This window comes from Serratia sp. N21D137 (genome assembly GCF_047530005.1).
GTDB lineage: Bacteria > Pseudomonadota > Gammaproteobacteria > Enterobacterales > Enterobacteriaceae > Chania > Chania fonticola_B.
Window position 1 is genome coordinate 1 of record NZ_JBLJAJ010000012.1, and the last position, 115,343, is coordinate 115,343.

104 protein-coding genes and 1 riboswitch (1 of these 105 running past the window's edge) are annotated in these 115,343 nt (G+C 54.4%); of the genes, 38 read left to right on the top strand and 66 right to left on the bottom strand.

What is annotated here, in order from left to right; genetic code table 11:
• The first annotated feature begins 938 nt into the window (after positions 1-938).
• From manD to gutQ, 13 genes are all read left to right on the top strand, one after another.
• Positions 939-2,153, top strand: a complete 1,215-nt coding sequence (gene manD, locus ACMV5H_RS11515) for a D-mannonate dehydratase ManD (RefSeq protein WP_021178796.1) — start codon at positions 939-941, stop codon at positions 2,151-2,153.
• A 14-nt stretch (positions 2,154-2,167) separates the two neighbouring features.
• Positions 2,168-3,181, top strand: a complete 1,014-nt coding sequence (locus ACMV5H_RS11520; protein ID WP_021807145.1) for a Zn-dependent oxidoreductase — start codon at positions 2,168-2,170, stop codon at positions 3,179-3,181.
• Between the two features lie 107 nt (positions 3,182-3,288).
• Positions 3,289-4,683, top strand: a complete 1,395-nt coding sequence (locus ACMV5H_RS11525) for an MFS transporter (protein ID WP_414821902.1) — start codon at positions 3,289-3,291, stop codon at positions 4,681-4,683.
• A 68-nt stretch (positions 4,684-4,751) separates the two neighbouring features.
• Entirely contained in the window at positions 4,752-6,212 is a 1,461-nt protein-coding gene (locus ACMV5H_RS11530; RefSeq protein WP_414821875.1) for a mannitol dehydrogenase family protein, read from the top strand.
• Positions 6,213-6,313: 101 nt separating this feature from the next.
• Positions 6,314-7,000: a GntR family transcriptional regulator gene (locus ACMV5H_RS11535; RefSeq protein WP_414821876.1), complete on the top strand. Its 687-nt coding sequence runs from the start codon at positions 6,314-6,316 to the stop codon at positions 6,998-7,000.
• A gap of 223 nt (positions 7,001-7,223) precedes the next feature.
• Entirely contained in the window at positions 7,224-8,273 is a 1,050-nt protein-coding gene (fbaB, locus tag ACMV5H_RS11540) for a class I fructose-bisphosphate aldolase (protein WP_021178801.1), read from the top strand.
• Between the two features lie 243 nt (positions 8,274-8,516).
• The gene (locus ACMV5H_RS11545; protein ID WP_021807150.1) at positions 8,517-9,065 is read left to right on the top strand and encodes a PTS glucitol/sorbitol transporter subunit IIC; all 549 of its coding nucleotides are present in this window, start codon (positions 8,517-8,519) and stop codon (positions 9,063-9,065) included.
• 15 nt (positions 9,066-9,080) lie between these two features.
• Entirely contained in the window at positions 9,081-10,070 is a 990-nt protein-coding gene (locus ACMV5H_RS11550) for a PTS glucitol/sorbitol transporter subunit IIB (protein WP_059201499.1), read from the top strand.
• An 18-nt stretch (positions 10,071-10,088) separates the two neighbouring features.
• Positions 10,089-10,451, top strand: a complete 363-nt coding sequence (gene srlB / locus ACMV5H_RS11555; RefSeq protein WP_115159546.1) for a PTS glucitol/sorbitol transporter subunit IIA — start codon at positions 10,089-10,091, stop codon at positions 10,449-10,451.
• Between the two features lie 10 nt (positions 10,452-10,461).
• Positions 10,462-11,241 (top strand): sorbitol-6-phosphate dehydrogenase, encoded by a 780-nt coding sequence (srlD, locus tag ACMV5H_RS11560; protein WP_024486186.1) that lies wholly within the window; start codon positions 10,462-10,464, stop codon positions 11,239-11,241.
• A gap of 240 nt (positions 11,242-11,481) precedes the next feature.
• The gene (gene gutM, locus ACMV5H_RS11565; protein ID WP_021807153.1) at positions 11,482-11,838 is read left to right on the top strand and encodes a transcriptional regulator GutM; all 357 of its coding nucleotides are present in this window, start codon (positions 11,482-11,484) and stop codon (positions 11,836-11,838) included.
• 83 nt (positions 11,839-11,921) lie between these two features.
• Positions 11,922-12,698 (top strand): glucitol operon DNA-binding transcriptional repressor SrlR, encoded by a 777-nt coding sequence (srlR, locus tag ACMV5H_RS11570; RefSeq protein ID WP_021178807.1) that lies wholly within the window; start codon positions 11,922-11,924, stop codon positions 12,696-12,698.
• The gene (gutQ, locus tag ACMV5H_RS11575; protein WP_021807154.1) at positions 12,691-13,662 is read left to right on the top strand and encodes an arabinose-5-phosphate isomerase GutQ; all 972 of its coding nucleotides are present in this window, start codon (positions 12,691-12,693) and stop codon (positions 13,660-13,662) included. The genes srlR and gutQ overlap by 8 nt, the downstream gene beginning before the upstream one ends.
• 74 nt (positions 13,663-13,736) lie before the next feature.
• On the opposite strand, the gene ACMV5H_RS11580 is transcribed toward gutQ, so the two are convergent.
• The 4 genes from ACMV5H_RS11580 to thiM form a co-directional block, all read right to left on the bottom strand.
• On the bottom strand, positions 13,737-14,195 hold the full coding sequence (locus ACMV5H_RS11580) for an inhibitor of vertebrate lysozyme family protein (RefSeq protein WP_094982774.1): 459 nt from the start codon (positions 14,193-14,195) through the stop codon (positions 13,737-13,739).
• Positions 14,196-14,278: 83 nt separating this feature from the next.
• Positions 14,279-15,292 (bottom strand): Fic family protein, encoded by a 1,014-nt coding sequence (locus tag ACMV5H_RS11585; RefSeq protein WP_209554894.1) that lies wholly within the window; start codon positions 15,290-15,292, stop codon positions 14,279-14,281.
• A gap of 127 nt (positions 15,293-15,419) precedes the next feature.
• Complete coding sequence (gene thiD / locus ACMV5H_RS11590; protein WP_021807158.1) at positions 15,420-16,220, bottom strand: bifunctional hydroxymethylpyrimidine kinase/phosphomethylpyrimidine kinase; 801 nt, start codon at positions 16,218-16,220, stop codon at positions 15,420-15,422.
• Positions 16,217-17,011, bottom strand: coding sequence for a hydroxyethylthiazole kinase (gene thiM / locus ACMV5H_RS11595; protein WP_209523753.1), 795 nt, complete (start codon positions 17,009-17,011; stop codon positions 16,217-16,219). Before thiM ends, thiD begins: the two co-directional genes overlap by 4 nt.
• Positions 17,012-17,047: 36 nt before the next feature.
• Positions 17,048-17,139, bottom strand: a riboswitch (TPP riboswitch).
• A 112-nt stretch (positions 17,140-17,251) separates the two neighbouring features.
• Here thiM and rluF point away from each other — a divergent pair.
• The 3 genes from rluF to ACMV5H_RS11610 all read left to right on the top strand — a co-directional run bounded on the left by rluF (position 17,252) and on the right by ACMV5H_RS11610 (position 20,107).
• Entirely contained in the window at positions 17,252-18,013 is a 762-nt protein-coding gene (gene rluF / locus ACMV5H_RS11600; protein ID WP_414821877.1) for a 23S rRNA pseudouridine(2604) synthase RluF, read from the top strand.
• Positions 18,014-18,223: 210 nt separating this feature from the next.
• On the top strand, positions 18,224-19,810 hold the full coding sequence (locus ACMV5H_RS11605) for a phosphoethanolamine transferase (RefSeq protein ID WP_414821878.1): 1,587 nt from the start codon (positions 18,224-18,226) through the stop codon (positions 19,808-19,810).
• A gap of 81 nt (positions 19,811-19,891) precedes the next feature.
• Positions 19,892-20,107 carry a YgdI/YgdR family lipoprotein gene (locus tag ACMV5H_RS11610; protein ID WP_021178824.1) on the top strand — a complete coding sequence of 72 codons (216 nt, stop codon included), beginning with the start codon at positions 19,892-19,894 and terminating at the stop codon, positions 20,105-20,107.
• A gap of 110 nt (positions 20,108-20,217) precedes the next feature.
• On the opposite strand, the gene glsA is transcribed toward ACMV5H_RS11610, so the two are convergent.
• Complete coding sequence (gene glsA, locus ACMV5H_RS11615) at positions 20,218-21,156, bottom strand: glutaminase A (RefSeq protein ID WP_021807166.1); 939 nt, start codon at positions 21,154-21,156, stop codon at positions 20,218-20,220.
• 430 nt (positions 21,157-21,586) lie between these two features.
• Positions 21,587-22,816, bottom strand: coding sequence for a peptidase T (pepT, locus tag ACMV5H_RS11620; RefSeq protein ID WP_021807167.1), 1,230 nt, complete (start codon positions 22,814-22,816; stop codon positions 21,587-21,589).
• A gap of 245 nt (positions 22,817-23,061) precedes the next feature.
• On the opposite strand from pepT, the gene ACMV5H_RS11625 reads away from it, so the two are divergent.
• From ACMV5H_RS11625 to ACMV5H_RS11640, 4 genes are all read left to right on the top strand, one after another.
• The gene (locus ACMV5H_RS11625; RefSeq protein WP_021178829.1) at positions 23,062-24,654 is read left to right on the top strand and encodes an ABC transporter substrate-binding protein; all 1,593 of its coding nucleotides are present in this window, start codon (positions 23,062-23,064) and stop codon (positions 24,652-24,654) included.
• 251 nt (positions 24,655-24,905) lie between these two features.
• On the top strand, positions 24,906-25,529 hold the full coding sequence (locus tag ACMV5H_RS11630; protein WP_414821879.1) for a LolA family protein: 624 nt from the start codon (positions 24,906-24,908) through the stop codon (positions 25,527-25,529).
• 13 nt (positions 25,530-25,542) lie between these two features.
• On the top strand, positions 25,543-26,013 hold the full coding sequence (locus tag ACMV5H_RS11635; protein WP_059201512.1) for an SRPBCC family protein: 471 nt from the start codon (positions 25,543-25,545) through the stop codon (positions 26,011-26,013).
• 38 nt (positions 26,014-26,051) lie between these two features.
• Positions 26,052-26,477: a GNAT family N-acetyltransferase gene (locus ACMV5H_RS11640; RefSeq protein WP_021807171.1), complete on the top strand. Its 426-nt coding sequence runs from the start codon at positions 26,052-26,054 to the stop codon at positions 26,475-26,477.
• Between the two features lie 108 nt (positions 26,478-26,585).
• On the opposite strand, the gene ACMV5H_RS11645 is transcribed toward ACMV5H_RS11640, so the two are convergent.
• The gene (locus ACMV5H_RS11645; protein ID WP_059201514.1) at positions 26,586-27,794 is read right to left on the bottom strand and encodes an MFS transporter; all 1,209 of its coding nucleotides are present in this window, start codon (positions 27,792-27,794) and stop codon (positions 26,586-26,588) included.
• A gap of 94 nt (positions 27,795-27,888) precedes the next feature.
• On the opposite strand from ACMV5H_RS11645, the gene ACMV5H_RS11650 reads away from it, so the two are divergent.
• Both ACMV5H_RS11650 and ACMV5H_RS11655 read left to right on the top strand, forming a co-directional pair.
• Complete coding sequence (locus tag ACMV5H_RS11650) at positions 27,889-28,338, top strand: winged helix-turn-helix transcriptional regulator (RefSeq protein WP_059201515.1); 450 nt, start codon at positions 27,889-27,891, stop codon at positions 28,336-28,338.
• Between the two features lie 2 nt (positions 28,339-28,340).
• Entirely contained in the window at positions 28,341-28,637 is a 297-nt protein-coding gene (locus ACMV5H_RS11655; protein WP_021807174.1) for a putative quinol monooxygenase, read from the top strand.
• A gap of 130 nt (positions 28,638-28,767) precedes the next feature.
• On the opposite strand, the gene ACMV5H_RS11660 is transcribed toward ACMV5H_RS11655, so the two are convergent.
• From ACMV5H_RS11660 to guaB, 5 genes are all read right to left on the bottom strand, one after another.
• Positions 28,768-30,210 carry a glucosyltransferase domain-containing protein gene (locus tag ACMV5H_RS11660; RefSeq protein WP_115159556.1) on the bottom strand — a complete coding sequence of 481 codons (1,443 nt, stop codon included), beginning with the start codon at positions 30,208-30,210 and terminating at the stop codon, positions 28,768-28,770.
• Between the two features lie 13 nt (positions 30,211-30,223).
• Positions 30,224-31,135 carry a glycosyltransferase family 2 protein gene (locus tag ACMV5H_RS11665; protein ID WP_059201516.1) on the bottom strand — a complete coding sequence of 304 codons (912 nt, stop codon included), beginning with the start codon at positions 31,133-31,135 and terminating at the stop codon, positions 30,224-30,226.
• Positions 31,132-31,530: a GtrA family protein gene (locus tag ACMV5H_RS11670; RefSeq protein WP_301178828.1), complete on the bottom strand. Its 399-nt coding sequence runs from the start codon at positions 31,528-31,530 to the stop codon at positions 31,132-31,134. Before ACMV5H_RS11670 ends, ACMV5H_RS11665 begins: the two co-directional genes overlap by 4 nt.
• A gap of 126 nt (positions 31,531-31,656) precedes the next feature.
• A complete protein-coding gene (gene guaA, locus ACMV5H_RS11675) occupies positions 31,657-33,234 on the bottom strand; it encodes a glutamine-hydrolyzing GMP synthase (protein WP_021178837.1) in 1,578 nt (525 codons plus the stop codon).
• Positions 33,235-33,338: 104 nt separating this feature from the next.
• Complete coding sequence (gene guaB, locus ACMV5H_RS11680) at positions 33,339-34,802, bottom strand: IMP dehydrogenase (protein ID WP_141234372.1); 1,464 nt, start codon at positions 34,800-34,802, stop codon at positions 33,339-33,341.
• A gap of 169 nt (positions 34,803-34,971) precedes the next feature.
• On the opposite strand from guaB, the gene xseA reads away from it, so the two are divergent.
• Positions 34,972-36,348 (top strand): exodeoxyribonuclease VII large subunit, encoded by a 1,377-nt coding sequence (xseA, locus tag ACMV5H_RS11685; RefSeq protein WP_414821880.1) that lies wholly within the window; start codon positions 34,972-34,974, stop codon positions 36,346-36,348.
• A gap of 101 nt (positions 36,349-36,449) precedes the next feature.
• Here xseA and ACMV5H_RS11690 read toward each other — a convergent pair whose 3' ends face one another.
• Complete coding sequence (locus ACMV5H_RS11690; RefSeq protein WP_414821881.1) at positions 36,450-38,813, bottom strand: TIM-barrel domain-containing protein; 2,364 nt, start codon at positions 38,811-38,813, stop codon at positions 36,450-36,452.
• An 11-nt stretch (positions 38,814-38,824) separates the two neighbouring features.
• Positions 38,825-40,132, bottom strand: a complete 1,308-nt coding sequence (locus tag ACMV5H_RS11695; RefSeq protein WP_414821882.1) for an MFS transporter — start codon at positions 40,130-40,132, stop codon at positions 38,825-38,827.
• 349 nt (positions 40,133-40,481) lie between these two features.
• Between ACMV5H_RS11695 and ACMV5H_RS11700 the strand changes: the two genes are divergently transcribed.
• Positions 40,482-41,564 carry a LacI family DNA-binding transcriptional regulator gene (locus tag ACMV5H_RS11700; RefSeq protein WP_414821883.1) on the top strand — a complete coding sequence of 361 codons (1,083 nt, stop codon included), beginning with the start codon at positions 40,482-40,484 and terminating at the stop codon, positions 41,562-41,564.
• Positions 41,565-41,566: 2 nt separating this feature from the next.
• Here the strand turns inward: ACMV5H_RS11700 and ACMV5H_RS11705 are convergent, their stop codons facing one another.
• From ACMV5H_RS11705 to trmJ, 22 genes are all read right to left on the bottom strand, one after another.
• A complete protein-coding gene (locus tag ACMV5H_RS11705) occupies positions 41,567-41,791 on the bottom strand; it encodes a zinc ribbon domain-containing protein (protein WP_021178843.1) in 225 nt (74 codons plus the stop codon).
• 13 nt (positions 41,792-41,804) lie between these two features.
• Positions 41,805-42,761 carry an AEC family transporter gene (locus ACMV5H_RS11710; protein ID WP_115159558.1) on the bottom strand — a complete coding sequence of 319 codons (957 nt, stop codon included), beginning with the start codon at positions 42,759-42,761 and terminating at the stop codon, positions 41,805-41,807.
• A gap of 104 nt (positions 42,762-42,865) precedes the next feature.
• Entirely contained in the window at positions 42,866-44,353 is a 1,488-nt protein-coding gene (der, locus tag ACMV5H_RS11715; protein ID WP_021178845.1) for a ribosome biogenesis GTPase Der, read from the bottom strand.
• 157 nt (positions 44,354-44,510) lie between these two features.
• A complete protein-coding gene (gene bamB, locus ACMV5H_RS11720; RefSeq protein ID WP_115159559.1) occupies positions 44,511-45,692 on the bottom strand; it encodes an outer membrane protein assembly factor BamB in 1,182 nt (393 codons plus the stop codon).
• Positions 45,693-45,703: 11 nt separating this feature from the next.
• Positions 45,704-46,324: a YfgM family protein gene (locus tag ACMV5H_RS11725; protein ID WP_115159560.1), complete on the bottom strand. Its 621-nt coding sequence runs from the start codon at positions 46,322-46,324 to the stop codon at positions 45,704-45,706.
• A gap of 13 nt (positions 46,325-46,337) precedes the next feature.
• Positions 46,338-47,612, bottom strand: coding sequence for a histidine--tRNA ligase (hisS, locus tag ACMV5H_RS11730; protein ID WP_021178848.1), 1,275 nt, complete (start codon positions 47,610-47,612; stop codon positions 46,338-46,340).
• A 121-nt stretch (positions 47,613-47,733) separates the two neighbouring features.
• Positions 47,734-48,855: a flavodoxin-dependent (E)-4-hydroxy-3-methylbut-2-enyl-diphosphate synthase gene (gene ispG / locus ACMV5H_RS11735; RefSeq protein WP_021178849.1), complete on the bottom strand. Its 1,122-nt coding sequence runs from the start codon at positions 48,853-48,855 to the stop codon at positions 47,734-47,736.
• A 47-nt stretch (positions 48,856-48,902) separates the two neighbouring features.
• The gene (rodZ, locus tag ACMV5H_RS11740) at positions 48,903-49,886 is read right to left on the bottom strand and encodes a cytoskeleton protein RodZ (RefSeq protein ID WP_166733164.1); all 984 of its coding nucleotides are present in this window, start codon (positions 49,884-49,886) and stop codon (positions 48,903-48,905) included.
• Positions 49,876-50,625 carry a type IV pilus biogenesis/stability protein PilW gene (pilW, locus tag ACMV5H_RS11745; protein WP_021807187.1) on the bottom strand — a complete coding sequence of 250 codons (750 nt, stop codon included), beginning with the start codon at positions 50,623-50,625 and terminating at the stop codon, positions 49,876-49,878. Before pilW ends, rodZ begins: the two co-directional genes overlap by 11 nt.
• Before the next feature lie 98 nt (positions 50,626-50,723).
• Complete coding sequence (locus tag ACMV5H_RS11750; protein ID WP_021178852.1) at positions 50,724-51,911, bottom strand: bifunctional tRNA (adenosine(37)-C2)-methyltransferase TrmG/ribosomal RNA large subunit methyltransferase RlmN; 1,188 nt, start codon at positions 51,909-51,911, stop codon at positions 50,724-50,726.
• A gap of 209 nt (positions 51,912-52,120) precedes the next feature.
• Entirely contained in the window at positions 52,121-52,546 is a 426-nt protein-coding gene (ndk, locus tag ACMV5H_RS11755; protein ID WP_004952077.1) for a nucleoside-diphosphate kinase, read from the bottom strand.
• A 180-nt stretch (positions 52,547-52,726) separates the two neighbouring features.
• A complete protein-coding gene (sseB, locus tag ACMV5H_RS11760) occupies positions 52,727-53,563 on the bottom strand; it encodes an enhanced serine sensitivity protein SseB (protein WP_021807188.1) in 837 nt (278 codons plus the stop codon).
• 67 nt (positions 53,564-53,630) lie between these two features.
• Positions 53,631-54,926: an aminopeptidase PepB gene (pepB, locus tag ACMV5H_RS11765; RefSeq protein WP_115159562.1), complete on the bottom strand. Its 1,296-nt coding sequence runs from the start codon at positions 54,924-54,926 to the stop codon at positions 53,631-53,633.
• 80 nt (positions 54,927-55,006) lie between these two features.
• The gene (gene iscX, locus ACMV5H_RS11770; RefSeq protein ID WP_021178855.1) at positions 55,007-55,207 is read right to left on the bottom strand and encodes a Fe-S cluster assembly protein IscX; all 201 of its coding nucleotides are present in this window, start codon (positions 55,205-55,207) and stop codon (positions 55,007-55,009) included.
• A gap of 9 nt (positions 55,208-55,216) precedes the next feature.
• Complete coding sequence (gene fdx / locus ACMV5H_RS11775; RefSeq protein ID WP_021178856.1) at positions 55,217-55,552, bottom strand: ISC system 2Fe-2S type ferredoxin; 336 nt, start codon at positions 55,550-55,552, stop codon at positions 55,217-55,219.
• A gap of 2 nt (positions 55,553-55,554) precedes the next feature.
• Positions 55,555-57,405, bottom strand: coding sequence for a Fe-S protein assembly chaperone HscA (gene hscA / locus ACMV5H_RS11780; protein WP_115159563.1), 1,851 nt, complete (start codon positions 57,403-57,405; stop codon positions 55,555-55,557).
• Between the two features lie 34 nt (positions 57,406-57,439).
• The gene (gene hscB / locus ACMV5H_RS11785) at positions 57,440-57,961 is read right to left on the bottom strand and encodes a co-chaperone HscB (protein WP_021807191.1); all 522 of its coding nucleotides are present in this window, start codon (positions 57,959-57,961) and stop codon (positions 57,440-57,442) included.
• 68 nt (positions 57,962-58,029) lie between these two features.
• Entirely contained in the window at positions 58,030-58,353 is a 324-nt protein-coding gene (gene iscA / locus ACMV5H_RS11790) for an iron-sulfur cluster assembly protein IscA (RefSeq protein WP_021178859.1), read from the bottom strand.
• A gap of 52 nt (positions 58,354-58,405) precedes the next feature.
• On the bottom strand, positions 58,406-58,792 hold the full coding sequence (gene iscU / locus ACMV5H_RS11795) for a Fe-S cluster assembly scaffold IscU (protein WP_004952090.1): 387 nt from the start codon (positions 58,790-58,792) through the stop codon (positions 58,406-58,408).
• A gap of 24 nt (positions 58,793-58,816) precedes the next feature.
• Entirely contained in the window at positions 58,817-60,031 is a 1,215-nt protein-coding gene (locus ACMV5H_RS11800; RefSeq protein ID WP_021178860.1) for an IscS subfamily cysteine desulfurase, read from the bottom strand.
• A 55-nt stretch (positions 60,032-60,086) separates the two neighbouring features.
• A complete protein-coding gene (gene iscR / locus ACMV5H_RS11805) occupies positions 60,087-60,581 on the bottom strand; it encodes a Fe-S cluster assembly transcriptional regulator IscR (protein ID WP_021807192.1) in 495 nt (164 codons plus the stop codon).
• Positions 60,582-60,775: 194 nt separating this feature from the next.
• On the bottom strand, positions 60,776-61,510 hold the full coding sequence (gene trmJ, locus ACMV5H_RS11810) for a tRNA (cytosine(32)/uridine(32)-2'-O)-methyltransferase TrmJ (RefSeq protein ID WP_021807193.1): 735 nt from the start codon (positions 61,508-61,510) through the stop codon (positions 60,776-60,778).
• 117 nt (positions 61,511-61,627) lie between these two features.
• Between trmJ and suhB the strand changes: the two genes are divergently transcribed.
• Positions 61,628-62,431, top strand: coding sequence for an inositol-1-monophosphatase (gene suhB / locus ACMV5H_RS11815; protein WP_021178863.1), 804 nt, complete (start codon positions 61,628-61,630; stop codon positions 62,429-62,431).
• A gap of 49 nt (positions 62,432-62,480) precedes the next feature.
• Here suhB and ACMV5H_RS11820 read toward each other — a convergent pair whose 3' ends face one another.
• Positions 62,481-63,503, bottom strand: a complete 1,023-nt coding sequence (locus ACMV5H_RS11820; protein ID WP_414821884.1) for a nickel/cobalt transporter — start codon at positions 63,501-63,503, stop codon at positions 62,481-62,483.
• The gene (locus tag ACMV5H_RS11825; RefSeq protein WP_223498210.1) at positions 63,494-64,129 is read right to left on the bottom strand and encodes a DUF1007 family protein; all 636 of its coding nucleotides are present in this window, start codon (positions 64,127-64,129) and stop codon (positions 63,494-63,496) included. The genes ACMV5H_RS11820 and ACMV5H_RS11825 overlap by 10 nt, the downstream gene beginning before the upstream one ends.
• Positions 64,130-64,306: 177 nt before the next feature.
• On the opposite strand from ACMV5H_RS11825, the gene csiE reads away from it, so the two are divergent.
• Positions 64,307-65,572 carry a stationary phase inducible protein CsiE gene (csiE, locus tag ACMV5H_RS11830; RefSeq protein WP_021807196.1) on the top strand — a complete coding sequence of 422 codons (1,266 nt, stop codon included), beginning with the start codon at positions 64,307-64,309 and terminating at the stop codon, positions 65,570-65,572.
• On the opposite strand, the gene ACMV5H_RS11835 is transcribed toward csiE, so the two are convergent.
• Both ACMV5H_RS11835 and glyA read right to left on the bottom strand, forming a co-directional pair.
• Positions 65,569-66,720, bottom strand: coding sequence for a 3-phenylpropionate MFS transporter (locus ACMV5H_RS11835; RefSeq protein ID WP_414821885.1), 1,152 nt, complete (start codon positions 66,718-66,720; stop codon positions 65,569-65,571). The two genes, csiE and ACMV5H_RS11835, sit on opposite strands and share 4 nt — an antisense overlap.
• A gap of 161 nt (positions 66,721-66,881) precedes the next feature.
• Complete coding sequence (gene glyA, locus ACMV5H_RS11840; protein ID WP_024529358.1) at positions 66,882-68,135, bottom strand: serine hydroxymethyltransferase; 1,254 nt, start codon at positions 68,133-68,135, stop codon at positions 66,882-66,884.
• Between the two features lie 341 nt (positions 68,136-68,476).
• On the opposite strand from glyA, the gene hmpA reads away from it, so the two are divergent.
• The 5 genes from hmpA (at position 68,477) to ACMV5H_RS11865 (ending at position 77,368) form a co-directional block, all read left to right on the top strand.
• Positions 68,477-69,667 carry an NO-inducible flavohemoprotein gene (hmpA, locus tag ACMV5H_RS11845; protein ID WP_094982796.1) on the top strand — a complete coding sequence of 397 codons (1,191 nt, stop codon included), beginning with the start codon at positions 68,477-68,479 and terminating at the stop codon, positions 69,665-69,667.
• A gap of 413 nt (positions 69,668-70,080) precedes the next feature.
• Positions 70,081-70,866 carry a DUF4123 domain-containing protein gene (locus tag ACMV5H_RS11850; RefSeq protein ID WP_021807200.1) on the top strand — a complete coding sequence of 262 codons (786 nt, stop codon included), beginning with the start codon at positions 70,081-70,083 and terminating at the stop codon, positions 70,864-70,866.
• Positions 70,867-70,876: 10 nt separating this feature from the next.
• Positions 70,877-75,784, top strand: a complete 4,908-nt coding sequence (locus ACMV5H_RS11855) for an RHS repeat-associated core domain-containing protein (protein WP_414821886.1) — start codon at positions 70,877-70,879, stop codon at positions 75,782-75,784.
• Positions 75,781-76,248: a hypothetical protein gene (locus ACMV5H_RS11860; protein WP_414821887.1), complete on the top strand. Its 468-nt coding sequence runs from the start codon at positions 75,781-75,783 to the stop codon at positions 76,246-76,248. Before ACMV5H_RS11855 ends, ACMV5H_RS11860 begins: the two co-directional genes overlap by 4 nt.
• A 769-nt stretch (positions 76,249-77,017) precedes the next feature.
• On the top strand, positions 77,018-77,368 hold the full coding sequence (locus ACMV5H_RS11865; RefSeq protein ID WP_179252044.1) for a hypothetical protein: 351 nt from the start codon (positions 77,018-77,020) through the stop codon (positions 77,366-77,368).
• A 337-nt stretch (positions 77,369-77,705) separates the two neighbouring features.
• Here the strand turns inward: ACMV5H_RS11865 and ACMV5H_RS11870 are convergent, their stop codons facing one another.
• The 15 genes from ACMV5H_RS11870 to purL form a co-directional block, all read right to left on the bottom strand.
• Complete coding sequence (locus tag ACMV5H_RS11870; RefSeq protein ID WP_414821888.1) at positions 77,706-78,887, bottom strand: c-type cytochrome; 1,182 nt, start codon at positions 78,885-78,887, stop codon at positions 77,706-77,708.
• A complete protein-coding gene (locus tag ACMV5H_RS11875) occupies positions 78,884-80,794 on the bottom strand; it encodes an NAD(P)-binding protein (protein ID WP_414821889.1) in 1,911 nt (636 codons plus the stop codon). Before ACMV5H_RS11875 ends, ACMV5H_RS11870 begins: the two co-directional genes overlap by 4 nt.
• 95 nt (positions 80,795-80,889) lie before the next feature.
• Positions 80,890-82,314 (bottom strand): aminobutyraldehyde dehydrogenase, encoded by a 1,425-nt coding sequence (gene patD / locus ACMV5H_RS11880; protein WP_414821890.1) that lies wholly within the window; start codon positions 82,312-82,314, stop codon positions 80,890-80,892.
• A 48-nt stretch (positions 82,315-82,362) separates the two neighbouring features.
• Positions 82,363-83,169 carry an ABC transporter permease gene (locus ACMV5H_RS11885; RefSeq protein WP_071683930.1) on the bottom strand — a complete coding sequence of 269 codons (807 nt, stop codon included), beginning with the start codon at positions 83,167-83,169 and terminating at the stop codon, positions 82,363-82,365.
• Positions 83,159-84,103: an ABC transporter permease gene (locus tag ACMV5H_RS11890; protein WP_021178882.1), complete on the bottom strand. Its 945-nt coding sequence runs from the start codon at positions 84,101-84,103 to the stop codon at positions 83,159-83,161. The genes ACMV5H_RS11885 and ACMV5H_RS11890 overlap by 11 nt, the downstream gene beginning before the upstream one ends.
• Before the next feature lies 1 nt (position 84,104).
• On the bottom strand, positions 84,105-85,133 hold the full coding sequence (locus tag ACMV5H_RS11895; protein WP_115160293.1) for an ABC transporter ATP-binding protein: 1,029 nt from the start codon (positions 85,131-85,133) through the stop codon (positions 84,105-84,107).
• 160 nt (positions 85,134-85,293) lie between these two features.
• Positions 85,294-86,445, bottom strand: a complete 1,152-nt coding sequence (ydcS, locus tag ACMV5H_RS11900; RefSeq protein ID WP_115160294.1) for a putative ABC transporter substrate-binding protein YdcS — start codon at positions 86,443-86,445, stop codon at positions 85,294-85,296.
• Between the two features lie 73 nt (positions 86,446-86,518).
• On the bottom strand, positions 86,519-87,982 hold the full coding sequence (locus ACMV5H_RS11905) for a gamma-aminobutyraldehyde dehydrogenase (protein WP_414821891.1): 1,464 nt from the start codon (positions 87,980-87,982) through the stop codon (positions 86,519-86,521).
• A 111-nt stretch (positions 87,983-88,093) separates the two neighbouring features.
• The gene (locus ACMV5H_RS11910; RefSeq protein WP_021807699.1) at positions 88,094-89,017 is read right to left on the bottom strand and encodes a LysR substrate-binding domain-containing protein; all 924 of its coding nucleotides are present in this window, start codon (positions 89,015-89,017) and stop codon (positions 88,094-88,096) included.
• Between the two features lie 180 nt (positions 89,018-89,197).
• Positions 89,198-89,536, bottom strand: a complete 339-nt coding sequence (gene glnB, locus ACMV5H_RS11915; RefSeq protein WP_004847623.1) for a nitrogen regulatory protein P-II — start codon at positions 89,534-89,536, stop codon at positions 89,198-89,200.
• Positions 89,537-89,549: 13 nt separating this feature from the next.
• On the bottom strand, positions 89,550-91,172 hold the full coding sequence (locus ACMV5H_RS11920) for an NAD+ synthase (protein ID WP_021178887.1): 1,623 nt from the start codon (positions 91,170-91,172) through the stop codon (positions 89,550-89,552).
• A gap of 99 nt (positions 91,173-91,271) precedes the next feature.
• A complete protein-coding gene (gene glrR, locus ACMV5H_RS11925) occupies positions 91,272-92,612 on the bottom strand; it encodes a two-component system response regulator GlrR (protein WP_414821892.1) in 1,341 nt (446 codons plus the stop codon).
• Entirely contained in the window at positions 92,609-93,481 is an 873-nt protein-coding gene (gene qseG / locus ACMV5H_RS11930; RefSeq protein ID WP_414821893.1) for a two-component system QseEF-associated lipoprotein QseG, read from the bottom strand. The genes glrR and qseG overlap by 4 nt, the downstream gene beginning before the upstream one ends.
• Positions 93,482-93,484: 3 nt before the next feature.
• A complete protein-coding gene (locus ACMV5H_RS11935; protein ID WP_037376562.1) occupies positions 93,485-94,921 on the bottom strand; it encodes a sensor histidine kinase in 1,437 nt (478 codons plus the stop codon).
• 821 nt (positions 94,922-95,742) lie between these two features.
• Positions 95,743-99,636, bottom strand: a complete 3,894-nt coding sequence (gene purL / locus ACMV5H_RS11940; protein ID WP_414821903.1) for a phosphoribosylformylglycinamidine synthase — start codon at positions 99,634-99,636, stop codon at positions 95,743-95,745.
• Between the two features lie 275 nt (positions 99,637-99,911).
• On the opposite strand from purL, the gene mltF reads away from it, so the two are divergent.
• Positions 99,912-101,369 carry a membrane-bound lytic murein transglycosylase MltF gene (mltF, locus tag ACMV5H_RS11945; protein WP_414821894.1) on the top strand — a complete coding sequence of 486 codons (1,458 nt, stop codon included), beginning with the start codon at positions 99,912-99,914 and terminating at the stop codon, positions 101,367-101,369.
• A 15-nt stretch (positions 101,370-101,384) separates the two neighbouring features.
• Here mltF and tadA read toward each other — a convergent pair whose 3' ends face one another.
• The gene (gene tadA, locus ACMV5H_RS11950) at positions 101,385-101,891 is read right to left on the bottom strand and encodes a tRNA adenosine(34) deaminase TadA (protein WP_024484269.1); all 507 of its coding nucleotides are present in this window, start codon (positions 101,889-101,891) and stop codon (positions 101,385-101,387) included.
• A gap of 327 nt (positions 101,892-102,218) precedes the next feature.
• Between tadA and yiaY the strand changes: the two genes are divergently transcribed.
• Positions 102,219-103,370, top strand: coding sequence for an L-threonine dehydrogenase (gene yiaY / locus ACMV5H_RS11955; protein ID WP_059201549.1), 1,152 nt, complete (start codon positions 102,219-102,221; stop codon positions 103,368-103,370).
• A gap of 39 nt (positions 103,371-103,409) precedes the next feature.
• On the opposite strand, the gene yfhb is transcribed toward yiaY, so the two are convergent.
• Positions 103,410-104,057 carry a phosphatidylglycerophosphatase C gene (yfhb, locus tag ACMV5H_RS11960; RefSeq protein ID WP_414821895.1) on the bottom strand — a complete coding sequence of 216 codons (648 nt, stop codon included), beginning with the start codon at positions 104,055-104,057 and terminating at the stop codon, positions 103,410-103,412.
• Between the two features lie 231 nt (positions 104,058-104,288).
• Between yfhb and ACMV5H_RS11965 the strand changes: the two genes are divergently transcribed.
• The 4 genes from ACMV5H_RS11965 (at position 104,289) to ACMV5H_RS11980 (ending at position 106,200) form a co-directional block, all read left to right on the top strand.
• On the top strand, positions 104,289-105,098 hold the full coding sequence (locus tag ACMV5H_RS11965) for a MurR/RpiR family transcriptional regulator (protein WP_414821896.1): 810 nt from the start codon (positions 104,289-104,291) through the stop codon (positions 105,096-105,098).
• A gap of 100 nt (positions 105,099-105,198) precedes the next feature.
• On the top strand, positions 105,199-105,543 hold the full coding sequence (locus tag ACMV5H_RS11970; protein ID WP_071683941.1) for a type II toxin-antitoxin system RelE/ParE family toxin: 345 nt from the start codon (positions 105,199-105,201) through the stop codon (positions 105,541-105,543).
• 1 nt (position 105,544) lies between these two features.
• Complete coding sequence (locus tag ACMV5H_RS11975) at positions 105,545-105,862, top strand: helix-turn-helix domain-containing protein (protein ID WP_024484273.1); 318 nt, start codon at positions 105,545-105,547, stop codon at positions 105,860-105,862.
• A 77-nt stretch (positions 105,863-105,939) separates the two neighbouring features.
• The gene (locus ACMV5H_RS11980) at positions 105,940-106,200 is read left to right on the top strand and encodes a YfhL family 4Fe-4S dicluster ferredoxin (RefSeq protein WP_071683942.1); all 261 of its coding nucleotides are present in this window, start codon (positions 105,940-105,942) and stop codon (positions 106,198-106,200) included.
• A 195-nt stretch (positions 106,201-106,395) separates the two neighbouring features.
• Here ACMV5H_RS11980 and acpS read toward each other — a convergent pair whose 3' ends face one another.
• The 7 genes from acpS to lepA form a co-directional block, all read right to left on the bottom strand.
• A complete protein-coding gene (acpS, locus tag ACMV5H_RS11985) occupies positions 106,396-106,776 on the bottom strand; it encodes a holo-ACP synthase (RefSeq protein ID WP_059201551.1) in 381 nt (126 codons plus the stop codon).
• The gene (pdxJ, locus tag ACMV5H_RS11990) at positions 106,776-107,507 is read right to left on the bottom strand and encodes a pyridoxine 5'-phosphate synthase (protein WP_071683945.1); all 732 of its coding nucleotides are present in this window, start codon (positions 107,505-107,507) and stop codon (positions 106,776-106,778) included. The genes acpS and pdxJ overlap by 1 nt, the downstream gene beginning before the upstream one ends.
• A gap of 74 nt (positions 107,508-107,581) precedes the next feature.
• The gene (recO, locus tag ACMV5H_RS11995) at positions 107,582-108,313 is read right to left on the bottom strand and encodes a DNA repair protein RecO (protein ID WP_021178899.1); all 732 of its coding nucleotides are present in this window, start codon (positions 108,311-108,313) and stop codon (positions 107,582-107,584) included.
• An 8-nt stretch (positions 108,314-108,321) separates the two neighbouring features.
• Positions 108,322-109,230 (bottom strand): GTPase Era, encoded by a 909-nt coding sequence (gene era, locus ACMV5H_RS12000; protein WP_094982606.1) that lies wholly within the window; start codon positions 109,228-109,230, stop codon positions 108,322-108,324.
• Positions 109,227-109,907, bottom strand: coding sequence for a ribonuclease III (rnc, locus tag ACMV5H_RS12005; RefSeq protein ID WP_021178901.1), 681 nt, complete (start codon positions 109,905-109,907; stop codon positions 109,227-109,229). Before rnc ends, era begins: the two co-directional genes overlap by 4 nt.
• A gap of 226 nt (positions 109,908-110,133) precedes the next feature.
• Entirely contained in the window at positions 110,134-111,111 is a 978-nt protein-coding gene (gene lepB / locus ACMV5H_RS12010; RefSeq protein WP_021807687.1) for a signal peptidase I, read from the bottom strand.
• Positions 111,112-111,142: 31 nt separating this feature from the next.
• Complete coding sequence (lepA, locus tag ACMV5H_RS12015) at positions 111,143-112,942, bottom strand: translation elongation factor 4 (protein ID WP_166733180.1); 1,800 nt, start codon at positions 112,940-112,942, stop codon at positions 111,143-111,145.
• A gap of 532 nt (positions 112,943-113,474) precedes the next feature.
• On the opposite strand from lepA, the gene ACMV5H_RS12020 reads away from it, so the two are divergent.
• Positions 113,475-114,299, top strand: coding sequence for a DUF6585 family protein (locus tag ACMV5H_RS12020; RefSeq protein ID WP_115160304.1), 825 nt, complete (start codon positions 113,475-113,477; stop codon positions 114,297-114,299).
• Here the strand turns inward: ACMV5H_RS12020 and rseC are convergent.
• Positions 114,296-114,772, bottom strand: a complete 477-nt coding sequence (rseC, locus tag ACMV5H_RS12025) for a SoxR-reducing system protein RseC (protein WP_021807684.1) — start codon at positions 114,770-114,772, stop codon at positions 114,296-114,298. The genes ACMV5H_RS12020 and rseC overlap by 4 nt on opposite strands.
• Positions 114,769-115,343, bottom strand: the 3' portion of a protein-coding gene (gene rseB, locus ACMV5H_RS12030) for a sigma-E factor regulatory protein RseB (protein ID WP_071683948.1). Its footprint extends 385 nt past the window's final position; 575 of the gene's 960 nt are visible here — the last part of the coding sequence; the start codon falls outside the window, past its right edge — the gene reads right to left on this strand; it ends in the stop codon at positions 114,769-114,771. The genes rseC and rseB overlap by 4 nt, the downstream gene beginning before the upstream one ends.

The window sequence follows — 115,343 nt, forward strand, 5'->3', positions numbered from 1 at the left end:
AGACGCGGAGAAAAATTTCTGGCAAACTGTTTGTAAAGGCACGATGAGGTCTCTTCTGTTTTGTTAGCGCAACCAGTAGATCACACTTCATCGTGCCTTTCATTTTTTTGTGGGGATTCCTCAACCCACAGGGAGAGGGGACAGTATGTGCTACAAATTAGCCCCAGCGCTCAACCGCAGCATCGTAAAACACCCTAACTAATTGAGGGGGGTTACCGAGTTACAAATTATCATCCACACCTGAACGCATCACCGAATCAGCTCCCTCTCCCACAGGGTGAGGGGACAGTATGTGCTACAAATTAGCTCCTGCGCTCAACCGCAGCATCGTAAAACACCCTAACTGATTGAGGGGTTTACCGAGTTGCAAATTATCATCCACACCTGACCGCATCACCGAATCAGCTCCCTCTCCCACAGGGTGAGGGGACAGTATGTGCTACAAATTAGCTCCTGCGCTCAACCGCAGCATCGTAAAACACCCTAACTGATTGAGGGGTTTACCGAGTTACAAATTATCATCCACACCTGACCGCATCACCAAATCAGCTCCCTCTCCCACAGGGTGAGGGGACAGTATGTGCTACAAATTAGCTCCTGCGCTCAACCGCAGCATCGTAAAACCCCCTAACTGATTGAGGGGTTTACCGAGTTGCAAATTATCATCCACACCTGAATGCATCACCGAATCAGCTCCCTCTCCCTGTGGGAGAGGGTTGGGGTGAGGGGCTGGTGCTACAAATTAACTCCCGCTCCTGAACACGCCTGCGAACCAACATCCTTCTGTTAACCTCAAGATAAAACCCTCAACCCATATCTGCGATCCTCTCCATAAATGTGATCTCCAGCGGCAATTCTCACAAATCATACTTGTATGGTAGTCAGTTCAAGGTTAATTTCCGCCCATACGTTATCAGCAACAACAGGATGTGGAAGTCATGAAAATTGTTAAAGCCGAGGTGTTTGTCACCTGCCCAGGGAGAAATTTCGTCACCCTGAAGATCACTACCGACTGCGGGCTAACCGGGATCGGCGATGCAACCCTGAACGGCCGCGAACTGCCGGTCGCGTCTTATCTGGAAGATCACGTCTGCCCGCAGTTGATCGGCCGCGATGCTCATCAAATTGAAGATATCTGGCAGTACTTCTACAAAGGTGCTTACTGGCGCCGTGGCCCGGTGACCATGTCGGCCATCTCTGCAGTGGACACAGCATTGTGGGATATCAAAGCCAAAGCGGCCAATATGCCGCTGTACCAGTTGCTGGGTGGCGCTTCACGTACCGGCGTCATGGTGTATTGCCATACCACCGGCCACTCGATTGACGAAGTGCTGGACGATTATGCCAAGCACAAGGAGCTGGGCTTCAAGGCAATCCGCGCACAATGCGGCGTCCCAGGCATGAAAACCACCTACGGCATGGCCAAGGGCAAAGGCCTGGCGTATGAGCCTGCGACCAAAGGTAACTGGCCGGAAGAGCAGCTGTGGTCAACCGAGAAATACCTCGACTTCACCCCGAAACTTTTTGCAGCCGTGCGTGACAAATTCGGTTTTGACGAACACCTGCTGCACGATATGCATCACCGCCTGACGCCGATCGAAGCGGCCCGCTTTGGCAAAAGCGTTGAGCAATATCGCCTGTTCTGGATGGAAGATCCTACCCCGGCCGAAAACCAGGAGTGCTTCCGCCTGATCCGCCAACATACCGTGACCCCGATTGCGGTCGGTGAGGTGTTCAACAGCATCTGGGATTGCAAACAGCTGATAGAAGAGCAACTGATCGATTACATCCGTACCACCATCACCCACGCCGGGGGCATCACCGGCATGCGCCGTATCGCCGATTTCGCTTCACTGTATCAGGTACGTACCGGCTCACACGGCCCTTCCGATCTCTCGCCAATCTGCATGGCGGCGGCGTTGCACTTTGACCTGTGGGTGCCGAACTTCGGCGTGCAGGAATATATGGGCTACTCCGAACAGATGCTGGAGGTGTTCCCACATAACTGGACGTTCGACAACGGCTACATGCATCCGGGCGAAAAACCAGGGTTGGGCATCGAGTTTGACGAAAAACTGGCTGCCAAATATCCCTACGATCCAGCCTACCTGCCGGTAGCGCGCCTGGAAGACGGCACCCTGTGGAACTGGTAAACCGAGGAATTTCTATGAAAAGCATTACTGTTCAACAGCCAGGGCAATTGGTGATCGAAGAACGCCCATTGCCATCGCCGCAGCAAGGTGAAGTCCGGATCCGTGTGGCTAGTGCCGGGATCTGCGGTTCCGACGTGCATATCTATCGGGGCCATAATCCGTTTGCCAAATACCCGCGCGTGATCGGCCATGAGTTCTTTGGCCATATCGATGCTATCGGCGAAGGTGTCGACCCGTCACGCATCGGAGAACGCGTAGTGGGCGATCCGGTTGTCAGTTGCGGCCATTGCTATCCCTGCTCGGTGGGCAGACCAAACGTCTGCACCGAACTGCAGGTCATCGGGGTGCACCGTGACGGCGGGTTCAGCGAATTTGTGACGCTACCGGCCAAAAATGCCCATCTAGTACCGGACAGCATTCCAGACAACGAAGCCACGATGGTCGAACCCTTCACCATTGCTGCCAACATCTGTAGCCAACTGCAACCTGGCCCGTTAGATGTGGCCTTGGTGTATGGTGCCGGACCTATGGGCCTAACCTCCATTCAGGCGCTGAGCGGCGTTTACGGCGTTAAACAGATTGTGGTAGCTGACCGTATCGATGAGCGCCTGGCGATGGCCACTGCCAACGGCGCGGATGTGGTGATCAACAACAGCCAGCTGGATTTGGCCAGCGAGTTACAAAAACTCGGCATCCGGCCAACGCTGATCATCGATGCTGCCTGCCACCCGGCCATTCTGCCGGAGGCAATCGGCTTGGCTTCTCCCGCCGCACGCATTGGCATTATGGGCTTCTCTGCCGAACCCTGCGTGATCAGCCAGCAAGCCATTACCAGTAAAGAGATCTCGATTTACAGCTCACGCCTTAACAGCAACCGCTTCCCGCAGGTGATTGCCTGGATGGCGCAACGCCAGATCCAACCAGAGAAACTGATCACCCATCAGTTTACGTTTACGCAAGTGCTTGACGCGATGGAGATCTTCGAAAAAGACCAAAAGCAGTGCTGTAAAGTTTTACTGAAATTCTGACCTGACCACTTTCCAGCTACGGCCTGCTGTAGCTGGAAGGAAACAGGGGCTTCTGAACCTCATCTTTGCCGTCCTTACAACAACAATTTGCAGAGAACAGAACAATGATGAACGCAAAAATTGACAACACTCAGCCGGAAAGAAGTACCTCGGACCTGATCAAGGCGGCCGTTTCCGGCTGGCTTGGTACCGCATTGGAATTTATGGATTTTCAGCTTTATTCGCTAGGTGCAGCATTAGTTTTCCATGAAATATTTTTCCCGGAACAGTCCGCCGCCATGGCGTTAATCTTGGCGATGGGAACCTACGGCGCGGGTTATATCGCCCGTATTGCGGGTGCCTTCTTCTTTGGACGCATGGGGGATACCATCGGCCGTAAAAGGGTGCTGTTTATTACCATTACCATGATGGGGATCTGCACCACCTTAATCGGCGTGCTGCCAACCTATGCGCAAATCGGTATTTTCGCCCCTTTGTTACTGGTGTTACTGCGTATTATTCAGGGGCTGGGAGCTGGCGCGGAAATTTCCGGAGCAGGAACCATGCTGGCAGAATATGCGCCTAAGGGTAAACGCGGGATTATCTCCTCACTGGTAGCCATGGGCACCAACTGCGGCACGCTGTCGGCGACCGCCATCTGGGCCGTCATGTTCTTCTTCCTGTCGAAAGAAGAACTGCTGGCCTGGGGCTGGCGCGTGCCTTTCCTGGCCAGCGTGGTCGTCATGCTGTTTGCCATCTGGCTGCGTATGAACCTGAAAGAAAGCCCGGTGTTTGAAAAAGTTAACGACGACAGCACCAGCGCAACACCGGCTCACGCTGTGGCTGACAAGACCCATTCGCTGTCGGCAATGTTCAGTAGCAAATCCTTCTGGCTGGCTACCGGGCTGCGTTTTGGCCAGGCAGGCAACTCCGGTCTGATCCAGACTTTCCTGGCTGGTTATCTGGTGCAAACCCTGCTGTTTGAGAAGGCTATCCCAACCGACGCCTTGATGATCAGCTCCGCCATCGGTTTTATTACCATCCCGTTCCTTGGCTGGCTCTCCGACAAGATAGGCCGGCGGATACCTTATATCCTGGTCAATATCTCCGCCATCATTCTGGCTTACCCCATGATTTCGATGATTGTGGACAAGGCCAATGAGGTGAACGTGATTATGGCCTCGATCATTATTATCCATAACGTCGCGGTGCTGGGCCTGTTTGCGCTGGAAAACATCACCATGGCGGAAATGTTTGGTTCACGTAACCGCTTTACCCGCATGGCGATCTCCAAAGAGGCCGGTGGTTTGGTGGCGGTCGGCTTCGGCCCGGTATTGGCCGGTATCTTCTGCAATATGACCGACTCCTGGTGGCCAATCGCCGCCATGATGATCCTGTACTCCGTTATCGGCTTGCTGGCAGCGATATTGATGCCAGAAGTCAGAGATCGCGACCTGAGCCTGGCGGAAGATGCCGCAGAAAGCCCAGCGCTACCGATAGCCCAGCGCGTCAGCAGTCATTAATCCCTCTTCAATCCTCTGCCGCAGAGAAGGTTCTGCGGCAATCAAACCATCACACAGTGAGTTTTAACATGGATACCAAGCTGTTAGCAGCCAACGCCATTGTTCCGCAGTACGATCGTAGCAAACTGGTTCCGCGCCTGGTTCATCTGGGCTTTGGTGCCTTTCATCGCGCCCACCAGGCGGTATACGCCGATATCCTGGTACAAGAGCACGGCAGCGACTGGGGTTACTGCGAAATCAACCTGATCGGCGGCGAACAGCAAATCGCCGATCTCAAACAGCAAGATATGCTCTACAGCGTGGCAGAGATGTCAGCCGATGACTGGCAATGCCGAGTGGTGGGCGTAGTAAAACAGGCGCTGCATGCGCAAATCGACGGGCTGGACGCCGTGTTCCAGGCCCTGGCCCAGCCAGAAGTGGCTATTGTGTCCATGACCATCACCGAAAAAGGCTACTGTCATTCTCCCGCCACAGGCCAGTTGCAGCTAGATCATCCATTGATTGTGCGGGATCTGGCTAATCCACATCACCCACAAAGCGCAGTGGGGGTCATCGTCGCAGCCTTGGCACAACGTAAAGCTGCCGGGCAATCTGCATTCAGCGTGATGTCTTGCGACAATATGCCGGAAAACGGCCATGTGACCCGCAACGTGATCACCACCTATGCCAAAGCGCTCGATCCGACGTTGGCAACGTGGATCGAAACCCACGTCACCTTCCCTTCCACCATGGTCGATCGCATCGTGCCAGCCGTGACGCCAGACACCCTGGCTCAGGTCGCACAGCAAACCGGCGTGCAGGATCCGGCAGCCGTGGCCTGCGAGCCGTTCCGCCAATGGGTGATTGAGGACAATTTTGTCGCGGGCCGCCCGGCATGGGAACAAGCCGGTGCCGAACTGGTCAGCGATGTGTTGCCGTTCGAAGAGATGAAGCTGCGTATGCTGAACGGCAGCCACTCGTTCCTGGCCTATCTGGGTTATTTAGCCGGTTACCCACACATCAGTGACTGTATGCAGGATGAGCATTACGTCAAGGCCGCCCGCCATCTGATGCTGGCTGAGCAGGCCCCGACGCTGAACACGCCGGGAACCGATCTGGAGAAATACGCCGATTCCCTGCTGGCACGCTATCGCAATACGGCGTTGAAGCACCGCACCTGGCAGATCGCCATGGACGGCACGCAAAAGCTGCCGCAGCGCATGCTGGATTCGGTGCGCTGGCACCTGGCCAACGGCAGTGATTTTGACTGTCTGGCGCTGGGCGTAGCGGGCTGGATGCGTTACGTCGGCGGTAAGGACGAACAGGGTCAACCGATCGACATCAGCGATCCATTGCGTGAGGAAATTGCCCGGCGCGTCGCCAACAGTGCTGAAGGTGAGCCTCGCGTGATGGCGTTACTGCAAATGACCTCGGTATTCGGACGCGACCTGCCGGATAACCAACGCTTCGTCAATGCCGTGACCAGTGCTTATCTTGCGCTGTTGGCGCGGGGAGCTAAAGCGACGGTGGCAAGGGTGCTGGCGCGCTAATAGAAAAGCAGAGAATGCGGGTGGATTTATCCGCCCTCTTTCACGGGTTAATCTGCTAGTATGGTGGCATTCACTACTACTCTCATATATTGATTGTCGCCATGTCAGAATCGTACGTCCTCACGAATAATGTCCCGGTCAATCAGCAGATCTATCGTTTCCTGCGCAAAGATATCGTCGATTGCACCATCCCTCCGGGTACGTTGCTTTCCGAGAAAGAGATCTCCACCCGTTTCAGCGTTTCACGCCAACCGGTGCGCGAAGCCTTTATCAAACTGGCTGAAGCGGGGCTGGTGCAGATCTTGCCGCAACGCGGTACCTTCGTGATGAAAATTTCCGCCAAACGAGTGGCCGACGGGCGCTTTATCCGCCAGGCGGTGGAATGCGCCATCGTGCGGCGAGTTGCCACCAGCATCACCCCCGAGCAGTTGATGACGCTGGAGCATAACCTGCATCGCCAGGAGCTGGCGGCACAGAATAATCAGATCCGCGAGTTTTTGGCGCTGGATGATGAATTCCACCATCTGCTGACGCAAATGGCCAACTGTGCCCTGGCGTGGGAAACCATCGAGACCATCAAAGCGACGATGGATCGGGTGCGCTTCCTCAGCCTGAGCGAAGTGTCACCGCCGGAGAATCTGATCCACCAGCATTACCGTATTTTTGAGGCGCTGAAAGCCCAGGATCCGGATGCGGCGGAGCTGGCTATTCATGAGCATTTGCAGGAGATGATCTATTCGATTACCCCGATTGCCCTGCAAAATACCGACTGGTTTGAAGCCGAGTAAAAACTGTTCCCCTCTCCGACCAGGAAAGGGGACGCCATCAACAAGCGCTCACTAGCAAATTTTGCCTTCTAAATAGCATTTCTTCTCAATCGCATCTATTGTCTCTTCGCACCATCAGGTTTTGATTAGTATCTTTGCATAGCTTCAATCACCGCTTTTGACTACGCCGGTGGCCAAATACCCAGAGTTACCGGTGTATAGGAAGCTTTAACGGGAGTGAATCATGACGGATATTGCACAATTGTTAGGTAAGGAAGCGGAAGACCTTTTGCAACACCGCTGCACCACCATCCCTGCGGAAAATCTGTACCTGCCCGGTGGCGACTTTGTTGATCGGGTGATGATCGACAACAACCGCCCAAACAGCGTGCTACGCTCAATGCAAACCTTGCTGAACCATGGCCGCCTGGCGGGCACCGGTTATCTATCGATCCTGCCGGTCGATCAGGGCGTGGAGCACTCTGCCGGGGCCTCGTTTGCCGCCAACCCACTCTATTTTGATCCAAAAAATATCGTTGAGCTGGCGATCGAAGCCGGCTGTAACTGCGTGGCATCCACTTACGGCGTGCTGGCTTCGGTCTCCCGCCGCTACGCCCACAAGATCCCGTTCCTGGTCAAACTGAACCACAACGAAACCCTTAGCTATCCAACGCAATACGACCAGACCCTGTATGCCAGCGTTGAGCAGGCGTTCAATATGGGGGCGGTGGCGGTTGGTGCAACCATTTACTTCGGTTCCGAGCAGTCACGCCGCCAGATTGAAGAGATCTCGATCGCCTTTGAACGCGCTCACGAACTGGGCATGGTGACCGTATTGTGGGCCTATCTACGTAACCCTGCGTTCAACAAGGATGGCGTCGATTATCATTCCAGCGCCGATCTGACCGGCCAAGCCAACCACATTGCGGCCACCATCGGTGCCGATATCGTCAAACAGAAAATGGCCGAGAACAACGGCGGCTACCGTGCAGTGAAATTCGGTTATACCGACGATCGCGTCTATGACAAACTGACCACCGATCACCCGATCGATCTGGTGCGCTACCAGTTGGCAAACTGCTACATGGGCCGTGCCGGTTTGATTAACTCTGGCGGCGCCGCAGGGGAAAACGACCTGCAAGAGTCAGTGCGTACCGCCGTGATCAACAAACGGGCTGGCGGGATGGGCCTGATCCTCGGGCGTAAGGCGTTCAAGAAATCGATGAAGGATGGCATCGCCCTGATCAATGCCGTGCAGGACACCTATCTCGACAACAGCGTCACCATCGCTTAATCTTTATTTATCAAATTATTAGTCTTCGAGGCTCAGCTCTGCTGGGCCTTTTTCATGTCCTACCCCCTCTATTCTTTCATTGTTAATTTCTTTTCTTTCATCTTTACCTTTCATAATAAAATATTTATCTTTCAAAGTGTGATACATTTAAAACAAAAACCGAACCAAAGTGGTTACTGTATGACCCATGGCGACAGAGCCGCACTTCGCTCCAGGCCATAGCATCCATCACAGGAGAAAAAAATGATTGAGCTAATAACCCACGGAGCCGAATGGTTCATCGGCCTGTTCCAAAAAGGCGGGGAAGTGTTTGTCGGTATGGTGACCGGCATTTTACCGTTGTTGATCAGCCTGTTAGTTATCATGAACGCGTTGATCAACTTTGTTGGCCAGGAACGTATCGAACGTTTGGCACAGCGCTGTGCCGGTAACCCGGTTTCACGCTACCTGCTACTCCCCCTGATCGGCACCTTTGTGTTTTGTAATCCGATGACGTTGAGTCTCGGACGTTTTATGCCAGAGAAATATAAACCCAGTTATTACGCCGCAGCCTCCTACAGTTGCCACTCCATGAACGGCCTGTTCCCCCATATCAACCCTGGCGAACTGTTCGTTTACCTCGGCATTGCCAGCGGTTTGACCACGCTTGGCCTGCCGTTGGCTCCTCTGGCAGTAAGTTATTTCCTGGTTGGGCTGTTCACCAACTTCTTCCGCGGTTGGATCACCGATCTCACCACCAGCATATTTGAACGCAAGATGGGCATCCAACTGGATCGCCAGGTTCAACTTTAATTTGTGGAGCGCAGCATGAGTGCTTATATCCGTATTGAGAAAGGTGCTGGCGGGTGGGGTGGCCCACTACAGTTACCTATCGAGCCAGGTAAGAAAATCGTCTATATCACCGCCGGTACCCGCCCGGCGATCGTCGACAAGCTCAGCGATTTAACCGGCTGGCCTGCGGTAGACGGTTTCAAAGAAGGCGAACCACCGGCGGAAGAGATTGGTCTGGCGATTATTGACTGTGGAGGAACGTTGCGTTGTGGCATCTACCCTAAACGCCGCATCCCGACCATCAATATTCATTCAACTGGCCGTTCTGGCCCGCTGGCGCAGTTTATTCTGGAGGATATTTACGTTTCCGGCGTACGGGAAAACAACATCAGCCTGATTGACGTTGCACAAGGGTCTGAAACTCCTCCGCCCAGCGAAAAACAGCCACAACCAAAGGTTCGTGATTACGATACCAGCAAAAAAATCACCGAACAGAGCGATGGCCTGTTGGCAAAAGTCGGGATGGGTATGGGGTCAGTTGTCGCGGTGTTTTTCCAGGCCGGACGTGACACCATCGATACCGTGTTGAAAACCATTCTGCCGTTTATGGCCTTCGTCTCGGCGCTGATCGGTATCATCATGGCCTCGGGTCTGGGTGACTTTATCGCCCACGGCCTGACGCCACTGGCCAACAGCCCAATCGGTTTGGTGACGTTGGCGCTGATCTGTTCCTTCCCCCTGCTTTCACCGTTCCTCGGCCCTGGCGCCGTCATCGCTCAGGTCATCGGCGTGTTGGTGGGCGTACAGATTGGTCTTGGCCATATTCCCCCTCAGTTGGCACTCCCGGCGCTGTTCGCCATTAACGCCCAGGCCGCCTGTGACTTTATCCCGGTGGGTCTGTCCCTGGCAGAGGCCAAGCAGGATACGGTGCGTGTCGGCGTCCCTTCGGTACTGGTTGGGCGCTTCCTCACTGGCGCACCGACGGTACTGATCGCTTGGGCCGCATCTGCCTTTATCTATCAATAAATTGCCCGGAGGAAAACCATGAGCACCATTTTCCAGACCACTATCACCCAGATTGGCGGCTGCGCCCGTGACGCACTGCTGGACAATATGCTGATCACCTTCCGCGAAGGCGCACCGGCAGATATTGAAGAGTACTGCTTCATCCACCAGCACGGCGAGACCGCCGGTGAATTACAAACCGGGGGCGTGATGGAGCTTGGCGATCGGCGCTACCCCATCACCGCCGTCGGAGAGGTTGCCACCCAGAACCTACGCGAACTGGGCCATATCACCATACGTTTTGATGGAGAAACTCAGGCCGAATTCCCTGGCACGATCCACGTAACAGGCAGCACGCCCGCTGATGTCCCGTTAGGCAGCACACTGAAATTTATCGCATAAGGAGTAGATCATGTCTGAAGTAGCTGTAGTGATTGGCGGTGGCCAAACGTTGGGGGCTTTCCTGTGCCATGGCCTGGCTGAAGCGGGTTATCGCGTTGCGGTCGCCGATTTGAATGCCGACAACGCCAATCTGGTGGCACAGCAAATCAATCAGGAGTTCGGGGCCGATCGCGCCATCGGTTTCCAGGCCGATGCCACCGATGAGGCCAGCGTTATCGCGCTGGCTGGTGCGGTTGACCGGGCTTTCGGTCAGACCAACCTGTTGGTGTACAGCGCCGGGATTGCCAAAGCCGCGCCGATCACCGATTTCCCACTGGGGGATTTTGACCGCTCCTTGCAGGTGAACCTGGTGGGTTATTTCCTGTGTGCCCGCGAGTTCTCTCGCCTGATGATCCGCGACGGTATCGCCGGGCGCATCATTCAAATCAACTCTAAATCCGGCAAGGTCGGCAGCAAGCATAATTCCGGCTACAGCGCCGCCAAGTTCGGTGGCGTTGGATTGACGCAGTCGCTGGCGCTCGATCTGGCCGATTACGGTATCACCGTGCACTCCCTGATGCTCGGTAACCTGTTGAAGTCGCCGATGTTCCAGTCGCTATTGCCGCAATATGCACAGAAGCTGGGCATCAAGCCGGAAGAAGTTGAGAAATATTACACCGATAAGGTGCCGCTGAAACGCGGCTGTGACTACCAGGACGTGCTGAACACGCTGCTGTTTTATGCCAGCGACAAAGCCTCTTACTGCACCGGCCAGTCGATCAACATTACCGGCGGGCAGGTGATGTTCTGATTTACGGGCTGATAATTACAGATGTACCTAACAGCCCCTCCCCCCCCCCCCCTCTCCCAATGCATAGACCGTGCTCCTCATGGACACCTGTTTTAGGGAGAGGGAGCCAGTCCGGAGCCAAGGTCTGGTGCAAGAGCAAATTTGTAGCACATTCGGTCCCCTCTCCCTGTGGGAGAGGGTTAGGGTGAGGGGTCGATCGCCGGACTCTCTCCCTTTATTTTCACACAGGAGAACAACCGTATGACCAGCGCACTCATTACCTTCGCCGTTATCGCCTGGCTGCTGCAAATCGCCCTGGGTTGGTGGCAGCTACAGCGCTTTAACCGCGCGTTCGAGAGCCTATGCCAATTGGGCACCGTGGGCGTTGGCCGCTCTGGGGGCAGGTTCAAACCCCGCGTGGTATTGGCACTGGCGTTTGACGCCCAACAGCGGGTATGTGGCAGCATGCTGATGCGCGGCCTGACCATCTTCGCCCAGCCGAAACAGCTCACGCAGTTACATGGCATGCACCAACAACAACTCTGCCCAGATGTGATCTTCCCTGAGGATCGGGCATGCCAAACTGCACTATCGTTAGCGATCGCACCGAAATCATGATATTTTCACATTAAAAGACATTACCTTTCATAGTGAACTATCTCACCGAGAGGAATGGTCAACTCTTGTGAACAGGGATCACTATGAAACCAAAGCAGCGGCAAGCCGCTATCCTCGAATACTTGCAGCGGCATGGCAAAACGGCAGTGGATGCCCTGGCAGAGCATTTTTCCACGACCGGCACTACCATCCGTAAAGATCTCACCTTGCTGGAAGAAGAAGGCGAGGTGATCCGCACCTATGGCGGCGTGGTGCTTAGCCGTGACGATGGCGATCAGCCCATCGATCGTAAAACCCATATCAACACCGAAAAGAAGCGCCAGATCGCCTATGCCGCCATCAAGCTGATCGATGATGGTGATTCGCTGATCTTTGACGCAGGCAGTACGGTATTGCAGATGGTGCCACATCTGGCGCAGTTCAATAACATCACCGTGATGACCAACAGCCTGACTATCGTTAACGCGCTGGTGGAACTGGATAACGATCAAACCATCCTGATGCCCGGCGGCACCTACCGTAAAAAATCTGCCTCCTTTCACGGCAGCCTGGCGGAGTCGGCATTTCAGCAGTTCAGCTTCGATAAGCTGTTTATTGGGGCCGACGGTGTCGACCTCAATGCGGGTGTCACCACCTTTAATGAGGTGCATAATGTCAGCAAGGCGATGTGTGAAGCCGCCAGCCGTATTGTGTTGCTGGTCGATTCCTCGAAGTTTGGCCGCAAAAGCCCCAACGTGGTGTGCGATCTGAGCGTTGTGGATACCCTGATCACCGATAACGGCATCAACCCGGATTACCTGGCTGCGCTACAGGCTAAAGGTATCAATATCATTCTGGTAGGAGACCCCCTTGATGAGTAACGCCACTGCCCTGCTCAACTTTGCCCGTGAAACGCTGGAAATTGAGCTGACCGAAGCGCAGCGCCTGCTGACACGCCTGGATGACAACTTTGTCCAAGCCTGTGAACTGCTGCTCAACTGCCGTGGCAAGGCGGTTATTTCCGGTATTGGTAAATCCGGCCATATCGGCAAGAAGATTGCCGCTTCATTGGCCAGCACTGGCACCCCGTCGTTTTTCGTCCATCCGGCGGAAGCCTTGCATGGCGATTTGGGGATGATCGGCGCCGATGATGTGGTGATCTTTATCTCCTATTCAGGCCGCGCCAAAGAGCTGGATCTGATCCTGCCGCTGCTGGCAGAGAGCAAGATCCCCGTGATTGCCATGACCGGTGGCAAAGAGTCGCCGCTGGCACTGGGTGCTGCCTGTACGTTGGATATCAGCGTTGAACGTGAAGCTTGCCCGATGGGCCTGGCACCCACTTCCAGCGGAGTGACTACGCTGATGATGGGGGATGCATTAGCGATGGCCCTGATGCGCCAGCGCGGTTTTAATGCCGAAGATTTTGCCCGTTCCCATCCAGGTGGCAGCCTGGGTGCTCGCCTGCTCAATCGCGTCCATCACTTGATGCGTACCGGCGATCGCCTGCCGATGGTGCAAGAAAGCGCCAACGTAATGGAAGCCATGCTGGAGTTGAGCCGTACCGGGCTAGGCCTGGTAGCCGTATGCGATGCACAGCAAAAAGTGGTGGGCGTATTTACCGACGGTGACCTGCGCCGCTGGTTGGTGAAGGGTAATAGCCTCAATGACGGCCTCAGCCCGGCGATCACTCGCCCCGGCTACCGCTTGCCAGAACAGTGGCGTGCCGGGGAAGCCCTGGAAGCGCTGCACGAACAGCACATCAGCGCGGCTCCGGTGGTGGATATCGATGGCGTACTGGTAGGTGCAATCAACCTGCACGACCTGCATCAGGCCGGGATCGGCTGATATCACGTAGGGGGCGTAGCATGCTACGCCCGCTTAACTACTACCTTGGCGCGTAGCTTTCCCCCTCAGCAGCGTTACTTCCAGTCTGGATTGCCCTCAAACTGTTTCTTCAGCAACGCTTTCATCTGATCATCCGGTTTACCCAGCCATTGATATTTGGCGTATTTCTTCGGATGGTCGATGGCCTGCGGCTTATTGGGCACTTCAACCCGCACGCCCCAAGCTTGAGACTTGTCTGCTTTAAAAGCCACAATCATAAAGTTATTGGCGCAGTCATGCGGCTTGCAGATGTTACCGATCTGGTAGCTTTGCCCTTGCCAGGTGACGGTTTCAGCTGGCGTGGAAGTGCCGATCCCTTTACGCGCCCAACCCGGTAACTGTGCCTGCCCCTTCACCATATTTTTCCAACTGGTTTGGTAGCCCGGCTGCTGGATCAGATCTGAGGCAGTGATAATCTGTTCGGCAAAACTGCCGGTGCTAAATCCAAGCAGGGTCGCAACCAAGGCTCCCAACAACCTCTTTTTTCCTATCATGGTCTCCTCCCTCGGTAAATCAAAAGCGTAGCTCCAAGTAGCTCAGACCACAATTAAACGGGAAAGTTGGCTCAGCGTTTTCGTCAGACTACCTGCCAATATCCTTTTTTGGTTGCCCCAACCCTGATTAGCCGCTTTCCTTCCTGGAGCACCTTGAGGCTTCGCTCAATGGTACGGCTGCTCATCGCCAATGTTTCCGCCAATTGGGCAATGGTGACGGAGGGATTGGCAGCAATAATGGCCAAGATGCGTTCAGTCGTTCGACTCAGCGGTAGTAAATTTTCTTCCGACATTTCTTCCGACATTTCTTCCGACATTGTGGCAGACTTCCCCTTCTGCTCGCCAATACCTTCGGCTAATGCCGCCACCAGTTTCTCCAGCATGAAGTCAATAAATGCGGTGCAATCGCTAGCCCTATCACAGACTCCCAGGACTCGGTAATAGTCCTGCTGTTGATTATGGATCAGGGTTTCAACCGGTAGCCATGCCAACTCTGAACGCCACTCACTGAGGATCAACGTTTGCCATAAACGCCCCATTCGCCCATTGCCATCGGCAAACGGATGAATAAATTCGAACTCATAGTGAAAGATAGAGCTGGCGATCAGTGGATGAATATCGGTGTGCTTTAACCACGCCAGCAGATCGCCAACCAAACGCGATAGTTGGCTGGCAGGTGGTGCCATATGGATAAGTTGTTTATCTCGATATACCCCAACATTGCCGCTGCGTAGCTGCCCCGGAGCATCGACCAGCCCTCCCATTAATAAACCATGTGCCGCCAACAAATCCTCAAGCCGATGGCTTTGCCAGCTTGGCAATTTTTCATAGGTAAGGATGGCGTTACGGACTTCCTGAATATCTTTTACCGGTGCCAACACTCGCTTACCGTCCATGATTGCAGTCACCTGCTCAGTAGACAGGCTATTATGCTCAATGGCCAATGACGCCTGAATGGTGCGGATACGGTTCTCTTTGCGTAACAAAGGTGAAGATTGCCCAGCCTGCGCAGCCCAATGCCCCAATAGCTCCCCCACCTCAATCACTCGATTCAGGATAGCTGGCGTAATGGTATAAGGTGGTTGATAACCAGCCATCTTGCTTCCCTTTATTATCACAAGTCAATCAGCCTGAACCGCATTGGGCCTGGTTCCCGATCATGGAGGGCTTGGTGGAAAATATCAAGCAATTGACCAACTAGCATCGGCTAGTGGAAAAGTTGGCTCACCACCAGGCATGGAAATGATGCACCGGCCCAATACCCTGCCCTACCTCCAGGCTATCGGCCTGCTGTAAGGCCTGTTGCAGGTAGTTTTTTGCCGCTGCCACGGTATCGGCCCAATTTGGGTAGCGTGGGCGCAGGGCTGCCAGTGCCGCAGATAAGGTGCAACCGGTGCCGTGCGTGTGCCTGGTCGCTATGCGCGGCGCACTAAAGCGCTGCTCAAAGCCGGGGATAAATAGCCAATCTGGGCTTTCCTCTTCACTTAGGTGGCCCCCCTTCATCAACACCGCCTGACAGCCCATCGCTAATAACGCCTGGCCCTGCTCGCGCATTTGTGATTCGTTTTGCGCCGGAGCACAGGCCAGCAAAGCCGCCGCCTCTGGCAAGTTCGGCGTGATAATGGAAACCAACGGCATTAGCTCACGGCGGATGGACTCCACCGCTTCCGGTGCCAGCAGCGGGTCACCACTTTTAGCCAGCATCACCGTATCCAGCACCACATAAGGCAGCTTGTAATGGCGTAGGCGCTCGGCCACCGCCTGCACAATGTCGGCGTTAGCCAGCATGCCGATTTTAGCGCTGTCGATACGCACATCGCTGAGTACCGAATCCAACTGGGCGGCCACAAATGCCGGTTCGATATGATATACCGACTGCACGCCACGGGTGTTCTGCGCCACCAGCGCGGTGATTACGCTGGTGCCATAGGCCCCCAACGCGGAGAAGGCTTTCAGATCGGCCTGAATACCGGCCCCACCGCTAGGATCGGTGCCAGCGATGGTGAGAGCGTTAATCCGTTTCATAGCAGATCCTCCATTCGCAGTTGGTAGAGGGCATCCAGGAAGGCGGCAGTAAAGCTGCCAGGGCCAGAACACCGCGCCGTGGCCCTTTCACCACATAGCGCCATCACCCGGCAAGCGGTGGCAACGTTATCCAGCCGATCGCCCGGCAAACTGCAAAATGCTGTCACAACGGCCGAAAGCGCGCAGCCCGTCCCCACCACGCGCGTCATCAATACATCGCCACCCGTGACGGCCCAGTCTCTTTCACCATCAGTGATGTAGTCTGTCTCACCGGTGACGGCCACAATGGCCCCACAATTACGTGCTAATACGCGTGCTGCGGGTAATGCCATCAGCGAGTCATCCTGGCTATCTACGCCACGGGCGCTGGTCTGCAGGCCGCTCAATGCAATGATTTCCGACGCGTTGCCACGGATCGCCGCAGGCCGCAGGGTGAGCAAGCGGCGGGCGAAGATTGCTCGGTATTCCAATCCCCCAACGGCAACCGGATCCAGTAACCAGGGCTTTTCAGCACGATTGGCAGCCTCGATGGCGGCTAACATCGACTCTGCCCGCGATGCGTGCAGGGTGCCGATATTGATCAACAGCGCATCGGCCACGCGGCTGAACTGCGCGGCCTCTTCCGGTTCCACTACCATCGCCGGTGAAGCACCAAGCGCCAGCAGCACGTTGGCCGTCAGCTCTTGCACCACTTCGTTGGTCAGGCAGTGGATCAATGGAGGTTGGCGTTTAAATTGGTTAAAACAGGCCGCGGCACGGGTGCCGGGTAACACATCAGGTCGAGTAAACATAGCGCTCCCAACCGGCGTTCAAGAAGGCGGGTACCGGTTGAGATACCGCGACATCCCTACGCTGGTATAATCCAGATCAGGTAATACGGGTAATTTCTCAGCCCCTAAGGGCACCCCGAGTCGACGTTTGCCATTATTGAGGCTGTGGCCAGTGAGGTCAATCACGCGATAGCGTCAAAAAATAAAAAGGAGACGCCGTCTCCCCCAGATAATGTATAGTTCGCGTTTAACGGGGAAACCATGCTCACTCACTCATCTATCCGCCTTAACAAATACATTAGCGACAGCGGCATTTGTTCTCGTCGCTCTGCCGACCGCCACATCAAGCAAGGCAACGTTTTCATCAACGACAAGTTAGCCTCCTTGGGCGCTCAAGTATTGGTCGGGGATGTGGTCAAAGTTAACGGCCAGCCGATCGAACCGCGCGATGCGGCCGATCTGGTGCTAATCGCGCTGAACAAGCCGGTTGGTATCATCACCAGCATGGGAAAGCACGTGCGGGATAACATCGGTGATTACGTTAATCACAATAGGCGCATCTTTCCCATCGGGCGGCTGGATAAGGACTCTCAGGGGCTGATTTTCCTGACCAATGATGGCGAACTGTTCAATAAGATCCTCCGTGCTGGCAATAATCATCAAAAAGAGTACCTGGTCACCGTCAACAAACCGGTGACGGATGAGTTTATTCTGGGCATGGGCGCAGGCGTACCCATACTGGATACGGTGACTCAACAATGCCTGGTGGAGCAAGAAGCCCCGCAGATATTTCGCATCACGCTGGTGCAGGGGCTTAACCGCCAAATCCGCCGTATGTGCAAATATTTTGGTTATCATGTCACCAAACTTGAGCGCCAGCGTATTATGAATATCACTCTGCAAGGGTTACCGCTGGGCGAATGGCGGGATTTGACCGATGATGAGCGGATCGAGTTATTCGAGCTGATTGAACACTCCTCGTCCGAGGATATTTCCGCCCCGCGTCAATATAGCCAGATATAGGCGACTGTCGCGATATGCAATCAACCTCTCAAAACAGCCGCTAATTATCAGTTGATCTTGTTTTCATTCGGCTCTATCTTCTCGCATCCGGGTACATGTTGCGGCTCGCTGGATGCGGTCTATCCCTCCTCCCCTTTCCGTCAACCAAACGGATTTATGACTCTTTTCTTGTCAGAGTTACCACACGGCATTTGATAACTTTCGGTAAACATGAACTCAACGGTTAAAGATACCCTGGCAGCACGTGACGTCACCCTAACCCCGTGGACAGGCTTTTACTTCCTGCAGTCGCTGCTGATCAACTTCGCCCTCGGCTATCCATTTAGTCTGCTGTATGCCGTGGCGTTTAGCTGTGTGTTACTGCTGCTGTGGCGCCTCAGCCCGCGCCTGCAAAAGAGCGTGATCGGGCTGTGTAGCCTCATCGCCGCCCTGTATTTCCCATTTTCTCAGGCCTATGGCTCGCCCAATTTTAATACCCTGCTGGCGTTACACTCGACCACGGTGGAGGAGTCCAGCGAGATATTGACCATCTTTCCGTGGTACAGCTATTTGGTGTCCCTGTTTATTCTGGCACTGGGCATTATCGCGTTGCGCCGTAAGCCAACCCCGAAAGGCGCTTGGAACACCCTCCAGAGCTTATGTCTCACCATCAGCGTGGTCTGCTTTTTTGTCACGCCAGTACAGAATCTGGCGTACGGTGGCGTGTTTAAATTGACCGACTCTGGTTATCCCGTGTTTCGTTTCGTCAGAGATGTGATCGCCAATAACCAGGAAGTGATTGATGAAAAAGCCCGTATGCAGGCGTTTTCACAGCTGAAAGATTCCTGGAACGTGCTGGCGGTGAAACCGAAATATCATATCTACATGGTAGTGATCGGCGAAAGCGCGCGGCGAGATGCCTTAGGTGCGTTTGGTGGGCACTGGGACAATACCCCCTTCGCCAGCCACGTAAACGGTACGCTGTTGCTTAACTATATTGCGGCCAGCGGCTCAACACAGAAATCGCTCGGCTTAACGTTAACCCGTGTCATTAACGGCAAACCGCAGTATCAGGATAACTTCGTCACGTTGGCCAATCGGGCAGGTTTTCAGACCTGGTGGTTCTCCAACCAAGGACAAATTGGTGAATATGACACCGCTATCGCCAGCATTGCCAAACGTGCCGATGAAGTGCAGTTCCTGAAAAACGGTGATTTTGAAGCGGATAAGAACACCCATGATGAAACGCTGCTCAAGATGACCGCCCAGGTTTTTGCCGCCCCACGCAGCACTAACCCGCAGTTGATCGTCTTGCACCTGATGGGTTCACATCCGCAAGCCTGCGACCGGACTCAGGGGAAATACGCGGACTTTGTGCAATCCAAAGAGACCTCCTGCTATCTTTACACCATGACGCAAACGGACAACCTGCTGAAACAGCTCTATCAGCAGTTACGCGACACCGGGGAAAGTTTCTCAATGGTCTACTTCTCCGATCACGGTCTGGCGTTTAAAGAGCGCGGTACCCAGGTGCAATATCTGGCGCACGATGATCAGTTTCAGCAAAATTTTCAGGTCCCCTTTATGGTGCTTTCCAGCGATGACAGCGCACACCGCCTGATTAAAGCCCCTCGTTCAGCCAATGACTTCCTGACCTTTTTCGCCTCGTGGACCGGGATCAAAACCAAAGAGCTGACGCCGAAATACTCGTTTCTTTCCGAGCAAAAAGCCGGCCCCGTCTATATCACCAACTTTAAGCTCAAGAAGGTGGACTACACCCATTTGCCGACGGATATCTTTGAAACCCAAACGCGCTAAAGTGTAACAAGGTTGCCTTTGCATCTCGGGCCACTTCGTCTGTAATATGAGGCAGTTAAAATGAAAAGAGCCTGTTGACCAATGAAAAAACCGACTTTTCTGCCTCTCATTGTCCTGACACTGGCACTGGCGGGTTGCACCAGTGACTACATTATCACGACTAAATATGGCGATATCCTACAGGCCCACGGCGAACCGGACACTGACCGCAGTAGCGGTATGACCAGCTATACCGGCATGAACGGCGACTATCATCTGATCAATACCAATGATATTTCCGGAATAGTAAAAAAATAGCCTTCCCTGCGGCGGTGTGACTTTCACAACAGACCTGCATAAAGCCTGCCATGGATTGCAGCGGTTACCTGTTTTATGCAGGCCCTTAGGAACTAGCGGCCTGTTCATGATTAACGACTCCGATAAAGGTTATATCCCATTTGCTGGGCAACAGCCGCAACCATTTTTTGCCCACGCACGCTGTTACCAACGGGATCAAGAGGAGGTGAGAACGCAGCAATCCCCATTACGCCGGGCACCACGGTCAAGATACCGCCTCCAACACCACTTTTACCCGGTAAACCCACGGTATAGGCCCAATCGCCTGAACTGCCATACATCCCTTCCATCGTCATTTCTGCCAAAATAAAGGGGGTGTTAGATTCTGTCAGCACTCGCTTTTTGCTGACGGGGTTGATACCACCAGCGGCAATTGTCGCCCCCATCGTGGCCAATTCAATGGTATTAAGCAGCGTTGAACATTGGCGGGTATAAACATCACAGGCTTCCATTGGATCGCAGTACATCGCATCGGCGCTATAGAGTAACCAGGCGATCGCACGGTTATGGAAGTTGGTCGTTTGCTCTGAATCATTCACCTCGTCAGAGAGTGCGATTTGTGCACCCGCTAACTGCTGTTGCATATCAAGAATGCGCAACCAGCGGTTTTCACGGTCACTCGCTTTGACTAAGCTCACCGTTGACATTGCCCCGGCATTCACCAGCGGCGAGAGGGGTTTACCTTTATGTAGCTCCAGAGCAATCACCGAGTTAAAGGGCAAGCCGGTGGGATCGGCACCAATCTTGTCCTGTACGTCTTGCGGGCCAACATCTTCCAACGCCAAGGCTAGCGAGCACACTTTTGAAATTGACTCCAGCGCAAAGCGGAACTCCGCATCGCCCTGAGAAATGATATCCCCGTCGACGGTCACAATCGCCAAGGCGGCTAAATGGCTTGGCACGCTCGCTAAAAAAGGGATATAGCTGGCATTCTCGCCACCACTCAATGTGGAATACTGCGCATAGGCATTCGATGCAACCTGTTGAAGCCGTTGTAAATCGATAGTCATGTTGTTGACTCCCAGACTGAATTTGCGAGGTTGGGAGGTAATACTCACAACCCTTGAAATAAATATTAAGGTTTTGGCAGCGGAGCGGTTGGTACAGAAGGTTCAATAGCTCTCATCACGCCAATGGCTATACAAAGCCATAATCGGCCCCAGCCATTCTAGGCCCGCCCACTTAAACATAGTGTAATAGCCGGCCAACAAGCTCTGGTTGATAATGGCGATAGGATAGTTTCAAGAGCGGTATGATCGGCTATACCGGCATGAACGGCGATGATCATCCGAACATAGTGAAAAAATAGCGGGTGTCTGAGTTTTTATCTGCTAATCCGTAATGGCTTTCTTGTTTATTAGCGCTAGCCAAACAAAGAAAACTTTCGCTAACCAGGCTTGAACAAGCCTGGCTGCGATAATGTTGAAGCGATATCGGCCCTTATTTAGCCGCCAGCTTGCACAGCGTTAACGCCACATTGTAGGAAGCCTCGAACGACTTAAGGGGTAAAAACTCGAACCGTGAATGGAAGTTATGCGCGCCGGTAAAGAAATTGGGCGTTAATAACCCTTTTGCCGACAACGCAGCACCATCGGTGCCCCCGCGCATCGGGATGACTTTAGGCTCAATGTTCAACTCGGCCAGTGCGGCAAAAATCAGATCAATGGCCCGGCGGTCATCGGTGATGGCATTGCTGATATTGCTGTAGGTATCGCTGATGTGATACTCCACCCGGGCGGTGGGATACTGCGCGGCAATCTTCTCCGCTACTTCACCAATCTGCTGCTTGCGGCGCTCAAAGTTCGCCAAGTCGAAATCACGGATATTGGCTTTCAGCAGCGCTTCGCTTTGTGATGCCTGCATGCCGTTAAACCAGATATAACCTTCACGCCCTTCGGTATGCTCAGGAGTCTGCTGGCGATCGAAGTGGCTGATATAATCCATCGCCATCAGCAGCGGGTTCACCAGCACGCCTTTGGAGGACATCGGGTGGCTGGTCACACCGGTAAAGCGCAGTTCGGCGCTGGCGGCGTTGAAGTTCTCATACACCACTTCGCCCAATTCACAACAGTCGATAGTCCAGGCAAAGTCGACGTCGAAACGCGCCATATCGAGCGCTTTGGCACCGCACAGACCAATCTCTTCATCCGGTACAAATGCCACCACGATATCGCCGTGCTGGTCCTCTGCGGTAAGGTTTTCCAACACCGTCATCACAACCGTGACGGCCGCTTTGTTATCCGCCCCCAACACGCTGGTGCCGTCGCTGAAAATAATCTCTTCCCCCGGATAGGCTTTGATTTCCGGGTGTTCAGCAGTACGTAGCCAGATATCTTGCTGCGCGTTCAGGCACAAATCCTCACCGGTAAAACGCAAGATTTGTGGGTGGATGTCCGGCGATAAACCAACGTCTACGGTATCAATATGGGTGATAAACCCGATACGTGGCGCGCCGGGTACGTTGCCTTTTTTCACTGCGGTGACGGTGGCATGTTCGTCAATAACCACATTATCCAGGCCGAGTTGGCGTAGTTCCTCAGCCAGCATCTCCGCCATGGCGAACTGGCCAGGAGTGCTGGGCAAAGTACTTACCGCTGGGTTGCTCTGGCTGGTGACGGCCAGGTAGCGGAAGAAACGTTGGGTTAACTGCGTGGCGAGCGGTGAAGACATTATGTTGTGTATGAACGCATCCCGTTTGCAAGGCTCCCATGGCTAGGATCACCAGAGCAATCTTTCAGAATTCACCCTTTTGTTAGAGTTTATTTTTGCCAACTACTGCCTTTACCGAGGCTAGCGTTGACCTCATTGTTATCGTTCGATGTTGTTTGCTGACAATGTAAATTTAATGTTATTTATTAAGCGCTTTAGTACAAGCTTTATTTTTCAGTGGTAGGCTCACCAACAGGAAGATAGTGATGATAATTAAAATTACAAAGCTTGCGCTGACCGTAGCAGCGCTCTCAATAAGCTCTGGGGTAGCAGCAAAAACGTTAGTCTATTGTTCAGAAGGTTCACCAGAAAACTTTAACCCGCAGCTCTACACCTCCGGGACCAGCGTAGATGCCAGTGCGGTGCCGATCTATAACCGACTGGTGGATTTCAAAGTCGGTACCACCGAACTGCAGCCTAGCCTGGCAGAAAGCTGGGACGTCAGTGAAGACGGTAAGGTGTACACCTTCCATCTGCGCCAAGGGGTGAAGTTCCAGAGCAACAAATATTTCAAGCCGACGCGCGATTTTAACGCCGATGATGTGATCTTCTCGTTTATGCGTCAGAAAGATCCAAACCATCCCTATCACAACGTTTCCAACGGCAACTACTCCAACTTCGAGAGCCTGGAGTTTGGCAAGTTAATTACCGCCATCGACAAGGTTGATGACCATACCGTGCGTTTCACTCTGGCCCATCCGGAAGCGCCGTTTGTTGCCGATTTAGGCTGGTATTTTGCTTCAATTCTCTCGGCAGAATACGCCAATAGCATGTTGAAAGCGGGCACACCAGAGCGTGTGGATATGGAGCCGATTGGCACCGGGCCGTTTGAACTGAAGCAGTATCAGAAAGACTCCCGCATCCTGTTTAGCGCCTTCCCTGATTACTGGCAGGGCAAAGCGAAAATCGACCGTCTGGTGTTCTCCATCACGCCGGACGCGTCGATCCGTTACGCCAAGCTGGAAAAAAATGAATGCCAGGTGATGCCATTCCCTAACCCGGCAGATTTGCCGCGCATGCGGGAAAATAAAGACATCAACCTGATGCAAAAAGCGGGCTTGAACACCGGCTTCCTGGCGTTTAACACCCAGAAGGCACCGCTGGATAACGTGAAGGTCCGTCAGGCGTTGGCGCTGGCCATCAATAAACCAGCGATCATCGAGGCGGTTTTCCACGGTACCGGCACAGCGGCGAAAAATATACTGCCACCGGGCGTGTGGAGTGCCGATGCGGATTTGAAAGACTACGATTACGATCCGGAGAAGGCCAAAGCCCTACTGAAAGAAGCCGGCTTCGCCAACGGCATGACCATCGATCTGTGGGCAATGCCGGTTCAGCGTCCGTATAACCCGAACGCCAAGCGCATGGCCGAGATGATCCAGGCCGACTGGGCAAAAGTGGGCGTAACGGCCAAAGTAGTCACTTTCGAATGGGGCGAGTACCTGACGCGGGTGAAAAACGGCGAGCATCAGGCCGCACTGATGGGCTGGACCACGGCAACCGGCGATCCGGATAACTTCTTTGGTCCACTGTATAGCTGCACGTCAGCCAACGGCGGTTCTAACTCGTCGAAGTGGTGCTATCAGCCGTTTGATAAGCTGATCCTGGAAGCTCGCGCCGAAAGTAACCACGAAAAACGTGTAGCGCTGTACAAAGAAGCCCAGCAGATGATGCACGATCAGATGCCTGCGGTGATGATTGCCCACTCGACGATTTTTGAGCCGGTGCGCAAAGAAGTCACCGGATACGAAATCGACCCGTTCGGTAAACACATTTTCTATCAGGTCGATGTGAAATAAGCACCGACGCTTGAACGATGACTCAGGGCTTCAAACCGAGAGGAATGAAGCCTTTTTTATTGGCGAAAAGCTCATTCAAGGTATGTGGCATATTAAGCCCGAAAAACTCGAATAGTATGATGTTTGAAGAATAAACCGCCATCGCCTGTGATCCAGACCCTATATTTAATTAATGAGGCCAGCCTTTTCGGCCATGGTTCCGCAGGGAGAAAAGTATCAACCACTTATTCGGCAACCAATGGCTACTGGCAATGGCGTTGATAACCAGTGCCAATACTGCCCCCACACTTTCACCGGATCCGATGGTTCTGGCGCAGGAGCAATTTGCGCAGATTGCTGCGTACCAATGCAGGATCGACTCTCGAACGGCACAAGGCGATCGTACCCTGATGCGTTACAGCTACCGTAAGCCAGGTTATGTGCGGATGGATTTCAGCGAACCTCATCGCGGTGCCGTGCTGATCTATGATCCCGATAGCGCTAAGGTGCGCGTATGGCCATTCGGTATCGGCACTCTGCCGGTGTTGAGCCTGTCACCCAGCAACTCGTTGGTACAAGACCCTAACGGCCACCGTGTAGACCAATCGGACGTCGGCACCTTGCTGCGTAATATTCGCCGCCTCCAGCAAGGGGGAAAAACGACCGTGGTCGGCAAGGAGACCCTGGCTGGCCAAGGCGCTTTGCATGTCACCATCCTTGGAGTTGCGGGGGTTAGCGTCGATGGCGTTCACCGTTATGAAGTTTGGCTAGAGGAGAGCCACGGCTTCCCAACCAAGGTGGTCAGCTACGATAGCAACGATCGAGAAATGGAAACCGTGATGATGGATGCGCTGGTGTTCAACCTGCATTTTCCCGCTGACTTCTTTACCCCTTAAGGCAGAACCCGATATGGCCGAATACCAGTTCACCACCCTCTGGCGCATCAAAGCCCCGTTACCAACGGTATGGGAGGTACTCTATCATCCCGATATCTGGCCAAGCTGGTGGAAAAACCTGTTACAGGTGGTCGAAATAGGAAAAGGCGATGCACTCGGTATCGGGGCGTTGCATCGTTATACCTGGCAAGGCGTACTGCCTTACCGCATCACCTTCGATATGCGCATCGTGAATATTGTGCCGCTAAAGCTATTGGAGGGACAAGCCAGCGGCGAAGTAGAAGGGGTCGGCCAATGGCGGTTAAGTTCAGACGGGGTTTATACCCTTGCGCGTTATACCTGGCAGGTGCGAACCACTTCGCTCTGGATGAACTGCCTGGCACCGTTAGCAGCACCGTTATTTCGCTGGAACCACGATGCGGTGATGCGGGCCGGGGCCAAAGGGTTGGCGCAACGGCTGGGTACCAGCGTTGAAATGAGTTGATTGTCAGCTATAGTGCTAGCAAATCATCAGGAGCCGCCATGCACATAAGACCTTACCAAGAGGCCGATCGTCCTTTTCTGCGCAGCCTGTATCTGGCCGCTCGCCAAGCCGCCTTTACCTGGCGTAACACACGTAATTACCGGCTGGAAGATTTTGATCGCTCAACGATTGGCGAAGAGATCTGGGTTGCCGAGCAGGACGGCAAGCTGCTCGGCTTTGTCTCAATTTATCGCGCCGATAATTTTATTCATAATCTGTATGTCGACCCCCTGTTGCCGCCACAGGGCGTGGGCAGCGCGCTGTTGCATGCCGCAGAGCAGACGTTTACCTCAACCGGCTCGCTCAAGTGCCTGGTGAAAAATGACAAGGCGATAGCGTTCTATCACAAGCACGGCTGGCAGATCGTCTCCACCGGTGGTGACGGCGGAGAAGAGTATTACCTGATGTATTCACCGCAAAGATAGCGTTGTTCTTAAGCTTGCGGTTTCAGCACCGGGCACTATCCTTGGTACGCTCAGTGCGTTCATCGGGGGGATCATAGCTGCATGGGGCGTCATAAAGGTATGAAAGGGTCAACGGCAATATTTCAGCGTACGCCACCAAAACAGCAATGCCACCAGGCTTACCGAACCACCCAACCAGCATACGCCGTGCCAGCCTGCCCACGCATAAATATGGCTACCGGCAAACGCCCCCAGCCCACTGCCAACGGCATAAAACAGCATGTAGCACCCGACCAGGCGACTGTGGGACTGCGGGTGTGCAGTGAAAATCATGCTCTGATTGAGGACATGGATTGCCTGCCCGGCCAGATCCAGCAGGATAATACCGCCAATCAGGTACGCCATTCCTCGCTCCATCAACCCAAGCGGCAGCCAAGCGATCATCAGCAACAACAGGCACACTCCGCTAGCTGTCTGCCCCCAGCCTTGGTCAGCTAGATGCCCAGCTCTCATCGCCGCCAGCGCTCCGACTGCCCCTACCAGCCCAAATGCACCAATGGTCGAATGAGAAAAAAGAAATGGGGGTTGGCTCAAAGGGAGAACCAGCGTGCTCCAGAAGATGCTGAATGCCGCGAACATCAACAACGCCAACATACCGCGTATCTGCAAAATCCGGTCATGGCGCAACAGGCTCAGCATTGAGCTCAGCAGTTGCCAATAGCTTAACTTCAACTCGTAAGCAGGCTGCTTTGGTAATAAACGAGCCAGAACAGGAAGTAATATCAGGGTAAGAGCCGCTGAGAAAATGTAGACGGTTCGCCAACCGCCGATATCCGCCAGTAACCCAGAAAGGGTGCGCGCCAGCAGTAAACCCATCACCACTCCGCCCTGAGCAGCCCCCACCACGCGTCCACGTTCCTGCGGGGAGGCCAACGTCGCGGCAAAGGCGATCAATCCCTGCGTTATCGCGGTTCCCAGCAGCCCCACCAGCAGCATAGCCGCCAGTAACGCCAAACTGCTACTAGACACCACAACCATCAGCAACGCGGCAATCAACAGTATTTGCTGCACCGCCAGCAGACGATGGCGATCCAGCAAATCCCCCAAAGGAACCACCAATAACAGCGCACAGGCGCAGCCGATCTGGGTCGCTGCAATCACCATCCCTACTCTCGCCAGGCTGATATTAAAATCCTCCGCAATGGCATCAAGCAGCGGTTGCGCGTAATAAACATTGGCCACGCTGAAGGCGCAGGCTGTAGCCAACAGCAGCACCAGTGACGTAGGCAAAAGCTCGACAGACTGTGAGCGGAAGGTTTCCAGCGGTTTATCACTCATCAAGCGCCTCGTTAAAGTGGTTTCATTATTAAACTCAATGCACTTTAGTGAAAGAGGTTTTATAATGCAACCAGAATAATTCTGGAGCCGCAGCATGAAACGTAAAAGCCTTGAGGATGCTCAATGCCCGGTAGCACGAACATTGGATGTGCTGGGTGATTGGTGGTCATTACTGATCATCCGCGACGCCTTTGACGGCATCAGCCGGTTTAGTGAGTTTCAAAAGAACCTGGGGATGGCAAAGAATATTCTTTCCACTCGGCTACGCACGCTGGTCGCCCAGGGGATTTTGCAAGTTAGCCCTGCCGCCGATGGCAGCGCCTATCAGGAGTATTTGCTGACCGATAAAGGCCGAGAAATCTTCCCGATTATCGTCGCACTGCGCCAATGGGGAGAAGACCATCTTTTTGCAGCAGGAGAGGACTATTCACGCCTGGTGGAAAAGGACAGCGGTCAGCCAATACCTCGCATGACACCCATCGGTCATGCCGGGCAAGCACTCAACTTAGGCAATACCCGAGTCGTAAAAGTGGATGAAGAATAAAAATGCTGAAAGTCATTGCCGAAGATTTTATCAAGGTTGAAGCGATAGAAACGGTGTTACCGCTTTACCAAGAGTTGGTTGAAGCCACCAAGCAGGAGCCTCGCTGCATAGCCTATGATCTGTATGTCGATCAAAAGGATGCCGGACACTTTATCTTTATCGAAGAGTGGCCCGATCGCGCGGCGTTGGATGCTCACTGCGCGAGCGAACACTTTAAACGCCTGGTGCCGCTGATCGATCAACATAAACGTAAGGATGCCAGCTATATATTGATGGATAATTTTCCTGAGAAAGCATAGATAAGTAGCAAAGCAATAACCTGAACGGCCTGAGTCCATTTGAATTCCGAACTCAGGCCAGATTAACCGCTTGATGCAGATAAACCAAATTCATAGGCTCAGTTAAAAATTATTGAGCCAATATAAGTAGTTAATGTTTAGTGGTTCCCAATGTGACTATGGCCTCATTACCAGAAACGTATAACGAATAGTCCTTATTAGAGGATACCGGCTTAATGCCTTTTTCTCTCATCCCTGCAAGTCTATCCATATTGGCTTGCTCATCAACGTAACCATGCAGCGTTTGCGTTAATCCCTTATTAATCAACTGGAAAGACGCTATAAACTCAGAGGCCGGGCTAAGAAAATGACCAATCAGCGGCTTGTTTTCCATGATTAACTTGGTTCTTTCGTTAATGTTCACTTGCCCAGTAGTGCCGATAGTCTCTATGTTTGGGTAGCTCAGCATTTCTCTAGCAATCATGTCAAAAACAAAGTCTTCATATTCACGCTGTGACTTTATGGCGCTACTTAGCTGAGCACTGAATGCAAATACGGTGATTAGCGGGACGAGCGATAGATATTTTAATTTAGGCGAAAAATACATAATCGGAATGGCAATAATAACCAGTAGTACCGAAAATGAAACCAAAGTCCTAGGGAATACAGGAGCATCTTGCAGAAGGATTGTTGGCCCCATTAGAGACACCAGGAAAATAAAGCATGACAGCAAAGCGTATATCATGAATGAAATTATTTTCTTGGCATGTGCATAGTTGCTGACCATCATGAATACCAAAGCAATCACTACAGGCACCAGGAAATAGATATAAACAGGGCCGTAAAAATACGACAAAACCAGCTCTTTTAATCCCTTTATCGTGCTTAACAGTTTTTCAGCCCCCTCAGCATTCGGCAAAATAATGTCCGAACGAGAGTTGTTTCTTACAGCAAAAAACAGCATGTACACAAGATAAAAACAAACAAACGTCACTGCCTTGTTTATTATTAATTTTATGGAATGAGCTATTGTAGATTCACTTTTAACTGCAATAATCATCATATCAATGGCAAGCAGGCCGATGAAAATATTCATGCATGGCTGATAGAGGGTTAGCGATAACACGCCCGCTATTATTTTTATTGAGCCTTCACGAATTATGCTGTCGTTCCTATAGGTATAGGCTAACACGGCAAGAAACAAGGCAATTACCATACCCAAAGAGTCGTATCTATAGGCAATATTTTGTAATAGATAAGGATTGAATATCAAAAGTGCCGCTACAAGTTTGGCATGCGGAACATCCATTTTAACCAAATGTTTGAAAAGCAAGAAGGAAGCGGCACCTATAAACAGACAAGATGCAATCATTGTATAGGGAAACAGGTCAAGATTATAGCGCCCACTCGCCGATAGGATTTTCATCAGAATATCCGCAATTGGCCGCCCTAATCCACGCCATCCATATTGACCTGTAATCGCTCGGTCTAAGTCATCCCTGTAAAACACCCCAGCTTGAATAAGAGGATATATAAACAGCAGAGCCAAGCCTGAATACAAGGCCAATGTTTTTTTATCGTCTTTGCAGATCATCTGATTTCCCATCTCACTTTTTAACTATGTAACGCGGCCTGCGTTTTGTTTCTACGTAAATCCGTCCTACATATTCACCTAGGACACCTATTCCTATTAGCTGCACACCTCCAAGGAAGAGGATAGAAACGATAATAGAGGAATAGCCCGGCACCGGATTGCCCCAAATTAATTTATCCAGAATCATCCATGCACCATAAATGAAGGATAAAGTGGCAACGAAAAAACCGATATATGCCCATACCCGTAGCGGAAAGGTCGAAAAACTGGTGATACCTTCTATCGCCAGATTCCACAGTTTCCAGCCATTGAATTTACTTGAACCAGCAACTCGTTGGGCTCTTGAATACTCGACGATGTCAACCTTTCCGCCCACCCAGCTTAATATCCCTTTCATAAACAGGTTTCTTTCGGGAAGTAATTTGATGTTATCCACGACTTCTCGAGACATAAGCCTAAAATCGCCGACATTTTCTTCTATGGCCGGTTTGCTTATTTTGTTGTGAATGCGATAAAACCACTCTGCAGTTTTACGCTTCATTCTTCCATCACTCTGTCTATCTATACGTTTAGCTAAAACAACTTCCGCACCATTTTCCCATTTATTTAACAATAACGGGATAACATCTATTGGATCTTGAAGATCTACGTCGATAGGAATGATGACATCACCCGAAGATGCCTCCAAACCAGCAAATAAGGCAGGCTCTTTGCCAAAATTACGCGTGAAATTTATAACTTTTATTTTCTCATCAGCTAGCGACAAGGCTGATATTATGTTCTCTGTTTTATCAGAACTGCCATCGTTTACAAACACGATTTCTATATCTTTGTCTGCGAACTCTTTATATTCACGAACGGACTTATAGAAGAGAGGAATTGCTTCTTCTTCATTAAATACAGGAACTACCAACGATATTTTCATTTATCATCCTTGAATACAACTAGTTTAGAATAAATGAAGCCACAAATGAGACTTACTGCAGAAAAGGTAATCAGTGTGACTATTGGGTTAGCCTTTACTTCGTCTGCGATCCAACCTACGCAAAATGCCATGCCCCCCATAAACAGCACATACGCCATGTAGCGGACAGTAGTCGCTTCTTTTTTAAAGGTCCATCTGGCGTTTGCAAAGAACGAGAAGGTCACCGCGATGCAAAAGGCAACAACGTTGGATATTGATTGGGAAAAACCACTAAAAAACATGAGCGCAAACACAGCCCAATGAACAAAGGTGTTCAGCACACCTACAGATGCATAACGTAAAAAAATATTCAATGCGAAAAAATTCTTAAAAGTTAGTTTGCCGTATTCTGCCACCACATCATGCCGATGGCAAAGCTTTCGCGGCTAACACAATGAATGCTCACTGAAAAAGAAAAATCCCCTGTAAAACAGAGGATTTTCATTCTATTCACGCTATCGAGTGAGGCTGATATTAACTTATCATTCCCATTCAATCGTCGCCGGTGGCTTCCCGCTGATATCATAAACCACACGGGAAATCCCGTTGACTTCGTTGATGATACGGTTGGAAACACGGCCCAGGAAATCGTACGGCAGGTGTGCCCAATGCGCGGTCATAAAGTCGATGGTTTCTACCGCACGCAGAGAGACAACCCAATCGTATTTACGGCCATCGCCCATCACGCCAACGGAACGTACCGGCAGGAATACGGTGAACGCCTGGCTGACCTTGTTGTACAGATCGGCTTTGTGCAGCTCTTCGATGAAGATCGCATCGGCACGGCGCAGCAGATCGCAGTATTCTTTCTTCACTTCGCCCAATACGCGCACGCCCAGACCTGGCCCTGGGAACGGGTGGCGGTACAGCATGTCGTACGGCAGGCCCAGCTCCAGACCAATCTTGCGCACTTCATCTTTGAACAGCTCTTTCAGCGGTTCCACCAGGCCCAGCTTCATCTCTTTCGGCAGGCCACCGACGTTGTGGTGCGATTTGATCACGTGCGCTTTGCCGGTAGCGGAAGCGGCAGACTCGATCACATCCGGGTAGATGGTGCCCTGAGCCAGCCACTTCACGGCGCTCTGCTTGCAGGCTTCTTCGTCGAATACTTCGACAAAGACGCGGCCAATGATCTTACGCTTGGCTTCTGGCTCATCAACACCCGCCAGCGCGCTCAAGAAACGGTTCTCTGCCGCCACGTGCACGATGTTCAGACCGAAGTGGTCACCGAACATTTCCAACACTTGGTCAGCTTCGTTCAGGCGCAGCAGGCCGTTATCTACGAATACGCAGGTCAGGCGCTTGCCAATGGCACGGTGCAGCAGCATGGCGGTAACGGATGAATCCACGCCGCCAGACAGGCCGAGGATCACGTGATCTTCGCCGACCTGCTCACGAATACGCGCAACGGCATCTTCGATAATGGTGGCAGGCGTCCACAGCGCTTCACAACCACAGATATCCAGTACGAAACGCTCCAGGATGCGCTGGCCCTGACGGGTATGGGTGACTTCCGGGTGGAACTGTACGCCGTAGAAGCGTTTTTCCTCGTTGGCCATAATGGCAAACGGGCAGGTATCGGTGCTGGCAACGGTGACGAAATCTGACGGGATAGCGGTAACTTTATCGCCGTGGCTCATCCATACGTCTAATACCGGTTTGCCTGCCGGGCTGATCGCATCTTCGATATCGCGGATCAGGGCGCTTGATTGGGTGATTTCCACCTGCGCATAACCGAACTCACGCTCGGTTGACCCCTGTACATGGCCGCCCAGTTGCATCGCCATGGTCTGCATGCCATAGCACACGCCCAATACCGGTACGCCGGCGGTGAAAACATATTCTGGCGCACGCGGGCTGTTCAGTTCGGTGGTGCTTTCCGGGCCACCGGAGAGAATGATGCCGCTTGGATTGAATTCGCGGATCTGCTCTTCGCTGACGTCCCAGGCCCACAGCTCACAGTAAACGCCAATCTCACGCACGCGGCGAGCAACCAGCTGGGTGTATTGTGAACCGAAATCCAGGATCAGGATGCGATGCTTATGAATATTTTTTGTCATGTGAGGCAAATTCCAGCAACAGAGAAAAAGAGCAAAAAGGGTATTTGGGATGAGAGGTTGCCCCCTCATCCCTGCCCCTCTCCCGCAGGAGAGAGGTTAAAGCATTAGCCCATGCGGTAGTTTGGTGATTCTTTGGTGATGGTCACGTCATGCACATGGCTTTCTTGAATACCGGCACCGCTGATGCGCACAAACTCGGCTTTGGTACGCAGTTCGTCGATGGTCGCACAGCCGGTCAGGCCCATGCAGGAACGCAGGCCGCCCATCTGCTGATGTACGATCGCCTTCAGCATGCCTTTGTAGGCCACACGGCCTTCGATACCTTCCGGCACCAGTTTATCAGCGGCGTTATCGGTCTGGAAGTAACGGTCGGAGGAACCTTTGGACATTGCGCCCAGAGAACCCATCCCACGGTAAGATTTGAACGAACGGCCCTGATACAGCTCGATTTCGCCCGGAGATTCTTCCGTACCCGCCAGCATTGAGCCAACCATCACACAGGACGCACCGGCAGCAATCGCTTTGGCGATATCGCCAGAGAAGCGGATACCACCGTCAGCGATAACTGGGATACCCGTCCCTTCCAGTGCTTCGACCGCATCGGCGATAGCGGTGATCTGCGGAACACCCACGCCGGTTACGATACGAGTGGTACAGATAGAGCCAGGACCGATACCGACTTTCACCGCGCTCACGCCGGCTTCCATCAGGGCTTTGGCACCAGCCCCAGTTGCGACGTTGCCGCCAAGGATTTGCAGGTCTGGGTATTTGGCACGGGTTTCACGGATGCGCTGTAACACGCCTTCGGAATGGCCGTGTGAAGAGTCGATGAGCAGTACGTCAACACCGGCTGCGACCAGCGCATCAACGCGCTCTTCGTTACCGGCACCAGCACCCACCGCAGCGCCTACGCGCAGACGGCCATGCTCATCTTTACAGGCGTTAGGTTTACGCTCTGCTTTCTGGAAGTCTTTAACGGTGATCATGCCCAGCAGGTGGAAGCTGTCGTCCACCACCAGCGCTTTTTCAACGCGTTTTTCGTGCATTTTTTGCAGCACGACTTCACGCGCTTCGCCTTCCTTGACGGTGACCAGACGCTCTTTTGGCGTCATTACTGCGGTGACAGGCTGAGTCAGATCGGTGACGAAGCGCACGTCACGGCCGGTAATGATCCCCACCAGTTCGTTTTCTTCGGTCACAACCGGGTAACCGGCAAAGCCGTTACGCGCGGTTAACTCTTTCACTTCAGCCAGCGTGGTGGAAGGAGTAACGGTCTGTGGGTCCGTGACCACGCCGCTTTCATGTTTTTTCACCCGGCGAACTTCTTCCGCCTGGCGCTCAATGGACATGTTTTTGTGAATGAAGCCCAGACCGCCTTCCTGCGCTAGCGCTATGGCCAGGTTGGCTTCGGTTACGGTATCCATGGCTGCGGACAGCATAGGGATATTCAGGCGGATGGATTTGGTCAGTTGGGTGCCAAGATCTGCGGTATTAGGCAGAACTGTGGAGTGGGCTGGAACCAGGAGAACGTCATCAAACGTTAGAGCTTCTTTTACAATACGTAGCATGGGCAATATCTCACCAAGGTGGATGCGGAAAAGATAAAATATTGCCGTGGCATTATACAGAGCGTAATCGGTTGCCTCCAGCACTTTCTTACAAAAACTCTTGATTACCTTTCGCCGAGCTGTAATATCGACCAATTAAGTGCTTGTTTTGAAATTTGATCTGGGTCACATGTCACTACCTACTTCACCGTCCATTTTTACCGTAAGCCGCCTCAATCAGACGGTTCGACAGCTGCTGGAAATGGAAATGGGGCAGATTTGGCTCTCCGCCGAGATCTCCAACTTCTCCCAGCCCTCCTCCGGCCACTGGTATTTTACGCTGAAAGATGACCGTGCCCAGGTGCGTTGTGCGATGTTCCGCAACAGCAACCGCCGCACCACCTTTCGCCCGCAAAATGGCCAGCAGGTTCTGGTGCGGGCCAGCATCACCCTGTATGAACCACGCGGTGATTACCAACTGATCGCCGAAAGCATGCAGCCTGCCGGTGACGGCCTGCTGCAACAGCAATTCGAGCAGTTGAAACAGCGCCTGGCAGCCGAAGGTTTGTTTGATCAGCAGTTCAAGCAACCGCTGCCGAGCCCGGCCAAATGCGTTGGAGTGATCACCTCCGCCAGCGGCGCGGCACTGCACGATATTTTACAGGTGTTACAGCGGCGCGATCCTTCACTGCCGATCGTGATTTACCCCACGTCCGTGCAAGGGGCAGAAGCTCCGTTGCAGATCGTTCGCGCGATCGAAACCGCCAACCGCCGTGATGAGTGCGATGTGCTGATCGTCGGGCGCGGCGGTGGCTCGTTAGAAGATTTATGGAGTTTTAACGACGAACGCGTCGCGAAGGCCATTTTTGGCAGCCGTATCCCGATCGTCAGCGCCGTTGGCCATGAAACCGACGTCACCATTGCCGACTTTGTTGCCGACCTGCGGGCACCTACCCCTTCCGCTGCGGCGGAGTTGGTCAGCCGTAATCAGCTTGAGCTGTTGCGCCAATTGCAGTCACAGCAACAGCGGCTGGAAATGGCGATGGACTATTATCTGGCGCAGCGCCAGCAGCAGTTCACCCGCATCAACCACCGTTTGCAACAACAGCATCCGCACCTGAGGCTGGCGCGGCAGCAAACGCTGTTATTCAAGCTACAGCGCCGTTTGGAAGATGGGATGCAGCAGCAAATACGGCTATCTTCTCGCCGCAGTGAACGCGTACAGCAGCGCCTGGCGCAGGTCCAGCCGATGGGCCGAATCCACCGCTTGCAGCAGCGCGTTCAGCAGCAGGAATACCGTTTGCAACAAGGGATGGAGCGGCAGCTCAATGGCTATCGCCAACGCTTTGGCGTCGCCTGTAGTCAGTTGGAGGCGGTTAGCCCGCTGGCAACCTTAGCTCGCGGCTATAGCGTAACGCAGACACCACAGGGTGAGTTACTGAAAACCACCAAGCAGGCACAGGTTGGGGAAATGCTAAAAACCCGCCTGCAGGATGGCTGGGTGGAGAGCGAAGTCAAAACCGTCACCGTCGTGAAAAAGCCGCGTAAGAAACGCGTGGTGGAATAGCCGTTAGTGGCAGAGCCGATCGACTGCTTCTTTTTTAGACCAAACTCCATCCTGTTTGAGAGCATCCCAACCCTCAGTAGAGGGTTGGGATGTGGCATCAGTCATAGCACATAGCTATCACAACAAACCCCATTCACCCACAGTTCGCGAGTCTCACCTGCTGGCAACACAATGTTCAGCGCCTGCCACGTCGGTTTGAAATGCCCTTCACAGGTGAAGGTCAGCTCGATGCGCTGATTATCACTCACTGCCTCCCAGCGGAGCCACAGCGCATTATTCTGCTGCCAGCCATGGCTTTCCCCGTCGTCTTCAAACAGCAGGCCTGAGGACCATCCGCAGCCCTTGGTGGGGAACAGTCGCAGTTCACGGCGATCGTCTGCCGCATTGTCTACATGCCCCAACCGTTGTGACATCGGGAGCCCGGCCCCAGCGCGCACCAGCAACGGCAAGCGCTCCAGCGGTGCCTCCAGCACTATGCTCTGGCCACCGCTGTACCATTGGCCGCTATAGAAGCAGTACCAACCATCAACGTTATCCGGCAGGTAGACTTCACGCTGGCGCTGCCCCTGCTCCACCACGCTGGCCACCAGCAGGTCGCGGCCAATCAGGAAATCATCGGTCTCACCGAAGGTGCGTTCATCGTGCTCATGATCGAGGAAGGTTGGCCGCAGCATCGGCTCATCATCATGGCTTGCCTGCCACAGCAGCGTGTAGAAGTAAGGCATCAGCCGATAACGCAGGTTGATGGCATCACGGATCATCGGCGTTGCCGCCGGGTACATCCAGGGTTCATTGACGGTAGCATCATCATTCCACGAATGGATGGTAAAGCGCGGGTGCATGACCCCGTTTTGTACCCAACGTACCAACAGCTCCGCATCCGGTTTATCGCCGGAGAAACCGCCCACATCGTGCCCAACGTTAAACAACCCGGACAGGCTCATCCCCACCCCCATACGGGTGTTGTAGCGCAAGGTTTGCCAACTGGTGCGGTTGTCCCCACTCCAGGTTTGCACATAGCGCTGCATACCGGCGCAGCCGGAACGCGAAATCAAATAAGGCCGCAGGTTCGGTGCAAAGCGCTGCTGTGCTTCAAGCGAGGCTCGCATCATCAGCAGCGGCATCACCGGGCGAATATGCTTGATGGCGATTGGTTTGCCGAAGCCATGGCAGCGCGCTTCTCCATCCCACACTTCATACTCGTTGTTGTCATTCCAGGTGGAATCAATCCCCATTTCCAGCAGTTGCTCTGTCACCCCTTGCTGCCACCAGCGAACCGCCGCTGGGTTGGTGAAGTCGAGGTGCGAACCTTCGTCATCCCAGAAGCTGGAACGTTCTGGAGCGTCGCTTTGCGAATCGCGGATAAACAAGCCAAGTTCTGCCACCTGTTGATATTTGGGATGGTCCTGCAACAGGCAGGGTTTGATATTCGCCGCCAGCTTCAACCCAGCATCGTGAAAGGCTTGGCTAAGCTGTTTAGGCTGCGGCACCTTGTCGTAGTTCCAGTTGAAGACGTAGCGTTTGTTATTGATCGAGGTATAGCCGGAAGAGAGCTGGAACGAATCGCACGGGATGGCGTGCTGGCGGCACAGCTGGATAAACTGCTGCAACTGCTGCTGGGCATCCGGCGCGTCGGTGTAGTGCATCGTCGAGCCGCTGTACCCCAGGCTCCACTTCGGCCCAAAATGGGTTTTACCGGTCAGGCGCACGAAGGCTTTGGTGACGTCGAGCACCTTTGGCCCCAGGAACAGATAGTAATCCAGATCGCCCGCCTCGGCCTGATAGCGACGATAGGCCAGGTGATAGTTGTCGATCTCATTACCCAGATCCAGCCAGCAGCTGCTCAGGTTGTCATAAAACAGACCAAAGCTGACCTCTTCCCGGCGCGTGATGGTAAAAGGGATATGCTTGTAGAGCGGATCGGTACTGGCGGCGTTGTAGCCCATCGCGTCCAGGTTACGCATTTCAAAGCGGCGGCCTGTACGTTCCAGATCGCCCGCCTTTTCACCTAGTCCATAATAACGTTCGCCCTTGTGACGGCGCTGATAATGCGCCACGCCGTCACCGTGCGCATTGAGCAGATAGGCACTGGTTGGGCGATCCGCGGCCAGTGGTAGCCATTCCCCTGCCGCGTTGCAATATTCCCATTCCAGCCAGAGCGGCTGATGTATCGTCACGCGTAGCTGCGGGGTCGCTACCGTCAAACTGTCTGCCTGCTGGTTAAGTTGATAGCCCGGCAGGCCAAAACCGGCGACGCTGAGGCGATCGCGTCCTTCCCAAGGCACATCCTCCTGCGGGGCGATACTCCAGGTACGATCCAGCGCCAGCTCACCGTGGCGTTTGATCAGCACGCGGAACAGATTGCTTTCCAGCACGTAGAGGCAGAACAGGTGTTGCTCGTCCACCAGCAGTTCAACACGGTCCGCGTATTGCCCCGCCAGCGTCCAGTTTTTTAACGTTTTCATAATGATCCAACTTAAGCAGTAGGTGAAGGTTTTTTGCCGCGCTCGGCGATCAAACCGATCAGGAACATCGCACCGATCAGATCGAAGAAGCCCATGGCGACGAAGAGCGGGTTGAAGCCGACGGTGTCGGAAACGGCACCAATCAACAGCGTAAACAGGAAACTGGCGATCCAGGCGCTGGAGCCGCGCATACCGTTCACCGTCGCCATCTGGTTTTTATCGAAGGATTCCACTACCAGCGCGCTCAACATGCAGGAGATCACCTGGTGGCCAAAGCCACCAATGGAGATCAGCGCGATTGCGATGTAGGGATCTTTGGTGATCGCGACAAACGCCAGCGATACCATCATGAAGGCTCCGGTCACCGAGCTGGCCACTACCGAGTTCACCCGTGAACAGCCGAACCATTTGCGATACAGCGTAGTGAGATAACCACTGGCGACGCTGCCGATATCCGCCGCCAGGAAAGGCAGCCAGGCAAACATGGCAATCTGTTTGAGATCCATGCCACGCTCGGTGGCCAGGTACAGCGGCACCCAGAAGCTAAACACCGCCCAAGCCGGTTCAGCCAGAAACGCTGGGATGGCGATGCCGTAGAATTTTTTGTTTTTGCACAGGATCGCCAACGATTTAAAGAACGGCAGCTTCGGCAGTACCGGTTCATTATCCTCGTTGATCAGATCAAACTCCTTTTGGCTCAGGTTCGGGTGCTGCTGTGGCGAGTGGTAAAATATCCACCACAGCACCACCCAGATCAGCGCCAGAGCACCGGAGAACAGGAAGGCTCCCTGCCAGCCGAAGGACACATGGGCAATCACAATGATCGGCGGAGCCAACATCGCACCGATCGAGAAGCCAACCCCTGCCCAGCCTGCGGCTATTGGCCGTTCTTTTTTCGGGAACCAGTCAGAAATCGCTTTGGCGTTAGCCGGGGTAGCCGCCGCTTCAGCTGCCCCCATGAAGAAACGTAAGATCGCCAGTTGCAACCAGCTGCCCGCACCAGCATGCATCATGCACACTACCGCCCAGATGCTGGCACAAACCAGGAACCCCATCTTCAGACCAATGACGTCTATCAGCCACCCGCAGATCGGTTGGAACAGGGTATAGGCCAGTTGGAAGGACGCCACCACCCAAGAATATTGCTCGGTGGTCATGTTGAGGCTGGTTTTCAGCTCAGGGGCCAAAATACCCAGCGAGTTACGGGTTATGTAGTTAACCGTGACGCCCAGCAGGAACAGGGCCAACATCCACCAGCGCAACGATTTGAATTTGCGGCGGCTGCTGGCAACTACCGTTTGATTGATTTCTACACTCATCTTGATCTCCGTGGCGACCATACGCCTTTTTGGTAGGGCAACTCTTACTAACGGAGGTGTTAACAGCGTTATTTGTGACACCGGCCACAAATACAACGTCAATGCTGCGACAACCCTATGATTTAATGTTGTTTTACTTGTATTCCAGCCAATAAATTGGACTGATAAATCTATAAAATTGGTGTACCAACGCAGACTAACCAGCGGAGAGGGCGAGTGAAATGGCGAAATTTGCAAAAATTTTCATGCACCAGTTAAATTTTCGCCGTTATAGCCATAGAAAGCCGTATGAAAGACAGAAATATGCCGTGAAAAAATTTTCACGACCGAATTTGAAGGAGATCACAAAATGAACGGAAAGCTGAAAGTACAGGAAATTGCGCGCCAAACCGGGCTTTCGATCAGCACCGTTTCACGCGTGTTGGCCGGGAAATCCAACACCAGCGCCGAGGCGCGGCAACGAGTGCTGGCCTGTGCGCAACAAAACGGTATCTTGCAGGGGCTTTCTAACGGCAGGCTGATGTTGAACAACGTAATGGTATTTGCCCCGCAACGCGCCTTTGATGTTCGTACCGATATTTTCTACTACAAGGTGATCCAGGGGATCACCAGCGCACTGGCGCAACATGATGTGAGGATCCGCTACTGCGGGTTGGAGGAACAACACAGCGACAGCGTACTGTTTTTGGAAAAGATGAGCGATCCGTTAACCGAAGCCGTGCTGATCATCGGCATTGATGACGAGCATATCCATACGCTGGCCGCCGATCTGAACAAGCCCTGCATTCTGATTAACTGCACCGATCGCCAGATGCGGCTAGACAGCGTCTCCCCAGACCATCAACTGATTGGGGAGTATTCCGCCAACTATCTGTTGCAACAGGGCCACAGCCGTATCCTTAATCTGCAATGTCTACGGCGTAATACCATGGAGCTGCGGCTGGCGGGGATCAAACAGGCCTATATGCGGCACAATATTCCCTTCGATGATCGCCAGCATCTGGTCACCACTTCCGGGTTCGGCAGCGAAGAAGCCGAGCAGGCCATCACGGCCTTTATCAACGGCGTTACCGATCGGGCGCAATTGCCGACGGCGATCTTGGCAGGGGGTGACTATATGGCGGTAGGTGCGGTTAATGCGCTAAAGAAGATGCATATCAACGTGCCGGAGCATGTTTCGGTGATGAGTACGGATGGTTTTAATCTGGCAGAAATTCACGACGTGCCGCTCACCTCGGTTCACGTTCCTCGTGATGAGCTGGGTGCAGAGGCCATTGCTCTATTGCAACGCCGTATGCTGCGCCCGGATGCGCCACCCAGCAACATGCTGTTGCACGGGCGCTTGGCGGTGCGGGCCTCGGTAAAACGCCTCAGCCAAAACAAGGTGTCGCCAGCGGTCAGCACGCACGACCACCGGCTCTATGATGTATGAGGTCATTCCACCGGTTGATAGCTGAACTTCACCCTTTTTTTGGAGATCAGCCCGTGGCCATGTTGGCAGAGATAATCCACGGCGCCGCAGGCTTTCAGTTCTTGCAACAGTTGCCCGCAGTCGGGGCATTCGGCAAGCTGCCGGTAATCGCTGTTGCAGTCGTCACAATGATAGTGGCCATTCACCCAGCTCATCGGCTGAGCACAAACCGGACATAAGGCGTCCATCTTTCCTCCTGGTTTAAATCACGCCCCACGAGCGCAAGAAAGAGATCCCCAACGCGGTGGTAAAGAAGGATCCCACGGTGGTGATCGCAATAATATTGGCGGCCAACGTCGCGTTGCCCCCCATGGCGCGCGTCATCACATAGCTGCCGGAGGCGGTCGGCGTCGCCGAGAACATAAAAATAATGCCGAGCGTAGCGCCCTCGAAACCGCAAAGCCAACCCCCAAACGTCATCAACACCGGTACCAAAAACAGTTTAGCCGACGACGACAACGCAGCGACGTTGGAAGAACGGAACATTGCCCGCAGATCGAGGCTGGCCCCGGTACACAACAAAGCCAGCGGTAATGACAGGCCTGAGATATAGCTGCCGGTCTGCTTGAGCACGGGCGCAATCCCCAGCCCGGTCTGAGCATAGGCCAGACCGCTTAACAGCCCGAGGATCAGCGGATTGGTCACGATACTGCGCAGCAATGACAGATGTTTGATCTTCTGCCCGTTGCCGCCTTGCAGGCTGCGCGTCAGGGTGATAACCGATAGCACGTTAAACAGGATCACCGTCACGGTCAGATACAGCGAGGCAATCGCGACGCCCTCATCGCCGTAAGCGGTCATTGCATAAGCCAGGCCGACAATCGCGGTATTCGCCCGGAATCCCCCCTGCACGAACACGCCACGCTCGCGTGGCTCTTTCACCAGCCACTTTGCTGCGAACTCCAGCAGCAGGAAGGTCGCTATCGTCCCCATCGCGCCGTAGATCACCAGAGCAAAATTATCACGCAGTTGCGGATGGTTGGTGGCAATGCTGAAGAACAGCAGGCAGGGCAGCGCCAGATTAAACACCAGCTTGGTGGCCCCATCGATAAAGCGATCGTCCATCAGCCGCCAGTGACGTAGCAGGATCCCCAGCAGCATCATCAATAAGTTGGGTACGGTGACGCTAAAGGCAAAACTCCAGGTTTCCCAGGACATGAGCTTCCTTTGCAAGGCCGGTGTAGAAGTGAGATTGGCAGATAATAGAACGGTTTAAGCAGGATAAAAATAGGGCGCGGTATCAATTCCACGCCCTACGGTTGTTATTTTGACTTCTTCAGGTGGCTCATCAAGCGCTTGCGCTTGCGCATCTGGTTTGGCGTCAAGGTGTTGCGCTTGCCCGCAAACGGGTTCTCACCCTCTTTAAACTGGATGCGGATCGGCGTCCCCATCACCTTGAGTGAACGACGGAAGTAGTTCATCAGGTAACGTTTGTAGGAGTCGGCCAGATCGGATACCTGGTTACCGTGGATCACCACGATAGGCGGGTTATATCCCCCTGCGTGCGCGTATTTCAGCTTCACGCGGCGGCCACGCACCAACGGCGGCTGGTGGTCTTCGGCAGCCATCTGCATGATCTTGGTAAGCATCGAGGTGTTTACGCGGCGAGTCGCACACTCATAGGCTTCGTTCACAGATTCGAACAGGTTACCCACACCGCTGCCGTGCAGCGCAGAGATAAAGTGCACACGCGCAAAATCGACAAAGCCCAAACGCAGATCGAGCATCTCTTTCACGTGATCGCGATCTTCCTCACTCATGCCGTCCCACTTGTTGACCGCAATCACCAGTGAGCGCCCACTATTGAGGATAAAGCCCAGCAGCGACAGATCCTGATCGGAAATGCCTTCGCGGGCGTCGATCACCAACAACACGACGTTGGCATCTTCGATCGCCTGCAGCGTTTTGATCACCGAGAATTTCTCAACGGTTTCGGTAACCTTGCCACGCTTGCGCACCCCGGCGGTGTCGATAAGCACATATTCACGCTCGTCACGCACCATCGGAATGTAAATGCTGTCGCGAGTCGTGCCAGGCATGTCAAACACGACCACACGCTCTTCGCCGAGAATACGGTTAGTGAGCGTCGACTTACCTACGTTAGGGCGGCCAACGATCGCCAGCTTGATCGGCAGATCCTGCGGGTTGAAGTCCTCTTCCGGATCTTCATATTCACCCTCTTCCAGCTCACCGCTCTGCTCGGCCCAATAGGCGGCATTGGCTTCTTCTTCGGTCAGCTCGACTTCTTCCGGTTTTGCCGGGATGAACGGCACCAGCACGTGTTCAATCAGCTGTGTGACGCCACGGCCATGGGAAGCGGCAATCGCATAGACGTCGCCCAGGCCCAAGGAATAGAAATCTGCCGTCGCGGTGTCCGGATCCATGCCATCGGTTTTGTTGGCAACCAGGAACGTCGCCTTCTGGCGATTACGCAGGTGCTGGGCAATCCCCTGATCGGCAGGCATCAGTCCGGCACGGGCATCGACCATAAACAGGACGATATCGGCCTCTTCGATCGCCAGCAGCGACTGACCGGCCATACGCGTTTCAACGCCATCTTCCGTCCCGTCAATACCTCCGGTATCGACGATAATAAATTCGTTGCCCTCAACTTCAGCACGACCATATTTGCGGTCTCGCGTTAGCCCGGGGAAATCCGCCACCAGCGCATCGCGCGTCTGTGTTAAACGGTTAAACAAGGTGGATTTACCGACATTCGGGCGCCCGACCAGCGCAACGACAGGTATCATGTTGAAGCCTCATTACTTAATAATCAATGCGTTACTATGCAGCGCAATAGACAGCAGCGGCATAGCTTAAAAATACGAAACGGCCCCTGACGTCAGGAGCCGTTATCCCATGAATCTTACAGGCTGCACAGCCTGCGATTGATTGGGGTTACAACTGTTAGCGAGTGAAGGCGTAAACCTTGCCGCCACGCGCCTGGATCAGCAGTTTGTCACCGGCCACAATTGGCGCGGACAGGAAGCCGGAGCTATCCACTTTTTGCTGAGCCACAAAACGGCCATCGGTGGTATTGATCCAGTGCAGATAACCTTCGGCATCGCCGACGACCAGGTAGCCGTTATACAGCACTGGTGCAGTCAGGTTACGGTGCAGCAGATCGCTCTGGCGCCACAGGTTAACGCCACCTTCGGTATTCATTGCCACTACACGGTCATTCTGATCGACCACATAGATACGGCCTGCATCGACGATAAAGTCGTTCACCGAGCCCATATCACGTTTCCACATGATTTGGCCGGAGCGCAGATCCAGCGCCGCCATGTTGCCATTGTAACCCAAGGCATAGACCACGTTGTCAATAATCACCGGCGTGGTATCTACGTCATTCAGGCGGTCGATCTCGGTCGCACCGCTTGGCTGGGAAATACGCTGCTGCCAGATCAACTGGCCCTGCTGCATCAACACGGCGCTGACGCGACCGTTGTCACCGCCAACTACCGCTGCACCAAAGGCCGTTGCCGGAGCAGACTCACCACGCAGTGACAGTGAAGGGATATCCAGGTTGACCGTCCACTTGATGGCACCATCAGACTCGTTCAACGCTTGCAGCTGACCGTTGGTGGTATGGATCAGCACCAGCCCCTCGGCGACCACCGGACGGGAAATCGCTTCACCCGCAACCTTGGTTTGCCACGCGACTGTGCCGTCTTCGGTATTCAGCGCATACACCACCGCTTTCTCACTGCCAACGTACACGTTGGAGCCAGACACCGTCAGGCCGCCAGACAGCAGCGCAGGCAGGTTGCTGGAGAAGAAGCCGGTTTTCTCGGAGAGATCGGCCTTCCATTTTTGTTTACCGTCGGCCAGGTCCATCGCTTTCACCGTACCGCGACGATCGGCAGCATAAACCGTGCTGTCCTGATAAGCCGGGCGCAGGTGAGAGTAATACTCACCAATACCATCACCGACCGACGTGCTCCACGCTTTGTTCGGCGTGAACTGATTTTCAACCGTTGGCAGCGGCGACATGGTAACCACGTCTTCTTCGCCACTAAACAACGAGCAGCCACTCAGCAAAGTCACGGAAACCAGTCCGACCAAGAGTGTTTTACGCAATTGCATGGGAATTCCCCTTAGCTGGACAAGTTATTCAATTTCATGCGCATTACTGCCGCAAGCGCCTGAGAAGCATTGGATTCGATGCCTTTGCTGTAAGCTTCACGCGCACCTTTACTGTCGCCTTTGGCCAACAGCACGTCGCCGCGTACGTCTTGCATCATGGCCATCCAACCTTCGCCTTTCACGCCATCCAGCGTTTTCAGCGCTTCATCCAGCTTTTTCTCTTGCATCTGAACACGAGCCAGACGCAGATTTACCAACGCCAGCAGGTTTTCATCTTTGGCATGGCTCTGTGCCACCACCAGTTGCTGTTCTGCCTTGGCAAAATCACCTTGTTGTGCAAAGTGTTTAGCCAAATCCAGAGCCGCGAACACGCCGTAGCTGTTGTCGTTCGCCTGGATAAACTTCTCTGCCGCTGCCACGTCTTCGGCTTTACCCGATGCCAAGGCAACGTCAACCTGTTGATACGACTGTGAGGCAGCCATCATGCTGGAGATCTGATTGCTCTGCCAGTAGCGCCAACCAACCAGGGCACCAATACCGAGCACCACACCCACAACCAAAGCTTTACCGTTTTCGGCAAAAAAGTTGCGCACGGCGTCAAGCTGTTCGTTTTCAGTGGTATAGACTTCCACGGTGTCCTTCTCCTTAACCTAACATCAAAGCCAGACGCGCAGCGACTTCGCTTTGCGCCAGCGTTTCTTGTTCACCACTGCGCAGGTCTTTAACCACCACCTGCTGTGCTGCGACTTCGTTCTCACCCAGGATCAGGGCGATACGCGCGCCCCACTTGTCTGCACGGGTGATCTGCTTTTTAAAGTTGCCGCCGCCATAGTTGGTCATCAATTTAATCTGCGGCGCAGCATCACGAACCTGCTCTGCCAGCAACATGGCCGCACTCTGGGTACCCGCACCGCTCGATATGACGTATACGTCGATGGTGGCCGGTGCCTTGAAGTCCGGATTAACCGCCTGAACCAGCAGTACCAAACGCTCCAGCCCCATGGCAAAACCCACGCCAGGGGTAGCGCGCCCCCCCAGTTGCTCAACCAGGCCGTCGTAACGGCCACCGGCACACACGGTGCCCTGAGCGCCCAGGCTGGTGGTGACCCACTCAAACACCGTGCGATTGTAATAATCCAGGCCGCGCACCAGGCGCTCGTTAACGGTATATGGGATACCGGCCTGAGCTAAAAGTTCACACAGCCCGGCAAAGTGGGCTTTGGACTCTTCATCCAGATAGTCGGAAAGACGCGGCGCATCGTTAAGCAGGGTTTGCACTTCTGGATTTTTAGAATCCAGCACGCGCAATGGGTTGCTGTACATGCGGCGCTTGCAGTCTTCGTCGAGTTTTTCCTGATGCTGTTCCAGGAAAGCCACCAGAGCGTCACGGTAGTTGGCGCGAGCTTCCAGTGAACCAATGGAGTTCAGTTCCAGATTGACGTGTTCGGCAATGCCCAGCGCTTTCCACCAGCGGGCGGTCAGCAGGATCAGCTCGGCGTCAATGTCGGGGCCTTGCAGGCCAAATACCTCGGCCCCTAACTGATGGAACTGGCGGTAACGGCCTTTTTGTGGACGTTCGTAACGGAACATCGGGCCGATATACCACAGACGCTGTTCCTGATTGTACAGCAGACCATGTTCGATACCGGCGCGTACGCAGCCAGCCGTTCCTTCCGGGCGCAGCGTCAGGCTTTCGCCGTTGCGGTCCTCGAAGGTATACATTTCTTTTTCCACGACGTCGGTCACTTCACCGATGGCGCGCTTGAATAACGGGGTCTGCTCTACAATCGGCAACCGGATTTCGCTATAGCCATAGCCGCTCAGCACCTGCTTGAGTGTGCCTTCAATACGCTGCCACAGTGCCGTTTCTTCCGGCAGGTAATCGTTCATGCCGCGAATGGCTTGAATGTTTTTTGCCACGTGAGTTCTCTGTCCGTTTATATAAAATGGATCCGATTATAGGGACTTTGCCACCCGCTATTCAACGCAGATGCGCAATCCAGTCCTCGGATTATCAATCAGCGGGCCAATAGCCGCCGACTTATTCTTCCAGAAGATTGATCGAAATGCGCTTGGATCCGTCCATCATGGCCGCTTTGGCCCGGATCTTCGCTTCCAACTGATCAATCATCTGTTCGTTATCAAAACGCTCTTTCTGGCGCACGCCGTCTTCGTAGAAGCCGCTCTTCTTGTGCCCACCGGTTACTCCAATGGTCGACACCAGGGCTTCGCCCGGCCCGTTCACCACGCAACCGATAATGGACACGTCCATCGGGGTGATGAGGTCTTCCAGGCGTTGTTCCAACGCATTGACGGTGCCAATGACGTCAAACTCCTGACGTGAGCAGGTTGGGCAGGCAATGAAGTTGATGCCACGAGCGCGGATGCGCAAGGACTTCAGGATATCAAAGCCAACCTTCACTTCTTCAACCGGATCAGCCGCCAGCGAAATGCGCAGCGTATCGCCGATCCCTTCCGACAGCAGCATGCCCAGGCCAATGGCTGATTTCACCGAGCCACTGCGTGCTCCGCCCGCCTCGGTGATGCCAAGATGCAAGGGTTGGTCAATACGGGCAGCCAGCAGCCGGTAAGACTGTACGGCCAGGAACACGTCGGACGCTTTCACGCTCACCTTGAACTGGTCAAAGTTGAGACGATCCAGAATATCCACGTGACGCATGGCGGATTCCAGCAGCGCTTCCGGCGTAGGTTCGCCGTACTTTTCCTGAATATCTTTTTCCAACGAACCGCCGTTAACACCGATGCGGATCGGGATATTTTTGTCACGCGCACAATCAACCACTGAACGGATACGAGATTCGTTGCCAATGTTGCCAGGGTTGATACGCAGGCAGTCAACGCCGTATTCGGCAACCTGCAACGCAATGCGGTAATCGAAATGGATATCGGCCACCAGCGGTACGTTGACCTGCTGCTTGATCAGCCGAAACGCCTCGGCGGCGTCCATGGTGGGAACGGAAACGCGGACGATATCAACCCCCACGCGCTCCAGAGCACGGATCTGATTAACCGTCGCTTCGACATCGGTGGTACGGGTGTTGGTCATCGATTGCACGGCAATCGGCGCTCCATCGCCTATAGGCACGTTACCGACGTAAATACGGGTGGATTTGCGGCGGTTAATGGGAGCTTGGTTATGCATCAGTTACTCTCCACTGCTGCTCTGACTTAACGACAATAGCCGCGCAATTACTGCGCGGCAACGGTCAGACGAGCAACACGGTTTGACTTGACAAACCGGCTTAAATCGACCGGTTTACCCTGGAATTGGACCTGTACCGAAGCCGGTGCGCCAAGGGTCAGTTTAAACGGCGCCTTGCCAGCCAGATTCAGCCGGGAACCGCTTTTCTGGATGCCGCTGACCAAGGATTTACCCGTCGCGTCAACCACTTGCACCCAGCAGTCGCCGGAAAAATCCATCACCAGCCCGTTGGCATCAGCCTCCGAAGCACTGACGCCAGCAGCACCGGTAGGCAACTGAGCCTGAGCGACTGGCGCGGTCGATGCCGCATCCGGGATAGTAGCCTGGCTTGGTGCTACTACAGCAGGCTGTTGAGCCGCCTGAGGATCAAGCACGGCCGGGACCTGTTGAGTCGTAGCAGCGCTATTGGTTGACGGCGCAGCAGGGCTGTTGTCTGGGACAACTGCCGATGCACCATTATCCACGTTGCCGTCGGTCAATGGCACTGGCTGGCCTTCACCATGCTGAGAAAGCTGTGCGGAAGATTGATCCGCCATGGTGGCGATCTCTTCCTGCTGAGCCTTGTGATTCTGCCACCACCAGGCACCGGTCAAACCCACGACCACAAACACAATCAGCCAGGTAAAGCTCATCAGCCAGCCATCACGCTTTTTACGGCGTTTACCCAAAGAGAAGCTCTGCATCTGAGCCACTTTGGCCGCTCTCACCGGTGCCTGTTTTTCCATCATCGGCAACAGTTCATCTTCTGGCAAATGCACCAGCTTGGCATAGGAACGGATATAACCACGCACGAACGTTGAAGCCAGATCGGCAGACATATTGTCGTCTTCAATGTCGCGCACGGTAGACATTTTTAGGCACAGGCGTTCAGCCACGGCCTGTTGACTCAGCCCGAGTTGTTCACGAGCCTGGCGCAGGCGTTGACCTGTTGTCATAGATACGGTTTTATCTTGGGAATCTTCAGTATTCATTAGCTAAGAACTGCTGGTACTGTTTGGATTGTGGAAAACTTCGCGCTAGCTGTTTGCCATAGCGTTGAACGCTATCCTGACGGCCCGCTAACGCGGCGAAACGAATCTGTAGCCATAGACTGTCGGCACTCGCCGGCAGAACATGTTGATAACTGTCCAATAAAAGTTGCGACTGCGCGCGCTTCCCTTCTCCAAATTGCTTTTCTGCTTCCACTAGCAGCGGAGCCCCCTTGTCCGGATCGATCTTCAGCGCTCGCGTTAATAACTTACGAGCTTCATCATTTTGACCGGCCTTGAGGAAACAGTAACCTGCGTTTTCCAGACTGTCGGCAACCTGGCCATATTCTGGCGCCAGTGCCGCAGCGCTAAACTGCTGTTGGGCCGGTACATACTGCCCTAAACTACAGAGAAACGCACCGTAATTATTCAATACGGTACCGTTACCCGGTGCAAGTTTAAGCGCTTGCTGATAACGCTGTTCAGCGGCGGCGTTATCGCCGATCCGCTGATTGTAGAGTGCCATGCCCAATTGGGTACGATAATCCTGTGGGGCCGCATCGACCGCTTTTTGCAGATTCTGCCTGGCTGCCGGTAGATCGCCCTGGTTCAGATACTCCAGGCCCAGTTGCAACCGGGTCTGGCCTGCCGCCACCGCTGGCCCGTCGTTATCGGGTTGCGAGCTGGAACAGCCCGCCAGCAAACTGGCCGCCAATAATACACCCCACAGTTTCAGCTTCATGCTTGCACTCATTTCCTTATCCGATGTTACCCGATCGCCTGAAGGATTGCTGCTCACATAACAGGCTGTTAGATAACAAAAAAATCATGCTATAGGATTCAGACCGCTCGTACGTTGATAGGTTCCCCGGCCATTTTCTTTTTCAGGGTACGCTTGGTACGATCGATCACCTCTCCCGCCAACTGCCCACAGGCAGCATCGATGTCATCGCCACGGGTTTTACGAACAATAGTCGTAAAGCCGTATTCCATCAACACCTTGGAGAAACGGTCGACGCGGCTGTTGGAGCTGCGGCCATAAGGTGCCCCAGGGAACGGGTTCCATGGGATCAGGTTGATCTTGCACGGCGTATCTTTCAGCACTTCCGCCAGTTGGTGCGCATCGTCGGTGCTGTCGTTGATGTGATCCAGCATCACGTATTCAACGGTGACGCGCCCTTGGTTGGCATTGGATTTTTCCAGATAACGGCGTACCGCCGCCAGGAAGGTTTCAATATTGTACTTACGGTTGATCGGTACGATCTCGTCGCGGATCTTATCGTTAGGCGCATGCAGCGAAATGGCCAGCGCCACATCGATCATATCGCCCAATTTGTCCAGAGCGGGTACGACACCGGAAGTAGACAAGGTAACGCGGCGCTTGGACAGACCAAAACCAAAATCATCCAGCATGATTTCCATCGCTGGCACCACGTTGGTCAGGTTAAGCAGCGGCTCACCCATGCCCATCATCACCACGTTGGTGATAGGACGTTGGCCGGTGACTTTGATCGCGCCCAGGATTTTAGCAGCACGCCAAACCTGGCCGATGATTTCCGAGACGCGCAGGTTGCGGTTAAAGCCCTGCTGAGCCGTGGAACAGAATTTGCACTCCAGTGCGCAGCCTACCTGTGAAGACACGCACAGGGTGGCGCGATCGCCATCTGGGATATAGACGGTTTCGACCTGTTGATCGCCCACCTTGATGGCCCACTTGATGGTGCCATCGGCCGAACGCTGCTCTTCTGCGACTTCCGGCGCACGGATTTCCGCCACGCGTTGTAATTTATTGCGCAGCACCTTGTTGATGTCGGTCATCTGCTCAAAATCGTCGCAGCAATAGTGATACATCCACTTCATCACCTGATCGGCGCGGAAAGGTTTTTCACCCATGTTGGCGAAAAATTCGCGCAATTGCTGACGGTTCAAATCCAGCAGGTTGATTTTGGCGGTAGCCGGTTGTTCCGTTTGCACGGTCAGGGAAGTATTTTCAGACAAGGTATGCTCGGGCGCGATGGGTTCTAACATAATGATCTCTTAGCCTCGTTATTACACGTTATGGCTTGAAGGAGTGAAAAGTAAGTGTGTCATCAAAAGACACGCCCCAGGCAAGATAGCTTCCCTGGGGCGCGGCATTGTACAAATTTTAGTAGCGGGTTTCTACGTCTGAACGGCTTTCACGGCATTTTTATTGTATCTGCCGGTAAATTGCCGGTTTCAGCAGACCCCCACCACAATTAACGTGGGCAGATTTCGCTTTCGTTAAAGAAGTATGCGATTTCACGCTGGGCAGATTCTACTGCGTCTGAGCCGTGCACGGCGTTGGCAGTGAAGCTGTCTGCATAGTCAGCACGCAGGGTGCCGGCCAATGCGTTGTCAGGGTTGGTTGCGCCCATGATGTCACGGTTACGCTGTACGGCATTTTCCGCTTCCAGAACCTGTACCACGATCGGGCCAGAGGTCATGAACTCAACCAGACCGTCGAAGAAAGGACGGCCTTTGTGCTCGGCGTAGAAGCCTTCGGCTTGTTCGCGAGTCAGACGCAACATTTTAGATGCGATGATTTTGAAACCCGCGCGCTCGAAACGAGCATAGATAGCGCCGATGTCATTGTTAGCTACAGCGTTTGGCTTAATGATGGAAAAGGTACGTTCTACGGTCATGATGGCCTCTATTATGTCTTCCAAAACAGGCCGGGCGATAAGGTGAGGTGCCGGCCTTTCAAGTGGCGCAGATTATATGTGCGCTGTTAACGCTTGCCTACGGGAAAATCAACATTTCATTAAAAAAAAATTATCTTAATCCACCATAGTCAGCGACAAATGGGATCCTCGCCGGTGGCCTTACTGGGTTTTATCGGTCGATGGGATCATATTTCGCAGCCAACTGCCCCAGCGACGCTGATAGAAAGCCTGGGTATGGTTGATCAGATAATGGCTCACGCCCCGCGCATTCTCTTCTACCAGGCAAAAGTCGACTGGCTCATCGTTCGGCGCGGTTTCGCTGGCCACCATACCGGCTTCGCTGATCAGGGCTTCAATCTCTGCCGGATCGCCATCCACTTCCAGGCCCACCAGCAGGTTCGGCTTCTCGTCTACGGCACGATCGTGCATTAACGCCAGGAAAGCGCGGCGTACCGGTTTCCGCTGGCTGAACAAGGTCGTCAGCGCATCCACCATCGCCGCCGGATACTCTTCAGGCTGCCCCAGCAGTAGCTGAGTTTCGGTATCGATATAGCGCTCTGCCGGTTTCACTACGCCGCCGGTAGCCAACAGCATGGCGATCTCGGCTGGCAAGAATTCCTTGCCGTGGGTGCCTTTCGGGTTCAGGAACAGTTCGGCACCTTGGGTGATTTCAAACAGCACGCGAGCGGGCATGGCGATAAAGGGTTGCTCATCCTCCACTGCGTTTTGCAGCGCCTCCAGCGAGGTGAAGAAAGGCACCACGCTGCTGCCATCCTGCTTTTCCCAGTGCTGAATGTTCACCGGTGTCTCGGCATTCAGCGTAATTTCACCGTCGTGCGGCACCTGCTCGCTGTCACCCAGAATGTAGACCGTTGAATCCAGCAGTTCGCGGAAAAACGCCGGGCGGTATGCCGGTTCTGAGGCCGCCAGCCTCAGCAGGCGCTCAAGCTCGTTTTCGCCTGAAACGGCGTCATCATCATGATGGTGGGAACTCATTGCCGACTCCTCCAATGTATTAAGGGCCCAGCATGCTGAGCCCCTACGGAAAAACGTAATGTTAAACTTACTTCGCTTTGCTCAGCAACAGGTTGGCCAGCGTACGTACGCCCAGACCGGTTGCGCCTGCTGACCACTGCTCCACGGCACCTTTACGATAGGTGGCAGAACAGTCGATATGCAGCCAACCCTTTTGATAATTCTGCACAAAGTGCGACAGGAAGGCCGCGGCGGTGCTGGCGCCAGCGGTGTAAGCCGGGCCCGCAACGTTGTTCAATTCAGCAAAGTTTGACGGCAACTGGCTGCGGTGAAATTCCGCTAGCGGCAGACGCCAGAACGGCTCGTGCTCTTCATCCGCACTGGCCAACAGCTCTTGCGCCAGCGCATCGTCAAAGCTGAACAGCGCGTGGTAATCATTACCTACCGCCGTTTTCGCTGCGCCAGTCAAGGTCGCGCAGTCGATGATCAACTGCGGGTTTTGCGCGCTGGCATCGATCAGGCCATCGGCCAATACCAGACGCCCTTCCGCATCGGTGTTCATCACTTCAACCGTTTTGCCATTGCGATAGCGGATAATGTCACCCAGTTTAAAGGCGTTACCGCTGACCATATTGTCCGCACAGCACAGGTACAGTTTGACGCGCTGCTGCAAGCCGCGAGCCACCGCCAATGCCAATGCGCCAGTGATGGTGGCCGCGCCGCCCATGTCGGACTTCATCGAGTCCATAAACGCGCTTTGCTTGAGGCTGTAACCGCCGCTGTCGAAGGTGATCCCTTTACCTACCAGGCAGGCAAATACCGGTGCTTCCGGGTTGCCCGTCGGGTTAAAGTCCAGCGCCAACAGCACCGGAGAACGATCGGAACCCCGGCCAACGGTATGAATACCGGCATAGTTCTGCTCACGCAGGTCTTCACCTTTGGTGATGCGATAGCTGACGGCATCACAACCAACAGCACACATCAGATCAACCGCGCGGGTTGCCAGTTGCTCAGGCCCCAGCTCTTCCGCTGGCATATTGATAGTGTCACGCACCCAATCGACAATCTTCAGGCGCTGTTGCAGCTCTTGGCTTTCCGCTTCCGGCAGCTCAGCCCACTCGACGCTACGCTGCCCTTTTGGCCCGCGATAGCCCTGCCAAAACGCCCAGCTGTTTTCCAGGTCCCAGCCTTCCCCGGCCAGTTTCACTTTCTTGATGCCCTGGCCATCGATCCTGCGTGCCGCGCGCTGGATCAGGCCCAGCTTGCCGGAATTGCTCAGATGGATGGTGATGCCTTGGTCATTGGTGCTCAGCAGCGCCTTTTCACCCCAGCGCGCATCGGCGGGTTGCTGGGATAGCGTAATCTGCATGATTTCGGTTGTCATAGCCTTACTCCGGATTATTCTTGTACTAATCTTGTCGGATACAAAATAAACGGGCTGCCTATGGCAGCCCGTCATGCTATTTACTCTGCTTCATCTAACCAGACCAGCAGGATCGCTTCCAGTATTTTTTCATTGGAAGCCTGCGGTTCATCGTCAAATTCTTCCAGATCGCAAATCCACTGGTGCATATCGGTGAAACGCACGGTTTTCGGATCGGTATCTGGATAGGCGTCGTACAGGGCTTCGCCGATTTCGCGGCTGTCTGTCCACTTCAGTCCCATTCTTATCTCCTAGTGCTCGCGCGCATGGTTGACAGTATAACGCGGCATTTCGACCACCAAATCGTCTTCGGTGACGCGGGCCTGGCAGCTCAAGCGGCTTTCCGGCTCCAGCCCCCAGGCTTTGTCCAGCATGTCGTCTTCCAGCTCGCTGCTTTCGGCCAGGGAATCAAACCCTTCACGCACGATGCAGTGGCAGGTGGTACAGGCACAGGATTTCTCACAGGCATGTTCAATTTCAATACCGTTACGCAGTGCGACATCGAGGATAGTTTCCCCAACTTCCGCTTCCAGTACTGCCCCCTCCGGGCAGAGATCTTGATGGGGCAGGAAAACAATTTTCGGCATGGTTAAACCTCATCCACAGAATGGCCAGCCAGCGCACGGCGAATGGAGGCATCCATGCGGCGCGCGGCAAAATCTTGGGTTGTTGCATCGACTATTTTTATTGCGGCCTCGATCGCAGCAGGATCGGAGCCTTGCATCACTTGCTGGAGCTCGGCTACCGCGTTGTTGATAGCCAGGCTTTCTTCGTCACTCAGCAGAGCGGCATCGCTTGCCAGTGCACCTTGCAGGCTTTCCAGCACGCGGGAAGCTTCTACCCGTTGCTCCGCCAGCTTGCGAGCACCGACATCGCTTTGCGCATTGGCCATCGAGTCCTTCAACATGCCGGCAATTTCGGCATCGGACAGGCCATACGAAGGCTTGACCTGAATGGAGGCTTCGACGCCGGTGGATTTCTCCATCGCCGTCACGCTCAGCAGGCCGTCGGCATCCACCTGGAAGGTCACACGGATATGCGCCCCGCCGGCAGGAAGCGGCGGTAAGCCACGCAGCGTAAAGCGCGCCAGCGAACGGCAATCTTGCACCAGTTCACGCTCGCCTTGCAGCACGTGGATCATCATCGCGCTCTGGCCGTCTTTGAAGGTGGTAAACTCCTGCGCACGCGCCACCGGAATGGTGGTGTTACGCGGGATCACCTTTTCAACCAAGCCACCCATGGTTTCCAAGCCAAGCGACAGCGGGATCACGTCCAGCAGCAGCATTTCGCTATCCGGTTTGTTACCCACCAGGATATCCGCCTGGATAGCAGCACCGATCGCCACCACCTTGTCCGGATCGATCGACGTCAGCGGCGTACGGCCAAAGAACTCGCCCACCTGTTCGCGGACCAATGGCACACGGGTTGAACCGCCCACCATCACCACTTCCAGCACCTCTTCGGCACTGACGGCGGCATCTTTCAGCGCGCGGCGGCAAGCCATCAGGGTACGTTTCACCAGCGAGGAAATCAGCGTTTCGAACTGTTCGCGGGTCACTTCACCCTGCCAACCAGCGATATCTACCGTGGTGCTCTGCGCATCGCTCAGGGCGATTTTGACCGCAATCGCAGCATCCAGCAATTGGCGTTGCACACCATGATCGCTACGATCGCTAATACCTGCCTGTTCACGCAACCAGTCCGCCAGCAGATGATCGAAGTCATCGCCACCCAATGCGGAATCACCGCCGGTAGCCAGCACTTCGAACACGCCACGGCTGAGGCGCAAAATGGAAATATCAAAGGTGCCGCCACCCAGATCGTAAACGGCGATGACCCCTTCCTGACCCGAATCCAACCCGTAAGCGATAGCCGCAGCGGTCGGTTCGTTCAACAGGCGCAGCACGTGCAGGCCAGCCAGACGCGCTGCGTCTTTGGTGCCTTGGCGTTGAGCGTCGTCGAAGTAGGCAGGAACGGTGATCACCACACCATCAAGCTCACCTTCCAACGCTGCTTTAGCGCGGGTAGCCAGTGCCTTGAGGATATCGGCGGAAACACCAACTGGGTTAACCAGGCCTGCGGCGGTCACGATCATTGGCAAGCCGTTATCGCTGGCCTGGAACTGATACGGCAGGTTTGGATAGCGTTGTTGCACGTCAGCCAAAGAACGGCCCATCATGCGCTTGACAGAGCTGACCGTATTGACCGGATCTTGTGCCGCCTGTGCACGAGCGCTCCAGCCAACCTGATGTTCGGTGGCCTGATAATGCACCACGGAAGGCAGCAGATAGCGCCCTTCAATGTCGGCCAGCGTCTCGGCCTGGCCGCTACGCACCGTAGCCACCAGCGAGTTGGTTGTCCCCAGATCAATACCGGCAGCCAGGCGGCGCTGATGCGGCGCAGCCGTGAGGCCAGGCTCACTAATTTGTAATAAGGCCATTTACAGAGCTTCCAAAATCGAGATCAAGAATCTATTACTCAAAACCCAGCAGTTTTTCTTCGAGTTGTTCAATCTGTTGCTGGAGTTTGTCCAAAAAGCGTAGCTTGCGCACGGTATCGGCAGCCTGTGACCACTGCTGCTCGTCCAACTCCTGCACCATCTGCGCGCTACGCTGTTTGAAGGTCTTGTTCAGGCGCGTGGCGAAGGCAGCCAGTGCGTTTTGCGCATCCGGCGAGCGTTCAATGGCATCAAGCTCTTCACGCAGCTCCAACTGTTCCATCAGGAACGCGGTGTCGCGCAGGGTATGCTGCTCGTTGCCCAAATCAAAGCCGTGCAAAGATAACATATACTCGGCACGTTTTAACGGGTGCTTCAGCGACTGATAGGCTTCGTTGATGGTCGCCGCCTGCTGTAACGCCATCAGGCGTTCACGCTCCGGTTGGAGGGCATGACGATCGGGGTGGAATTGGCGCTGCAAATCTTGATAGCGTGAGGTAAGCAAGCTGCCGTCTACGCTATAGCGGACCGGCAACCCGAATAAAGTAAAGTAATCCATAGCGTGCTCGGGGCGTTATCGTGATGATTGAGGTTCCCCCGTGGGTCACGGGGGAGCACGATGGACTGTCAGACGTTAAAGCTCTCGCCGCAGCCGCACTCGCTTGAGACGTTCGGGTTGTTGAACTTGAAGCCTTCGTTCAGACCTTCCTTGACGAAATCAAGCTCGGTACCGTCCAGATAGACCAGGCTCTTGCCGTCAATGATCACCTTGACGCCTTTGTCTTCAAAAACGATATCATCGTCGTTCGTTTCATCAACAAATTCGAGCACATACGCCATTCCGGAACAGCCGGAAGTTCGCACGCCCAGACGCAGGCCGAGACCTTTGCCACGGTGGTCCAAAAATGCCTGAACCCGCTGCGCGGCGCTGTCGCTCATGGTAATCGACATAACAACCTCTTCAATCTTAGCCCGCAAGGCGGGCTAACTGACACAATAATAACTACTTGGCGCTGTGCTTGCTCTTGTAGTCGGCGATCGCTGCTTTAATGGCGTCTTCGGCCAGAATTGAGCAGTGAATTTTAACCGGAGGTAACTCCAGTTCTTCGGCGATCTGGGTATTTTTGATCGCTTCGGCCTGATCAAGAGACTTGCCTTTCATCCATTCGGTGACCAGCGAGCTGGAAGCGATGGCGGAACCGCAGCCGTAGGTTTTGAAACGGGCATCTTCAATAATGCCTTCGTTGTTGACCTTGATCTGCAGCTTCATCACGTCGCCACAGGCCGGTGCCCCTACCATACCGCTACCGACGGTAGGATCTTCGTTATCAAACGACCCTACGTTACGCGGGTTTTCATAATGATCGATTACTTTTTCGCTGTAAGCCATGACGTTGCTCCTGGATCCTGAGAATTAATGATGTGCCCATTCGATGCTGTTGATATCCACGCCCTGCTTGAACATGTCCCACAGAGGGGAGAGATCGCGCAGACGGCCAATGGATTTACGCACCAACGAAATGGTGTAATCGATCTCTTCTTCCGTGGTGAAACGCCCCAGGGAGAAACGGATCGAGCTGTGCGCTAACTCATCACTCATACCCAGTGCACGCAGCACATAGGAAGGTTCAAGGCTGGCAGAAGTACAGGCTGAGCCTGAAGAAACCGCCAAGTCTTTCAACGCCATGATCAGCGACTCACCTTCAACATAGTTGAAGCTGACGTTGAGAATGTTCGGTGCACCGTGTTGCAGATCGCCGTTCAGATACACTTCTTCCATATCTTTCACGCCGTTCCACAGACGATCGCGCAGGATGCGCAGGCGTGCCATTTCGCTGGCCATTTCTTCTTTGGCGATACGATAGGCTTCACCCATGGCAACGATCTGATGCACTGCCAGGGTACCAGAACGCATACCGCGCTCATGGCCACCGCCGTGGATCTGGGCTTCGATGCGGATGCGCGGCTTACGCTGCACATACAGGGCACCAATGCCTTTCGGGCCATAAATCTTGTGACCGGAGAAGGACATCAGATCCACTTTCAGCTTGCTCAGGTCGATAGGCAGTTTGCCTACGCTCTGGGTTGCATCGACGTGATAGATGATGCCACGCGCCCGGCACATTTCGCCGATAGCGGCGATATCCTGCACTACGCCAATTTCGTTATTCACGTGCATGATGGAAACTAGGATGGTGTCTTCACGCATCGCGGCTTCGAGAACCTGGAGATCGATGATCCCGTTGCTCTGCGGTGCCAGATAGGTGACTTCAAAACCTTCGCGCTCAAGTTGGCGGCAGGTATCCAGCACGGCTTTATGTTCGGTTTTACAGGTGATGATGTGCTTGCCTTTCTTCTGATAGAAGTTGGCAGCGCCTTTGATCGCCAGGTTATCGGATTCGGTGGCCCCTGAGGTAAACACGATCTCACGCGGGTCCGCACCAACCAGTTCAGCGATCTGGTTACGGGCGATATCAACCGCCTCTTCCGCCTGCCAGCCGAAACGGTGGGAACGGGAGGCCGGGTTACCGAAAGTGCCGTCCAGGGTCAAAAACTGCATCATCTTCTCGGCAACACGCGGGTCGACCGGAGTCGTGGCCGAGTAGTCCAGATAAATCGGTAATTTCATTGCTCTTGTACTCCGTACATCACTTCCAAAAACCAATAAATTAGTCGTCAGCTGCTTATGCGCGCAGATTAACGTTGATCGTTTCTTGCAGACGACCGTTGGCCGTGCGGCGCGTATCGCTATTTTGACGGTCTGCCACGTCCAGCACTTCCTGGTTGTTTACCAGTTCGGCCAGCGTAATATTGTTCAAGAACCCGCTGATGCGCTCGCTCAGATCGCGCCACAGGGTATGGGTCAGGCAACGATCGCCCCCCTGGCAGCCTTCTTTACCCTGGCAACGGGTGGCGTCTACCGATTCGTCGACTGCGGAAATCACCGCGCCTACGGCGATAGCGTCCGCTTCTTTGCCCAACAGGTAACCACCGCCTGGCCCACGCACGCTGGCCACCAGGCCATTCTTACGCAGACGGGAAAACAGTTGTTCCAGATAAGAGAGCGAGATACCTTGGCGTTCGGAAATATCCGCCAGTGGTACCGGCCCTTCCTGGGAGTGTAATGCCACGTCGAGCATGGCAGTTACTGCATAACGGCCTTTGGATGTCAGTCTCATAGCTAATTGGTTACCTGTTGGTCAAACATGGGCCAAATTCTGACATTCCCGAGTAAATCAGTCAACTATTTAACCTACTAATTTACTCAAGTATTCGTGCTTTTTGTGCGCTTTGCTATCCGATGCATATAAAATACACCTTATAACCCGCAGATAAGCAATACTATCTTGCCTAACTGCGGGTGACAGCAAAATTAATTACCTTGCTGTTTATCCTGTTTCTCGATCGAGGTCAGCATACCACGCAAGATATTCAGCTCCTGCGCTTCCGGGCGTGCCCGGGCAAACAGGCGGCGTAAACGGTTCATCACCTGCCCTGGATGGGCGGCGCGGATAAAGCCGGTGCGCACCAAAGTCTGCTCCAGATGCTGATAGAAGCGTTCAATATCATCCACCAGAGGATACGGCGACTCTTCCACCGGTGCGGCATCAGCCTGCTGGCGATCGAGGAAGGCAACGCGAACCTCATACGCCAGGATTTGCACCGCCATGGCCAGATTCAGCGAGCTGTACTCCGGGTTGGCAGGAATGGCGACATGATAATGGCATTTCTGTAATTCGTCATTGGTTAGCCCAACGCGTTCACGGCCAAAGACCAACGCAACCGGCCCCTGCTCGCCTTCCTGTACTGCGCGCACGCCGCATTCGCGGGGTTCCAGCATCGGCCATGGGAGAGTGCGCGAGCGAGCGCTGGTGCCCACTACCAAGCGGCAACCCGCAATGGCTTCATCAAAGGTATCGACAATCGTGGCGTTGCCAATCACATCGCTGGCGCCTGCGGCCAGGGCGATCGCCTGGGAATCGGGTTTCACCAGTGGATTGACCAGATAAAGGTTGGTTAACCCCATGGTTTTCATGGCACGGGCAGTAGAGCCCATGTTGCCGGTATGAGAGGTTTCAACCAGAACAATGCGGATATTGTGCAGCATACAAACTCTGAGCGTTGCGGAAAATCGTAGCATCCTAACACAGTCGTAGGTATTTTGCCGAACACCTGCTATACTTCGCGCCGTTTCCTGTTCTTTAACATCCTGTGGAAGATACCCATGCATCCGATGCTGACTATCGCCGTGCGCGCTGCGCGCAAGGCTGGCAACCTGATTGCCAAAAATTACGAGACTCCAGACGCTGTAGAAGCGACACAAAAAGGTTCTAACGACTTTGTCACTAACGTCGATCGCGAGGCTGAGCGTCTGATCATCGAAATCATCCGTAAATCTTACCCGAAACACACCGTTATTGGTGAAGAGTGCGGTGAGTTAACCGGCGAAGATCAGGATGTACAATGGGTGATTGATCCACTGGATGGCACCGCCAACTTCATCAAACGTCTTCCACACTTCTCCGTTTCCATCGCCGTACGCATTAAAGGCCGTACCGAAGTGGCCGTGGTTTACGATCCAATGCGCAACGAACTGTTCACTGCCACCCGTGGCCAGGGCGCACAGCTCAACGGTTACCGTCTGCGCGGCACCAATGCCAAAGATCTGGATGGCACCATCCTGGCGACCGGCTTCCCGTTCAAAGTCAAACAGCACGCACCGGCTTACATTAACGTGCTGGGCAAACTGTTCACCCAATGTGCCGACTTCCGCCGTACCGGTTCAGCCGCGCTGGATCTGGCCTACGTTGCCGCTGGCCGCGTTGATGGTTTCTTTGAAATTGGCCTGAAGCCTTGGGACTTTGCTGCTGGCGAATTGCTGGTACGTGAGTCTGGCGGCCTGGTCACCGACTTCGTTGGCGGCCATAACCACTTCAGCTCTGGCAACGTAGTTGCAGGTAACCCACGTGTGGTGAAAGCATTGCTTTCCAATATGCGTGAAGAGCTGAGTGAAGCGCTGAAGCGTTAATAACTCAGCTGAAAATCAAGGCGCTGCATTTGCAGCGCTTTTTTTTTCCTCAGCGGGCAAAAGGCCGTATCCCGCCGCCAAATTCCGGCTGAGCGCTGACGTACAGCAGCAAACCGGCAAACAGCAGAATTAAACCTCCGGCTAACGCCAACGAGCCCCAAGCAACCGCACTCCAGGCCGCCGGTGCGCGCTGGCGGCTGATGCGTATCGCCAGCTTACGGCTGTAATGCACCAACAGCGCCAATCCGGAAATCGTGATCGAGGTACCCAGTGCCATGGCCAGTGCCGACAACACACCCCAGGTAAAAACACCGATCACCTTGGAAAACAGCAAGACCAGGATCGCCCCGGAGCAAGGCCGCAGACCCATTGCCAGCACAATCGCCGTTTTGGTGCGCCAATCATTGCCGGCTTGCAGTTCCTCATCGCTCGGCAAATGCCGGTGGCCACAACCACAATTCGCGCTATGGACATGATCGGCAGTCAGAGGCTGCAAGCTGTTGATGCGCCGCGCAGGCCGAGGCCGCATGGCTTTCACCGCCATAAACAAGCGCTTTAACGCCCGCCAACTGAGCAAGACACCGAGCAGGATCACCAGAATAAAACTGCCCTTCTCCAGCCAGAAACTACTTTGATGCAACTGCCGGGAAGAAAGTTGCAGCACCACCAGCACTAGCGTGACCAGGGCAATCGCGACCAATCCCTGAACCACAGAGGCGGCAAACGTCAGCTTCAGGCTGCTTTTCAACCGTGCCGGGTGGGTAGCCAGATAGGTGGCGATCACCACTTTACCGTGGCCCGGCCCCAGGGCATGCAACACGCCATAGCCTAAACTGAACAGCATCAGTGCCACTCCCGCTTGCTGGGGAGCCGCCTTGACCTGTTGCAGCAAGGCCGCCATTTCCTGATGTAACCCTTTCTGCCACACCACGCTTTGCATCAACAGCTGCGGCCAGTAATGCCAAACCCACTGGGCCACCGCCGCCAGCAGAATGAAGAACAGCAACAGCGGCCACAGGCTGAAGGCCCAATGGCGCTGAGGTTTGCTGGTCTGGCTGAGGTTTATTGACATGTTAACGTCACCCGCTGGGCAAACTGTTGCCCTAATGCCATATCTTCACCGGGCGAGTCGTTCTTATCGAGAGACAATGCATAAGCTTGTAATGACGAATCGGGCTTTGGCGTCACCAGGCTGAATTTGCACTGCTTTGCCATCTCTGGCGGCAAGTGCAGCGCCTTTTGATCCTGATAGGTCATGTCCACAAAATAGGTGGGATCGTAGGTGGCAATCTCAAAGGGTTCTCCCACCAGCGGCTGTGGCTCCGCCAGCGGCAGCACAAACTCCAGCACGGCTTTATGGCCCTGCCGGGATAGATGGTATTCGGTTGGCAGATTGAGGTATTTCACCGGTTTGCCTGCGCGGTAAATATCGGTGAAATAGTGCTGCCCGAGGACGTTAGCCATTACTTCCGCCGCCAGTTTTTTCCAGACTTCTGAATCGCTGTTGGCATTTTCTGCGTCATACAGCAGATCCGCCGAGGTGATCTCATCCATTACCCAAACCATTTTTAAACCGGTCAGCTTCTGATCCTTAGCCACAAAGGTGGTGTTCATATCGATAAAACTGTGTGGGTGGGCGAGTGCGCCCATGCAGGTCATCATTAGCAAGCAGGCCACCAGGCCACGGAGTTTCATCATCCAAGCATACTTTTTATTGTTATAATATAACATCAACCAAACCTCAACCGGCGTTAACAAGCCGAATAACTGTGACGAAAGTAGTAAGCCGAAGTAAAAGCAGGGGCAACTGCCACGGCCCACAGAGCCTTTTGCTATGCTTAAACATAATTTAAACACGACCTGCCAGAAGGTGATATGAGCCTGGAGACTTCTTCTGCGCCTGAGTTTTCAGGTCAACAACGGCGCTGTCATTTACTGCTGATGCTGTATGCGCCAGTACCCTCGGTACAACTGGAGACCATCGGCCAAATCAACGGCGTAGACCTGCTCATTACCCGGCAAGATATAGCTGAGGTTGCCCGCGAGATCCAGCATTTCCATCATCTGGAAATCAGCGGCGATCCCTACGAGGGCTACCAGATCCAGGGCAGCGCGCTGGATCTTCGCTTGTGTCTGCTCCAATGGCTACGGCGAGCCTTGCGTTGCAGCCCAGAGTTTGTCGAGCAACACTTTGGCCCTCAGTTTCAGCGGGCGATGCAACTTCAACACCCACAGCTTCCGGCACTGGAATTGTGCATCAACCAATGTGAACAGCGCCTTAACCGCCGCTTTGAGCAGCGTGACCGACTGTTTTTGCAACACTATCTTTGTTATTGCGTCTGGGCTAGCCAGCATCAGCGCCATCCTCAATTTGATCGCCGCCAGCATGAGTGGCTGCAAACCAAGCCAGAGCATCTGGCGGCAGAGGAACTGCATCAAGCGCTAAATCAGCTATTTGGCCAGCCCGGTGACAGTAGAGAATGTGACTTCCTGGCGTTGATGTTTACCCTGCTGAAAAGTCACAGCTACCAGAGCAGTGATTCGCCCGAGGACCAACGCCTGATGGCGGCCATCGGGCAGGTGGTGGAACGCTTCCAACAGATCTCCGGCATGCATTTCAGCAGCCAGGAGGGGTTAATCAGCCAGCTGTTTGCCCATTTGGCCCCTGCCGTGGAACGCTGCCGGTTTGCTATCGGCATAGACAATACGCTACTGGAAGAGGTGGTCCGTAAATATCCCCGTCTGATGCGTACCACACAGGAGGCGTTAGCGCCGTTTGAACAGGAATATGAGATTCAATTTTCGCGGGAAGAAGCAGGGCTAGTGGCGATCAGCTTTGGTGCCTGGTTGATGCAGGGCAACGCGCTGCATGAAAAGCAGATACTGTTGCTGACGCTGGATAACCCGCAGTTGGAAGAAGAAGTGGAATATCAGATCCGCGAATTGACGCTATTGCCATTGAATATCAAATATCAGCCCTTACACGACTACCTGCTTGCTGGTGCACCACAAGGGATTACGCTGGTGATTAGCCCCTACGCCACACCGAGCCAGGAGCAACCACCCACACTGATTATTACCGAACTGCCGCTGGAGCGTCAGCAGCGCAAGGCGATCCGTGCGCTGCTGGAAAGCCATTAACGGCTATTGCTAACCGCCACCGCCGGTGGGCGAATAAACAACGCTGGCACCACCACCGCGACCATCACCCAGAACACTCCGCCCTGATAGTGCTCGAACAGGAAGCCCGCCACTACGGTCATCACGGCAATGCCGCCGCCCATCGCCAGCGCCGAATAAACTGCCTGCAGACGGATCACTTCCGCCCCCTGACGCGCCGCAATAAAGCGCATTGCCGCCAGATGGCAGACCGTGAAGGTACCACAGTGCAGCACCTGCACCAGCAACAGCCAGCCGATTTCCGTCGTGGTTGCCATCAGGCCCCAGCGCAGCAGACCACATACGGCGGAAAGTAACAGCAGATTACGCGCATTCCAACGGCGGAACAGGAAATTGCTGCTGGCAAAGATAACCACTTCAGCGACCACCCCCAAAGACCACAGGTAGCCGATAGTCGCCGCAGAGTAACCCGCCTCTTCCCAATAGATGGAGGCAAAGCTGTAATAACCGGCATGTGCCCCTTGCAACAGCGTCACACACAGCAGAAAACGCCAGACAGGCCCTTCGCTGAGCAGTTCACGCCAGGAGCGGCTAGGTTCATTCTGCGCCCGAGACTCACCTTGTGGCAGCACGCTCGGTTTCAGCAACATGCCCACCAGCATCACCAGGATGCTGACCAACAGGCTGATCAAAATCGCATTATGGCCCCAAACGGACACCAGCTTGCCGGTTAACGCCGAGCCGATCACAAAGGCCAGCGATCCCCATAACCGCACCCGGCCATAGTCCAGAGTGATCTGCCGTTGCCAGGTGGCAGCCAACGCATCGGTCAGCGGAACCAGCGGGGAGAAGAACAGGTTAAAACCGGCGATCACCAGCATCAGCCAGGCCCAGCCATTACCGAAACAAAAGCCGACGGCAAACGCCAGGGAGAGCAATGCCAACAAACGCAACGCGGTGATTAAATAGGAGGGATCTTTAACGCGTGGAGCAATCAGCAAACTACCAAGGAAGCGCGCCACCAGGCCAGCGCCGAGCAAGATACCAATGGTTTCAGGCGGTATACCCTCACCTTTTAACCAAACACTCCAAAACGGTAGATAGATGCCATAGGAAAAGAAGTACGTGAAATAACTGAGAGCGAGCCAACGCGTTGATTGCAGAACCATGTTCCCTCCAGGATGAGGGCAATACTTTGACAGAGCTCACACCTTGCAGCAATCTTCATTCATGTTCAAAGGGCTATAGTGCAAAGCAGTTCACAGTTTAGCTGCAACAATGCTAAAAAAAACCCGCCGAGGCGGGTTTATCTGCAAACCAATCAAAGTACTTAGGCGTAAACCGGGAAGCGAGCGCAGATATCCAGCACTTTCTTCTTGGTACGTTCGATGGTGGCTTCGTCGTTCAGGTTGTCCAGCACGTCACAAATCCAGCCAGCCAGTTCACGCACTTCGGCTTCTTTAAAGCCACGGCGAGTCACCGCTGGAGTACCCAGACGGATGCCAGAAGTCACAAACGGGCTCTTCGGATCGTTTGGCACGCTGTTTTTGTTAACCGTGATGTTAGCACGGCCCAACGCGGCATCGGCTTCTTTACCGGTCAGGTTCTTATCTACCAGATCCAGCAGGAACAGGTGGTTATAGGTGCCGCCGGAAACCACTTTGTAACCGCGCTCCAGGAACACTTTCACCATCGCTTTGGCGTTATCGGCCACTTGCTGCTGGTAAACCTTGAACTCAGGCTCCATCGCTTCTTTCAACGCTACCGCTTTACCGGCGATCACGTGCATCAGCGGGCCGCCCTGGCCACCGGGGAAGACAGCAGAGTTCAGCTTCTTATACAGCTCTTCATCACCACCTTTGGCCAGGATCAGGCCACCGCGCGGACCCGCCAGCGTTTTATGGGTGGTGGTGGTCACGACGTGGGCATGAGGAACCGGGTTCGGGTAAACGCCAGCGGCAATCAGGCCCGCCACGTGTGCCATATCCACGAACAGATAAGCGCCGATGCTGTCTGCGATTTCACGCATTTTTGCCCAATCAACCACACCGGAGAAGGCAGAGAAACCGCCGATGATCATTTTTGGTTTGTGGGTCTGCGCCTGTTTGGCCAGATCGTTATAGTCAATCTGCCCAGTTTCGTCGATGCCGTAAGGCACCACGTTATACAGCTTACCGGACAGGTTTACCGGTGAACCGTGCGTCAGGTGGCCGCCGTGTGCCAGGTTCATCCCCAGGATGGTGTCGCCCGGCTGCAGCAGTGCGGTATAAACGGCAAAGTTAGCCTGGGAACCTGAGTGTGGCTGCACGTTGGCATAGTCAGCACCGAACAGCTCTTTGGCGCGATCGATCGCCAGTTGCTCAACGATATCAACGTATTCGCAACCGCCGTAGTAACGCTTGCCTGGATAGCCTTCTGCGTATTTGTTGGTCAGTTGGGAACCCTGAGCCTGCATCACGCGCGGGCTGGTGTAGTTCTCAGACGCAATCAGCTCAATGTGCTCTTCCTGACGCACGACTTCCTGCTCCATTGCATGCCACAGTTCGGCATCATAATCAGCAATGTTCATTTCACGCTTTAACATCCGGCATCTCCTGACTGAAATCAGCTAACTTAATTTACCCCTACGGGTGCTGGGCAACAGTGTAAACCGTTTCGGCCTATCGAAGATAGGTCTTGACAGAGGTTTTTACGCAAACGATTGGCATCACGTGGCGTAAGGCTTTGAACCCTTAAAGGCCACATTTTGGCAACGGAGTTTTACTCATCAACAAAATGCGCTTTTTTCATGTTCTGTGAAGGCGATCGACGGTTAACAACCCCATAACAATAACAGGGATATTTACAAGCACGGGGTAATTTTATAAGATGCATTTAAAATACACCTATTAGACAAACATAAAACGCCCGCCAAGGAGTATCACCATGCTGGATAGTCAAACCATCGCCACCGTTAAATCGACCATTCCCCTGTTAGCCGAAACCGGCCCCAAACTGACCGCCCACTTCTACGATCGCATGTTTGCCCATAACCCTGAATTGAAAGATATTTTCAATATGAGCAACCAGCGTAACGGCGATCAGCGCCAGGCGTTGTTCGATGCCATCTGCGCTTACGCCAGCAATCTGGAAAACCTGGCCGCCCTGCTGCCTGCGGTAGAACGCATTGCCCAGAAGCACGCCAGCTTCAATATCCAGCCCGATCAGTATCAGATTGTCGGCCACCACCTGTTAGCCACGTTGGACGAAATGCTCAGCCCTGGCCAGGAAGTGCTTGATGCCTGGGGAAAAGCCTACGGGGTGCTGGCCAACGTGTTTATTCAGCGTGAAGGCCAGATCTATCAGGAAACGGAAAAGAGTGACGGTGGCTGGCGTGATTTGCGTGCCTTCCGCATCGTGAAAAAACAGCCTCAGAGCGAGGTCATATCCAGCTTTGTACTGGCTCCAGTAGACGGTGGTCGCGTGGCCGATTATCAGCCAGGCCAGTATCTGGCGATTTATATTAACGATGACAGCCTGCAACATCAGGAGATCCGCCAATATTCACTCACCACCGCACCGAACGGGGAATATTATCGTATCGCGGTCAAACGTGAGGAACGGGGCGCCGTTTCCAACTTCCTACATCAGCAGGCCAAAGAAGGCGATATCATTCATCTTGCGGCACCACACGGCGATTTCTTCCTGCAGGTAGAACCGACTACGCCAGTGGCATTAATCTCGGCAGGCGTTGGCCAAACGCCAATGCTGGGGATGCTTAACACCCTGCACAACAATCAGCATCCGGCCAACATCCACTGGTTACATGCTGCAGAAAACGGTGCGGTGCATGCTTTTGCCGACGAAGTGGCGGATATCGCCGGGCGTATGCCTAATCTGAGCCGTCATGTCTGGTACCGTGAACCCAATGCCGATGATGTGCAGGGCCGCGATTATCACAGCCAGGGCCTGATGGATCTGAGCGCATTGCGTAGCGAGTTGAGCGATCCGCAGATGCATTACTACTTCTGTGGCCCGGTGCCGTTTATGCAGCACGTGGGTAAGCAGTTGCTTGAGATGGGCGTGGAGGCCGAACGTATCCACTACGAATGCTTCGGCCCGCATAAGGTGCTGTAACATTCTAGTGTCTTGATAACATTATCAGGTGCGAATGTTATTGATTACTTTGCGCGATAAGTGCGGGTGCCTAAGAAACGGTACCCGCGAAAATTATCAACGGATTTGACCTCAATCTAAAACCTACAATTTCCTTAATGTTATTCCCCTTTCCACTATCGTTTTTAAACCGACATTGTGGTAAATCTACGCCCCATTGATAAGGACTTTGCATGGAGCGCAAGGATGATCCAGCTTTCAGCATCCCGCTGTATTTTCGCCAGTAATCTGATCCGCCACTCTCGCCATACTCCCGTCAGGCTAATACCTTTTTTGGCAACCATAGCTGTTCATTCACGTTGTTAATTATGGAAAGTGTACGTTGATCGCATCAGTGGACTCACTATTTGCGTCATCTTCAAGGAGGTACAGAGATGCAACAGACCGTACAGGACTGGGTAAGAAACACGGCGGGTACACCGTTGTATGCCATCCTGGCCAATACCCATGGTGCGCAAGGCATCAAGGCCTATTACCGTGAGGACGGCAGCCGCACGCCGCACGGGCTTTACGCCAATACGCCCTATGCCAACTGGTTTGAAGTGATGCCGGTACTGGTGCAACTAAACGAAGGCAGCCCATTCTTACGCTGGGTGGCAGAAACCCCTTTACGCAACTGGGGCTGGCTGGCACGTTCGCCGTTGCCGCAGGCTGCCCTGGCGGCCCACCTTGCCGGTTTGACGCAGGTGATCATGCCCAGCGGCAAAGCGGTGTTTTTCCGCTATTGGGATGGGCGCTATCTGCCAGCTTACCTGCGCTACTTTGGCAATGAGTGGCGCTCTATCCTGCCGGTATTCTCCGATTACTGGGTGAACGGCGAGGGTTTTACCTGCCCGGTAGATCCTTCTGCGCAGGCCCAGATCAGCCCCTGGTGGCAGGTGCCCCAAGGGATGGTGGATGCTCTGCTGGATGAAGATCCGGAGCCGCTGATCGCCAACCAGCTGACCTGGCTGCGCGAGAATGAGTTTGAACTCTATCAAGCCGTGCCAGAACCGGTTTTGCGCCAGATAGCGCTGCGGCTTTACCCACAGGTCTGGCAACAGACGCCAGATCCGAAGAAGCGAACCGCCCGGTTGTCCCAGGCCCTGGTAGATGCGCTGAGCCGCCGTACCAATCCGTTCGAGGTGATCACCTTCAACGTTTCCTCTTTTCGACCGTGAGTAATGGACTATGACGACCGAATATATTGCGAGTATTGACAATGCCTTGCTGGGCTTCAAAAACAAGACCCTGATCACCCAAGAGTATCGGCAGATCGTCAAGGAGTGGGCCACGGCCAGCAGCATTTCCGGGCGCTTAGGTGGGCCGACGCTGGAGATGGAAAAAACCCTGCGGCTCAACGACAGCAAGACCGTGGTCTCGGAAAACGATCGCAGCTTTGAGAGTAGCGTAGTGACCTGCCCGAAGAGTGGCGAGATCAAGGTGGCCCTCGCCTATGAGTCCACACTTGAACTGCCCATCCCCGATGTGACCATTGAGATCTATGAGGATGTCAGTTTTGGTTTTGACTCGAAGGTGGCTACCCAGCAGACCGATGAGCAAGGCATAGCGCGTTTCCCTGGTCTGACTGCGGGCAAGAAATATTACGTTAAAGCCACCGATCCCCAGCTGGAGCAGCACAATGACCAGATGCTGCAAGCCTATGACGGCCTGATGCTGGAGATGTACGACACCTTGTCAACGCAATGGCAGACCTACAGGCCGCAGTGGCAGCTGAGCCCAATCAATGCCGGCCTGTTGACCGCGCTGGGCGCTGGGCTGTACGACGGCATGTTTGGGCTGTGGGACGACGTGAAACTGGCCTACGACGTGATCACCGACCCCGCAAAGTACGGGCAGAAAATCTATGCGGAAGCGGGTAAGTATAAAGATCTGATCACCCAGGTAGATGAACAGAAGCTGAAGTCCCTGCTGGAAGGCAGCAAGCAGATGGCCCGCGAGCTGTTGGCGCTGTTCAATGATGAAGCTGCGCTGTACCTGTTTATGCGTTCGGTAGAACTGCAAGTGCGTATGTACCCCTGGGGTGCACTACTGGAACCGATGGTAAAAATAGGGGGGTCCATTATCAGCGATGCGTTGGTCGGCATTGTCTTCGGGGCGCTGCTGACCCTGGTGACCGCCGGGTTGGGCGTGGCGTTCCTGATCTATAAGGTAGGCAGATTGCTCAAGAAACTGGGCAACGCATTGCAGTCTGTCTGGCAGGGGCTGAAGACGATTCTGTTTGCCACCCTGGAACTGGTCAAACGGTTCTTTGAGAAGACCCGCCAACTGAACCTCAAGCGCCAGGCCAATGCCAAGTTGAAACAGGATCGGAAAAACCAGCTGGGTTCGTCAAACCATACTGGTCTGGTGGATAACTCAGGCACGGTGAAAAACAACCCCGCGACAAATGCGGCTGACCAGCCCACGGTGAACTCGCAGTGCACCCCCGGCACCGGCTGCCCGGTTTCACTGATCAACGGCGAAGAGTTGCTTACTCTGGACGATGGGCAACTGATTGGCCTGACGCCCTTTATCTTCCAGCGTCAGTACCGCACCACCGCGGTCGAACGCACGTCGGTGTTTGGTTTTGGCTGGAGCCATAGCCTGCAGCATACCGTCGAGTTTATCGGTGATGAACTGCACTGGACCGATCATCAAACCCTCACCACCATTCTGCCGTTACCTACCGAAGTTTCCCCAAGTGGGCTTAATTATGTAGCCGGGGCCGCCGCCTATCTGGACGAGGAACCTGACAGCTACTGCCTGATGGCCGGTAGCATGGAAGGCTGGGTGTTGCATGTGCATCGGGTTACGGGGCAAACGACCGGGCGCATCACCGGCCTTTCACACCGCCAGTTGCGGTTGACCCTGCACTATCACGATGGCTTACCTGTTCGGCTGGAACATCCGGCTGGTGCTGCCTTGCAGTTCAGCTATCAGGAATTCCCTCAAGGCTGGCGCCTGACGCAGCTGAGCCTGACCCCTGAATCGGGCCGGGAAGAGGCTCTCCACCCGCTGATGACCTATGAGTACGATGAGCGGGGGCAACTGAGTGCCGCTATCAATGCGGCCGGGGAAGCCGAGCGCTATCAGTATCGTGATGATTATGTATTCAGCCTGCGGCAGTTGGCCGGCGGGGCTGAGTTTTATTGGGAATGGCAAGGGGAAGGCAAACAAGCTCGTGCGGTGCGCCACTGGAGCAACCTGCCTAACTTTGACCAGCGTTTTCTGTGGGATGAACAACCCGGGGCCGTCACCCTGGTTCATCAGGACGGTTCACGGGAGACCTGGCAACATGACACCCGCTTTCGTCGCCTGATAAAGAAGGTCGACCCGGACGGCGCGACCCACCTCAATGAATACGGTGAACGCAGTGAGCTGCTGAGTGAAACCGATCCGTTGGGCAACCGCACCGAATATGGCTATAACGGTGAACTGCAGTGCACCTGGGTGCGCACTCCTGACGGACAAGAGACCCAATACCGTTATTCGCGTGGCCGGGTCGTAGAGAAAACCACCTGGAGCCTCGATCAGGAGGACAAAATCCGTGAACGGTATCGCTACGACACGCAGGGCAACCTGACGGAAGAAACCGATGCGTTGGGCAATACCTGCCACTACCTGTGGTCTGAGCAAGGGGCACTCAACGAGGTGCAATACCCGGATGGCAGCCGCGAGCACTTTGTCCGCGATGCCTTTGGCCAGGTGCTGGAACACCATCAGCGCAACGGGCTGACCCACTATTATCGTTACAACCTGCTGGGGCAAGTGATCCGGCACAGCGACAGCCCACTGGACGAGGCCGGGATCAACGGCACCCGTTATACCTGGAATGCCGCCAACCGGCTGGAGGCTATTCACGCGCCTGACGGCACAGCGCGCCACTACCGCTACAACGCCTACGGCAAGGTGACCAGCGAGCGTGATGAAAAGGGGCTGACCACCCAATACGAATACCATCCAAACTCCCATCTGGTGAGCCGGGTCATTTACCCTGACCTCAGCCAGGTGGAATACCGCTATGACAACCCGAAGAACTTCGTCAGCGACATCATCAACCAGAATGGCGAACATCATCGGCTGGCCTATCACCCCAACGGGTTGGTGAGTGAAGAGCACACCGTTGACGGACGCCACTTCCTCTATAACTACGACCTTAACGGGCATCTGACCCAACGCACCGAGTACGGCACCAGCCAGAGTGAACAGACCGCGCTGGTGACTCGCTACGAGCGGGATGCTGCCGGTAGGCTGGTTCGCAAAGTGTTGCCGGACGGCAAGGAAGTCAGTTACGCCTACGACACCTTTAACCGCCTGCGCCTGGTGGATGATGGGCATTGGCCATTGGCGTACGGCTATGATGAGGTTGGTCGACTGACGGAGGAATATCAGGGCTTTGCCAGCCTGTTTTACGGCTATGACAGCGCGGGCAACCTGACACGCCAACGCCTGCCCGATGGCAACCTGCTGGCTTACCACTACCAACAGGGGCAAGTCTCACGCATTGACCTGAATGGCCGCATACTCAGTGAACACCAGTATCGCGGCGAGCGGGAAACCCGACGCATTACCGGTGAGGTAGTCAGCGAGTTTGATTATGACGCGCAGCAACGCTTGCGCCATCAACGGGCTACCGCCGTGGTCCAGGCAGAAATGGAGGGTGACGCCCCAGACGTGACGCCGGTGATGCAGCGCCGCTACGAGTACGACCCGGCAGGTAACCTGACACAGATCCTCGACCCGCACAAAGGCAACCGGGAATACCGCTACGATAAGCAACATCGCCTGACCGAAGCGCTGCACCACCCGATAGCCTACCCCGAAGCCTTGCCGCAGGCGCTGCGCTGGAGGGGTATCAGTGAACAGTTTACGCACGATGCAGCGGGTAACGTATTGGGGAACGATGCTGCCTCCCGTGGAACACAAGTGCGTGGCAACCTGCTGAAGCAGAAAGGCGATGTGCGGTTCGAGTATGACGAGTTTGGCAACCTGATACGTGAAGTGCGCAGCACCAAGCCACTGTGGGTGCGGGAGTTCCGTTATGACTGCCAGCATCGGCTGGTGGAATTTATTGAACAACGCCAGGGGCAGAAAACCCATTTTGCCTATACCTATGATGCCTTTGGTCGACGCATCCAAAAACAGGACCTGCTAGCCCAACGGCCTGATGCCATAACCCGGTTCTTCTGGCAGGGTGAGCGGATGGTGGCAGAATGCGCCGACGATGATAATATCTTCACAGCGGATGACCCAAAACCGGCGCACCTGGCGACCTATAAAAGTTACCTGTACAGCCCCGGCAGCTTTGTGCCGTTGGCGCAGTTACTGGGCAAAGGACGCAAGTCGGAGATTTACTACTACCTGAATGACCACCTTGGTACCCCGCAGGAACTGGTCAATGGCAAAGGACAGATTGCCTGGAGCGCGGCGTACCGCGCCTACGGCAATCTGGCGGTAGCGTTCGTTGAATCTGTGCCGCAACCACTGCGTTTTCAGGGGCAGTACTTCGATGCTGAAAGCGGGTTGCACTATAACCGGTATCGCTATTACTCGCCGGAGACCGCAAGGTTTATCACCCCTGACCCTATTGGGCTGGCCGGTGGGCTGAACCAGACGCAATATGTACCTAACCCTACCGGGTGGGTGGATCCGCTGGGGTTGGCTGGAGTGCCTTGCGATGACTTGATGGCTAGTAGCCCAATGAAACAACGTGTTCTTGATAATATTGAGTCAAGTAAGGCTGCTAGGGAATTGTCAAATATGGGAGGTTTACCACCTCAACCAGGAGATAGAACTCGTGAAGGCTTTATGAAAAATCATGTATCACAAGATAGAGAAACTGGGTTATATACAAAGTCTCCAGGGTTTAATAACAACAATGGGAATGTTGGTGGTCAATTTAAGCGCTATGGTCTTGACTCTCACGGGGGAATAAGTCCTCATGTCCATCAGCCTATTAGAAATGTATCGCCTAAAGATGGCTCCATATATGGTTCGCAAGGTTCAAAAACGAGTAATGGTGGTGTAACCTTACCGACAAACAAGGATATTAAACAACTATATCTTCACGTCTATAATGGGAAGTATGCCCAATGATTACTATTGAAAACTTTGATTGCACTCAAATGATTTCATTTGAGTATTATAAAGAAAGCAAGCAAGGTTTGCTTGGTTTATCAAACTTTGAAAAAATAGGGTTTGAAGTATTACTTGATAAAGATATAAGGCAAGTAAAAAAAACATATTTTCAAAGTGGAAAAAGTGAATATTTCATTGAGTTCGTAAATAAAGAATTTTCTGGCGAGTTTGAGGATTGGGTTGACTTCGATAATCCGCCAAAGGTAATTATTGATTTTGCTTGTGAAATTAAAAATTTTGCAATAATTAATGATTTATCTAATGTTAAGATTTTTTTGACATTTTTTGCTGAGAAAGGGATAACTAAAGATCATGTGGTTTCATGTGAACCCAATGATCTTTTACATGCTTTCTTTATGATGTCAAAAAACAATTTTGACATATGGGTAGATAACCTAATTATTGATTTAACAATGAATTAGTGATGTTTAATAAAAATGGCGATTTTAAAAGTCGCCTTTTACATTAACCTAAGATATATATTATTTTCCGTAATCGTTGCGTTTTTAGGGATCGCGCCATGATGTTGATAGCGGACTGCGCTATCAACATCATCGTTATCAAAGTAAAAGGAATACTTGGTAAACATAGTGGATAACGAATGAAAAAATCATATTATTTAAAATGCGGAAGTGATAAAATAAAAGAAGAACTAAAGGAACTGCTTGAAAAAAAAGGGATATCACATGTGCAGAGCATGATAGTTCCTATTTTGGAGTTTACTTTAATTACTCTGGTCTCTATGCAGATAAATTAACCATTACCGACAATTACATTGCGAGTTCTCAAGAAAGGTTATATGAAGACAATAAGAAGTTTATATCATTGATAAATATATCAATTTTCAATGGGAAAAACACTGAAAAACTGAGTCGATATAAGTTCATTAAGAATGTTTTTGTTCAATTAAATGTAAGCTCTTTTATTACTGATAAATGTGTAGAGGAAGGTTGATAATTAAAACCCCGGAAAGAGTATTTATATAACCATCCGGGCTTCATTGTTATATCCCAAGAGTGACAGAACTAGGTTTGTGTTTTATAAAAAAACCAATCAGGGTGTCGGATATAATACTGGAAAACTAATGGATTGGGTTATATTCGAGCTGACCAACACAGTCGTTCCAGTTATTCATCGTTTCCTTACAACTTAATGCCAAGTTAGTAAATATATCCTAGGAGCCAAGTAGTGATGAAAGAGAATATTGACCTTCAGCCGATCAGGGTTCCTACAGGATGGGCCATTAGCATTAATAATTTTTTCAACATAGACCCTGTAGATAAGTACATTGATTACTTTTATTCCTCAGTGTTAATTAGTGGTTATAGTAAGTTGATGAGGCTAAGCTTTGACTCCAGGTATGAGCCAGTAGGAACTCCTAACGGAGACTTTGTTTTAGTAATGCAAAAGAATGAATATAACAAAAAAGGAATGGTCATAAATGTCGAAGTGATTGACATTATAAAAACCAAAGAAAGACATATATTCACAAAATGCTTGGAATATTTTATGAAGGAAGGAGGCAAACTACCCTTCAATTAAATTGATTCTCCAAAATAAAAACCAGAAGAGAACATTAAAACACTCCCGGCATTATTTTTAGCTTTCTCATTAAATAATACTGGCTCAGGTCGATACCGTAAAAATATCGACCTGAGCAATATGAATAGCTACCTGGTAACCCTCAACGGCAATCTGGCGGTAGCGTTTATCGCAGACATGATATTAATTTGGTGTGTACGGTGGGGGTTGCCTGGGTACGATATACGGCGCTTCGACAATCTGGAGGTGGCATTCGATGAGAGTGGCTGAAGTTATAGGGTTCGAACATGTTCGAACCCTATAAATCAAGCACAGAGTAACACACCGCAACACCCTGTTATTGGGTCCGCGTCCACGCATCTCGTACCTGTTCCGCCGTCACCGGCGCAGCCTGGTTCCCCCAGCTCCCGCGCAGATAGCTCATCAGATCGGCAGCCTTCTGATCGTTGAGCACCCAGCCATAGCCCGGCATAACGATCGATGGTGCATGTTGGGTGACGGGCGTATGCGCCCCCTCCAGCACCACGCGCAAGGCGGTCAGCGGATTATCCGCCGTCACCGACAGATTACCCGCCAGAGCAGGTATGACGTTGTCGCTCCCCTCCCCCTGATTGCCATGGCAAGTTGAGCAGTACATCGCATAGATCTGCCCGCCAGAAGCCATGCTCGCGCTTGATGCCGCCATGGTTGCTACAGGTTTCGGTGCCTCTATCTCCAGGCTGTGTACATACTGCGCGATAGCCTTTAAGTCGTCATCGCTGAGGTATTGCGTGCTGTGCGCCACGACGTCGCTCATCGGCCCGGCCACTGCCGCATGTTGGCTACGGCCGCTTTTCAGCAGCGCAACCACATCATCCGGCTTCAACCCACGCAGGCTCGGGGCATACCAACCATCCAACTCTGCGCCGCTCAGGAACTCAGGGGATTGGTTATCCAGCCCTTTTTCCTGCATCGCCCAGCCGCGCGGAGTATGGCAACTGCCACAGTGGCCCAGCCCCTGCACCAGATAGGCGCCGCGGTTCCACTGGACGCTTTGCTTACTGTCTTGCTGATAGGTTTGGTCTTCATGGAACAGCGTATTCCATACCGCTAACGGCCAACGCATGGACAGCGGCCAGCTGATATCGCTTTCCCGGTTGGCAGTGTCTTGCGCCGGGACTTCGTGCATCAGGTAGTCATACAGAGCGCGCATGTCCTGCTGGCTCATTTTGGCGTAGGAGGTATAAGGCATGGCGGGATACAGACGATGCCCATCTTTGGCCACGCCCTGCCGCATGGCACGGTTGAACTCTGCAAAGCTGTAGCTGCCAATACCTTGCTGTTTATCCGGCGTGATATTGGTGGCATAGATATCCCCTACCGGCGTTGGGAACTTCATCCCGCCCGCCAGTTCCTTACCACCCGGAGCGGTATGGCAAGCCGTACAGTCCCCTGCCTTGGCCACGTATTCCCCGGCGGACATGGCGTGAGCCGAACCACCAGCCAGCAACAGCATCAGATACCACGGACGTAATGTCATACCCCCTCCTTGGCAGTAACCTTGCCGTAGGCCAGTTCATTCACGGCTCGCCAAGCCTGATCGATCGCCGAGTTGGCATACGGGCTCCAGTCGGAATCGGAATTGGCAATGACGATCTTGCCGATCGGTTGCCGCGCGGTTTCGATGACCTTTTGGGACTCATCTTCATCATCGAACATGCCGTTGAGGAAATAGGAGTAACCGTGCGACCAGCGGTTGACGGTGATCGCCTGAATATCCCGCTGATGATCAAATCCGGCAGCACCTAACATGCCCTGCAGCTGCTCACGGATCATCTGCTCGTGTACCTCAAACGGGGTTCCTAGCAACAACGCTCGCCCTTTGCGCGACTGTTCACGCGGGCTAAGGCCGCTGCCGGGCAATGTCGGCACATACACCATATGCAGCCCGATAGGCTGGTTTGGATCGCGTGGGTGCTGATATCCCCCCATGCTTACCGGGTAGTCCAATTTCACCCGGCTATAAGGCGCGGTCGGGGCATACACTTCATGCACCCCCAGTTTGATAAACGGCTGCCAGTTGCGGATCACCACCTTGCTGTACACCAACGGCGATTTGACGTTCTGCTTCAGCGCCTCTTGCTGCTCGTGAGGCATTTCCGGGATCAGATAAGGGATCATCATATTGTAACCGGCCATCACCACTTGCCCGGCACGTACTTTGACCATCTTCTCGCCGTTGATATAGGTCACCTCGGCCTTATCACCCACGTTGGCCACGTGCAGCCCGGTGCTGTTCAAGCGTAGTTTCACCGGCGACTCGGGGCGATCCAGCTGGCTGTAATCAAACTTTGCCAGGATGACGTCGTTCATATCTTTGCCACCCGGTGCTACCGCCGGGATCAAATGACGCACCATCAGGCGAGCCAGCGTAGCGTTGCCATCCGGGAAGTGGAATACATAGGGATCGTCAAGATCGGCCTGCGATTCCTCACCCAGCGGCGGCAGGTTCATACCGTTCAAGCCTGGCAGATCACAGATGCGGGCATCGCTGCAAGAGGTCGCATCAATGCCGACGGCCTGAAAATCGTTGGTGGTTTGCTGGAAATAGCGGATCGCCATTTCGCTCAGCCCTACTTTCTCGCGCAGGAACTGGCTATAGCTGTGCTTGTCCAACCAGGCCACCTTCTCTTCCTGGCTCAGGCCCGGCAGGTAGTCTTTTTCGACGGTGTGCAACGCAATCAAGGCCTGGCGATCGGCCTGCGGCAACGGGAAGTCGTTGATAAAATCTTCATAAGAGCGACCATTGAGGCGATCACGCGGAATATCATCCGCCACCACGCGGCCCGGATCGCCACTCACTACCTTATCAACGCCAAAGTTCTGGCGATCAAAGTAGACGCCACGGCTGAGATTGAGGTCCGGATAGAAAGTGGTATCGAAGGCCTTTTCCATACCGTCCAGGTTAACGCCCAGATTTTTCAGCAACCCCATGGCGACCGGACTGAAGTTGGAACGTGGCGACTGTAATGATTCGCTGCCCCCGTAACCGAGGAGGGTGCCGTTCTCGCTGCTGAATTCGTTACGCTTGGCGTGGCCGCCAAAGTCATCATGGTTATCAATCAGCAAAATACGTTGCTGTTTGCCCTTCATTTGCTGCCAGAAACAGGCCGCCGCCAGGCCGCTGATGCCAGCGCCAACGACCACCAGATCGAATTCTTCCTCGATCGGCAGGTTGCCAAAATCAAAGGTTTTGCCATCACGCCCCAGTTGGTGGGCATGTTCGAATGAGCCTGGGTGATTGCCACGCAGACCAGTTAACGCGGGTGGGTAGTACAGAGTTTGATGGGCGGCTTGCGGCGATGCGCGCAGGATCTGCATCGGCGTTAGCCCGGCAGCGATGGTAATCGCCACCCCATTAAGAAAATCGCGACGGGTGATAGCCATAAAAGCGTCCTTTTATTCTTTATTATTATCAGGCCAGCCGAAACCAGCCTGAGAGCCGCGCTATTGTGCTTATAAATCTTGCCAGATCAAGCAGATTAGTGTTTGAACATCACGTGGCGAATGGTGGTGTAATCCTCCAGCCCGTACATCGACATGTCTTTGCCATAGCCCGACAGCTTCTGCCCGCCGTGCGGCATTTCGCTCACCAGCATAAAGTGGGTGTTCACCCAGGTGCAGCCATACTGCAAACGCGCACTCAGGCGATGGGCACGCCCTACGTCACGCGTCCACAAAGAGGAAGCAAGACCGTAATTGGAGGCGTTGGCCCAGGCCAGTACCTGCACCTCGTCGTCGAATTCCGTCACCGTCACTACTGGGCCAAACACTTCACGCTGGACAATCTCATCTTCCTGGCGCGCGCCTGCCAACAGCGTTGGTTGGAAATAGAAGCCAGGGCCAGCGACTTTTTCGCCCCCGGTGACCACCTGGATATGAGGCAGTGCTTTGGCCCGCTCAACAAAGCCAATCACCCGCTCCAGATGCTGGGAAGTGATCAACGGCCCTAATTCGGTACTGCTGTCTTCCGGTGGCCCGATCTTCAAGCTGGCCACCGCTTCACCCAGCGCTTTCACCAGCTGTGGGTAAATGCCTTTTTGCGCATAGATCCGACAGGCGGCGGTGCAATCCTGCCCGGCATTGTAAAAACCGAAGGTGCGGATGCCGTCAACGACCTGCTGGATATCGGCATCATCGAAGACGATTACCGGCGCTTTGCCGCCCAGCTCCATATGGGTGCGTTTAATCCCAGGAGCGGTATGGGCAATGATATGCTCACCGGTAGCAATAGAGCCGGTAAGAGACACCATGCGCACCTTGTCATGTCCGGTCAGCACATCGCCCACGCTGGCACCACGGCCAAACAGCACGTTGAGTACGCCCGGCGGGAACACGCCAGCGGCCAGTTCGGCCAGCTTGAAAGTGGTTAACGGCGTCTGTTCAGAAGGTTTGATCACCACGCAGTTCCCTGCCGCCAACGCGGGTGCCAACTTCCAGGCGGCCATCATCAGTGGGTAATTCCAGGGAGCAATCGAAGCCACCACGCCCAACGGATCGCGGCGGATCATCGAAGTGTGCCCCGCCAGATATTCACCGGCCGCCATGCCACTCAGGCAACGGCTGGCACCGGCAAAGAAGCGGAAGACATCGGCCACCGCAGGCAGTTCGTCATTCAGCGCACAGTGATAAGGCTTGCCGCAGTTGAGAGACTCCAGTTTGGCGAAGGTTTCCGCATGCTGGTCAATCACGTCCGCTAGCGCCAGTAAGTGTTCGGCACGCTCTTTCGGGGTGGTTTGCCCCCACTGTTCAAACGCCGCATCGGCGGCCTGCACGGCTTCTTCAACCTGCCGTGCGCTGGCCTCGGCCACTTGAACAATCACTTCTCCCGTTGCCGGGTTGTAGACCGGCAACTTTTCGCCCTGGCCGGTAACCAGTTGACCATTAATCAGCAGTTGGCTTTGCATAGGGTTATCCTTTGAAATATTGGCATAAGCTATTTAGGAATTGAGGTGCTATTTACCGCTGCCTGCGACGCTTTCTCCGCCTTTGGTCAGGTAGTACGCGCCCAGGATCGGGAACATCGTCAATACCATCACCGACAGCGCGACCACGTTGGTGATCGGCACATCACGTGGGCGGCCCAACTGGTTCAGCAGCCACAGCGGCAGCGTACGTTCGTGCCCAGCGGTGAAGGTGGTCACGATGATTTCGTCGAATGACAGGGCAAACGCCAGCATCCCCCCCGCCAACAGTGCCGAGCCCAGATTCGGCAAGATCACGTAACGGAAGGTCTGCCAGCCATCAGCCCCCAAATCCATCGAGGCTTCGATCAGGCTGTGTGAGGTACGGCGGAAGCGGGCGATCACGTTGTTGAACACGATCACCACGCAGAAGGTGGCATGGCCGATGACGATCGTCATGATCCCCGGTTCGATGTTCAGCGCCTTGAAGGCCGCTAGCAATGCTAGACCGGTGACGATCCCCGGCAAGGCAATAGGTAACAGCAGCAGCAGAGAAATGCTGTCCTTGCCGAAGAAATCCCGGCGATACAGCGCCGCTGCGGCCAGCGTGCCAAGCACCAGCGCAATCGCCGTGGCCAGGCAGGCGATCTGTACCGAAAGCAGTACCGCATCAATAATGTCCTGCCGCCCCGCCGCCACGCTGAACCAATGCAGGGTAAAGCCCTGCGGTGGGAAGCTGAATGCCGCGTCTTCGGTATTGAAGGCGTACATGGCAATAATCACTATCGGGAAGTGCAGGAAGATCAGGCCACCCCAGGCGGCCAGTTTCAGCCCTAACGGCGCGCGTTCAGAGTGCATCGAAGGCCCCCAGGCGTTTCACAATCGAGAGATAAATGGCGATCAGAACGATCGGCACCAGCGTAAAGGCGGCCGCCATCGGCATATTGCCGATTGCCCCCTGTTGGGCATACACCATGCTGCCGATAAAGTAGCCCGGCGGCCCCACCAGCTGCGGCACGATAAAGTCACCCAGCGTCAGTGAAAAAGTGAAGATGGAACCGGCTGCGATACCCGGTACCGCCAGCGGCAGGATCACATAGCGGAACGTTTGGGACGGGCGCGCGCCCAGATCCGCAGAAGCGTGCAGTAGCGAAGGCGGCAAGCGCTCTAACGCCGCCTGGATCGGTAAGATCATGAACGGCAGCCAAATATAGACAAACACCAGGAAGCGCCCAAGACCGGAGGTCGATAGCGTATTCCCCCCTACGCCGGGAATGCTCAGAATGCTCGCCAATACCGGCTCCAGCCCCATATGTTGCAGGAACCACTGCGCCACGCCGTCTTTCGCCAGCAGCAGCGTCCAGGCATAGGCTTTAACGATGTAGCTGGCCCACATCGGCATCATCACGGCGATGTAAAAGAACGCTTTTACCCTGCCACTGGTGTATCGGGCCATGTAATAGGCGATGGGGAATGCCAACACCGCACTGGCCAGCGAAACGACCACCGCCATGGTCAGCGTACGGACGATGATGTCATAGTTGGCCGGGTTGAACAGCGCGCTCAGGTTGGCGAAGGTCAGATCCGGCGTCACCGTCATGGTGAAATCGTCGAAGGTGTAAAAACCTTGCCACAGCAGGGTCAGCAGCGAGCCCAGATACACCGCCCCAAACCACAGCAGCGGTGGCACCAGCAACAGCAGCAGATACAGCGTTGGCTTGCGGTATAGGTAGGTGGAAATCGCGCGAATTTTACCGCCGGGCGCTGCCGGCTGCTCGATGCTCATGTCCATCTCACCTCTCCTCCAGCAGCGGTACCATTGCCTCTCTGGCCCAACAGGCGGTGACCGGCTGACCGATCAGGCGCTGTTGTGCCACGGCCTGCCACTGCGGGTTAGCCTGGCTGACCAGCAGTTTCTCACCGCTGCTCAGGGCGATTTCATAGCGTGTCGCCGCCCCTTGGTAATGAATATCCTGCAAAGTGCCCTGAACCTGAACTTCCCCTTGCGTTGCACCGCCTTGATCCAGCAGGCGAATATGCTCCGGACGGATCGAGAAGGTGGCCGATTGCCCCAGCAACCGCTCCGCCAGCTCGCTGCGTACTACGTTGGACGTGCCGACAAACTCGGCAACAAACGGCGTTCTTGGCCGCATATACAGTTCACGTGGCGCGTCTACCTGCTCAATACGGCCGTTGTTGAACACCGCCACCCGATCGGACATTGATAGGGCTTCGCTTTGATCGTGCGTGACGAAGATAAAGGTGATGCCCAGCTGGCGTTGCAGCTTCTTCAACTCCCCTTGCATCTGTTCACGCAATTTCAGGTCCAACGCTCCAAGCGGTTCGTCCAGCAGCAGCACGCGTGGGCGATTGACCAATGCACGAGCCAGAGCCACGCGCTGACGTTGGCCACCGGAAAGGTGCGCCGGTTTACGTTCGGCAGCAAACCCCAACGCCACGCTTTCCAATGCCTGATTCGCCCGCGCCAACCGTTCACGCTTGGCAACGCCTTTCACCATCAGGCCATAGGCCACGTTCTCCAGCACCGACATGTGTGGGAACAGCGCATAGTCCTGGAACACGGTGTTCACATCGCGCTGGTAAGGCGGCAGATTGCTCGCCTCTTGCCCATGAATACGGATGGAGCCGGAGCTAAGTTGCTCAAAGCCAGCGATCAGCCGCAGGCAGGTGGTTTTACCCGAGCCTGAAGGCCCAAGCATGGAGAAAAACTCGCCGTCCTGTATTTCAACAGAAACCCGATCTACGGCGCGAACATCGCCGAAAATGCGCGAGACATCGATAAATTGCACAGCAATGGTCATGATGTACGCTCCAAAATGTTGCCCCTCACCCCAACCCTCTCCCAAAGGGAGAGGGAGCTGTTTGTCCCTGCCCTTTTGGAAGTAAAAAGGTCATCTCAGCAAACTCGAACGGTCCCCCACAGGGGAGCCGTCTGGCGCTCGCAGGTGAGAGCTATAAGGGTTATCTACCGCCCATGATGGCGATGTAGTCCTGGGTCCAGCGGCTATAAGGGACGAACTTGCCGCCCTCGGCCTGGGGCGTTTTCCAGAAGGCAATTTTGTCGAACTGGTTGAAACCGTTGGTTTCACACCCTTTGTCACCGAGTAAGGTGCTGGCTTTGCAACCGGCAGGAACTGCCGGTAACGAGCCAAACCAGGCCGCAACGTCACCCTGAACCTTCGGTTCAAGCGACCAGTTCATCCACTGGTAGGCGCAGCTTGGATGCTTGGCGTCGGCGTGCAACATGGTGGTATCCGCCCAGCCAGTAACCCCTTCTTTCGGGAATACGGTAGCGATCGGCTGGCCTTCGCCTTTCAGGGCGTTGGCCTGGTATGGCCAGGCGCTGGAAGCCACCACGCCTTCGTTTTTGAAATCGCTCATCTGTACCGAGGTGTCATGCCAGTAGCGGTGGATCAGCGCGTGCTGGCTGCGCAGCAGTTTCAGTGCCGCCTGATACTGCTCTTCGTTCAGTTGGTAAGGGTCGGTGATACCAAGCTGGGGTTGGGTCGCTTTCAGGAACAGAGCCGCATCGGCGATATAGATTGGGCCGTCGTAAGCCTGCACCCGGCCCTGATTGGTCTTGCCGTCCGGCAGGTTTTGCTGCTGGAACACCACGGCCCAGCTGTCTGGCGGTGTCGGGAAGGTTTTAGTGTTATACATCAGCAGGTTTGGCCCCCACTGATATGGCGTACCGTAGGTTTTGCCCGCCACGTTGTACCAAGGGCCGTTTATCAGGCGTGGGTCGATATTCTGCCAGTTAGGGATCAGCGCGGTATTGATTGGCTGCACGCGTTTGCCGTAGATCAGGCGCAGCGAGGCATCGCCAGAAGCGGTCACCAGATCGTAACCGCCTTTTGCCATCAAGCTGACCATTTCATCCGAGGTCGCGGCGGTTTTCACATTCACCGCACAGCCGGTCTGTTTCTCAAACTGAGTCACCCAGTCGTAGTTCTTGTCAGACTGACCACGTTCGATGTAGCCGGGCCAGGCGATGATGTCCAACCGCCCTTCCCCCTTGCCCAACGGCTGTGGCGTATCGGCGGCCTGAGCCATACCGCAAAGGATCGTCATACAGAGTGCGGTGACTGTGGTGATTGCGTGTGTTTTTCCCATCGTAATTACCCCTGTGTTGCATGTTGGTATGCGGCAAGGAACGGTTGCCGCCGATTTTTTATCGGCCGTGTGGCTAGAAGGAAGCCTTGAACTTCGCCATCACGTGCCGGACAACGCTGTAATCCTGTAATGAATCGCTGGAGAGATCTTTGCCGTAGCCCGAGCGCTTTAAGCCGCCGTGAGGCATTTCGCTCGCCAGCGTAAAGTGGGTGTTGATCCAGGTGCTGCCATATTGCAGATGCGCCGCGATATGCAGCGCGCGGTCGATATTCTGTGTCCACACCGAGGAGGCCAGACCGTATTCGGAATCGTTGGCCCAAGTCACCGCCTGCTCCAGGGTGTCGAAACGCGTCACGCTGACCACCGGGCCAAACACTTCGCGCTGGACGATTTCATCGGTTTGCAGGCAGCCAGCCAATAACGTGGGCTGATAGTAAAAGCCAGGGCCAGAGTGTGCCGCCGCACCAGTAATCAATTCGATATGTGGCTGGCTGAGAGCCCGTTCGACAAAGCTGGCGACCCGGTCACGCTGGCGGCTGCTGATCAGCGGGCCGATTTCATTATCTTCATCACGCTTGCGGGCAAAACGCAGGCTGGCGACCGCTTCCCCCAAGGCTTCCACCAGCTTCGGATAGATGCCTGCCTGGGCGTAAATGCGGCAGGCAGCGGTGCAATCCTGCCCGGCATTGTAGTAACCGAAGGTACGGATACTGCTGACGACCTCATCCAGATCGGCATCGTCACAGACGATCACCGGGGCTTTACCGCCCAGTTCCAGGTGGGTGCGCTTGACGCTTTTGACCGCCGCCTGCAAGATTTTTTGCCCGGTAACGATATCGCCGGTAATCGACACTAAACGAACCTGCGGATGACCAACCAGATGGCTGCCCACCCCTTCGCCACCGCCGTAGACAATGTTCAACACGCCTGGCGGCAGGATTTCCTGCAACGCAGGCACCAAGGCCAGAATGGTCAATGGCGTATGTTCGGAGGGCTTGAATACTACGGTGTTGCCGGCTGCAAGCGCCGGAGCAATCTTCCAGGCCGCCATCATCAGCGGATAATTCCATGGTGCGATGGAGGCCACCACGCCGACCGGGTCACGCCGGATCATGGAGGTATGGCCCTCAACATATTCACCTGCCAACTGGCCTTGCTGGGTGCGCACGGCCCCGGCGAAGAAGCGGAATACGTCAATGGCTGCGGGCAGATCGTCGTTCAGTGCCTGATGGAAAGGTTTACCGCAGTTCAGCGCTTCAAGGCGCGCCAGATGTTCTGCCTGCCGTTCGATGGCATCGGCAATACGCAGCAGGATTGTTGCTCGGAAAGCGGGAGTGGTGCGTGACCAGTGGGGAAATGCCTGCTGCGCGGCGGCAACTGCGCGCCCCACCTGGGTTGGCGTTGCCTCGGCAATGGAAACCAGGGTTTCACCGTTGGCAGGATTAACAATGGTCTCCTGATGGCCTTCACCCTCGAGCGACTCGCCGTTAATGAATTGCCGACAGGATAAACCGGAAACCAACTGTAGCTCTGCCATTGCGCTGCCTCATGTGACAAAAACGTTAACTAAATGTGATAAGTTAGTTTTAATCAGACTAAGCGAGCGCACTGCGGACAACAAATTCTAAATACTGAAGGCAGCGTTCGATTAAATCGAATGCTTGAGGCCGGTCATGTTCGTTTTGCTGTTCTCCCGCGCAATCGTGAGGAATGGGGTTACCAATTCAGGCCGCGCACTGCCACGCCGCCAGGCCAGGCCGATATCCAGCGGTTCCAGCAAATCCACCAGCTTGCGCGCCTCAATCATGTTGCCCTCCAACGACCAGGCGCGGTAAGCCATATCTGGCAGGATGGCAATGCCCATGCCCGCCGCCACCAAGCTACGCACCGCTTCGGTGGAGGCGGTTTTCATGGCGATCTCCGGCTTCAGGCCCGCGCGTCCCCAGATGCGCCGGGCATGAACGTCCATTTCATCGACGTTGAGCTGGATCAGCGGCTGTTTGGCCACGTCTGCCAAACCGATGCTTTCGTGCTCCAGCAGCGGGTGCAGCGGCGGTAGCCACAGGCGATACGGCGAGTGCATCAGCACTTCGGTCTGTAAGGCGTCGCGATCTTCAATGTTCGACAGGATCAGCACCCCGATATCGATTTCACCGCTCACCAGCAAATGCTCGATATAGGGCCTTTCGTCCTCAATCACCTGGATAGTCACGTTGGGATAGGCAGACTTGAAGCGCTTGAGCAGCTCCACCAGGAAATACCCCGCCACCAGGCTGGTGACGCCGATGGTCAGTTTGCCACTCAGGCTTTCGGTGCCCAGCTGCAGGCTGCGCTTGGCATTATCCACCGTGGCCAGGATCAGGTACGACTGGCGCAGGAACTGGTGCCCCTGGTGGGTCAGGTTCATTCCCTTGGCGTGGCGCTCGAACAACCGGACGCCAATGTCGGTTTCCAACTGCTGGATCGCCAGCGTGAGCGAAGACTGTGACACAAACACCGCCTGCGCCGCCGCCGAGATCGACCCGGTTTCGGCTACGGCAATAAAATGGCGGATTTGGCGTAACGTCATCATGGTAGCAACCTCAAACAAAACAGTTGGTTTGAGTGTAGATGCTCACCGGTAAGCCATCAGGAAATGTGTGAAAAACGCGATGTCGTTCGCTTTTTTAGAACGCAAAGGGGGAGGGAGTGCACAAAAACAACCAAGGCGCAGCTAAGCCGCGCCTTGGTTATGAGCCTGTTAGGGCTTTGATTAAATCGCTTCTTCGTCCTGCTCGCCAGTACGGATACGCACGACACGGGCCACGTCGAAGACAAAGATTTTACCGTCGCCAATTTTACCGGTCTGCGCCGTCTGCATGATGGTTTCCACACAGGTATCCACGATATCGTCAGCTACCACGATCTCGATTTTAACCTTTGGCAGGAAGTCGACCATATACTCGGCACCACGGTACAGCTCGGTATGGCCCTTCTGGCGACCAAAGCCTTTCACTTCGGTCACCGTCATGCCGGTGATGCCTACTTCGGCCAGTGCTTCACGCACGTCATCCAGTTTGAAGGGCTTGATAATCGCGTCAATTTTTTTCATTTTTATTCCTTAATTACCAATTTTTACGGCCAAAGCCGGAGGTGATCGGATAGCGGCGGTCTTTGCCAAAGTTACGGGCGGTAATGCGCGGCCCGACGGCGGCCTGACGGCGTTTGTACTCGTTGATGTCCACCAGGCGGATCACCTTGCGCACCACGGCTTCTTCAAAGCCCTCAGCAACCAGATCGGCGACCGATTTATCGCGCTCGACATAACCTTCCAGAATAGCATCCAGAATGTCATACGGTGGCAGGCTATCCTGATCGAGCTGATCCGGCGCCAGCTCGGCAGACGGTGGACGATCGATCACCCGTTGAGGGATCACGTAGGAGACGGTATTACGGTATTCGGAAAGCTTGAACACCAGGGTTTTCGGCACATCTTTCAATACGTCGAAGCCACCAGCCATATCACCATACAGCGTGCAATAACCGACAGCCACCTCGCTTTTGTTACCCGTGGTTAACACGATGCTGCCGCGTTTGTTAGACAGCGCCATCAGCACCACGCCACGGCAGCGGGCCTGCAGGTTTTCTTCGGTGGTATCCCGTGCGGTATCGGCAAACATCGGGGCGAGCTGGCCCATAAAGGCGTCGAACATGGGTTCAATCGAGACGATGTCAAATTCGATGCCGAGGATTTCGGCCTCTTCCTTGGCATCGGCGATGCTGATATCTGCCGTATAGCGGAACGGCATCATCAAGGCCTGAACCTTGTCTTTGCCCAACGCATCCACGGCGATCGCCAGGGTCAGCGCCGAGTCGATCCCGCCGGACAAGCCCAGCACCGCACCTTTGAAACCGTTCTTGGTCACATAGTCGCGTACGGCCAGCACCAGCGCTTCATACACCTGCGCCAGCTGTGGCAACTCTGCAGCCGGAGCCGTCATCGGCACCACTTCCAGGCCTTTGAACTCAAGCAGAGTCACCTGTTCGGCGAAAGCCGCCAGGCGATGAGTCATATTGCCAGCGGCATCAAAGACTTTTGAACAGCCGTCAAAAATCAGTTCGTCCTGCCCGCCGATCTGATTCAGATAGACCAACGGCAACCCTGTACGCTGGCAGTGGCCGGACATCAGGGTTTTGCGGATATACGGCTTTTCGCGGTTATACGGGGAAGCGTTGATCGACAGCAGGATCTCTGCCCCCGCTGCTTTCGCCGCATCGACCGGTTCCGGGAACCACAGATCTTCGCAGATCAGCAGCCCCAGGCGGTAACCTTTCAGCTCCACCACGCAGTTTTTATCACCCGCATGGAAGTAGCGCTTCTCATCGAATACGCCGTAGTTAGGCAACTGTTGCTTGAAGTAACGAGCCTGCAAAGCCCCCTCAGAGAACAGGGACAGCGCGTTATACAGCTTGCCGTCTTCACGCCACGGGTGGCCGACCAGGATCGCCACCTCGGCGGAGGCCTGCTGCAAGCGGCTTAGCTGGGTATCGCAACGCTGGTAGAAATCATCACGGTACAGCAGGTCTTCCGGCGGATAGCCGGACAGCGCCAGTTCGCTGAACATGACCAGATCGGCTCCCGCCTTCTGCTGCTCCTGCACGGTTTGCAACATGCGCTCGCTGTTGCCTTCAATATCGCCCACCAGCAAATTCAGCTGGGCCAACGCAATGGAAAGTGATCTGCTCATATCTCTATGGTCTGCCATGCCACAACAAAGAAACCGGAGTGTAAATCATTCCGGCTACTTTGTTGAGAACCTGCGCATGCAGGTTCAGAAAAGAAAACATCATTCTTTGAAATCGTTGGCATCCAGTTCATTGCGCGACAACAATTTATAGAACTCAGTACGGTTACGGCCCGCCATGCGCGCGGCCTGGGTAACGTTACCCTTGGTGATCTGCAACAGTTTACGTAGATAGTGTAATTCAAACTGGTTGCGCGCCTCGACAAAGGTTGGCAACGCCGTGTTTTCCCCTTCCAGCGCCTGCTCAACCAGCGCTTCACTGATCACCGGCGCCGTAGTCAATGCCACGCACTGCTCGATCACGTTCACCAACTGGCGCACGTTGCCGGGCCAGCTGGCGGTCATCAGGCGTTTCATGGCATCGGAGGAGAAACTGCGTACAAAAGGTTTGTGGCGCAGCGCCGAAGCACGTAGCAGATGGTTGGCCAACAGCGGGATATCTTCGGCCCGCTCGTTGAGCGCTGGTATTTTCAGGTTAACCACGTTCAGACGGTAATAGAGATCTTCACGGAACTCGTTTTTTACCATCGCTTTAGGCAGATCGCGGTGGGTGGCGGAAATGATGCGTACGTCAATATCCAGATCGCGGTTGCTGCCCAGTGGGCGCACCTTGCGTTCCTGCAACACGCGTAGCAATTTTACCTGCAGCGAGAGCGGCATATCGCCAATCTCATCCAGGAACAGCGTGCCCCCTTCTGCCGCCTGGAACAAACCTTCACGGCTGCTGACGGCACCGGTGAACGCCCCTTTGGCATGGCCAAACAGCTCCGATTCCAGCAACTGCTCCGGCAACGCGCCGCAGTTGATGGCGATAAAGGCTTTCTTGGCCCGTGGGCTGGCCGCATGAATAGCCTGTGCCAGCACCTCTTTGCCGGTGCCACTCTGGCCATTAATCAGCACGCTGACGTCCGACTGGGCAACCATCTTGGCCTGTTCAAGCAGCCGCAGCATAATTGGGCTACGGGTGACAAAATCCTCGCGCCAGCTGTCATCACCGGCAGGGATCGACGACAGCGACAGCGCTTCATCGATCGCCTTATACAACGCATCGCGATCGACCGGCTTGGTCAGGAAGCTGAACACTCCCTGTTGAGTCGCCGCCACCGCGTCCGGGATAGAACCGTGGGCGGTCAGGATAATCACCGGCATCCCCGGCTGGTATTTCTGGATCTCGGCAAACAGCGCCATGCCGTCCATTTCATCCATCCGCAGATCGCTGATCACCAGGTCGATCTTTTCGCGGGCCAGCAGGCGCAAAGCCTCTTGGCCGCTTTCCGCCGTGGTAACGTGAAAACCTTCGCTGGTCAGGCGCATTCCCAACAGCTTGAGCAGGCTGGGATCGTCGTCAACCAACAACAAATTGGCCGGTTTGCGAGCTGTCATTGCGCTGGGGACTCCTTGTTAGCCGCGGGCGGCGTGTAGGTCTCTTCCGGCTCTACCGGCAAGGCGGTACCGCTTTCAGTCACCGGGGCTGGCTCTGCGGGCTCGGCCACTTTGGCGGGCTTGCCTGCGGGCTCGGCTTTAGGCTGCGCCACGCTGCTTTCCGGGATTTCCCCCTGCATTTGCTTACGTGACGAGAGCTGGCGTTCGATATCGGTCAGGTTCTCCAGTTTGCGGGAGGTCTCCTGCAACTGGCTTTGCAGATGGATCTGGTTCTGGCGCAGCGAATCGATCTGACTGTCTGAACTTTCCTGCAGGTGCTGGTAACGCGCGCGCTCGTCAAACAGGCTCACTTGCAACGCCTGCTGCTGACGCCACAGTTGCAGCAATGGACGCAGCGAGTTAGGGAACTCGAGACGATAGCTGTTCAGACGATCGATGATCTGACGGCGCTCACTCGAGCTCGGCTCAGCGCTGCCCAGCAAAATGCTTTGCTTGAACACGTCCTGCCAATTGTTGCCCGGCAGGGTTTTCGCTAACGCTCTGGCCTGCGTGGAGCCGATACGATCGGCGCAGTCCATCGCCCGCAGCCAAAAGAGTGAGTTTTCCAAGGCTTCTTTTTCGTCAAGCTGCCATAGCGTATCGCAAGGCGCAATGCGGTAATCCACCACCTTGGTATCCGGGATTGCTTCCTGTTGCTGCTGGGCTGGGCCGCTACTGACGGCACGATCGACACAGCCGATCAGCAGAAACGGGGCAAAAAGGATCGTGCCCAAAAAAGAAAGCGAATGTTTGCCGAGCGGTGCGCGTAGAGAAACACGCGGTGAACCTTCGGTCTGCGATTGATAAGCGCGATTAGACCCTGTGTACATTATTTATTCATTCTCGGCGGTTAATGGCAATTCAATACGGAAGCAGACGTCGGCATCGGCGAGATCCACCAATGTCAATTCGCCACGCATACGGCGAATACAGTCCTGTGCAATGCTCAGCCCCAGTCCGCTTCCTTTAACGGCCCCTTTTCTCTGGTGACTCCCCTGGAAAAAAGGCTCAAAAATCATGGTTCGTTCCGCTTGCGGGATCGCGCTGCCGGTATTGGCAACGTCAATCTGTACCCGCTGGCCGACCTGGCGGCTGCGGATCCAAATGTTACCGGATTCCTTGCCGTAGTGCACCGCATTGGAGTAGAGATTATCCAGTACGCGCATTAATAGCGTAGGCTCTGCCCAGCAGATTTCCGCCTCAAGTTTGACTTCCGTACGGATCATCTTGGCACGTGCCGGCAAACTGTGGGCGGCGACCACCATATCCACCAGTTCTTCCAGCTCGACGTTTTCATGTTCCGACGGGCCATCTGCCAGTTTGCGGTTGTAATCCAGCAGTTGCTCAATCAGCAATTGCAGATGGCGGCTGCTCTGATCGAGGATCGCCACCACCTCTTTCTGATCGGAGGTGAGCGGGCCTGCCACACCATCGGCCAACAGCTCGGTGCCTTCACGCATGCTGGCCAGCGGTGTTTTCAGCTCATGGGAGATATGGCGCAGGAACTCATGGCGCTGCGATTCCAGCCAGGCCAGGCGCTCGCTCAACCAGACAATCCGCTGAGCCAAAGAACGCAGTTCTCGCGGGCCTTTAAAGGATGCCGTCATGCCGATGGGACGCCCTTCCCCCAGGCGGTTAATCATACGCTCAACGGCCTTGACGGGCCCGATAATCATGCGGGTAAACAGCACCACCAACAGCACGCTGACCAGGAACAGCAACAGCGCTTGCCAACCAAAGTATTGGCCACGCTCGGCGATCGCCTGCTGCAGTTGCTGCCCACGGGAAAAGATTACGGTACGGGTGGCCTGGACCATTTCGGCGTTGGAATGTGAAAAAGACTCTAACAGTAGTGAAGCGTCCTTGTCCGGCCCGCTGCTCTGGCACTTGATAGTGGCTAGCTGAGTCAGCAGTTTACGAAGTGTCTGGTAGTAACGTTCGTCCGGCAGGATCGGGGCATGGGCATCCAGCATTTGTGAATACTGTTTACGCTGGTTCTGGTACAGCCGCTCCAGGGTCGGATCGACCAGTACGCAATACTGACGATAGCTGCGCTCCATTTCCAGCGCCACGCTGGTCATTGCCTCACTGCGCCGGGCATCCACCAGCGTCGTACGGTTGATATCCGCCGCCTGCGCGCTGAGATGATCCAGGCTTTGGTAGGCCTGATAAGCCAATACCAGCAGCGGTAACAGCACCAGCAGGAACGCCATTACGACCAATTGGCGCAACGAGCGTGGAAATAGACGCCATCTTTTCAAAGAAATCATCTCATTATCTCTAGTCTGCCCAGATGCTAACCGACAATCCGGGGAGAGAAAAGCCCGGCAGCGGATTAATGGCGTTCAGATAAGCAAAAACGCGTTATCCCAAAAGAGGAAACTGATGTGGTTTGAGAACGTATCGAGGGAAATAACGGAGGCAATGCGGTTTGTATATTGACGCTGGGGCATGATGCCCCATCGCAAGGAACATGTGGATGCCCTTACTCCTCGTCCCCAGGTGATGTAGCACTAAGCTGGCATCTGATTGGGACGAATAGCATCCAAAAAGTATCCGGGATTGATGAACATATCATCACAGTTGGATACTAGGCGGTGCCTCACTCCACGTGTCGTCCGATGCTTGATAAAGTCGCTTGCGCGTCTGTTATCGGTTTGGTTGGACGATAGGCACCATTTCTTAGGCATCATTCGGAGGCTTATGAGGCGCTGTTCCGTACTAGACGGGGCCAATCATAAAAAGTTGAATGAGCAACTGATAGTTATAATGCACCTTCCGTGCCAACTTTATGAAAATATTTATATCACATTGTTTATTAAAGATAATTTATTTTAACATCACTTCCGACGCTCTACTTGGGTAGTCGAGCTTGAGTATTAATCCGACATACCGTCGCCAAAACACGACAACTAAATCCAATCGATTTAACTCATATAAAAATCAATGATTTAAATGTCTCTTTTTAGAGACAGGCAATATGGCCTTTGTCTCAAAAAACCGACATACGGGCTAACCGATTAAAAAATAAAGAAATAAAAAAGGCGCCAATGCAGCGCCTCAGTAAACTTCACGCAAACCTCAGGTTAAATTACCCCAGTTGCTTGCGAGCGTTGCGGAACATGCGCATCCAAGGGCTGTCTTCACCCCACTCCTCTGGATGCCAGGAGTTGCTGACGGTGCGGAACACGCGTTCTGGATGCGGCATCATTACGGTGGCGCGGCCATTGCTGCTAGTCACTGCGGTAATCCCATTCGGTGAGCCGTTCGGGTTGGCAGGGTAAGCTTCGGTCACTTGACCATGGTTGTCGACAAAGCGTAACGCAACCAGGCCGTGATGTTCCAACGCCGCCAGATGTGCCGCATCGCGCACTTCTACATGGCCTTCACCATGAGAGACGGCAATCGGCATGCGCGAACCTGTCATACCCTGCATAAACAGCGACGGGCTACTGGCCACTTCCACCAGGCTGAAGCGCGCTTCGAAACGATCCGACAGGTTGCGCACAAAGCGCGGCCAATGTTCAGCCCCCGGGATCAGTTCACGCAGGTTGGACATCATCTGGCAACCGTTACAAACGCCCAGCGCCAAGGTCTGCGGGCGATGGAAGAAATCGGCAAACTCATCGCGTACGCGCTCGTTGAACAGTATCGATTTCGCCCAGCCTTCACCAGCCCCCAACACGTCGCCATAAGAGAAGCCGCCACAGGCCACCAGCGTGTGGAACTCTTGCAAATCGCGGTGGCCTGCCAGCAGATCGCTCATGTGAACATCAACCGCATCAAAACCGGCACGGTGGAACGCCGCCGCCATCTCAACGTGGGAGTTAACCCCTTGCTCACGCAATACCGCAACTTTAGGGCGTGCGCCCTTGGCGATATAAGGTGCCGCGATGTCGTCGTCCGTAGCGAAAGTCAGCTTGACGTTCAGCCCCGGATCGCGCTCGTCCTGCTTGGCCTGGTGCTCCTGATCGGCACATTCCGGGTTATCACGCAGGCGCTGCATCTGCCAGGTGGTTTCAGCCCACCAGGTACGCAGAGTGCTGCGGCTTTCGCTGTACACTGGTTTGCCAGCGCTGGTGATAACGAAACGATCGCCACTCAGCGCCTGGCCAAGATGATGCACGTTATCCGTCAGACCGTGTTGGGCAAAGACTTGCTGTACGGCTGCCAGTTGCGCAGCAGGCACCTGGATCACCGCCCCCAGTTCCTCGTTGAACAAGGCAGCCAAGGCGTCGGAACCCAGTGCCTGAATATCGACTTCTACGCCGCAATGCCCGGCAAATGCCATCTCGGCCAAGGTGACCAACAGGCCGCCGTCGGAACGGTCGTGATAGGCCAACAGCGCACGATCCGCCACCAGTTGCTGCATCGCGTTGAAGAAACCGGCCAATTGCTCCACGTTGCGAACATCGGCTGGCTTGTCGCCCAGTTGGCGATAAACCTGCGCCAACGCCGTTGCCCCCAGGGCATTGTGGCCATTACCCAGGTCAATCAATAACAGTGCGCTATCACCCCTGTCGGTACGCAGTTGCGGCGTCACGGTGTGGCGCACATCTTCCACGCGAGCAAATGCGGTGATCACCAGCGACAGCGGTGACGTCATTTCCCGCTGTTCATTGCCTTCCTGCCAGCGAGTTTTCATCGACATCGAGTCTTTGCCCACCGGAATGGTGATCCCCAGCGCAGGGCAAAGTTCTTCACCCACCGCCTTCACCGCTTCATACAGGCCGGCATCTTCGCCAGGGTGGCCTGCTGCGGCCATCCAGTTGGCAGAAAGTTTCACCCGCTTGAGCGAACCGATTTCCACCGCGGCCAGGTTGGTCAGCGCTTCCCCTACCGCCAGGCGGCCTGAGGCGGCAAAATCCAGCAATGCGACGGGAGCACGCTCACCGATCGACATCGCTTCCCCGTAATAGCTATCCAGGCTGGCCGTGGTTACCGCACAGTCGGCTACCGGGATCTGCCACGGGCCGACCATCTGGTCGCGCGCAACCATGCCGGTGACGGTACGGTCGCCAATGGTGATCAGGAAGGTTTTCTCCGCGACGGCTGGCAAGTGCAGCACCCGCTTGACAGCATCGGCAATGGAGATATCAGCACGCTGCAACGCTTCGCCGCTCGCCTGCTGACGTTTCACGTCGCGGGTCATTTTTGGCGTTTTGCCCAGCAGCACATCCAACGGCATGTCGATCGGCTGATTGTCAAAGTGGCGATCGTTGAGCGTCAGATGGCGTTCTTCCGTCGCTTCACCAATCACCGCAAAAGGTGCGCGCTCACGGCGGCAGATTTCCTCAAAGGTCGCCATCTGCTCAGGCGCTACTGCCATCACATAACGCTCTTGAGATTCGTTACACCACACTTCCAGCGGGCTCATGCCCGGCTCGTCGTTGAGAATGTCACGCAGTTCGAAACGGCCACCGCGGCCACCGTCGCTAACCAGTTCCGGCATCGCGTTCGACAGGCCACCGGCCCCCACATCGTGGATAAACAGGATCGGGTTGCTATCGCCCATCTGCCAGCAGCGATCGATCACCTCTTGGCAGCGGCGTTCCATTTCCGGGTTATCACGCTGTACCGAAGCAAAATCCAGATCGGCATCGGACTGGCCAGAGGCCATCGAAGAAGCCGCCCCGCCGCCCAAACCGATGTTCATCGCGGGGCCACCCAGTACCACCAGTTTGGCACCCACGGTAATCTCACCTTTTTGCACATGATCGGCGCGGATGTTGCCCAGGCCGCCTGCCAGCATGATCGGTTTGTGGTAGCCACGCAGCTCAACGCCGTTGTGGCTATTGACGCGCTCTTCATAAGTACGGAAGTAACCGACCAGCGCCGGGCGACCAAACTCGTTATTGAATGCCGCACCGCCCAATGGGCCTTCGGTCATGATATCCAGCGCGGTGACGATGCGATCCGGCTTGCCGAAATCCTGTTCCCAAGGCTGTTCGAAACCCGGAATACGCAGGTTGGAAACCGAGAACCCTACCAGGCCAGCTTTCGGCTTCGCGCCACGGCCGGTAGCGCCTTCGTCGCGGATCTCACCGCCAGAACCGGTCGCAGCTCCTGGCCAAGGCGAGATCGCCGTCGGGTGGTTATGGGTTTCCACCTTCATCAGGATGTGTGCTTCTTCCTGATGATAGTCATACAGGCCGCTTTGCGGCGCGGCAAAGAAGCGCCCTACCTGGGAACCTTCCATCACCGCTGCGTTGTCTTTATAGGCAGAAAGCACGTAGTCCGGCGTCTGCTCAAAGGTATTCTTGATCATTTTGAACAGCGACTTCGGCTGCTGTTCGCCGTCGATGACCCAGTCGGCGTTGAAAATCTTGTGGCGGCAATGTTCGGAGTTGGCCTGTGCGAACATGTACAGCTCAATATCCGTTGGGTTGCGCCCCAACTCGGTAAAGGCGGCCAGCAGATAGTCGATCTCGTCCTGCGCCAGGGCCAACCCCAGTTTGGTGTTGGCCTGTTCCAGCGCGCTGCGGCCCTGGGCCAGGATATCCACCGTCTGATACGGGGCGGGCTGATGATGAGAGAACAGTGTTTCCGCCTGTTGCAGCTCGCTGAATACCGTTTCCATCATGCGATCGTGCAGCAGGGAGGCAAGCTGTTGCCACTGGGCATCGGTTAAGGTCGGCGCTGTGACATAAAATGCCAGACCGCGCTCAAGACGAACCACCTGCGTCAGGCCACAGTTATGGGCGATATCGGTGGCTTTGGAAGACCACGGGGAAATGGTGCCCGGACGCGGCGTCACCAACAGCAGGCGGCCTTGCGGAGCATGTTCAGCGAGAGAAGGGCCGTACTTGAGCAACCGCTGCAGCTTGGCCTGCTCTTCGGCGCTTAGCGGTGCGCTGACATCGGCAAAGTGAACGTACTCGGCATAGATATCACCGATCGGAAGTTGAGCATCCTGGCAGCGGGACAGTAGTTTGGTAATACGAAAAGCCGACAAAGCGGGCGAACCACGCAGTATTTCCATAATCAAAGTTCTCTCGTCTTCGAAGCAACTGGGTTCAGCACTTCATTGGGCGCAACAGGGGGAAAACGCGCGCCATTATAGATAATCCGCGCCGCCGACGAAACCGTTTGCGTAGCTATTATTGATAAAAGCTATTCACGCTGCCGAATTCTCATAACCTATCAATAAAGTTGCACGCTGGCGTAATGTTGCGCAAAATGCCCCGGCACTGGTGATTTAACCATGAAAAAATCCTGATTCCGGTCAATATAAAGCGTGCATCTATTTGAGATAACTATTTGAAACGCCTGAAAATAAATTACATTCTAATCGGTGTTGTGGCCCTGTTGCTGGCGCTAGCCCTGTGGCCCAATATCGCCTGGCGTGGTGGACAGGGAGGCCAACTCGAGGCGATCAAAGCGCGTGGGGAACTGCGCGTCAGCACGTTAAACTCACCGTTAACCTATTTCACTACCCCACAGGGGCCGAGTGGCCTTGACTATGAGCTGGCCAAAAGCTTTGCCAACTACCTGGGGGTCAAGCTGGTGGTGATCCCACACCAAAACATCAATGACCTGTTTGACGATCTCGATGACGACAATGCCGATATTCTCGCCGCCGGGCTAATCTACAACCGGGACCGCCTCAGCCGCGCCAGTACCGGCCCGGCGTACTATTCCGTTTCCCAGCAGTTGGTTTATCGGTTGGGTACCACGCGGCCAAAATCCTTTGCCGATATCAAAGGCAAGCTGGCAGTGGCCTCCGGTTCGGCGCACGTCAGCACGCTAAAGCAGCTCAAACAAAGCAAATACCCCGATCTCAGTTGGGAAGCGTCGAGCGATATGACGTCAAAAGAGCTACTGGAACAGGTGGCCGATGGCAAGCTGGATTACACCATCGGCGATTCCGTGACCATTGCCCTGCTGCAGCGTATCCATCCACAGCTGGCCGTCGCTTTTGACATTACCGATGAAGAGCCAGTGACCTGGTATCTGAAGCGCAGCAATGACGATAGCCTGTACGCCGCGCTGCTGGATTTTTATAGCCAAAGGGTAGAAGACGGCACGCTGGCACGGTTGGAGGAGAAGTATCTGGGACACGTGGGCAGTTTTGACTACGTTGATACTAAAACCTTCCTGTCGGCCATCGACTCGGTATTGCCCACTTTCCGTCCGCTGTTTGAAAAGTATGCCAGCGAAATTGACTGGAAGCTGCTGGCCGCCATCGCCTATCAGGAATCTCACTGGAATCCTCAGGCGACCTCCCCTACTGGTGTCCGTGGGCTGATGATGCTGACCAGAGCCACTGCAGACGGCCTGGACGTCACCGACAGGCTCGATCCAGAGCAGAGTATTCAAGGCGGGGCGCTCTATCTGCAGCGTCTGATGGCGAAAGTTCCCGATACGGTGCCGGAAGATGAGCGGATCTGGTTCGCACTGGCCGCCTATAACATGGGTTGGGGCCATATGCTGGACGCGCGTAAACTCACCAAAAACCAGCAAGGCAACCCCGACAGTTGGGTCGACGTGAAACAGCGCCTGCCGATGCTGAGCCAGAAGCGCTACTATCCATCACTCACTTATGGCTATGCCCGTGGCCGCGAAGCCTATAACTACGTGGAAAACATCCGCCGTTATCAGGTCAGCCTGGTGGGCTATCTGTTGGAAAAAGAGAAGAAAGCGGTAGAAGCGATGAAACAGGCCGAACTGGCCAAGGGCTATCCTGCCGTGGAAGCCAAGCTGGCGCTCGCCCTGTAGTGATTCAATATGTAGTTATTGTGGGTCTTTTCCGGCCCGTTGCGCCAGTTTCAGCGCTTTTTTCTGCTCGCGACGCATGCGGAAAAAGTTGCTGAGGGTGGCGGCGCACTCTTCTGCCAGCACGCCCGAGACGATTTCTACCTGATGATTCATGCCCGGATGGCGCAGAATATCCACCAGCGACCCCACCGCTCCGGTTTTTTCATCGGCCGCTCCGTATACCAAACGACGGATGCGGCTGTGCACCATCGCCCCGGCGCACATCACGCAAGGCTCCAACGTGACATACAGCGTGGCATTCAGCAGGCGGTAATTCTGCAAGACCGCCCCCCCCTGCCGCAGCGCCATGATTTCAGCATGAGCGGTGGGATCGTGTCGGCCGATCGGCCGGTTCCAACCTTCGCCAATCACCTGATTGTCCAGCACCAGCAGCGCCCCAACCGGCACCTCACCTTCTTCCTGCGCACGTTGAGCCAGGCTTAACGCCTGACGCATCCAATACTCATCACTATATTCATTCACCACATCAATCCTCGTGCGCATCGCGGCGGGCATTATACACACTAGTCCCTTTTGCCGCAGCCACTCGACCTTGTTGATGCAAATAAGCTTGAACCCGCCACGTTTGTCGATCGCTCAAACGCCACCAACAAATCAATAACATCATATTTAATGATGATTAAATTTTGTTCACCTCTTAAAATTTCAGATAACCGTTATAAACTGGTGGAAAATCAAGCCGTAAAATTAAGCAAATTTTTTCTAACTAAATTGTGATAGATCATATTCTCTTATGCATTAGCACGATAATGTTTACCTCACGCAAAAAGCCTTTATAAGGAGTAGGTTATGGCTGCCTCAACATTCTTTATCCCTTCCATCAACATGATTGGTTCCGGCTGTCTGGAAGACGCGGCAAAAACCATGAAAGAGCATGGTCTGCATAACGCACTGATCGTGACCGACAAGGTTTTGAACGGCATTGGCGTCGTCGCTCAGGTGCAAGCCCTGTTAGCGGCACAGAACATTGAAAGCTGCGTCTATGACGGCACCCATCCCAACCCGACCACGGAAAACGTAAAACAGGGCCTGGAACTGTTGCGCGCACATCACTGTGACTGTGTCGTTTCTCTGGGTGGCGGTTCGCCGCATGACTGTGCGAAAGGGATTGCCCTGGTCGCCGCTAACGGAGGGGAAATCAAAGACTATGAAGGGGTTGATCGCTCAGCTAAGCCACAGTTGCCGGTCGTTGCGATCAACACCACTGCGGGTACCGCTTCGGAGATGACGCGTTTTTGTATCATCACCGACGAAGCGCGCCACATCAAAATGGCGATTGTCGACAAGCACGTGACTCCGATCCTGTCGGTCAACGATCCTCACCTGATGGCTGGCATGCCAAAAGGCCTGACCGCTGCCACCGGTATGGATGCTTTGACCCACGCTATCGAAGCCTACGTCTCCAGCGCCGCCAACCCAATCACCGATGCCTGCGCGCTGAAAGCCGCCACCATGATTGCCGAATCTTTACGTGATGCAGTCAACGACGGGCAAAATATGCAGGCCCGCGAGAACATGGCCTATGCCCAGTTCCTGGCCGGTATGGCGTTTAATAACGCCTCATTGGGTTATGTGCACGCCATGGCGCACCAGTTGGGTGGCTTCTACAACCTGCCACATGGCGTGTGCAACGCCGTGCTGTTGCCGCACGTGCAAGAGTTCAATACTCAGGTTGCCGCAGGGCGTCTGAAAGACATTGCCGCCGCTATGGGCGTAAATGTTGCAGGCCTTAGCGATGAGCAAGGGGCTGCCGCTTGTATCGCCGCCATTCGCCAACTGGCGAAAGACGTGGGAATTCCTGCTGGCTTACGCGATCTGCAGGTCAAAGAAGAAGACTTTGCTACGTTAGCCACTAACGCCCTGAACGATGCCTGCGGATTTACCAATCCAATCCAGGCAAGCCACGAACAGATTGTGGCCATCTTTAAAGCAGCCATGTAACCGCTGCCAGGCTCCCTCGTTTGACTGGGGGAGCCTTATTTAATCCAACTGCTGTAACTCGCCTTCTTTACCCACCCGCCAGCGGTGTTCGCAAAAATAGAGCAAAGGGTTATCCTGCTTGCTATCGCTGTAGCCACTGAACAGTTTCAATGGTGCTCCCAGGCGCTGCTCCAGTTGCACCACCTTTTGAACGCCCAGGCAGCGCATGGGCAACACCCAGCCCCCGTAGTGACGCACAATGCTACTCCCCACCAGCCGTACCCGTGGCAGGAACGCAGAATCCCGATAAACCTGCTCCACCAGTCGTTCCGGCGAGCCAGTGATCAACCACACCTGAGCATCCTGGGCATCCAGGTACTGGCGCAAACGCATCTGCACGACCGGAAAGGCGGTGACCTTACGGCGAAAATAATCGACGAATTTCGCCTCCAGCGCTTTTAGCCTGGTCTCTGAACGGCCAAAGGTCATTGCCCACAATAGCAGGCTCATGGGCCAGCGTGTCGCCCGCCCACCGATCAACAAACCCAATCCGATAATGGGCAACAGCGGCACTACCAGCACCAGATTCAACGGCAGATGCCGTAGCAAAAAGCGCAGGAAACTGCCAAACATGTCTTCCTGATGCAAAGTGCCATCCAGATCGAAAAATACCACGCGCTGGGCCTGTGCAACCGGTTTGTCAGTCAAACGTTACTCCTCAGGATCGTTGACCCCATTATGCAGGTGAAAATACAACCGGCTATTATCGTAGTCACTAGACAGATCAGATACAACCGACATTGGTCGACGCCCAATACGCGTTAACTCATTAGGTCATAGTGTTGCTGCAAGTGTTTTGGCGGCCAGCTCGCAAAAAATGATTGCTGCCCGTATTGCCACCGGCATGGCAGAATGCTGACTGGCTCAAAGGAAAAAATCATGAGTACCCTTCTTCGCATTCGTCAGAGTTACCCAATGCTGGCACAAAACGATCGCAAACTGGCGGACTTTCTGTTGGATAACGCTGAACAGGCCTGCCACCTCAGCTCACAAAAGCTGGCCCAGTTGGCCGGTGTCAGCCAATCGAGCGTGGTCAAATTCGCCCAGAAACTGGGCTACAAGGGATTTCCAGCGCTGAAGCTGGCATTAGGTGAGGTGCTGGCTCAACCGCAGGTCGCACCGGTGGTGACGGTCCATAATCACATCCTCAGCAGCGATCCGCTCAAAACCGTCGGTGAGAAATTGCTACTGGAAAAGCAGGCCGCATTACGAGCTACCCTGGATATCAACAGTGAACAGCGGCTGCTTACCGCCCTGGAGATGCTGCGCGCGGCGCGGCGGGTGATCTTGGTCGGCATCGGGGCTTCCGGGCTAGTGGCCAAAGACCTGTCGTTCAAGCTGCTAAAGATTGGCGTGATGGCGGTGGCAGAAGCGGATATGTACGTTCAACTGGCGACGATAAAGGCGCTGAGTAGGGAGGATCTGCTGCTGGCGATCTCGTTTAGCGGCGAACGGCGTGAAATCAACCTGGCCGCCGAAGAAGCACGTATTGCCGGAGCCAAGGTGTTGGCACTGACCAGCTTCTCACCTAATGGCCTACAGCAACGGGCCGATCACTGCCTTTATACCATTGCGCAAGAGCCCAATATCCGCAGCGCGGCAATATCTTCCAGCACCGCGCAGTTCGCCCTGACCGACCTGCTGTTTATGGCGCTGCTCCAGCACGAGCCGGTTGGACACGTGGTATGAACTAATCAAATCAACTTCTTTCGCTTTCTGAGTATAAATCGACCATTGGTCATGTTAAATTATATCCATATAGGTATAATTTGACGCATGGATAACGCGGATGAAGCCACTATATTGGGTTGGTAGCAGTAAGAAAGACCTCCAGTCATTACCCGAAGAGGTTCAGGATGTTTTCGGCTATGCTCTACACTTGGCGCAGGCAGGTGGTAAGCATTCCCAGACGAAACCCTTAAGAGGGTTTGGTGGGGCAGGAGTACTAGAGGTAGTAGAAGACTTTCTTACTGATACTTATCGTGCAGTCTATACCGTTAAGTTTGGTGATGCCGTGTATGTTCTGCACGCATTCCAGAAAAAGTCTTCAGCCGGGATCGCCACACCGAAACCAGATATGGACAAAATCCGTGAACGACTGAAAGCCGCAGAAAATCATGCCAGAGGGGCATAGTATGAGCCAAGATATCGAAGTCAGCAGCGGCAACGTTTATGCCGATATTGGCAGCGACGGCGCTGAAGAAATGCAGGTTAAAGCCCAACTTGCCAGCACAATTGGCGACATCATCAAAAGTCGCCGTCTGACACAAGAGCAGGCAGCAAAGCTCCTGGGGATGACACAGCCCAAGCTGTCTAATCTGTTGCGCGGCCAGTTCCGGGGCATCAGCGAAGCCAAAATGCTAGAATGCCTGACCCGCTTAGGGCGTGATGTACAAATTGTGGTAGGCAAGCCACGCCGGACACCCGGCAGTCTTAAAGTGGTGTTTGCCTGACAGTAATAAGCACCCCCGTTAAACCGGCTGACCGAACCAGTGCTTATTTTAAAAGATTAAATGAGTAACTTATTGATATGGCTTTATTGATTACCAAAAAATGTATCAACTGCGATATGTGCGAGCCGGAATGCCCGAACCAGGCGATTTCGATGGGGGATGAGATTTATCAGATCGATGCCAACCGCTGCACCGAATGTGTGGGGCATTACGAGACCCCAACCTGCCAGCAGGTGTGCCCGATCGATAACACCATCATTACCGATCCGCAGCACGTAGAGAACCAGGAACAGCTGTGGGACAAGTTTGTCGTGCTGCACCATGCCGATAGTCTGTGAGTTCAATGCCCTCTCCCAAAGGGGGCCGATCGAGCTATTTATCGTTATTGAGCTCACCTTTGCTCTTCCAACGAATGTGCCACAGACTGACTTCTGTAACAGACGGCAACGCCTAACTAGCTCCTTCTCCCTGTGGGAGAAGGTTGGGATGAGGGGAGTAGATTGTCTCCGGCACCTGGCAACCACTCTGGGCAATTACCCCTCGATGATCACCGTAGCACAGGCATAGCGGCGTTCATCCGCCAAAGAAACGTGGATTGATTTGACCCCCATCTCCTGCGCCAACTCGGCTGCACGTTCATGCAGCCGGATATTGGGTTTACCCAGGGCATCATTGAACACTTCGAACTGATTGAACGCCAGGCCGTTGCGGATGCCGGTGCCGAACGCCTTGGCGGCGGCCTCTTTGACCGCAAAACGTTTCGCCAGGAAGCGTACCGGCTGCTGATGCTGCTGATACACCTCCCATTCGGCCGGGCTTAACACCCGGCGAGCCAGGCGATCGCCGCTGCGTTCCACCACCGCTTCGATACGCGCCATCTCCACGATGTCGGTTCCCAAGCCCAGTACCGCCATTAGCGACGCGCTTCCCGCATCAGCAGCTTCATGTCAGCCACCGCCGCCGGTAAACCGCTCATCACCGCCTGGCCAATAATGGCATGGCCGATATTCAGCTCATGCATCTCTGGCAGCGCGGCGATCGGCTGCACGTTATGATAGGTCAAACCGTGTCCCGCATTCACCTTCAGGCCTTTGCTGGCCGCGTAGGTAGCCGCTTTGGCAATACGCTTGAGCTCGGCTTGCACGGCCAGATCGCCCTGCGCTTCGGCATAGGCACCGGTATGGATCTCGATATAAGGTGCACCTACGGCTACCGCCGCGTCGATCTGACGGTGATCGGCATCGATAAACAACGAAACCAAAATGCCAGCCTGCGCCAGGCGTTCAACCGCCACGGCCATTTTGTCCTGCTGCCCGGCCACGTCCAGCCCGCCTTCGGTGGTCACTTCCTGACGCTTTTCCGGCACCAGACAACAAAATTGAGGTTTCAGCTCAATGGCGATATCCAGCATTTCATCGGTGACGGCCATTTCCAGGTTCATACGGGTCTGGATGGTTTGGCGCAGGATACGCACGTCGCGGTCGGTGATATGACGGCGATCTTCACGCAGGTGAACGGTGATGCCATCGGCCCCCGCCTGCTCGGCAATAAATGCCGCCTGCACCGGATCCGGGTAATTGGTGCCGCGCGCGTTACGTAACGTGGCAATATGATCGATATTGACGCCCAGCAGTAAATCAGCCATGACAACCCTCTACTAAGTCATTTTCAGTAGCAGCAGTTTACACGGGCGGGCAAAACGGCAAAAGCAGAAACCGCTTAGGCTTCGTCGACGGGGGTATCGGGTTGTTTACGCACGAACTGACGAAACAGTTCACGGCTCTTGAGCGGCTTACCGCCGAGATAGGGTTTTAGCGCCATGCGGGTAAAGCGCTTGGCTGCACGCAGGGTTTCTGCATCGGGGAATTGGCGTTCATCCAGGGCGCGGAGTTCACGGCCGGTAAAGCTGTAATGATCCACCACCAGGCTGGCGATAAAGCCTTTTTCTTCCCGATAGCGATAGGTCATGCCATCATCCACCGGCTCACCGCTGCCAGCACAATGGAGGAAATCCAGCCCGTAACCCAAGTGCCCTAACAGCGCCAATTCGAACTGCCGCAGGGCATGCTCCGGGGAGCTGTCTTCCGCTGCCAGGGCCTGTAAGCATTGCAGATAATCGAAGAACAACACCGAATAGTTGCCTTCCTGCTCCAGCACCCGTGACAACAGTTCATTCACGTAAAGACCGCTGTAAAGCATCATGCCGCTGAGGGGTAAACCGAGGGAGACCGCTTCGGCACCGCGCAGCGTTTTAACTTCGCCACGACCGCCCCAGCGTACTAACAGAGGAGTAAAGGGTTGCAAGCAACCCTTCAGATTGGAACGGCGACTGCGTGCGCCTTTCGCCAGCAAGCGCACCCGCCCATGACCTTCCGTGAACAGGTCCAGCATCAGGCTGGTTTCACTAAAGGGCCGCCCATGCAGGACGAAAGCGCGCTCCCAGCCATCCATAGGAGGTATTACTTCAGGTCGTCGGTATAGCCCAGGCTACGCAGCGCACGTTCGTCGTCCGCCCAGCCCGATTTCACTTTCACCCACAGCTCCAGATGCACTTTGGCTTCAAACATCTGTTCCATGTCCTGACGGGCTTCAATACCGATGGTCTTGATCTTCGAACCTTTGTTGCCGATCACCATCTTCTTCTGGCCTTCACGCTCAACCAGGATCAGACCGTGCACGTCGTAACCACCGCGCTCATTCGGTACAAACTGTTCGATCTCGACCGTCACTGAGTAAGGCAGTTCCTCACCCAGGAAACGCATCAGCTTTTCACGGATGATTTCAGACGCCATAAAGCGCTGGGAACGGTCAGTGATGTAATCGTCCGGGAAGTGGTGTTCCGCTTCCGGTAACACTTTGCGTGCGATAGCCGCGATAGTGTCCACGTTCATGCCTTTTTCGGCAGAGATCGGCACCACATCCAGGAAGTTCATCTGCTGGCTGAGGAACGCAATGTGCGGCAACAGCTTGGATTTGTCGGTAACGTTGTCGACCTTGTTGATCGCCAGCAGAACCGGGCTTTTCAGGCCGCGCAGTTTGTTGACCACCATTTCATCATCGGCAGTCCAGTTGGTGCCTTCCACGACGAAGATCACCAGCTCGACGTCGCCGATTGAGCTGCTGGCCGCGCGGTTCATCAAACGGTTGATGGCACGCTTTTCTTCGATATGCAGACCCGGGGTGTCGACGTAAATGGCCTGATAAGCGCCATCGGTATCGATACCCATAATGCGGTGACGGGTCGTCTGTGGTTTACGCGAGGTGATGGAGACTTTTTGCCCCAGCAGTTGGTTCAGCAACGTGGATTTGCCCACGTTGGGACGACCTACGATCGCAATAAAACCGCAGTATTGTTTTTCTTCGCTCATTCAAGCTCCAGCTTTTTCAGCGCTTGTTCCGCTGCCGCCTGCTCGGCTTTACGGCGGCTTGAACCGGTACCCACGACGGGCTCGCTCAAACCACTCACCTGACAGTGGATAGTAAACTCCTGATCGTGCGCCTCACCGCGAACCTGCACCACCAGATATGTTGGCAATGGCAGATGACGACCTTGTAAAAACTCCTGCAAACGAGTTTTCGGGTCTTTCTGCTTATCACCGGGGCTGATTTCGTCCAACCGGCTACGATACCAGTCCAAAATCAGGCGCTCGACGTTTTGAATATCGCTATCCAGGAACACACCGCCAATCAGTGCCTCCACCGTATCCGCCAGGATCGACTCGCGGCGGAATCCACCACTTTTCAGCTCGCCCGGCCCAAGACGCAAACATTCGCCCAGGTCGAATTCGCGCGCCATCTCCGCCAACGTATTGCCCCGCACCAGCGTGGCACGCATGCGGCTCATGTCTCCTTCGTCTACGCGAGGAAAACGCTGGTAGAGCGCATTGGCGATGACAAAACTAAGGATCGAATCACCCAGAAACTCGAGACGTTCATTGTGTTTACTGCTGGCGCTACGGTGAGTTAACGCTTGCAGTAAGAGCTCCTGCTGTTGAAAAGTGTAGCCCAGCTTCCGCTGCAGCCTGTTTATTACGATGGGGTTCATGAGTTACCAATAGATCAAGAATGCGTCAAAAACTTGCAGCATACGGAACAGGCCTGCTTTGCCAAAAGCCAATCCAAAGCTGTTTCGTTTGCAGTGGCGCCCAAAAGGGGCCAACTTTTATCGCTCGAGGGGCTATTCTACAACGAGTGGAAATATATTGCTGCGTTTATATAGACCCATTGCCTGTCAAACTGCAGCCTAATTGGCTGCAGTTTGTAAAACGCTATTAGTGAATACCACCGATACGGCTCAATCTGACGCCCGTTGGCCATTCACCTTCCTGCTTTTCAAAACTCATCCAGATCGCCGTGGCTTTACCTACCAGATTCTTCTCAGGCACGAATCCCCAATAACGGCTGTCTGCACTATTATCGCGGTTATCGCCCATCATGAAGTAATGGCCGGCCGGTACTACCCACTCGCCCAACTGTTGGCCTGGCTGCTGATAGTAAGCACCGACCTGATCTTGTGCGCCGGGCACAGTCAGAATACGGTGAGTTACGTTGCCCAGAGTTTCCTTGCGCTCACCAAGGCGAATACCGCCCTGTGGCACATTATCCGTCAGAGGGATCTGGAAGAAACCGTTGCTGGTTTCGCCCATGCCGCTGCGGGTAAACATCTGCACAAAATCGCTCGGTTGCATATCGCTGTAGGTGACCGCCAATGCGGTATCACACGCCTGGCCACTATTACAGGACTCTTGCACCGTCACGCGCTTATTCACCGGATCATAGGTCACGCGATCGCCAGGTACGCCAATCACGCGCTTGATATAATCCAGTTTGGTGTCGCGCGGATATTTAAATACCGCAATATCACCGCGCTTGGGATGACCGGTTTCAATTAGCGTGGTCTGGGTGATCGGATCCTTTACGCCGTAGGCAAATTTTTCCACCAGAATGAAATCACCAATCAACAGCGTCGGCATCATTGAGCCTGAAGGGATCTGGAACGGTTCGTAAATAAACGAACGCACCACAAACACCAACAGCAATACCGGGAACACCGAAGCCCCGGTTTCAACCCACCCCGGCTGCCTTGCCACTTTCGCCAAGGCCGCTTCGTCGACCGTTCCGGCCGCCTGTGCATTGACCGCCGCGATTTTCGCCCGGCGTGCCGGCGCCCATTTAAAGCGCTCAAAGCACCAGATGATCCCGGTCACCAAAGTGGCAATCGCCAGGATCAAGGCAAACATATTCGCCATGCAAACTCCCTAGTTACGCGAGCTTTCGCTCTTACTTACCGTCTTTACCCACGTGCAGAATGGCCAGGAACGCTTCCTGCGGCAACTCAACGTTACCCACCTGCTTCATGCGTTTTTTACCGTCTTTCTGCTTCTGCAGCAGCTTCTTCTTACGGCTGACGTCGCCGCCGTAGCACTTGGCCAACACGTTTTTACGCAGCTGTTTCACCGTAGAACGAGCGATGATATGCGTGCCGATCGCCGCCTGGATAGCAATATCAAATTGCTGGCGTGGGATCAGCTCTTTCATTTTCTCGACCAGTTCACGGCCACGATACTGTGCGTTATCACGGTGAGTGATCAGCGCCAGCGCATCTACGCGTTCGTTGTTGATCAACACGTCAACGCGCACCATGTCCGAGGCCTGGAAACGTTTGAAGTTATAGTCCAGCGAGGCGTAACCGCGCGAGGTAGATTTCAAACGGTCAAAGAAGTCTAGCACCACTTCGGCCATTGGAATTTCGTAGGTCAGCGCCACCTGGTTACCGTGGTAAACCATGTTGGTCTGTACGCCACGCTTCTCGATACACAGCGTGATCACGTTGCCCAGATATTCCTGCGGCATCAGCATGTGACACTCTGCAATCGGCTCACGCAGTTCAGCGATGTTATTCAACGGCGGCAGCTTGGAAGGGCTGTCGACGTAGATGGTTTCATTGCCGGTGGTTTCGACTTCATACACTACCGTAGGTGCCGTAGTGATCAGCTCCAGATCGTATTCACGCTCCAGACGCTCCTGAATGATCTCCATGTGCAGCAGACCCAGGAAGCCACAGCGGAAACCAAAGCCCAACGCGGTAGAGCTTTCTGGTTCATAGAACAGGGAGGCATCGTTCAGGCTAAGCTTGCCCAGCGCATCGCGGAAGGCTTCATAATCGTCGGAACTGATCGGGAACAGGCCGGCATACACCTGTGGCTTCACTTTTTTGAAGCCTGGCAGCATTTTATCTGCTGGCTGGCGAGCCAGCGTCAAGGTATCGCCCACTGGCGCGCCGAGGATATCTTTAATGGCGCAGACCAACCAGCCCACTTCGCCACAGTTCAGCACGTCGCGATCGACACGTTTCGGGGTGAAGATCCCCAGGCGGTCGGCGTTATAAGTTTGGCCGGTGCTCATGACCTTAACTTTATCGCCCTTGCGCAGGGTGCCGTTTTTCACGCGGATCAGGGAGACAACGCCAAGGTAGTTATCAAACCAGGAATCGATGATCAGCGCCTGCAGCGGAGCATCCGCATCACCTTCTGGTGGCGGGATATCACGCACCAGACGCTCCAGCACGTCTGGTACGCCAACGCCGGTTTTTGCCGAGCAGCGTACCGCGTCAGTCGCATCAATGCCCACGATATCTTCGATTTCCTGTGCGGCGCGATCCGGATCGGCGGCTGGCAGGTCAATCTTGTTCAACACCGGCACCACTTCCAGATCCATGTCCAGTGCGGTATAGCAGTTGGCCAAGGTCTGGGCTTCTACGCCCTGCCCGGCATCCACCACCAGCAATGCGCCTTCACAGGCGGCCAGTGAGCGGGAAACCTCATAGGAGAAGTCAACGTGCCCAGGGGTGTCGATAAAGTTGAGGTGGTAAACCTGCCCATCATTGGCTTTATAGTCGAGCGTTACGCTCTGCGCTTTGATGGTAATACCACGCTCACGTTCCAGATCCATAGAATCCAGCACCTGTGCGGCCATTTCACGTTCGGTCAGGCCGCCGCAGATTTGGATAATACGGTCAGACAGCGTCGACTTACCGTGGTCAATATGGGCAATGATAGAAAAATTTCTTATGTGTTTCATTTAATTAGTTTTTCTGCCTTGGTATTTCTGAATTACTCGCCTATGGAACCCGCATGGACATAAAGCGACAGTGAATGGGTCGGCTATTTTTCGCCTGAATCGCAGCATTCTACATGCCACAACACTGAAAACCTAGCAATCGGTGTCGGGAAGCTATTCGATTATACGTAGTTTAGTGTTACAACGCGCCGCAGTTGATGAAAGCAGATATTAACGCGGCGAAGGCCTGATAAAAATTGTGGGTTAATTGCGCCAATCCTCTTGGCCAGACACTATTTACCCGGTGGTAATACATATTACGCGATTACGCAATAAACCCAATCTTAATTTTTTAATAAATAATATTTTTATCAATAACTTACAGTTAAGTCGCAACGCAGAAGCTTTAGGATAAACCTGATATACGCTCCTTTGCCCCTCGGTTACAAGTGGCAAGAACTTTGGATAAAAACAGACTTCAGGGCACTACGACATCGGCAAGCCCACCAGAGTTCACCAGCATCTCCTCTGAACATTGATTGGAAGGTTTATCATGATCGATAAAGGGCAAATGCTGAGCCGGCACGATTTTTCCAAGGTCAACTGGGGCATTTTGGCAGCGGTAACGCTGCTGTTCACACTCGGTGCGGCGCTGTTATTAATGCCGTTATTGAGCAACATGGAAGATCCTCACGTTCTGGCCTTACTGCAAGCCGGCGCGGCTACCATTCTGTTAGGCACGACTTTGTTGGCATTGCGCCATTATCTGCGGCCAATGCTGACCTATCGCCTGTATGAGCACGGCGTGCGCGTGCTGGATCACCACAGTCATAAAGAACGGTTTATTGCGTTTGAAAAGATTGCCGATATCTACCATTCTCGCAGTAGCAGGCTGCTTGGCGGGCTGAACGACAATATGGCGTTTCGCACCTCGGAGGCGGGGTTCTGGTACAGCATCAAGAGCAATATCTCGCACTCCCGGCAGCTGATTGAAACCCTGATCCAGCAACAGATCCAGCAACGCGGCCCGCTGGCATTAAATTCGCTTTATCAGGGGGAAATATTGACCTTCGGCTATCTCATTAGCGGTAGGGGCTGGCTTGGTTCGTGGCAAGAGAAGCCAACTCAAACATTACGGCTTAGCGCTACGACGCTAAGTATCGCCCAGGCGCAGGTTCAGATCGAAAAGATCCACCGGCTGGAAAGCAATCTGCAGCTAGGCACCCTTCGTTTGCTGGATCTACAAGGTAATGAGCTGTTTTCGCTGGGTTATGACTCGCTGTTCAGCGCCGATCTGTTTATTGCGCTGATGGAGCATATGATCAACAACCGCATCCCCGCCTATAACAACCCGGCGATGACGCGGCCGCCGTATTAAATCGGGGATTCGGTTTCAGTATTCAACCGCAAGGCACCGGGCGGCAACCCGATTTGCAGCACCACGGGTTGATAATTGGCCTGTTCGCCGAGGCGTTTTGCCAATGCGCGTGCGATCAGGAAAGCGAGGCCGCCCCCTAAAATCCCACCGAGTGCCGCCGCAGCGTCACTGCCCAACCACCATTGCAGCAGGCCACCGCCTAGCATCATGCCTAATAACGGGGTCAGATAGACCAGCATCGCCGAGCGCAACAGGCTGCCTTCGGCGATACCGACTTCGACGCGCTGGCCGGGTTCCAGAGGCTGGGCGATTGCCACCTGCAGGTGATGTTCACTTTCAGGCACCAGTTCGTCGAACGCGCGAGCACCGCAGCCAGAACGTGCGGTACAGCTGCCACAGCCGGCTTTAGGCTCACAACGCAGCTGTGCCACACCCTGTTGCCACGAGATCACCGTGGCCCACTCTTTCATCATTGCGGCGCTACCTTGAAAGTAATGCTGTCGGCAATGCGTTTCGCCGTTGAAGGAGGTAATTCCCCAACCACGGTAATTTCATTGCCATTACGAATTTCGGTTTGGATGGTGCGGCGGCCCTGACGATAAAACTGTTGGCTGGTATTGCTGCCCGAAGGGCTGACGTTAACCGAGAAGCTGAACAAGCCATCGCTATAAAGCCGCGATTCAACCGGCACCGCCACATTCGGTAACTTACGGCGATTACGCGCCACCTCGTTAACGCCCGCGGGCAACCAACCAGCATTCCAGGCAAGCTTAACGTCTTCAGCCGCGGGTAAGGTCAATAGCGGTGGCAGATTGGCCTTGAGCAAAGGTTGCATGACGTTTTTCACCTGATCGCCCACCACGACCGAGATGACCCGATACTGTTCCAGCGTTTCGCCATCACGATCGAGTAAATCGACCCGCAGCGGCAGCTTGGTCTCCATATCCATCCAGACCACATAGCTGTAACGGGAGCCGTCACGAGCCACGACGCGGTAGACGTCACAAGGCCGATCGGAAATGCGGGTACGGCCAACGGAGATGA

What these genes read in the sequence shown, in the direction of transcription:
- rseC (WP_021807684.1), bottom strand. Translation starts at nt 114,772, where the DNA reads ATGATGAAAGAGTGGGCCACGGTGATCTCGTGGCAACAGGGTGTGGCA.
- ACMV5H_RS11970 (WP_071683941.1), top strand. Translation starts at nt 105,199, where the DNA reads ATGAAGCCACTATATTGGGTTGGTAGCAGTAAGAAAGACCTCCAGTCA.
- ACMV5H_RS11820 (WP_414821884.1), bottom strand. Translation starts at nt 63,503, where the DNA reads ATGTCAATAAACCTCAGCCAGACCAGCAAACCTCAGCGCCATTGGGCC.
- csiE (WP_021807196.1), top strand. Translation starts at nt 64,307, where the DNA reads ATGAGCCTGGAGACTTCTTCTGCGCCTGAGTTTTCAGGTCAACAACGG.
- ACMV5H_RS11835 (WP_414821885.1), bottom strand. Translation starts at nt 66,720, where the DNA reads ATGGTTCTGCAATCAACGCGTTGGCTCGCTCTCAGTTATTTCACGTAC.
- gutQ (WP_021807154.1), top strand. Translation starts at nt 12,691, where the DNA reads ATGAGTAACGCCACTGCCCTGCTCAACTTTGCCCGTGAAACGCTGGAA.
- glrR (WP_414821892.1), bottom strand. Translation starts at nt 92,612, where the DNA reads ATGACAGCTCGCAAACCGGCCAATTTGTTGTTGGTTGACGACGATCCC.
- qseG (WP_414821893.1), bottom strand. Translation starts at nt 93,481, where the DNA reads ATGTACACAGGGTCTAATCGCGCTTATCAATCGCAGACCGAAGGTTCA.
- xseA (WP_414821880.1), top strand. Translation starts at nt 34,972, where the DNA reads ATGTCACTACCTACTTCACCGTCCATTTTTACCGTAAGCCGCCTCAAT.
- ydcS (WP_115160294.1), bottom strand. Translation starts at nt 86,445, where the DNA reads ATGGGAAAAACACACGCAATCACCACAGTCACCGCACTCTGTATGACG.
- ACMV5H_RS11530 (WP_414821875.1), top strand. Translation starts at nt 4,752, where the DNA reads ATGGATACCAAGCTGTTAGCAGCCAACGCCATTGTTCCGCAGTACGAT.
- glsA (WP_021807166.1), bottom strand. Translation starts at nt 21,156, where the DNA reads ATGACTATCGATTTACAACGGCTTCAACAGGTTGCATCGAATGCCTAT.
- hmpA (WP_094982796.1), top strand. Translation starts at nt 68,477, where the DNA reads ATGCTGGATAGTCAAACCATCGCCACCGTTAAATCGACCATTCCCCTG.
- lepA (WP_166733180.1), bottom strand. Translation starts at nt 112,942, where the DNA reads ATGAAACACATAAGAAATTTTTCTATCATTGCCCATATTGACCACGGT.
- manD (WP_021178796.1), top strand. Translation starts at nt 939, where the DNA reads ATGAAAATTGTTAAAGCCGAGGTGTTTGTCACCTGCCCAGGGAGAAAT.
- glyA (WP_024529358.1), bottom strand. Translation starts at nt 68,135, where the DNA reads ATGTTAAAGCGTGAAATGAACATTGCTGATTATGATGCCGAACTGTGG.
- ACMV5H_RS11635 (WP_059201512.1), top strand. Translation starts at nt 25,543, where the DNA reads ATGGCCGAATACCAGTTCACCACCCTCTGGCGCATCAAAGCCCCGTTA.
- srlR (WP_021178807.1), top strand. Translation starts at nt 11,922, where the DNA reads ATGAAACCAAAGCAGCGGCAAGCCGCTATCCTCGAATACTTGCAGCGG.
- patD (WP_414821890.1), bottom strand. Translation starts at nt 82,314, where the DNA reads ATGCAAAGCCAACTGCTGATTAATGGTCAACTGGTTACCGGCCAGGGC.
- ACMV5H_RS11850 (WP_021807200.1), top strand. Translation starts at nt 70,081, where the DNA reads ATGCAACAGACCGTACAGGACTGGGTAAGAAACACGGCGGGTACACCG.
- suhB (WP_021178863.1), top strand. Translation starts at nt 61,628, where the DNA reads ATGCATCCGATGCTGACTATCGCCGTGCGCGCTGCGCGCAAGGCTGGC.
- ACMV5H_RS11825 (WP_223498210.1), bottom strand. Translation starts at nt 64,129, where the DNA reads ATGATGAAACTCCGTGGCCTGGTGGCCTGCTTGCTAATGATGACCTGC.
- pdxJ (WP_071683945.1), bottom strand. Translation starts at nt 107,507, where the DNA reads ATGGCTGATTTACTGCTGGGCGTCAATATCGATCATATTGCCACGTTA.
- ACMV5H_RS11885 (WP_071683930.1), bottom strand. Translation starts at nt 83,169, where the DNA reads ATGCACTCTGAACGCGCGCCGTTAGGGCTGAAACTGGCCGCCTGGGGT.
- ACMV5H_RS11640 (WP_021807171.1), top strand. Translation starts at nt 26,052, where the DNA reads ATGCACATAAGACCTTACCAAGAGGCCGATCGTCCTTTTCTGCGCAGC.
- sseB (WP_021807188.1), bottom strand. Translation starts at nt 53,563, where the DNA reads ATGAGTTCCCACCATCATGATGATGACGCCGTTTCAGGCGAAAACGAG.
- ACMV5H_RS11860 (WP_414821887.1), top strand. Translation starts at nt 75,781, where the DNA reads ATGATTACTATTGAAAACTTTGATTGCACTCAAATGATTTCATTTGAG.
- ACMV5H_RS11605 (WP_414821878.1), top strand. Translation starts at nt 18,224, where the DNA reads ATGAACTCAACGGTTAAAGATACCCTGGCAGCACGTGACGTCACCCTA.
- ACMV5H_RS11890 (WP_021178882.1), bottom strand. Translation starts at nt 84,103, where the DNA reads ATGGACATGAGCATCGAGCAGCCGGCAGCGCCCGGCGGTAAAATTCGC.
- fdx (WP_021178856.1), bottom strand. Translation starts at nt 55,552, where the DNA reads ATGCCGAAAATTGTTTTCCTGCCCCATCAAGATCTCTGCCCGGAGGGG.
- lepB (WP_021807687.1), bottom strand. Translation starts at nt 111,111, where the DNA reads ATGGCGAATATGTTTGCCTTGATCCTGGCGATTGCCACTTTGGTGACC.
- ACMV5H_RS11965 (WP_414821896.1), top strand. Translation starts at nt 104,289, where the DNA reads ATGAGTACCCTTCTTCGCATTCGTCAGAGTTACCCAATGCTGGCACAA.
- ACMV5H_RS11630 (WP_414821879.1), top strand. Translation starts at nt 24,906, where the DNA reads ATGGCGTTGATAACCAGTGCCAATACTGCCCCCACACTTTCACCGGAT.
- pepT (WP_021807167.1), bottom strand. Translation starts at nt 22,816, where the DNA reads ATGTCTTCACCGCTCGCCACGCAGTTAACCCAACGTTTCTTCCGCTAC.
- srlD (WP_024486186.1), top strand. Translation starts at nt 10,462, where the DNA reads ATGTCTGAAGTAGCTGTAGTGATTGGCGGTGGCCAAACGTTGGGGGCT.
- ACMV5H_RS11550 (WP_059201499.1), top strand. Translation starts at nt 9,081, where the DNA reads ATGAGTGCTTATATCCGTATTGAGAAAGGTGCTGGCGGGTGGGGTGGC.
- glnB (WP_004847623.1), bottom strand. Translation starts at nt 89,536, where the DNA reads ATGAAAAAAATTGACGCGATTATCAAGCCCTTCAAACTGGATGACGTG.
- rluF (WP_414821877.1), top strand. Translation starts at nt 17,252, where the DNA reads ATGCTCACTCACTCATCTATCCGCCTTAACAAATACATTAGCGACAGC.
- iscR (WP_021807192.1), bottom strand. Translation starts at nt 60,581, where the DNA reads ATGAGACTGACATCCAAAGGCCGTTATGCAGTAACTGCCATGCTCGAC.
- trmJ (WP_021807193.1), bottom strand. Translation starts at nt 61,510, where the DNA reads ATGCTGCACAATATCCGCATTGTTCTGGTTGAAACCTCTCATACCGGC.
- guaB (WP_141234372.1), bottom strand. Translation starts at nt 34,802, where the DNA reads ATGCTACGTATTGTAAAAGAAGCTCTAACGTTTGATGACGTTCTCCTG.
- guaA (WP_021178837.1), bottom strand. Translation starts at nt 33,234, where the DNA reads ATGACAAAAAATATTCATAAGCATCGCATCCTGATCCTGGATTTCGGT.
- srlB (WP_115159546.1), top strand. Translation starts at nt 10,089, where the DNA reads ATGAGCACCATTTTCCAGACCACTATCACCCAGATTGGCGGCTGCGCC.
- ACMV5H_RS11705 (WP_021178843.1), bottom strand. Translation starts at nt 41,791, where the DNA reads ATGGACGCCTTATGTCCGGTTTGTGCTCAGCCGATGAGCTGGGTGAAT.
- pilW (WP_021807187.1), bottom strand. Translation starts at nt 50,625, where the DNA reads ATGAAGCTGAAACTGTGGGGTGTATTATTGGCGGCCAGTTTGCTGGCG.
- recO (WP_021178899.1), bottom strand. Translation starts at nt 108,313, where the DNA reads ATGGATGGCTGGGAGCGCGCTTTCGTCCTGCATGGGCGGCCCTTTAGT.
- ACMV5H_RS11650 (WP_059201515.1), top strand. Translation starts at nt 27,889, where the DNA reads ATGAAACGTAAAAGCCTTGAGGATGCTCAATGCCCGGTAGCACGAACA.
- ACMV5H_RS11665 (WP_059201516.1), bottom strand. Translation starts at nt 31,135, where the DNA reads ATGAAAATATCGTTGGTAGTTCCTGTATTTAATGAAGAAGAAGCAATT.
- ACMV5H_RS11655 (WP_021807174.1), top strand. Translation starts at nt 28,341, where the DNA reads ATGCTGAAAGTCATTGCCGAAGATTTTATCAAGGTTGAAGCGATAGAA.
- ACMV5H_RS11920 (WP_021178887.1), bottom strand. Translation starts at nt 91,172, where the DNA reads ATGAGCAGATCACTTTCCATTGCGTTGGCCCAGCTGAATTTGCTGGTG.
- acpS (WP_059201551.1), bottom strand. Translation starts at nt 106,776, where the DNA reads ATGGCGGTACTGGGCTTGGGAACCGACATCGTGGAGATGGCGCGTATC.
- bamB (WP_115159559.1), bottom strand. Translation starts at nt 45,692, where the DNA reads ATGCAATTGCGTAAAACACTCTTGGTCGGACTGGTTTCCGTGACTTTG.
- ACMV5H_RS11875 (WP_414821889.1), bottom strand. Translation starts at nt 80,794, where the DNA reads ATGGCTATCACCCGTCGCGATTTTCTTAATGGGGTGGCGATTACCATC.
- rodZ (WP_166733164.1), bottom strand. Translation starts at nt 49,886, where the DNA reads ATGAATACTGAAGATTCCCAAGATAAAACCGTATCTATGACAACAGGT.
- ACMV5H_RS11660 (WP_115159556.1), bottom strand. Translation starts at nt 30,210, where the DNA reads ATGATCTGCAAAGACGATAAAAAAACATTGGCCTTGTATTCAGGCTTG.
- ACMV5H_RS11695 (WP_414821882.1), bottom strand. Translation starts at nt 40,132, where the DNA reads ATGAGTGTAGAAATCAATCAAACGGTAGTTGCCAGCAGCCGCCGCAAA.
- ACMV5H_RS11535 (WP_414821876.1), top strand. Translation starts at nt 6,314, where the DNA reads ATGTCAGAATCGTACGTCCTCACGAATAATGTCCCGGTCAATCAGCAG.
- ACMV5H_RS11625 (WP_021178829.1), top strand. Translation starts at nt 23,062, where the DNA reads ATGATAATTAAAATTACAAAGCTTGCGCTGACCGTAGCAGCGCTCTCA.
- ACMV5H_RS11525 (WP_414821902.1), top strand. Translation starts at nt 3,289, where the DNA reads ATGAACGCAAAAATTGACAACACTCAGCCGGAAAGAAGTACCTCGGAC.
- ACMV5H_RS11750 (WP_021178852.1), bottom strand. Translation starts at nt 51,911, where the DNA reads ATGTTAGAACCCATCGCGCCCGAGCATACCTTGTCTGAAAATACTTCC.
- ACMV5H_RS11910 (WP_021807699.1), bottom strand. Translation starts at nt 89,017, where the DNA reads ATGATGACGTTACGCCAAATCCGCCATTTTATTGCCGTAGCCGAAACC.
- ACMV5H_RS11690 (WP_414821881.1), bottom strand. Translation starts at nt 38,813, where the DNA reads ATGAAAACGTTAAAAAACTGGACGCTGGCGGGGCAATACGCGGACCGT.
- ACMV5H_RS11935 (WP_037376562.1), bottom strand. Translation starts at nt 94,921, where the DNA reads ATGATTTCTTTGAAAAGATGGCGTCTATTTCCACGCTCGTTGCGCCAA.
- ndk (WP_004952077.1), bottom strand. Translation starts at nt 52,546, where the DNA reads ATGACCGTAGAACGTACCTTTTCCATCATTAAGCCAAACGCTGTAGCT.
- der (WP_021178845.1), bottom strand. Translation starts at nt 44,353, where the DNA reads ATGATACCTGTCGTTGCGCTGGTCGGGCGCCCGAATGTCGGTAAATCC.
- hscB (WP_021807191.1), bottom strand. Translation starts at nt 57,961, where the DNA reads ATGGATTACTTTACTTTATTCGGGTTGCCGGTCCGCTATAGCGTAGAC.
- ACMV5H_RS11905 (WP_414821891.1), bottom strand. Translation starts at nt 87,982, where the DNA reads ATGGCAGAGCTACAGTTGGTTTCCGGTTTATCCTGTCGGCAATTCATT.
- ACMV5H_RS11980 (WP_071683942.1), top strand. Translation starts at nt 105,940, where the DNA reads ATGGCTTTATTGATTACCAAAAAATGTATCAACTGCGATATGTGCGAG.
- ACMV5H_RS11895 (WP_115160293.1), bottom strand. Translation starts at nt 85,133, where the DNA reads ATGACCATTGCTGTGCAATTTATCGATGTCTCGCGCATTTTCGGCGAT.
- era (WP_094982606.1), bottom strand. Translation starts at nt 109,230, where the DNA reads ATGAGCGAAGAAAAACAATACTGCGGTTTTATTGCGATCGTAGGTCGT.
- pepB (WP_115159562.1), bottom strand. Translation starts at nt 54,926, where the DNA reads ATGACAACCGAAATCATGCAGATTACGCTATCCCAGCAACCCGCCGAT.
- ACMV5H_RS11855 (WP_414821886.1), top strand. Translation starts at nt 70,877, where the DNA reads ATGACGACCGAATATATTGCGAGTATTGACAATGCCTTGCTGGGCTTC.
- yiaY (WP_059201549.1), top strand. Translation starts at nt 102,219, where the DNA reads ATGGCTGCCTCAACATTCTTTATCCCTTCCATCAACATGATTGGTTCC.
- ACMV5H_RS11580 (WP_094982774.1), bottom strand. Translation starts at nt 14,195, where the DNA reads ATGATAGGAAAAAAGAGGTTGTTGGGAGCCTTGGTTGCGACCCTGCTT.
- ACMV5H_RS11645 (WP_059201514.1), bottom strand. Translation starts at nt 27,794, where the DNA reads ATGAGTGATAAACCGCTGGAAACCTTCCGCTCACAGTCTGTCGAGCTT.
- ACMV5H_RS11585 (WP_209554894.1), bottom strand. Translation starts at nt 15,292, where the DNA reads ATGGCTGGTTATCAACCACCTTATACCATTACGCCAGCTATCCTGAAT.
- ACMV5H_RS11710 (WP_115159558.1), bottom strand. Translation starts at nt 42,761, where the DNA reads ATGTCCTGGGAAACCTGGAGTTTTGCCTTTAGCGTCACCGTACCCAAC.
- rnc (WP_021178901.1), bottom strand. Translation starts at nt 109,907, where the DNA reads ATGAACCCCATCGTAATAAACAGGCTGCAGCGGAAGCTGGGCTACACT.
- ACMV5H_RS11700 (WP_414821883.1), top strand. Translation starts at nt 40,482, where the DNA reads ATGAACGGAAAGCTGAAAGTACAGGAAATTGCGCGCCAAACCGGGCTT.
- fbaB (WP_021178801.1), top strand. Translation starts at nt 7,224, where the DNA reads ATGACGGATATTGCACAATTGTTAGGTAAGGAAGCGGAAGACCTTTTG.
- iscX (WP_021178855.1), bottom strand. Translation starts at nt 55,207, where the DNA reads ATGGGACTGAAGTGGACAGACAGCCGCGAAATCGGCGAAGCCCTGTAC.
- ACMV5H_RS11975 (WP_024484273.1), top strand. Translation starts at nt 105,545, where the DNA reads ATGAGCCAAGATATCGAAGTCAGCAGCGGCAACGTTTATGCCGATATT.
- ACMV5H_RS11800 (WP_021178860.1), bottom strand. Translation starts at nt 60,031, where the DNA reads ATGAAATTACCGATTTATCTGGACTACTCGGCCACGACTCCGGTCGAC.
- thiM (WP_209523753.1), bottom strand. Translation starts at nt 17,011, where the DNA reads ATGTTTACTCGACCTGATGTGTTACCCGGCACCCGTGCCGCGGCCTGT.
- hscA (WP_115159563.1), bottom strand. Translation starts at nt 57,405, where the DNA reads ATGGCCTTATTACAAATTAGTGAGCCTGGCCTCACGGCTGCGCCGCAT.
- ACMV5H_RS11865 (WP_179252044.1), top strand. Translation starts at nt 77,018, where the DNA reads ATGAAAGAGAATATTGACCTTCAGCCGATCAGGGTTCCTACAGGATGG.
- ACMV5H_RS11870 (WP_414821888.1), bottom strand. Translation starts at nt 78,887, where the DNA reads ATGACATTACGTCCGTGGTATCTGATGCTGTTGCTGGCTGGTGGTTCG.
- ACMV5H_RS11545 (WP_021807150.1), top strand. Translation starts at nt 8,517, where the DNA reads ATGATTGAGCTAATAACCCACGGAGCCGAATGGTTCATCGGCCTGTTC.
- gutM (WP_021807153.1), top strand. Translation starts at nt 11,482, where the DNA reads ATGACCAGCGCACTCATTACCTTCGCCGTTATCGCCTGGCTGCTGCAA.
- iscU (WP_004952090.1), bottom strand. Translation starts at nt 58,792, where the DNA reads ATGGCTTACAGCGAAAAAGTAATCGATCATTATGAAAACCCGCGTAAC.
- thiD (WP_021807158.1), bottom strand. Translation starts at nt 16,220, where the DNA reads ATGAAACGGATTAACGCTCTCACCATCGCTGGCACCGATCCTAGCGGT.
- ispG (WP_021178849.1), bottom strand. Translation starts at nt 48,855, where the DNA reads ATGCATAACCAAGCTCCCATTAACCGCCGCAAATCCACCCGTATTTAC.
- ACMV5H_RS12020 (WP_115160304.1), top strand. Translation starts at nt 113,475, where the DNA reads ATGATCGATAAAGGGCAAATGCTGAGCCGGCACGATTTTTCCAAGGTC.
- ACMV5H_RS11610 (WP_021178824.1), top strand. Translation starts at nt 19,892, where the DNA reads ATGAAAAAACCGACTTTTCTGCCTCTCATTGTCCTGACACTGGCACTG.
- iscA (WP_021178859.1), bottom strand. Translation starts at nt 58,353, where the DNA reads ATGTCGATTACCATGAGCGACAGCGCCGCGCAGCGGGTTCAGGCATTT.
- ACMV5H_RS11520 (WP_021807145.1), top strand. Translation starts at nt 2,168, where the DNA reads ATGAAAAGCATTACTGTTCAACAGCCAGGGCAATTGGTGATCGAAGAA.